The 113,785-nt window shown below is 55.2% G+C and carries 113 protein-coding genes, 4 tRNA genes and 1 riboswitch (2 of these 118 only partly in view); of the genes, 75 read left to right on the forward strand and 42 right to left on the reverse strand.

From position 1 onward, the window contains the following. Both IT971_RS05195 and IT971_RS05200 read left to right on the forward strand, forming a co-directional pair. A protein-coding gene (locus tag IT971_RS05195; RefSeq protein WP_196871114.1) for a Hachiman antiphage defense system protein HamA crosses the window boundary here: on the forward strand, nt 1-575 show its 3' portion. It extends 274 nt beyond the left edge of the window; the window shows 575 of its 849 coding nt (coding positions 275-849); its start codon lies beyond the left edge, outside the window; it ends in the stop codon at nt 573-575. Further along, a complete protein-coding gene (locus IT971_RS05200; protein WP_196871115.1) occupies nt 565-3,687 on the forward strand; it encodes a DEAD/DEAH box helicase in 3,123 nt (1,040 codons plus the stop codon). Before IT971_RS05195 ends, IT971_RS05200 begins: the two co-directional genes overlap by 11 nt. Before the next feature lie 64 nt (nt 3,688-3,751). On the opposite strand, the gene IT971_RS05205 is transcribed toward IT971_RS05200, so the two are convergent. Continuing rightward, a complete protein-coding gene (locus IT971_RS05205) occupies nt 3,752-4,729 on the reverse strand; it encodes a helix-turn-helix domain-containing protein (RefSeq protein WP_196871116.1) in 978 nt (325 codons plus the stop codon). A gap of 89 nt (nt 4,730-4,818) precedes the next feature. On the opposite strand from IT971_RS05205, the gene IT971_RS05210 reads away from it, so the two are divergent. The 12 genes from IT971_RS05210 to IT971_RS05265 all read left to right on the forward strand — a co-directional run bounded on the left by IT971_RS05210 (nt 4,819) and on the right by IT971_RS05265 (nt 13,513). Further along, nucleotides 4,819-5,046: an AlpA family transcriptional regulator gene (locus IT971_RS05210; RefSeq protein ID WP_196871117.1), complete on the forward strand. Its 228-nt coding sequence runs from the start codon at nt 4,819-4,821 to the stop codon at nt 5,044-5,046. Nucleotide 5,047: 1 nt separating this feature from the next. Then, a complete protein-coding gene (locus IT971_RS05215) occupies nt 5,048-5,899 on the forward strand; it encodes a helicase RepA family protein (protein ID WP_196871118.1) in 852 nt (283 codons plus the stop codon). Further along, on the forward strand, nt 5,886-6,650 hold the full coding sequence (locus IT971_RS05220) for an ABC transporter ATPase (protein ID WP_196871119.1): 765 nt from the start codon (nt 5,886-5,888) through the stop codon (nt 6,648-6,650). The genes IT971_RS05215 and IT971_RS05220 overlap by 14 nt, the downstream gene beginning before the upstream one ends. 805 nt (nt 6,651-7,455) lie before the next feature. Continuing rightward, nucleotides 7,456-7,827, forward strand: a complete 372-nt coding sequence (gene traJ, locus IT971_RS05225; RefSeq protein ID WP_196871120.1) for a conjugal transfer transcriptional regulator TraJ — start codon at nt 7,456-7,458, stop codon at nt 7,825-7,827. 32 nt (nt 7,828-7,859) lie between these two features. Continuing rightward, nucleotides 7,860-9,653, forward strand: a complete 1,794-nt coding sequence (traI, locus tag IT971_RS05230) for a TraI/MobA(P) family conjugative relaxase (RefSeq protein ID WP_196871121.1) — start codon at nt 7,860-7,862, stop codon at nt 9,651-9,653. Nucleotides 9,654-9,718: 65 nt separating this feature from the next. Then, nucleotides 9,719-9,967: an Arc family DNA-binding protein gene (locus IT971_RS05235; RefSeq protein WP_196871122.1), complete on the forward strand. Its 249-nt coding sequence runs from the start codon at nt 9,719-9,721 to the stop codon at nt 9,965-9,967. Further along, the gene (locus IT971_RS05240; protein WP_196871123.1) at nt 9,964-10,389 is read left to right on the forward strand and encodes a type II toxin-antitoxin system VapC family toxin; all 426 of its coding nucleotides are present in this window, start codon (nt 9,964-9,966) and stop codon (nt 10,387-10,389) included. The genes IT971_RS05235 and IT971_RS05240 overlap by 4 nt, the downstream gene beginning before the upstream one ends. 190 nt (nt 10,390-10,579) lie before the next feature. After that, nucleotides 10,580-11,356, forward strand: a complete 777-nt coding sequence (trbJ, locus tag IT971_RS05245) for a P-type conjugative transfer protein TrbJ (protein ID WP_196871124.1) — start codon at nt 10,580-10,582, stop codon at nt 11,354-11,356. 2 nt (nt 11,357-11,358) lie between these two features. Next, on the forward strand, nt 11,359-11,532 hold the full coding sequence (locus IT971_RS05250) for a hypothetical protein (RefSeq protein ID WP_172400410.1): 174 nt from the start codon (nt 11,359-11,361) through the stop codon (nt 11,530-11,532). Between the two features lie 2 nt (nt 11,533-11,534). Next, a complete protein-coding gene (gene trbL / locus IT971_RS05255; protein WP_196871125.1) occupies nt 11,535-12,974 on the forward strand; it encodes a P-type conjugative transfer protein TrbL in 1,440 nt (479 codons plus the stop codon). A gap of 4 nt (nt 12,975-12,978) precedes the next feature. Beyond that, nucleotides 12,979-13,218, forward strand: a complete 240-nt coding sequence (locus IT971_RS05260) for a hypothetical protein (RefSeq protein WP_113932712.1) — start codon at nt 12,979-12,981, stop codon at nt 13,216-13,218. Between the two features lie 64 nt (nt 13,219-13,282). Further along, the gene (locus IT971_RS05265) at nt 13,283-13,513 is read left to right on the forward strand and encodes a type I toxin-antitoxin system ptaRNA1 family toxin (protein WP_196871126.1); all 231 of its coding nucleotides are present in this window, start codon (nt 13,283-13,285) and stop codon (nt 13,511-13,513) included. A gap of 97 nt (nt 13,514-13,610) precedes the next feature. Here the strand turns inward: IT971_RS05265 and IT971_RS05270 are convergent, their stop codons facing one another. The 7 genes from IT971_RS05270 to IT971_RS05300 all read right to left on the reverse strand — a co-directional run bounded on the left by IT971_RS05270 (nt 13,611) and on the right by IT971_RS05300 (nt 22,010). After that, nucleotides 13,611-13,865 (reverse strand): hypothetical protein, encoded by a 255-nt coding sequence (locus tag IT971_RS05270; RefSeq protein ID WP_196871247.1) that lies wholly within the window; start codon nt 13,863-13,865, stop codon nt 13,611-13,613. Next, complete coding sequence (locus IT971_RS05275) at nt 13,862-14,026, reverse strand: hypothetical protein (RefSeq protein WP_252724176.1); 165 nt, start codon at nt 14,024-14,026, stop codon at nt 13,862-13,864. Before IT971_RS05275 ends, IT971_RS05270 begins: the two co-directional genes overlap by 4 nt. A gap of 237 nt (nt 14,027-14,263) precedes the next feature. Further along, a complete protein-coding gene (locus tag IT971_RS05280) occupies nt 14,264-16,138 on the reverse strand; it encodes an AAA family ATPase (protein ID WP_196871127.1) in 1,875 nt (624 codons plus the stop codon). A 10-nt stretch (nt 16,139-16,148) separates the two neighbouring features. Further along, a complete protein-coding gene (locus IT971_RS05285; RefSeq protein WP_196871128.1) occupies nt 16,149-17,822 on the reverse strand; it encodes a restriction endonuclease subunit S in 1,674 nt (557 codons plus the stop codon). Continuing rightward, entirely contained in the window at nt 17,819-19,306 is a 1,488-nt protein-coding gene (locus IT971_RS05290) for a class I SAM-dependent DNA methyltransferase (protein WP_196871129.1), read from the reverse strand. Before IT971_RS05290 ends, IT971_RS05285 begins: the two co-directional genes overlap by 4 nt. Nucleotides 19,307-19,330: 24 nt before the next feature. Next, the gene (hsdR, locus tag IT971_RS05295; protein WP_196871130.1) at nt 19,331-21,727 is read right to left on the reverse strand and encodes an EcoAI/FtnUII family type I restriction enzme subunit R; all 2,397 of its coding nucleotides are present in this window, start codon (nt 21,725-21,727) and stop codon (nt 19,331-19,333) included. Nucleotides 21,728-21,776: 49 nt separating this feature from the next. Further along, nucleotides 21,777-22,010 carry an antitoxin of toxin-antitoxin stability system gene (locus IT971_RS05300; protein WP_196871131.1) on the reverse strand — a complete coding sequence of 78 codons (234 nt, stop codon included), beginning with the start codon at nt 22,008-22,010 and terminating at the stop codon, nt 21,777-21,779. Nucleotides 22,011-22,186: 176 nt separating this feature from the next. On the opposite strand from IT971_RS05300, the gene IT971_RS05305 reads away from it, so the two are divergent. Continuing rightward, entirely contained in the window at nt 22,187-22,411 is a 225-nt protein-coding gene (locus tag IT971_RS05305) for a hypothetical protein (protein ID WP_196871132.1), read from the forward strand. A 422-nt stretch (nt 22,412-22,833) separates the two neighbouring features. On the opposite strand, the gene IT971_RS05310 is transcribed toward IT971_RS05305, so the two are convergent. From IT971_RS05310 to IT971_RS05340, 7 genes are all read right to left on the reverse strand, one after another. After that, nucleotides 22,834-23,169, reverse strand: coding sequence for a zinc ribbon domain-containing protein YjdM (locus IT971_RS05310; protein ID WP_007090798.1), 336 nt, complete (start codon nt 23,167-23,169; stop codon nt 22,834-22,836). Between the two features lie 106 nt (nt 23,170-23,275). Further along, nucleotides 23,276-23,686 carry an MAPEG family protein gene (locus IT971_RS05315; RefSeq protein ID WP_063093491.1) on the reverse strand — a complete coding sequence of 137 codons (411 nt, stop codon included), beginning with the start codon at nt 23,684-23,686 and terminating at the stop codon, nt 23,276-23,278. 114 nt (nt 23,687-23,800) lie between these two features. After that, nucleotides 23,801-24,565 carry an SDR family NAD(P)-dependent oxidoreductase gene (locus tag IT971_RS05320; protein ID WP_063093490.1) on the reverse strand — a complete coding sequence of 255 codons (765 nt, stop codon included), beginning with the start codon at nt 24,563-24,565 and terminating at the stop codon, nt 23,801-23,803. A gap of 94 nt (nt 24,566-24,659) precedes the next feature. After that, complete coding sequence (locus tag IT971_RS05325; protein WP_063093489.1) at nt 24,660-24,872, reverse strand: helix-turn-helix transcriptional regulator; 213 nt, start codon at nt 24,870-24,872, stop codon at nt 24,660-24,662. Further along, nucleotides 24,872-25,411 carry a DUF2975 domain-containing protein gene (locus IT971_RS05330; protein ID WP_063093488.1) on the reverse strand — a complete coding sequence of 180 codons (540 nt, stop codon included), beginning with the start codon at nt 25,409-25,411 and terminating at the stop codon, nt 24,872-24,874. Before IT971_RS05330 ends, IT971_RS05325 begins: the two co-directional genes overlap by 1 nt. Before the next feature lie 283 nt (nt 25,412-25,694). Next, nucleotides 25,695-25,967, reverse strand: coding sequence for a hypothetical protein (locus IT971_RS05335; protein WP_007090803.1), 273 nt, complete (start codon nt 25,965-25,967; stop codon nt 25,695-25,697). Nucleotides 25,968-26,139: 172 nt separating this feature from the next. Next, a complete protein-coding gene (locus IT971_RS05340) occupies nt 26,140-26,346 on the reverse strand; it encodes a hypothetical protein (RefSeq protein ID WP_063093487.1) in 207 nt (68 codons plus the stop codon). A 133-nt stretch (nt 26,347-26,479) separates the two neighbouring features. Between IT971_RS05340 and IT971_RS05345 the strand changes: the two genes are divergently transcribed. From IT971_RS05345 to IT971_RS05360, 4 genes are all read left to right on the forward strand, one after another. Continuing rightward, complete coding sequence (locus tag IT971_RS05345) at nt 26,480-26,944, forward strand: helix-turn-helix transcriptional regulator (RefSeq protein WP_063093576.1); 465 nt, start codon at nt 26,480-26,482, stop codon at nt 26,942-26,944. Nucleotides 26,945-27,063: 119 nt separating this feature from the next. Then, a riboswitch (cobalamin riboswitch) is annotated at nt 27,064-27,278 on the forward strand. Nucleotides 27,279-27,309: 31 nt separating this feature from the next. Then, the gene (locus tag IT971_RS05350; RefSeq protein WP_007090806.1) at nt 27,310-27,483 is read left to right on the forward strand and encodes a CbtB domain-containing protein; all 174 of its coding nucleotides are present in this window, start codon (nt 27,310-27,312) and stop codon (nt 27,481-27,483) included. Between the two features lie 3 nt (nt 27,484-27,486). Beyond that, the gene (locus IT971_RS05355; RefSeq protein WP_037992379.1) at nt 27,487-28,170 is read left to right on the forward strand and encodes a CbtA family protein; all 684 of its coding nucleotides are present in this window, start codon (nt 27,487-27,489) and stop codon (nt 28,168-28,170) included. Between the two features lie 73 nt (nt 28,171-28,243). Beyond that, a complete protein-coding gene (locus IT971_RS05360; protein WP_037992381.1) occupies nt 28,244-28,768 on the forward strand; it encodes a hypothetical protein in 525 nt (174 codons plus the stop codon). Here IT971_RS05360 and IT971_RS05365 read toward each other — a convergent pair whose 3' ends face one another. Continuing rightward, the gene (locus IT971_RS05365; protein ID WP_074624805.1) at nt 28,769-29,140 is read right to left on the reverse strand and encodes a DUF1636 domain-containing protein; all 372 of its coding nucleotides are present in this window, start codon (nt 29,138-29,140) and stop codon (nt 28,769-28,771) included. It lies immediately after the preceding gene. A gap of 199 nt (nt 29,141-29,339) precedes the next feature. Between IT971_RS05365 and IT971_RS05370 the strand changes: the two genes are divergently transcribed. The 7 genes from IT971_RS05370 to IT971_RS05400 all read left to right on the forward strand — a co-directional run bounded on the left by IT971_RS05370 (nt 29,340) and on the right by IT971_RS05400 (nt 36,341). Beyond that, nucleotides 29,340-31,763: a heavy metal translocating P-type ATPase gene (locus tag IT971_RS05370; protein WP_063093486.1), complete on the forward strand. Its 2,424-nt coding sequence runs from the start codon at nt 29,340-29,342 to the stop codon at nt 31,761-31,763. 396 nt (nt 31,764-32,159) lie between these two features. After that, the gene (locus tag IT971_RS05375; RefSeq protein WP_007090811.1) at nt 32,160-32,996 is read left to right on the forward strand and encodes a transporter substrate-binding domain-containing protein; all 837 of its coding nucleotides are present in this window, start codon (nt 32,160-32,162) and stop codon (nt 32,994-32,996) included. 26 nt (nt 32,997-33,022) lie between these two features. Next, nucleotides 33,023-33,685, forward strand: a complete 663-nt coding sequence (locus IT971_RS05380; protein WP_007090812.1) for an amino acid ABC transporter permease — start codon at nt 33,023-33,025, stop codon at nt 33,683-33,685. A gap of 11 nt (nt 33,686-33,696) precedes the next feature. Beyond that, complete coding sequence (locus IT971_RS05385) at nt 33,697-34,356, forward strand: amino acid ABC transporter permease (protein ID WP_063093485.1); 660 nt, start codon at nt 33,697-33,699, stop codon at nt 34,354-34,356. 10 nt (nt 34,357-34,366) lie between these two features. Then, on the forward strand, nt 34,367-35,131 hold the full coding sequence (locus tag IT971_RS05390; protein WP_063093484.1) for an amino acid ABC transporter ATP-binding protein: 765 nt from the start codon (nt 34,367-34,369) through the stop codon (nt 35,129-35,131). A gap of 21 nt (nt 35,132-35,152) precedes the next feature. Continuing rightward, complete coding sequence (locus IT971_RS05395; RefSeq protein ID WP_007090815.1) at nt 35,153-35,539, forward strand: RidA family protein; 387 nt, start codon at nt 35,153-35,155, stop codon at nt 35,537-35,539. A gap of 43 nt (nt 35,540-35,582) precedes the next feature. After that, nucleotides 35,583-36,341 (forward strand): IclR family transcriptional regulator, encoded by a 759-nt coding sequence (locus IT971_RS05400; protein WP_007090816.1) that lies wholly within the window; start codon nt 35,583-35,585, stop codon nt 36,339-36,341. Between the two features lie 406 nt (nt 36,342-36,747). Here the strand turns inward: IT971_RS05400 and IT971_RS05405 are convergent, their stop codons facing one another. The 4 genes from IT971_RS05405 to IT971_RS05420 all read right to left on the reverse strand — a co-directional run bounded on the left by IT971_RS05405 (nt 36,748) and on the right by IT971_RS05420 (nt 41,896). Continuing rightward, the gene (locus tag IT971_RS05405; RefSeq protein WP_063093483.1) at nt 36,748-37,887 is read right to left on the reverse strand and encodes a DUF1513 domain-containing protein; all 1,140 of its coding nucleotides are present in this window, start codon (nt 37,885-37,887) and stop codon (nt 36,748-36,750) included. 19 nt (nt 37,888-37,906) lie between these two features. Next, nucleotides 37,907-39,037 (reverse strand): imelysin family protein, encoded by a 1,131-nt coding sequence (locus tag IT971_RS05410; protein WP_063093482.1) that lies wholly within the window; start codon nt 39,035-39,037, stop codon nt 37,907-37,909. A 36-nt stretch (nt 39,038-39,073) separates the two neighbouring features. Beyond that, a complete protein-coding gene (locus tag IT971_RS05415) occupies nt 39,074-40,531 on the reverse strand; it encodes a di-heme oxidoredictase family protein (RefSeq protein WP_063093481.1) in 1,458 nt (485 codons plus the stop codon). Nucleotides 40,532-40,627: 96 nt separating this feature from the next. After that, entirely contained in the window at nt 40,628-41,896 is a 1,269-nt protein-coding gene (locus tag IT971_RS05420; RefSeq protein ID WP_063093480.1) for an imelysin family protein, read from the reverse strand. Nucleotides 41,897-42,127: 231 nt separating this feature from the next. On the opposite strand from IT971_RS05420, the gene IT971_RS05425 reads away from it, so the two are divergent. After that, on the forward strand, nt 42,128-42,829 hold the full coding sequence (locus IT971_RS05425; protein WP_063093479.1) for a cytochrome b/b6 domain-containing protein: 702 nt from the start codon (nt 42,128-42,130) through the stop codon (nt 42,827-42,829). A gap of 112 nt (nt 42,830-42,941) precedes the next feature. Here the strand turns inward: IT971_RS05425 and IT971_RS05430 are convergent, their stop codons facing one another. Continuing rightward, nucleotides 42,942-43,406 (reverse strand): cytochrome c, encoded by a 465-nt coding sequence (locus IT971_RS05430; protein ID WP_037992404.1) that lies wholly within the window; start codon nt 43,404-43,406, stop codon nt 42,942-42,944. Between the two features lie 218 nt (nt 43,407-43,624). Between IT971_RS05430 and IT971_RS05435 the strand changes: the two genes are divergently transcribed. The 4 genes from IT971_RS05435 (at nt 43,625) to IT971_RS05450 (ending at nt 47,401) form a co-directional block, all read left to right on the forward strand. Beyond that, nucleotides 43,625-45,139, forward strand: a complete 1,515-nt coding sequence (locus tag IT971_RS05435) for an NAD-dependent succinate-semialdehyde dehydrogenase (RefSeq protein WP_223305030.1) — start codon at nt 43,625-43,627, stop codon at nt 45,137-45,139. Nucleotides 45,140-45,663: 524 nt separating this feature from the next. Beyond that, nucleotides 45,664-45,822: an RSP_7527 family protein gene (locus IT971_RS05440; protein ID WP_156484639.1), complete on the forward strand. Its 159-nt coding sequence runs from the start codon at nt 45,664-45,666 to the stop codon at nt 45,820-45,822. A 165-nt stretch (nt 45,823-45,987) separates the two neighbouring features. After that, nucleotides 45,988-46,773, forward strand: a complete 786-nt coding sequence (locus IT971_RS05445; RefSeq protein ID WP_063093478.1) for an alpha/beta fold hydrolase — start codon at nt 45,988-45,990, stop codon at nt 46,771-46,773. A gap of 13 nt (nt 46,774-46,786) precedes the next feature. Next, nucleotides 46,787-47,401, forward strand: coding sequence for an NUDIX domain-containing protein (locus tag IT971_RS05450; RefSeq protein ID WP_063093477.1), 615 nt, complete (start codon nt 46,787-46,789; stop codon nt 47,399-47,401). Between the two features lie 13 nt (nt 47,402-47,414). Here IT971_RS05450 and IT971_RS05455 read toward each other — a convergent pair whose 3' ends face one another. Then, nucleotides 47,415-48,155, reverse strand: coding sequence for an SDR family NAD(P)-dependent oxidoreductase (locus IT971_RS05455; RefSeq protein WP_063093476.1), 741 nt, complete (start codon nt 48,153-48,155; stop codon nt 47,415-47,417). A gap of 143 nt (nt 48,156-48,298) precedes the next feature. Between IT971_RS05455 and IT971_RS05460 the strand changes: the two genes are divergently transcribed. Further along, nucleotides 48,299-48,679, forward strand: a complete 381-nt coding sequence (locus IT971_RS05460; protein WP_037992407.1) for a hypothetical protein — start codon at nt 48,299-48,301, stop codon at nt 48,677-48,679. Nucleotides 48,680-48,808: 129 nt separating this feature from the next. On the opposite strand, the gene IT971_RS05465 is transcribed toward IT971_RS05460, so the two are convergent. From IT971_RS05465 to IT971_RS05470, 3 genes are all read right to left on the reverse strand, one after another. Continuing rightward, on the reverse strand, nt 48,809-50,098 hold the full coding sequence (locus IT971_RS05465) for a polyhydroxyalkanoate depolymerase (RefSeq protein ID WP_037992408.1): 1,290 nt from the start codon (nt 50,096-50,098) through the stop codon (nt 48,809-48,811). Nucleotides 50,099-50,763: 665 nt separating this feature from the next. Continuing rightward, nucleotides 50,764-50,895, reverse strand: a complete 132-nt coding sequence (locus IT971_RS22520; RefSeq protein ID WP_255356831.1) for a hypothetical protein — start codon at nt 50,893-50,895, stop codon at nt 50,764-50,766. A gap of 303 nt (nt 50,896-51,198) precedes the next feature. Continuing rightward, a complete protein-coding gene (locus tag IT971_RS05470; RefSeq protein ID WP_063093475.1) occupies nt 51,199-52,182 on the reverse strand; it encodes an AraC family transcriptional regulator in 984 nt (327 codons plus the stop codon). Between the two features lie 274 nt (nt 52,183-52,456). Between IT971_RS05470 and IT971_RS05475 the strand changes: the two genes are divergently transcribed. The 11 genes from IT971_RS05475 to IT971_RS05525 all read left to right on the forward strand — a co-directional run bounded on the left by IT971_RS05475 (nt 52,457) and on the right by IT971_RS05525 (nt 65,259). After that, nucleotides 52,457-53,731, forward strand: coding sequence for an ABC transporter substrate-binding protein (locus tag IT971_RS05475; RefSeq protein WP_196871133.1), 1,275 nt, complete (start codon nt 52,457-52,459; stop codon nt 53,729-53,731). Nucleotides 53,732-53,867: 136 nt separating this feature from the next. Next, the gene (locus IT971_RS05480; protein ID WP_007090837.1) at nt 53,868-54,791 is read left to right on the forward strand and encodes a carbohydrate ABC transporter permease; all 924 of its coding nucleotides are present in this window, start codon (nt 53,868-53,870) and stop codon (nt 54,789-54,791) included. 1 nt (nt 54,792) lies between these two features. After that, nucleotides 54,793-55,632, forward strand: a complete 840-nt coding sequence (locus IT971_RS05485; RefSeq protein WP_063093474.1) for a carbohydrate ABC transporter permease — start codon at nt 54,793-54,795, stop codon at nt 55,630-55,632. 37 nt (nt 55,633-55,669) lie between these two features. Beyond that, complete coding sequence (locus IT971_RS05490; RefSeq protein WP_063093473.1) at nt 55,670-57,298, forward strand: alpha-glucosidase; 1,629 nt, start codon at nt 55,670-55,672, stop codon at nt 57,296-57,298. Between the two features lie 26 nt (nt 57,299-57,324). After that, entirely contained in the window at nt 57,325-58,455 is a 1,131-nt protein-coding gene (locus IT971_RS05495) for an ABC transporter ATP-binding protein (RefSeq protein ID WP_063093472.1), read from the forward strand. A 149-nt stretch (nt 58,456-58,604) separates the two neighbouring features. After that, complete coding sequence (gene zwf / locus IT971_RS05500) at nt 58,605-60,110, forward strand: glucose-6-phosphate dehydrogenase (RefSeq protein ID WP_007090841.1); 1,506 nt, start codon at nt 58,605-58,607, stop codon at nt 60,108-60,110. A 4-nt stretch (nt 60,111-60,114) separates the two neighbouring features. Beyond that, nucleotides 60,115-60,909: a 6-phosphogluconolactonase gene (gene pgl, locus IT971_RS05505; RefSeq protein ID WP_063093471.1), complete on the forward strand. Its 795-nt coding sequence runs from the start codon at nt 60,115-60,117 to the stop codon at nt 60,907-60,909. Between the two features lie 5 nt (nt 60,910-60,914). After that, nucleotides 60,915-62,753, forward strand: a complete 1,839-nt coding sequence (gene edd / locus IT971_RS05510; protein ID WP_063093470.1) for a phosphogluconate dehydratase — start codon at nt 60,915-60,917, stop codon at nt 62,751-62,753. Next, a complete protein-coding gene (gene glk / locus IT971_RS05515; protein WP_063093469.1) occupies nt 62,753-63,691 on the forward strand; it encodes a glucokinase in 939 nt (312 codons plus the stop codon). The genes edd and glk overlap by 1 nt, the downstream gene beginning before the upstream one ends. 22 nt (nt 63,692-63,713) lie before the next feature. After that, on the forward strand, nt 63,714-64,355 hold the full coding sequence (locus IT971_RS05520) for a bifunctional 4-hydroxy-2-oxoglutarate aldolase/2-dehydro-3-deoxy-phosphogluconate aldolase (protein WP_007090845.1): 642 nt from the start codon (nt 63,714-63,716) through the stop codon (nt 64,353-64,355). A gap of 556 nt (nt 64,356-64,911) precedes the next feature. Further along, on the forward strand, nt 64,912-65,259 hold the full coding sequence (locus IT971_RS05525; RefSeq protein ID WP_065701927.1) for a hypothetical protein: 348 nt from the start codon (nt 64,912-64,914) through the stop codon (nt 65,257-65,259). A 192-nt stretch (nt 65,260-65,451) separates the two neighbouring features. Here IT971_RS05525 and IT971_RS05530 read toward each other — a convergent pair whose 3' ends face one another. Further along, nucleotides 65,452-65,685, reverse strand: coding sequence for a hypothetical protein (locus tag IT971_RS05530; protein WP_037992414.1), 234 nt, complete (start codon nt 65,683-65,685; stop codon nt 65,452-65,454). 151 nt (nt 65,686-65,836) lie between these two features. Between IT971_RS05530 and IT971_RS05535 the strand changes: the two genes are divergently transcribed. Further along, complete coding sequence (locus IT971_RS05535; protein WP_037992416.1) at nt 65,837-66,706, forward strand: LysR family transcriptional regulator; 870 nt, start codon at nt 65,837-65,839, stop codon at nt 66,704-66,706. A gap of 397 nt (nt 66,707-67,103) precedes the next feature. Here the strand turns inward: IT971_RS05535 and IT971_RS05540 are convergent, their stop codons facing one another. Continuing rightward, nucleotides 67,104-67,334 carry a DUF1127 domain-containing protein gene (locus IT971_RS05540; protein WP_037992417.1) on the reverse strand — a complete coding sequence of 77 codons (231 nt, stop codon included), beginning with the start codon at nt 67,332-67,334 and terminating at the stop codon, nt 67,104-67,106. Between the two features lie 124 nt (nt 67,335-67,458). On the opposite strand from IT971_RS05540, the gene IT971_RS05545 reads away from it, so the two are divergent. The 4 genes from IT971_RS05545 (at nt 67,459) to IT971_RS05560 (ending at nt 70,319) form a co-directional block, all read left to right on the forward strand. Continuing rightward, entirely contained in the window at nt 67,459-68,328 is an 870-nt protein-coding gene (locus IT971_RS05545) for a LysR family transcriptional regulator (protein WP_037992418.1), read from the forward strand. A gap of 141 nt (nt 68,329-68,469) precedes the next feature. Continuing rightward, complete coding sequence (locus IT971_RS05550) at nt 68,470-69,024, forward strand: sigma-70 family RNA polymerase sigma factor (protein WP_063096194.1); 555 nt, start codon at nt 68,470-68,472, stop codon at nt 69,022-69,024. Next, a complete protein-coding gene (locus IT971_RS05555; RefSeq protein WP_063096192.1) occupies nt 69,021-69,752 on the forward strand; it encodes an anti-sigma factor domain-containing protein in 732 nt (243 codons plus the stop codon). Before IT971_RS05550 ends, IT971_RS05555 begins: the two co-directional genes overlap by 4 nt. A 132-nt stretch (nt 69,753-69,884) precedes the next feature. Then, entirely contained in the window at nt 69,885-70,319 is a 435-nt protein-coding gene (locus IT971_RS05560) for a hypothetical protein (protein ID WP_110252810.1), read from the forward strand. A 55-nt stretch (nt 70,320-70,374) separates the two neighbouring features. Here IT971_RS05560 and IT971_RS05565 read toward each other — a convergent pair whose 3' ends face one another. From IT971_RS05565 to IT971_RS05620, 12 genes are all read right to left on the reverse strand, one after another. Further along, nucleotides 70,375-71,415, reverse strand: a complete 1,041-nt coding sequence (locus IT971_RS05565) for a nickel/cobalt transporter (protein ID WP_230729514.1) — start codon at nt 71,413-71,415, stop codon at nt 70,375-70,377. Further along, the gene (locus IT971_RS05570; RefSeq protein WP_223305032.1) at nt 71,363-72,040 is read right to left on the reverse strand and encodes a DUF1007 family protein; all 678 of its coding nucleotides are present in this window, start codon (nt 72,038-72,040) and stop codon (nt 71,363-71,365) included. Before IT971_RS05570 ends, IT971_RS05565 begins: the two co-directional genes overlap by 53 nt. Then, nucleotides 72,018-73,103 carry a zinc ABC transporter substrate-binding protein gene (locus IT971_RS05575; RefSeq protein WP_063096188.1) on the reverse strand — a complete coding sequence of 362 codons (1,086 nt, stop codon included), beginning with the start codon at nt 73,101-73,103 and terminating at the stop codon, nt 72,018-72,020. The genes IT971_RS05570 and IT971_RS05575 overlap by 23 nt, the downstream gene beginning before the upstream one ends. A 339-nt stretch (nt 73,104-73,442) precedes the next feature. Beyond that, complete coding sequence (locus IT971_RS05580) at nt 73,443-74,282, reverse strand: hypothetical protein (RefSeq protein ID WP_223305033.1); 840 nt, start codon at nt 74,280-74,282, stop codon at nt 73,443-73,445. A 192-nt stretch (nt 74,283-74,474) separates the two neighbouring features. Next, nucleotides 74,475-75,101, reverse strand: coding sequence for a hypothetical protein (locus tag IT971_RS05585; RefSeq protein WP_007092248.1), 627 nt, complete (start codon nt 75,099-75,101; stop codon nt 74,475-74,477). Further along, complete coding sequence (locus tag IT971_RS05590; RefSeq protein ID WP_082822669.1) at nt 75,098-75,790, reverse strand: hypothetical protein; 693 nt, start codon at nt 75,788-75,790, stop codon at nt 75,098-75,100. The genes IT971_RS05585 and IT971_RS05590 overlap by 4 nt, the downstream gene beginning before the upstream one ends. Next, nucleotides 75,790-77,334, reverse strand: coding sequence for an ABC transporter substrate-binding protein (locus IT971_RS05595; protein ID WP_063096186.1), 1,545 nt, complete (start codon nt 77,332-77,334; stop codon nt 75,790-75,792). Before IT971_RS05595 ends, IT971_RS05590 begins: the two co-directional genes overlap by 1 nt. Nucleotides 77,335-77,344: 10 nt before the next feature. Beyond that, nucleotides 77,345-78,214 carry an ABC transporter permease gene (locus IT971_RS05600; protein WP_063096184.1) on the reverse strand — a complete coding sequence of 290 codons (870 nt, stop codon included), beginning with the start codon at nt 78,212-78,214 and terminating at the stop codon, nt 77,345-77,347. Next, a complete protein-coding gene (locus IT971_RS05605) occupies nt 78,215-79,153 on the reverse strand; it encodes an ABC transporter permease (protein WP_040060629.1) in 939 nt (312 codons plus the stop codon). Between the two features lie 333 nt (nt 79,154-79,486). Next, on the reverse strand, nt 79,487-81,064 hold the full coding sequence (locus IT971_RS05610; protein ID WP_063096182.1) for a SpoVR family protein: 1,578 nt from the start codon (nt 81,062-81,064) through the stop codon (nt 79,487-79,489). Continuing rightward, a complete protein-coding gene (locus IT971_RS05615; protein WP_063096180.1) occupies nt 81,061-82,410 on the reverse strand; it encodes a YeaH/YhbH family protein in 1,350 nt (449 codons plus the stop codon). Before IT971_RS05615 ends, IT971_RS05610 begins: the two co-directional genes overlap by 4 nt. A 146-nt stretch (nt 82,411-82,556) precedes the next feature. Then, nucleotides 82,557-84,503 carry a PrkA family serine protein kinase gene (locus tag IT971_RS05620; RefSeq protein ID WP_007092241.1) on the reverse strand — a complete coding sequence of 649 codons (1,947 nt, stop codon included), beginning with the start codon at nt 84,501-84,503 and terminating at the stop codon, nt 82,557-82,559. 663 nt (nt 84,504-85,166) lie between these two features. Here IT971_RS05620 and IT971_RS05625 point away from each other — a divergent pair. The 7 genes from IT971_RS05625 to IT971_RS05655 all read left to right on the forward strand — a co-directional run bounded on the left by IT971_RS05625 (nt 85,167) and on the right by IT971_RS05655 (nt 90,914). After that, nucleotides 85,167-85,502, forward strand: a complete 336-nt coding sequence (locus IT971_RS05625) for a rhodanese-like domain-containing protein (protein ID WP_007092240.1) — start codon at nt 85,167-85,169, stop codon at nt 85,500-85,502. Between the two features lie 209 nt (nt 85,503-85,711). Next, nucleotides 85,712-86,266 (forward strand): helix-turn-helix domain-containing protein, encoded by a 555-nt coding sequence (locus IT971_RS05630; RefSeq protein WP_063096178.1) that lies wholly within the window; start codon nt 85,712-85,714, stop codon nt 86,264-86,266. 10 nt (nt 86,267-86,276) lie between these two features. Continuing rightward, complete coding sequence (locus tag IT971_RS05635; RefSeq protein WP_063096176.1) at nt 86,277-86,813, forward strand: GNAT family N-acetyltransferase; 537 nt, start codon at nt 86,277-86,279, stop codon at nt 86,811-86,813. A 297-nt stretch (nt 86,814-87,110) separates the two neighbouring features. Beyond that, entirely contained in the window at nt 87,111-88,109 is a 999-nt protein-coding gene (dctP, locus tag IT971_RS05640; protein ID WP_063096174.1) for a TRAP transporter substrate-binding protein DctP, read from the forward strand. A gap of 164 nt (nt 88,110-88,273) precedes the next feature. After that, a complete protein-coding gene (locus IT971_RS05645) occupies nt 88,274-88,762 on the forward strand; it encodes a TRAP transporter small permease (protein ID WP_037992438.1) in 489 nt (162 codons plus the stop codon). Beyond that, on the forward strand, nt 88,759-90,027 hold the full coding sequence (locus IT971_RS05650) for a TRAP transporter large permease (protein ID WP_063096172.1): 1,269 nt from the start codon (nt 88,759-88,761) through the stop codon (nt 90,025-90,027). Before IT971_RS05645 ends, IT971_RS05650 begins: the two co-directional genes overlap by 4 nt. A gap of 5 nt (nt 90,028-90,032) precedes the next feature. Beyond that, a complete protein-coding gene (locus tag IT971_RS05655) occupies nt 90,033-90,914 on the forward strand; it encodes an oxaloacetate decarboxylase (RefSeq protein WP_037992440.1) in 882 nt (293 codons plus the stop codon). Nucleotides 90,915-90,982: 68 nt separating this feature from the next. Here the strand turns inward: IT971_RS05655 and IT971_RS05660 are convergent, their stop codons facing one another. Then, nucleotides 90,983-91,375: a RidA family protein gene (locus tag IT971_RS05660; protein WP_063096170.1), complete on the reverse strand. Its 393-nt coding sequence runs from the start codon at nt 91,373-91,375 to the stop codon at nt 90,983-90,985. 140 nt (nt 91,376-91,515) lie between these two features. On the opposite strand from IT971_RS05660, the gene IT971_RS05665 reads away from it, so the two are divergent. The 3 genes from IT971_RS05665 to IT971_RS05675 all read left to right on the forward strand — a co-directional run bounded on the left by IT971_RS05665 (nt 91,516) and on the right by IT971_RS05675 (nt 93,839). Beyond that, nucleotides 91,516-92,112, forward strand: a complete 597-nt coding sequence (locus IT971_RS05665) for a TetR/AcrR family transcriptional regulator (RefSeq protein WP_063096168.1) — start codon at nt 91,516-91,518, stop codon at nt 92,110-92,112. A gap of 271 nt (nt 92,113-92,383) precedes the next feature. Next, the gene (locus IT971_RS05670) at nt 92,384-93,016 is read left to right on the forward strand and encodes a LysE family translocator (protein ID WP_063096166.1); all 633 of its coding nucleotides are present in this window, start codon (nt 92,384-92,386) and stop codon (nt 93,014-93,016) included. Between the two features lie 106 nt (nt 93,017-93,122). After that, the gene (locus tag IT971_RS05675; protein ID WP_139190008.1) at nt 93,123-93,839 is read left to right on the forward strand and encodes a hypothetical protein; all 717 of its coding nucleotides are present in this window, start codon (nt 93,123-93,125) and stop codon (nt 93,837-93,839) included. A 99-nt stretch (nt 93,840-93,938) separates the two neighbouring features. On the opposite strand, the gene IT971_RS05680 is transcribed toward IT971_RS05675, so the two are convergent. Then, a tRNA-Thr gene (locus IT971_RS05680) sits at nt 93,939-94,015 on the reverse strand. 141 nt (nt 94,016-94,156) lie between these two features. Beyond that, nucleotides 94,157-95,029 carry a 23S rRNA (guanosine(2251)-2'-O)-methyltransferase RlmB gene (rlmB, locus tag IT971_RS05685; protein ID WP_037992445.1) on the reverse strand — a complete coding sequence of 291 codons (873 nt, stop codon included), beginning with the start codon at nt 95,027-95,029 and terminating at the stop codon, nt 94,157-94,159. Between the two features lie 194 nt (nt 95,030-95,223). Here rlmB and IT971_RS05690 point away from each other — a divergent pair. The 17 genes from IT971_RS05690 to rpsJ form a co-directional block, all read left to right on the forward strand. After that, nucleotides 95,224-95,308: transfer RNA gene (locus IT971_RS05690), tRNA-Tyr, on the forward strand. A gap of 37 nt (nt 95,309-95,345) precedes the next feature. Beyond that, nucleotides 95,346-95,419 (forward strand) — tRNA-Gly (locus IT971_RS05695). A gap of 76 nt (nt 95,420-95,495) precedes the next feature. Then, on the forward strand, nt 95,496-96,686 hold the full coding sequence (gene tuf, locus IT971_RS05700; RefSeq protein WP_040059651.1) for an elongation factor Tu: 1,191 nt from the start codon (nt 95,496-95,498) through the stop codon (nt 96,684-96,686). Between the two features lie 132 nt (nt 96,687-96,818). Next, nucleotides 96,819-96,894 (forward strand) — tRNA-Trp (locus IT971_RS05705). A 49-nt stretch (nt 96,895-96,943) separates the two neighbouring features. Then, nucleotides 96,944-97,141 carry a preprotein translocase subunit SecE gene (gene secE, locus IT971_RS05710; protein WP_007092435.1) on the forward strand — a complete coding sequence of 66 codons (198 nt, stop codon included), beginning with the start codon at nt 96,944-96,946 and terminating at the stop codon, nt 97,139-97,141. 3 nt (nt 97,142-97,144) lie between these two features. Beyond that, nucleotides 97,145-97,675, forward strand: coding sequence for a transcription termination/antitermination protein NusG (gene nusG, locus IT971_RS05715; RefSeq protein WP_007092434.1), 531 nt, complete (start codon nt 97,145-97,147; stop codon nt 97,673-97,675). A gap of 103 nt (nt 97,676-97,778) precedes the next feature. Next, nucleotides 97,779-98,207, forward strand: coding sequence for a 50S ribosomal protein L11 (gene rplK / locus IT971_RS05720; protein ID WP_063094171.1), 429 nt, complete (start codon nt 97,779-97,781; stop codon nt 98,205-98,207). A gap of 4 nt (nt 98,208-98,211) precedes the next feature. Next, a complete protein-coding gene (gene rplA, locus IT971_RS05725; protein WP_007092432.1) occupies nt 98,212-98,910 on the forward strand; it encodes a 50S ribosomal protein L1 in 699 nt (232 codons plus the stop codon). A gap of 282 nt (nt 98,911-99,192) precedes the next feature. After that, nucleotides 99,193-99,711 (forward strand): 50S ribosomal protein L10, encoded by a 519-nt coding sequence (gene rplJ, locus IT971_RS05730; protein ID WP_037991699.1) that lies wholly within the window; start codon nt 99,193-99,195, stop codon nt 99,709-99,711. 46 nt (nt 99,712-99,757) lie between these two features. Beyond that, nucleotides 99,758-100,135 (forward strand): 50S ribosomal protein L7/L12, encoded by a 378-nt coding sequence (gene rplL / locus IT971_RS05735; protein WP_037991698.1) that lies wholly within the window; start codon nt 99,758-99,760, stop codon nt 100,133-100,135. Nucleotides 100,136-100,499: 364 nt separating this feature from the next. Beyond that, a complete protein-coding gene (gene rpoB, locus IT971_RS05740; RefSeq protein WP_007092429.1) occupies nt 100,500-104,666 on the forward strand; it encodes a DNA-directed RNA polymerase subunit beta in 4,167 nt (1,388 codons plus the stop codon). 105 nt (nt 104,667-104,771) lie between these two features. Then, nucleotides 104,772-108,965, forward strand: a complete 4,194-nt coding sequence (rpoC, locus tag IT971_RS05745; RefSeq protein WP_196871135.1) for a DNA-directed RNA polymerase subunit beta' — start codon at nt 104,772-104,774, stop codon at nt 108,963-108,965. Nucleotides 108,966-109,339: 374 nt separating this feature from the next. Continuing rightward, entirely contained in the window at nt 109,340-109,711 is a 372-nt protein-coding gene (gene rpsL, locus IT971_RS05750; RefSeq protein WP_007092427.1) for a 30S ribosomal protein S12, read from the forward strand. A 12-nt stretch (nt 109,712-109,723) separates the two neighbouring features. Then, nucleotides 109,724-110,191 (forward strand): 30S ribosomal protein S7, encoded by a 468-nt coding sequence (rpsG, locus tag IT971_RS05755; protein WP_007092426.1) that lies wholly within the window; start codon nt 109,724-109,726, stop codon nt 110,189-110,191. Between the two features lie 27 nt (nt 110,192-110,218). Further along, nucleotides 110,219-112,300, forward strand: coding sequence for an elongation factor G (gene fusA, locus IT971_RS05760; protein WP_037991697.1), 2,082 nt, complete (start codon nt 110,219-110,221; stop codon nt 112,298-112,300). A gap of 28 nt (nt 112,301-112,328) precedes the next feature. Further along, nucleotides 112,329-113,519, forward strand: coding sequence for an elongation factor Tu (gene tuf / locus IT971_RS05765; RefSeq protein ID WP_040059651.1), 1,191 nt, complete (start codon nt 112,329-112,331; stop codon nt 113,517-113,519). A 118-nt stretch (nt 113,520-113,637) separates the two neighbouring features. Then, a protein-coding gene (gene rpsJ, locus IT971_RS05770) for a 30S ribosomal protein S10 (protein WP_007091508.1) crosses the window boundary here: on the forward strand, nt 113,638-113,785 show its beginning. The gene runs 161 nt beyond the window's last position; 148 of the gene's 309 nt are visible here — the first part of the coding sequence; its start codon is at nt 113,638-113,640; its stop codon lies beyond the right edge, outside the window.

The raw sequence follows: 113,785 nt of genomic DNA on the forward strand, positions 1-113,785 counted from the left end.
GGGAAATTCTGATTTCCGATTACCTGCAATGGCTTCTCGGTTACTGGGTACCCAGGGTGCGATGGTCATCAAAGGTTGTTCGAGATGAATCGCCCAAGGGTAGCGATGTCATTGGATTCCGATTTCACAAAAAAGACGGCGAAGCCTCCACCAAGGACGTGTTGTTTGTCTTTGAATCCAAGACAAAATTCTCCGCCTCTAAGATCAACCGCCTGCAGGATGCCATTAACGACTCTGCCAAAGATCATATTCGCATAGATGAATCACTGAACTTCATCAAGCAAAAGCTCTTTGAAAAAAAGGAAATCGAACAGGCTCAAAGAATCGAGAGATTTCAAAGCCCCGTAGATATGCCCTACAAGGAAACGTACGGCGCTGCAGCCATCATTTCAGATGAATGTTTCGACGTCGAAGAATTGGCTTCGGCAGACTGCCGCAGAATTCCCAAGTCAGCAAAATCCAAGGAGGTCTTTCCTCATCCTAATGGCGATAGCCTTGTCCTCTTGGTTATCAAGGGACCCGGCATGATGGACCTTGTCCACGAGCTCTACAGGAGGGCTGCGGATGAGGCCTGAACAGAAATCCCAACTCCTGCTGGGCGTCACACGGTCAAAGGCCAAGATGCTCGAGTACGGTGTTCCTGAAGAGCATCACATCAAGATCACCCAAGATCCGGCCAAGCTCTTCACCCTCTCAATTGGCCTGCTTGGTGATCTCGCCGCCGCCATCAACCGGGAGGAGCCAGATCCCGATTCCCTCGCAGGGCTGAAAGCCAATCTGCTATTTTCCGCCCGTTTTTTCGACTCCTACCTACAGTCAAAGCTGAACGAGACACTTGATCCATACCTTGTGCTTCTGGGCTCCGCCTCCTATTACCTGTGCGATCTTCCCGGTAGCGCGTCGGTATTGGCGAAGCGCATCGATGGCGACTGCCCGGATCTGGATGGCGATGGTTTAGAAGATCTGTTGCTCTGGTTGCTACAGGCCGATCTGGGGGCCTATTTTGATGGGTCCGAGGGACCATTCGGCGAATTCATCGACGGGATTTCAAAATGGATTCTCCAGTTTTTCGAGGATGGGAATGGCGAATATAATCTTCTCGATTTGGCCACGAAGCTGAGGGACGCCGTCTATGAGTTCGGCACCCCAAGGCAGCTTCTATTTGGTGATGTTATTGCGGCCGTTCTGAGGAAAAAGCTGGAGAATTCCGCCTGGAAGGCTTTGCCGTCATATTCCGGGTTGCCTCGCGACAAATGGCTCCATGCGCTGCAAAAGGATTCGTTCATCAAGGAACTCTGGCCTGCGCAACACCTTTTGGGCAAGGCTGATGTTCTCAAAGGCGAGTCTGCCATCGTTCAAATGCCCACCAGCGCTGGCAAAACGAAGGCAACGGAGCTGATCCTCCGAAGTGCGTTTCTGGCCGACCGCGTGTCACTGGCCATCATCATCGCCCCGTTCCGGGCGCTGTGCCATGAGATCAAGAACAGCCTCGTAGAGGCGTTCCACAACGAAACCACCAAGGTGGATGAATTATCCGATGCCCTACAGACCGACTTCGAGATTGCCGAACTCTTGGGGCACCAACAGATCCTGGTTGTAACTCCCGAGAAGCTGCTCTATGTCCTTCGGCATGCTCCGGAGCTGGCTGCCCACGTTGGCCTGCTGGTTTTTGATGAGGGCCACCAGTTCGACAGCGGCACCCGAGGCATCACATACGAGCTGCTCCTGACGTCGCTGCGCTCCATGATTCCTGAAGGAACCCAGAAGGTGCTGATCTCAGCGGTCATCAGCAATGCCGAGGTCGTCGGAGAATGGCTGAACGGCGAGCCTAATGTCGTCGAAGGCACAACCCTGATTCCGACGTTCAGATCTGTCGGATTTGCGAGTTGGCTCGATCAGTTGGGAAGAATCGAGTACGTCGATAGTCGTGATGCCGAGCAAAGCGAGTTTTTCGTTCCGAGAGTGATTGAAAGATTCAATCTTGGGCGAAGAGGTAAAGAGCAGAAAGATCGCCACTTTCCCGAGAAGGCTGATGGCCAGGCCATTGCACTCTATCTTGGTCTTAAATTGGTCACAAATGGCAGTATCGCTGTTTTCTGCGGAAGGAAGTCGACAGCGGCCAGCGTCTGTGAAAAGGCCGTTGATATTATCAAGCGAGGCGCACCCCTAGGCTTGCCGTCTGATTTTTCAGACGCTAAGGAAGTCGAGCGACTAAGGCATCTGCATGTCGAGAATCTCGGCGCTGATGCCCCGGCGTCCCAGAGTGCGGCGCACGGTATTTTCTCCCATCACGGCAATACGCCGCATGGTATCCGGCTGGCTGTGGAGCATGCCATGCGCGACGATCTTGTTCGATTCGTTGTGTGCACATCTACCTTGGCGCAAGGCGTAAACCTTCCGATTCGATACCTCATCGTGACCAGCGTCTACCAGGGCATGGAGCGCATCAAGGTTCGTGATTTCCACAATCTCATTGGCCGAGCGGGTCGTGCCGGAATGCATACCGAGGGAAGCATTCTGTTTGCAGATCCGGGGATCTATGACAAGCGAAAGAATTTCAACGAAAAATGGCGCTGGAATCAGGTAAAGGAACTTCTGGAACCACGAAATTCTGAGCCTTGCGTCAGCAATCTCCTATCCATCTTCGAACCAATCAAGAGTGATGACGAGAAGTACACCATCACAATGGAGGCCCTGGATTTTGCCAAGGCCTATATCAGTGACCCAGATGAAGTTGGCAAACTGGCTGCGGGGATAGCCGCACGACATGGAGACAAAAAATTCTCCCGAGACGGTGTCGAGCGGCAAATCACCTGGAGAATCAGCCTAATCTGTGCCGTCGAGAGCTTCCTGCTATCTCATTGGGATGAATCTGAAAATGGTCTTTCGGAAGCGGATGTGACCCGCCTGGCCGAAGGGACGCTGGCTTTCTTCCTGGCTGATGATCAGAAAAAGGAGCATATCCGCGAGTTGTTTCAGCTTCTCGCTGGGAACATCTCTGCAAACATCACAGATCCGGCTCGCCGTAAAATCTATGGCCGGACGCTTTACGGAATTCAGGATGCCCAAGCCATTGAGGGATGGGTCCATACCAACGCCGACAGCCTGCTTTCGATTGTTGATGAAACAGAGCCGCTCGATCTTGCCTGGCCATTGCTTACCCGGCATATCAACAGTGGCGTATTCACCAAGTTCGATAAGCCGGAGGTGCTAAAAGAAATCGCGCATGGGTGGATCAGTGGAAAGCCATTCAGCGATCTCCTGAAAATCATCCATAAGCGAGAAGCCAAGATGATATGGGGTACTCGTCGAAGGGAGTTCAAGATCGATCATGTCGTCGATGTCTGCGAAGGGGCACTCGCATATGACGGAGCGCTTGTTGTAGGCGCTTTGAGTGAATTCATTGAAACCCTCGGCCAGGATGACACTGTAGAACTCATCAGTCATCTTCAGGTTTTCCAAAAGCGCCTGAAATATGGCTTGCCCACGGAAACCACCATTGCCCTTTATGAACTTGGCTTTTCGGATCGCGTTATCGCTCAAGACCTTGCCACATCCTTGAACCTAGCTGCGACAGAGAAGAAGGATCTTGTGAAGGCACTGAAAAAAGACAGGGAAGGAGCTAAGGTGGTGTTGGAAAAATATCCGAGTTACTTTCAGAGTCGGTTGAGTGAGCTCATGCACTAAAAAATATATTTTGCGTTGAATTTGGCTGGAAAAAATTTAGCCGCTAAAATTTTCCTTGGTGTTTTTACTCTTTGAGCTGGAGTGATTTGGGAAGAGACGTTAACGATTTCAGCGCTTTCGATACCGCTTGGCGTTCGATGCCCAGCCTTCTCGCTATTTCTGATTGATTGAGCCCATCCCGCTGGAGTATCAGTATTTGCTTTTTGCGGTCTGATAGCTTCAAGTCCACCATCAAGCGCGCCTGGTTGCGCAGCTCTCCTTTGTCGGCTGACTGTACGGTCTGGCTCAACATGAGGTGGTAGAAGTAGCGATCCACCAGTGGGTCGCCTGATGCCGCTTGCGGCGTGGCACGCTTCGCACACTGACGGTTGAGTCGGTCAAGTTCGAGGTTGAATTGCGCGAGAGATCTCTTTGCTTGTCTATAAGCGGGGTTCCGGCTGTCATTCGCCAAGATGGGTCTATGCTTGGCGCAGTATTGGTGGCTGAGTTCCAGTTTCTTGTGGTCTTGCAGTTCTATGTCATTGACTTGCTTGTCAGCGACCGTTGCCATGAAGTCGGCGAACTCGGTCAGCTCTCCGCATAGTTCGCAAAAGCCGTGTTTGCGTTGCGCGTTTAGATTGACGCCAGTTGTGGTGGTCGATTTCTTGGGGCGCTTGCACGCACAGTCCCAAACCAGGCCAGTTAGTGACTCGATGGTTGCAACAAAGCGTTGATCCCTTGAGTCCTGCCTGTCTTCTGTCTTGATGAAATGGCGCAGTAACTGCCGTTGCAGGCGAACCATCGTATCAAACCCGACCAATCGAATGGTCTCACTGAAGTCCATTCCTGCCCCGACACCGGAAACGAAGCCCGCATAGCGTGCGGGGAGAGTTTTCATGTATGTGGCTACGGCGGGATCAATGACTTCCTGTATCAATCTCCTGATGGGGTAGCGCCGCGAAGCAGTGGAGTAAGAGCACCAGCGATCCTGAAAGTGTTCGATGGCTTTCGAGATTCCGGCGTCACATCCTTCCCAGATGGTTATGGTCTTTTCTTTTTTCATGGCGTCAACCTCTTTTGGTAATTATAGCGCCGTCGAAATCTGAATTGCTAGGCACCATAAGGCATTCGTTAGCAATTGGAGGCCGGGCCATGCAGGCTGCAACCAGAAAAATACTCATCAACAGAAAAAAGCTCCTGGAGATCATTCCGCTCTCGACGCGAACCATCTACAACTTGGAGCAACGAGGGGAGTTTCCGCGCCGTATCGCTCTTACATGCAGGAATGTCGCATGGGATTTATCGGAAGTCGAAGAGTGGATCGAAACTCGTAAGTCGTCGGGTATTCAGGCTGATCGGCCCGGCGACGTGAGGGGTTGATATGGCCCTTGACCTGATGGTGGCGTTCAGCGAACCGCCGCCACCAATAGATTACGTATTGCCAAATATGGTTGCCGGCACGGTGGGCGCACTTGTGTCGCCAGGTGGGGCAGGCAAGTCCATGCTGATCCTGCAATTGGCTGCGCAGGTTGCTGGCGGCCCTGATCTGCTGGAAGTGGGCGAGCTGCCCACCGGCCCGGTGGTCTACCTGCCAGCCGAAGATCCACCTGTTGCAATCCATCACCGATTGCACGCACTTGGCGCACACCTCACAGCCGACCAGCGGCGAGCCGTGGCGGATGGCCTGCTGATCGAGCCGCTGATTGGCAAATGCCCCAACGTCATGACCCGAGATTGGTTCGACGGACTCAAGCGGGCCGCCGAGGGCCGTCGTCTGATGGTTCTCGACACTCTGCGCCGCTTCCATATCGAGGAGGAGAACGCCAGCGGGCCTATGGCTCAGGTCGTCGGCCGTATGGAGGCCATAGCCGCCGATACCGGCTGTGCCATTGTATTTCTGCACCACGCCAGCAAAGGCGCGGCGATGGCGGGTGCTGGCGATCAACAGCAGGCCAGCCGTGGATCATCGGTGCTGGTCGATAACATCCGCTGGCAGTCGTATCTGTCCGGCATGACGCAGGCCGAGGCCGAGGAATGGGGTGTTGATGAGGGGCAACGGGGGTTCTTCGTCCGCTATGGCGTTAGCAAAGCCAACTATGGCGCGCCTTTTCAGGAGTGTTGGTTCAGGCGGCACGAGGGCGGCGTCCTCAAGCCGGCTGTACTTGAGCGGCAGAAACGACAGCCGCCCGCGAAGTTGAAATCCGTACCGAGGGGCGGCAATGACAACTGGTAATCAGGTCGCCCCGACCAGCACGGCATTGCAGGCCCGAGTGTTGATCTATCAGCCCAGTCAGCGCCCACGGGAGCGTGCGGGGCAATGGATGGACACCGGCTTTGGGCGATGCCGTGTTACCGGCAGGCTGGGCCAACGTCATGCCGATATTGTGGAATCCATGTTGTATGTGGCCGAACGCCGCCGCGAAATATCGGATGGCGGCATCGAGCTGCTGATTGATCCTGCGAAGCTGCGCCGGATGCTATCCGATCACCAGTACAGCTACGACCGCATCAAGAAGCTGCTGTCCGACTTGCGGGCTGCCACGGTAGAAATCGTGACGCCGGAAATGGAGAGCACCGGTGAGAGCATCATTGGCGGCCTGATTGATCACGTTAGGCCATCACCCATGACACGTCGTGATCCGCTTACCGGCGGCGAGCGCCATTTGTGGCGCGTCCGGCTGGGGGTTGCCCTGGTGATGCTGCTAGAGAGGGATTTGTCTTTGTACTACCCGCCTGCCCCCATTGCCCGGTTGCAACATGGGATCAGTCAGGCGCTTGCACGGCATGTGCTCACCCACAGACACGACCCGGCAGGAGGCTGGCATCTGGACACCTTGATTCGTGCCGTAGGAGGCGAGGCGGTCAACAGTATGACGCTACGTAATTATCGGCGACGGCTGAGAGAGGATGCCGCTGGGCTGGTCGAAGTCGGCATCGAGATAGACGCCAGAGACAGGGTAAAGCGTGTCACACCGGCCCGATAGCGTGCTACAGCGGCCCGAGGGCGTGTCACATCGGCCCGGAAGCGTGCCACAGCGGCCCGATTTTTTGCTGTTTTGGCAGGATATTCAGGATATTTCAGGATATCCAGGCGGTGCTACCGCCCGCTTGAAGCGGTCGCTTGCACCTTGTCGATCAAGCCCTGGCGGACTTGCTCAATCGGCCAGAGGCCGATGGTTGAACGCCAGGAGGGGAAGGGAGGCAGCTACGAGTCATCGAGCTTTACCGACTACGGCTAGGCCGCCCCTCAAGTGTCAACATCAACGGAGTGCGGCGGCCACAAGATCACCGGCCCGCGCTACCAGAAGCGCATCGTGCCCCATTGAAGGGTCGGCTGGAAATCACTTACTACTGAATGCCGGCGGCATCGAGGATGCTTTGTTGACACTTGAGGGGCGGTGGCATGGCTTTTCCCTTGGCGTTCAACTTGGCATTTTTCGAGTGCGAGGAAAGTGCAAGGAAAGTGTTGGTTTCGCACGCTGGGAAGCGGTAGGAAATCGGTTGGAGATTCCGTTTTTATCGCGATTCTATGCCGATTTTTCACGATTACAGCGCGATTCTGCCGAATGTGCTGCGATTGCGGAGCAATCGCAGATAAATAGCGACGAAATAGCGATGAATTCCAACCTGCATACGTGCAGAAAACGCGACTGTGACGCGGGCAGGATGTGTGAAGTAGGCCCACCCGCAAGCGGGTTGTCCTTCTTCACTCGTCCTTATTCGCACCTGGCGGTGCTCAACGGGAATCCTGCTCTGCGAGGCTGTTGTCAGCCGTAGGCCGGAGGATGAATGGACGACGAAAAGAAAGTCACACGCAAAAACAGTCCGCCCATCAAGGTGTACTGCCTGCCCGAAGAGCGGGCAGAGATCGAGGCGAACGCCAAAAGAGCGGGGATCAGCGTTGCACACTACCTGCGCGAAGTAGGTCAGGGCTACCAGGTCAAGGGCGTCATGGATTACCAGCACGTGCGCGAGTTGGTGCGGGTCAATGGTGACCTGGGCAGGCTGGGCGGCTTACTCAAGCTATGGCTGACCGACGACCCGCGCACGGCCCGTTTCGGTGATGCCACGATTCTTGCCCTGCTGGGCCGCATCGAGGCTACCCAGGCGGAAATGAGCCGGCTGATGAAGTCCGTGGTGCAGCCGAGGGCCGAGCCTTGAATTTTAGCCGCTAAAAAACCGGAGGCTGGCTGATGATCGCCAAGCATGTACCCATGCGTTCGCTAGGCAAGTCCGACTTTGCCGGCCTGGTGAACTACGTCACTGACGCGCAAAACAAGGAACATCGGCTGGGTCTGGTGCAGATCACCAACTGCGATGCTGGGTCGGTGCGGGACGCCATCACCGAGATTCTGGCGACCCAGCACACGAACACGCGGGCCAAGAGCGACAAGACCTATCACCTGATCGTCAGCTTCCGTGCTGGCGAGCAGCCCGATGCTGACACCTTGCGAGCGGTTGAGGAACGCATCTGCGCCGGACTTGGCTACGGCGAACACCAGCGTATCAGCGCCGTGCATAACGACACCGATAACCTGCACATCCACATTGCTATCAACAAGATTCACCCGACCAGGCACACGATGCACGAGCCGTACTATCCGCACCTGGCGCTGGCCGACTTGTGCGAGACGCTGGAGCGGGACTATGGCCTGGAAGCGGATAATCACCGACCGCAGCAGCGCGGGGCGGCATCGAGGGCCGCCGACATGGAGCGCCATGCAGGCGTTGAAAGCCTGGTGGGTTGGATCAAGCGCGAATGCCTGGACGACATCAAGGCGGCGCAGTCCTGGACGGAGCTGCACCAGGTCATGCGTGATAACGGTCTGGAGATTACGCCAAGGGGTAACGGGCTGGTGATCCGGGCCGATGACGGAACGATGGTCAAGCCCAGCTCCCTGGCCCGCGATCTGTCCAAGCCTGCCTTGGAAAAGCGGCTGGGAGCCTTTGAGGCGTCACCGGATCAGCAGGAGAAGCCGCCCAGGCGGCAGTATCAAAAGAAGCCGGTACGGTCACGCGCTGACACCACCGAGCTTTATGCCAGGTACAAGGATGAGCAGAAGAATTTGACCGCCGCCAGGGCCGAGGCATTGGCGGCGGCGAAGCGGCGCAAGGATCGGGCCGTGCTGGCTGCCAAACAGAAGGCCGCCACCAAGCGGGCAGCAATCAAGCTGGCCGGTGGCGGTCGGGTGGCCAAAAAACTGCTGTACTCACAAACCAGTGCGACGCTACGCGCCGAGCTGGACGGGATATACAAGGGATACAGCAAAGAGCGTGAACGGCTGCACCAGGGCCACCAGCGCCGCCAGTGGGCCGATTGGCTCAAACAAGAGGCTACCCAGGGTAACAGCGAGGCGCTGGCTGCCTTGCGGGCCAGAGAGGCAGCCCAGGGATTGAAGGGCAACACGGTCAAAGGGCAAGGTCAGGCGAAGCCCGGCCATGCGTCGGTGATCGACAACATCACCAAGGCGGGCACCATCATTTACCGGGCCGGTGCCAGTGCCGTGAGGGATGACGGTGACCGACTGCAAGTCTCGACCGGCACCGACCGCGCCGGCGTTCAGGAAGCCTTGAGGCTGGCCGCAGAGCGGTACGGCAGCCGCATCACCGTTAACGGTACAACCGAGTTCAAGGCCCAGGCGATCCGGGCCGCCGTGGATGGCAAACTGCCCATCACGTTTGCCGATCCGGCCCTGGAGAAGCGCCGCCAAGCGCTACTGCAAGACAATTTCAGCGCGACCAGAAAGCTGGGTGTTCCTGGTGTTGGGAAAGCACCGCCGCCGGCGGCCAGGGCAGGCCGTTTGCGTTCATTGGCTCAGGCCGAAGCGTTGCAGATCGAGGGGGCAGCGGCGGCGGTTACGCCGCAAAGGCCGGCAGTTGCACCGACGCCCGCGTCGAGTGAACTGGCCCGTCGCAAAGCCAAGCTACAAGCCGAGTTGAGCGCCAAGAAAGAAAGGACAAACCAGCGTAAGGGGCGGGGTCGGTAGCCCTTGATATGCTTGAATGCAATTTGTATAATTGATTTCACAGCAATCAATAGGAGGTTGCAGACATGAGAGCAGTAACGATCAGGAATGTACCGGAAGAGGTGCATCGTGCCATCCGGGTTAGGGCAGCGCAGAATGGCCGTACCTTGCAAGCCGAGATGTGCGAAATATTGGCTACCGCTGTAAAACCGGAAGGTCGGGTAAAGCTGGGTGACTTATTGGCAGGTATCGGGCGCAAGGTGAAATTGACCGACGAAGAAATGACGGTTTTTGACCGTGACCATTCACCCGCCCGCGCAGCGAGTTTTGAATGATTCTGCTGGATACAAACGTTATATCGGAGCAGTTTCGAGCCGTACCCGATGAAACGGTGATTGACTGGTTGAATCGTCAGCCGCTGGAAACGCTTTATCTGGCATCCATGACCGTGGCCGAACTGCGGGCCGGTGTTGCCCTGATGCCCGCAGGTAAGCGCCGGACAGTGCTCGGTGACAGCATCGAACACCAGGTGTTGCCGGTATTTGTGGGCCGGGTGTTGCCGTTTGATATGGCTTGCACACGCGCCTATGCCGATGTGCTGGCAGCCGCCCGCAAGGCCGGTAGCGGCATCGAGGCCGCTGATGCCGTCATAGCGGCGATTGCCCTGGAGAGCGGTTTCAGCGTGGCAACAAGGGACGTAAGCCCGTTTCTGGCGGCCGGCGTGAACGTCATCAACCCTTGGGAAGATCAAGAGTAAAGCAGTTATTCGTGCAGGTTTGCACGGCACACACCGATCTCAACAAAAAATTGCAAGGGCGTGACGGTGTCGCCCGGGCGGGTACCTTGGCAGATTTTGGCGAACTGCCACGTGATGGCCCAACCCCACAGAAACACGTGGGACAGATTAGCCGCAACAGCTAACTCATCACATCGAGAGGTACTCGGCCATGAAGCCTGCCCGTTTTTTAGCGGCTAAAACCGCGCTCGCCGCCGTCCTGGCTGGCGGCATCATCACATCGGCGCACGCCGGCATACCCGTCATCGACGCTGGCAACCTGACGCAGAACGTCATGACGGCCATGGAATCGGTGGCGCAGACGCTCAAGCAGATTGAGCAATACCAGACCCAATTGCAGCAGTACGAAAACATGCTGCAAAACACGATGGCCCCGGCGGCCTATATCTGGGATCAGGCGCAGGCCACGATCGGCAAGCTGGTTGAGGCTCAAAATACGCTGGCCTACTACCAGAACCAGCTCGGCAGCCTGGACAACTATCTGTCCAAGTTCCAGGACGTGGCTTATTACAGAGGCTCGCCGTGCTTCAACGGCACCGGCGGTTGTACAGATACCGAATGGGCCGCAATGGACGAAAACCGCCGCCTGGCCAGCGAAGGTCAGAAGGTTGCCAACGATGCTCTATTCAGGACGCTAAAAAATCAGCAGGAAGCTTTGCGCAATGACGCCCGCAATCTGGAGCGGTTGCAGGGTGCCGCCCAGGGCGCACAAGGCCAGTTACAGGCCATAGGGTACGCCAACCAGCTTGCCAGCCAGCAGGCCAACCAGCTCTTGCAGATTCGTAGCCTTCTGATGGCTCAGCAAACGGCCGTAGGAGCCAGAATGCAAGCTGATGCTGACCGGAAAGCAATAGAGCAGGCGGCACATGAGCAGCTTTATAAAGGGTTGCAGGAGCCGGTAAACCGTTCCAAAAGCAAGGAGTACTAACCGTGAAAACAATCACGATTACCCTTGCAATGTTGTTTTCAGCCTTGATTACGGGCTGCGGTGAGTCAACAGATCGCGATTTGAGCACCAGGACACCGGAAGAGCAGCAGGCCGCAGATGATCTCTATAAAGGCTTGGAAACGCCTGTTGATCGCTCAAGAAGTAAGGAGTACTGACCATGAAATCTGTACTTGTGCGTTTAGGGTTCGGGTCGGCGTTGGTGTTTCTTTCTCAATCCGCTGCTGCTGCCATCGAAAAGGGCGGCGTTCTGAACGATGTGTCAGACCGATTCTTAACGGCCAGTTCAACCTGGGCCGGAACAATTACGCAATATGCGTCCTGGCTGTTCTGGACGCTGGTTGTTATCTCGATGGTCTGGACGTTCGGCATGATGGCCTTGCGTAAGGCCGACATTGGCGAGTTCTTTGCGGAGTTTGTCCGCTTCACGATATTCACTGGCTTTTTCTGGTGGCTGCTCATCAACGGTCCCAACTTCGCTATGGATATTGTCAATTCGTTGAGAACGATTGCCGCAGAAGCATCTGGACTACCGAGAGCATTGAATCCGTCCACGCCCATTGATATTGCCTTCGATATTCTGGCGAAAGCGGCGAAGTCTTACAGCGTTACTAGCCCTATCGACAATCTATCAATCTTCCTGACTACTCTGGCGATCCTGGCGTGTATGGCGGTGGTGGCGGCTAACGTGTTGCTGGCACTCATTACCGCCTGGGTGTTGGCCTATGCTGGGGTTTTTGTCCTTGGCTTTGGTGGAGCGCGTTGGACTTCAGATATCGCATTGAACTATTTCAGAAGCGTAATCGGCATTGCCCTCAAGCTGATGACTATTACTCTGCTGGTCGGTATCGCTGTGTCCATCATTGATGGTTATCACGCTGATCTAGCCAATAAAGCCTCAATGGACGAGCTGCTGGTTATTTTTGTTGTATCGCTTGTCCTGGTGATCCTGGTGAACACCATACCGAACGTTATTGCGGGCTTGATTCCTGGCGGCGGTGCGGCTGCGAGTGCCGGTAGTTCTTTCGGTGCTGGTGCCATTATGGGTGCGGGTATGGCGGCGGCCGGCATGGCTACTGGTGGTGCGGCTCTTGCGGCAAAAGCAACAATGGGCGCCGCTACCGGGGCTATGGGCGGTGCATCGGCGATCCAGGCGGCATTCCAGAAAGCGTCAGCCAGCATCAGCGGCGGCGGGGATATGCCCAGCATGGGGTCGGTCATGGGCGGAAATTCCGGCAGTGGCGGCCGTAGTGGTGAAGCTGGGGCGGCTGGCAGTACGCCGTTTGCGCAGGCCGCTGGTTTTGGTGGCAGCGGTAGCGGTTCACATGGCGGCGGTTTTGCCAGGGCGGCGAAGCTGGCCACGGGCACGGCATCGGAGTTGGCCAAGGGCGTCGGCTCCCAAATGAAACAAGGGTTTCAGGAGCGGGTGAACGAAACGGCAGGCGGGAAGATGGCTGCTGCAATCCGGGAAAGCATGGAGCCAAACGAAACGGGCCAGTCCGGCCAGTTCGATGGCAATAGCCTGGGCGGTTCTCAGGGTAACGGCGAAGCGCCCTCATTCGTGAACCGTGACACCGATAACAGCGAAGGCAGGAGCTAAACCCATGACAACACCCTATATGGCCGCATTGACGGCCCTGGATGAACGCCAAGAGGAAGTTCAGGTATTTGTTTCCCCGCTGGGCGATCAATCGACTGAGATTGATGCAGCAGCAGAAACAGCGGTTTTTGTGGCGCGGCCAGACTATGCACGAGGGATCGAACCTAAGTCGGTCAGTATCGAGGTAAAGGGCGGCAGTAATCAGCGGTCAGCATTCGCCGAGGCGGCGGGGCTGTACCTGTAGGCGCACCGGGCGGGCCGGTAACCCGCCCGGCACTTTCAATCAACACCTGTCTGAGAGGTGAATCATGACAACACAACATCTTATCGAACCGGGCCAGGTCGTGCACCAAGCGGCCGCTATCCTTGCTTCCTTGGAGTACATCGACCAAGGCACGGCGCAGCGGCTGGGGCCGCTGGCCGAGGCCGTGGCGAATGCTTTCATGGTGGTGTACTACCAGGCCGAAACAGGCCATGCGACTCGGAATGACTTCTGCGAAGCTCTGGAGGCGATTCGCCGATCTTTGCCCCAGGCGTAGCCCGGCGGAACAGGTAAGAATAATAAGAAGATTATTATTCTTATCGTCTTACCCAGCCCGGCAGTAGCTACGGCGGCGGCCAGGTGGCCGCGTTCTGCTATTCAATCCCGTATCTGATCTTCGCCTGGGTCGCGATTTCGCGGGCGTGCTCAATATAGGCCGCGTCACCAGTGGCCTCAGCGTGGGCCAGATACGCATGTATGGCTTCCGCGCTTTGCAAGTCCTCGACCAACAATTCTCGGCCAACGGCTGGGGCATCGACCCATTCTCGTTCTTCCGGCGGCAACGGGTATGCCCCGGAGGCTTCGGTTCCTGCCAGCAGTTCGTCCAGCGTGTAGCGCGGCTTGGTCATCGACGGGCCTCATCGAGCCATGCCAACGTTTCAGCATCGTGGGCCGCCACACGGGTCAGCAACTGACGCACGAAGGCCGTCATGCTGATGCCGTGTGCGGCCAGGACGGCAGCCGCTTCTGCCTTCACAGTCACCGGGACGGTGGCGCTTACGGTTTTCATGGTCGTACCCTCGCGTGTTCTAGGCGGTTGAAGTAGGTTTATTTCATATTGTCGCATTCGCCAATGTGTTCGGAAAACGGTGGTTTTCTGGATACACATCTGTGGCGTTTCTTTGGTCGCTGGATGCGCCTCTCGCTGTTAAGCTGGCCGTCATTTTTTTAATGTTCTGATTGGGTCAATTAATGCCACTCTGGCCATAGATCGATGACAGCACCTATATGCTAATTTCCGTTTGACTTATGAAGCGCATTTGGATTTTATAAACTCAAAAACCGGCTTGAGTGGCTCAAAGCAGGACTTATCAAGCATCGGCACAATTTCTTTGGCAAAAGCAGTCTTGTCACGATCTGATTTGAATACAACCTTAGAGCCACCAACACATGCTTCTTGATGGTAATAGTCTGCTGTCGGTGCTTGTCCATAAAAAAGGTGCTCGATTTCGCAGCATGAATCTCCCCCAAAGGTTTCGCCGGTTTCCGGATTTCGGATTACCTGCCTCTGAATATCGGCATGCGCTGGGACAGGAAGCATGACTGCATAAGACTCGCCATGCGCCCACTTTTTGATTAAGCCCTTGAACGGATCGCTGGCTGTCACTTCTCCGTTGAGCCCATTCCACTGGTCGTATGCTTTGTCGAAATCAAACAAGGCAAATACGGGCAACCCGTCCATCTCGCCATGAATGCGGTCGTCGGTCAGGAGCTGGTTTATGTAAGTGCAACTGAATGCATAGAACGGGATGAAGGGCATATCATCCTCGTAGAGCTTGTACCAAGCTTCTTTAAGAATGATCGGGTCTGTGCTTCCCTCAGTAAAAAGAACGGGCTTCTTTTCTATCTGGACTGCATTAATAATGCTGAGCAATTGTTCCTGTTCCGAATACTTGATCAGGTCTGAACTCAGTTTCTTGATTGCAATTGCTTTCGGCAAGTCATAGCAGTTCGCCAGATTATCCTTTATGTCAAAGAATTTGATCTTTCTCTTGTCGTGAGGAATGAGTGTCACAGCACTGTGGCTGCTCATCAAAACATGGCTTGATTTTGCTGCTGCATCGGTAATGTCGAAAACTTGCTGCAAAAAATCAAACTGCCACTCCGGGTGAAGGAATGCATCCGGTTCATCCAGTAAGATCAGGCAATGCCGATCTTTAAATAGCTCGACAATAGAGTAGATATAAACGGATTGAAACTGGCCGTCACTGAAGTGAGTGATATTAGCATCAAGGCCGCTGGATAATTTGAGGGGAATGGTAAGCTCCCCAAGCATCCCAAGTGTCTTCAGATTGTCGAACTGTCGAAAAATATCCGCAACAGAATCATCGGCAAACTTCTGCTGGAATAGTTCGATATTGATCGGAATCTGGTAGCGGTCATCGGCAGAACTATAGACATTGTCGTGATTGAACTCGCCCTTAATGCATGTAACGAGCTTATTCAAAAACTCTCGTGTGATGCCGTCGGCACCCCAATAATGCGTGCGCGGATCAAAACTCTCGATGCCATCCACCTCCAGTGCTTTCAATGCGCTTGTCGCAAAAAGCGGGCTCTGAAGTGTCAGTTGTATATCCAAGCCGATAGTTGCGATCCCTAGCTTTTGGCAAACGAATTGTCGAGCCTTATTGGTGTTTGGCTGTGACAGTAAAACAGCCAGTAATAATTGCTTATAGTCTGGACCTATACCGATAAAGCGGCGACTCTCATCAGTATTGGCGCCTTTGATGCGTCCACGAAATTTTGCTTCGTACTCTGCAACCAAGGAAGAAACGGTGGTGTTGTGCCCGGAATAATAAATCAAAATATTATCGGGGAATGGTGTATGTCCAAGCGTCTTACGGTCTTCGTCATTGTTGATGCGAAGCTTGCCAGCCTTCCATTCTATTTCTGTATCTTGCCCTTCGATCTCGTAATTCAGGCGATAATCAAAAGCAATTTTATTATCCGTACGGCCGAGTTGATCCAAATGGCGAAATATTTCAATTAGCGCCTCGAACAGGTTCGATTTACCGCTGCCATTTTTGCCGACAAATACATCGATAAAGCTGGTGCCATCAAAATTCAGAGAGAAGTTTTTGAGATTTTTGTATTGACTGATGAAAAATGATTTCAGACGCATAGCAGCTCACTCATACTTTTGCCATTACGGCAGTCAATAATTCGTTTTGTTTACAAGTGGATGCGGCAATCTGTTGATCTAGCTTGTTGCATAATCCCATAAGCAGGTCGATTTTGGCGACGATGCGGTGTTGCTCAGAGAGCGGTGGCACCGGAATAGCTATCGATGACCATTTTTGCTTGTTAATTATTGGTGTTGCTGATCCGCCAGCTGAATCTAGAACGATGCGTTGGAATAGATTTGTAGCCATTAGCCAGTATAAGAATTTCACCGGAATAGGATGAAATGGAGTGATGGTGTTTATCTGCTGATTGCATGCCAAATTTTGAATATTAATTGCGTGCTTTCCAATGCTTCCCCCTATGCAAACCATTAGCACGGATCCCTTTTCGATTAGCCGACTGTAGGAGAGTCCGGATTCTGAAAGTCCTTTACCAGAGTAATCAATCACTCCATTTTTAATGTCCCCTGGGCCAATAAAAGGTATGTGATCACCAAAGTTGCCTTGATCTTTACTTGGAGGAGTTGTCCCTGTTTGCGTAGTTCCTAATTCTTCTAATCGCACCCACTCCCACCCCTTGGGCAAAGCATAGGATTCTTCTTTATCTGTGACTGGAGGCAGTGATTTTGGGGCTTTGATCTTGCCTTCCTTTACCAGCCGCTTTTTTTCGGTCTCAATTTCTTTCAGTAATTCAGAAGCGGGTTGATCGTTTGGGTCTTGCGGGACAAGCTTGCCCATCACTGCCAGTTGCAGGATGGCTTTGCGCAGTTCGGCGACGTTTTCCTTGACGCTGTAGAGCTCGCCAAAGTGCTGCTCGATAAAGCCCCAGGCCGAGCTGTCCGGCGCGGCGAGAAGTTGCTGCATGGCGGCGGTGTGGACAGCCAGCCGTTTTTCCTCCCGCTCCTTGCGCAGGGCTTCCAGCGCATCGCAGCACGCCATCAACTGGTCGATGAGGGCGACGATACGGTTCTGTTCGGGGAACGGGGGGAGAGGAAAGAGACCAGAGAAAAAATCGCCATCGTTGATGGCGGGATATGCAACCCCTTTCTGGGTCGCCTCAACGTAACGAATAAATGCAGGTGATCTAAGGTAGTGGTATATAAAGCGGGCGCTTAACGACCTAAATGGGTGAAGAATTGCAAAAGCTGTGCTTGCAATAGGTTCGGGGTCGTACTCCTTATCGATAATTGCAATATTTAACAAATACGGTCGGACAGTTGAATAGATAACGGTCCCAGTCTTAACGATTTTTCTCGCCCGCGATGGCGCATCGGATGCGCCAAGGATCTGCAGGTTCGAGCCAATTTTCCCTGATGTATTATCAATGGCGCCAACATCAATATAGGTGAATGTGCTATCTGGAATTTTCTGCCCCCAATCGTGGCATATTTCTCTCACTCGCACCCACTCCCACCCCTGTGGCAATTGGTAAGGCACTTCCTCCGGTTTGATCGGCGGCAAAGGCTTGGGCGCTTTGATCTTGCCTGCTTTCACCAGCCGCTGTTTCTCGGCGTTGATGTCTTTCAGCAATTCCGAGGCCGGCTGATCGGCGGGGTCTTGTTCCACCAGCTTGCCTTGCATGGCCAGAGTCAAGATCAGTTCGCGCAGCTTGGCAATGCCATCGGGCGCGGCAAAGGCAGTGTCGAAATGCTGTTCGAGCAGATCGCGGGTCGCGTTAGTCATGCCTTGCCCCCGAGACACGCCATCAGCTCGGCTTTCAAAGCAGCCTGCGCTGTTTCGAGCTGGGCGACGATTCCCTGGTATTCGCACATCAAGTCTTCTGGCTTGCCATGCTCGACTTCTACCAAGTGCGGGTTCTTGCCAACGGCATCCAGGTTGTAGTTTTTGTCGGCTATCTCTTTTGCAGAAACTTTCCATGCGTATTGCGTTGTCTTGCGACCTTTGCGGCTGGGGCCACCCCACCAGGCTTTTTCGAGATCGAATTCCTCGATGGTCAGCGGCTTGGAGCGTGAATAGCTCTTGTAGCCTTCCGGGTAGGGGTGTTCAAAGAACCAGACGTCCTTGGTCGGCTCGCCCTTTTCGAAGAACAGCACATTGGTGGCAATGCTGGTGTAGGGCGCAAAAACGCCTTTGGGCAGGCGAACGATGGTGTGCAGGTTGAACTCTTCCAGTAACTCGCGTTTCAGCGTGGTTTTGGCACCCTCGCCAAACAGGAATCCATCGGGTAGCACGACGGCGGCACGGCCGCCATTGCCTTTGTGATCGGCGTGCTTGAGCAAGTGCATGATGAGCGCCATGAATAAGTCGGCGGTTTCACGGGTTTGGTATTTACGCGGAAAGTTGTTCTCGATGCCATCCTCTTCCATGCCGCCGAACGGCGGGTTGGTAAGAATGATGTCCACACGGTCTTTCGGGCCGTAGTCCTTGAGCGGGCGGCTTAAGGTGTTGTCGTGGCGGATATTGCTGGGTACGTCGATGCCGTGGAGCATCAAGTTGGTCATGGCCAGCATGTGCGGCAGCGGCTTTTTCTCCACACCGTGGATGCTGTCTTGCAGCGTGATTCTGTCTGCCGCTGTTTTGACTTGTGACTTCAGGTGCTCGATGGTGCAGGTCAAAAAGCCGCCCGTGCCGCAAGCAGGGTCGAGCACGCTCTCGCCCAACTGTGGATTGAGAATATCCACCATAAACTGGGTGACGGCTCGAGGAGTGTAATACTCGCCAGCGTTGCCGGCGGACTGCAGGTCGGCCAGGATTTTTTCGTAGATGTCGTTGAACAGGTGGCGGTCTGTCGATGAGTTGAAATCAACATCCATCTCGATGGTGTTGATGACCTGCCGTAGCAAAGTGCCAGATTTCATGTAGTTGTAGGCATCCTCGAACACCGAACCCACCACTTTACCGCTTGGCGACACGCCAGCAGCGGTGGCCAGCTTTTTGAGTGAGGGAAAAAGCTCGTTGTTGACGAAGTCGATCAGTTCGTCGCCGGTGATGCCTTCTGCATTCTTGGCCCAGTTGCTCCAGCGGAAGCGGCTTTGCAGTGGCGACTTGTAGCCAGGAATGGTGAGTTGCCATTCTTGTTCTTTGTCATCGAAGATTTTCAGAAACAGTAGCCAGACGATCTGGCTGATGCGCTGGGCGTCGCCATCAACTCCTACGTCTTTACGCATGATGTCTTGAATGGTTTTGATCAGGGTGCCGATAGACATGAGTGAGGTTCCAATTCGTGTTTGTTATGCGCGCTGCTGCGATGGGCTATAGAGCGCTTGTCCGAGTTCGTGCACAGCGTGTTGGTACTGATCCAGCCCGCCAAAGGCGCGAATGATTTCCATAGGGGTGCCGAAACTGGTGAACGGGGCGATGGTGAGGATTTGCGTTTCCTCAATCGGTCCAACGCCTTCGTCGGCGTATTTGTCCAGCAAAGCTTGCAGCACACGCTGCGCTTGCTCGCCATAGCGAGTGAAGTAATCGCGCTTCTTAACCTGATCGGCACGTTCCTTGCGGCTGAGCGGTGGTTGATCCCAGGCTACGTGGCAGACCAGATCAAACGGATCGAATTCCTTGCCTGACTGCTGGCCAATTTCTTCGGCCAGCGCGGCAAAGAAAACGCCCTCATTGGCCAATTCGTCGATGATGGCTTGCTTCTTCTCGGCGCTGTTCCAGCGGCGCAAGAAGTCGTCTAGAGAGCTGAACTCCTTGGCGAGCGCCTTGCGGGTGTAGTCCTTGAGTGATTCGGTAATCAGTTTTCCGTTGGCGTCGAAATACTGCACACGCTCGGCCGCCACTTTGACTTCAACATTGGCAACGACATAGCGACGAACTTCAGTTCCTTCTTTATGCGAGCCTGGTTCAAATACGCCTGTCCACGGCGACTCCTCGGCAGGCGGATAAATAAAGCCATCTTCACCCTGAGTGCCCGTTACTTCATCTGGCGGCACCGGGGATTCGCCTGCTGCGGGTTCGTAGACTTGCACGGGGTCGCCATCAAAATCAGGATCGGCGAATAGCTCGGTCGCTTTTTTGAAGTCGATGATGGTGAAGTAGTATTTGTCGTAGTCTTCATTGATGCGCGTGCCACGGCCAATGATCTGCTTGAATTCGGTCATGGACTGGATGCGCTGATCGAGCACGATGAGTTTGCAAGTCTGGGCGTCCACACCCGTGGTCATCAATTTGGATGTGGTGGCGATAACCGGGTACTTGGATTCGGGAAAGATAAAGTTATCGAGTTCGGCCTTACCTTCTTCGTTATCGCCGGTTATGCGCATGACGTACTTGCTGTTCTGTGTGGCCAGGTCGGCATTTTCGTTCACCAATGCCTGACGCATGCGCTCGGCATGGTCAATGTTGTCGCAGAACACAATGGTTTTGTCGAAGCGATTGGTTTGTTTTAGGAAGTCGCTGATCTTCTTTGCTACTAACTCTGTACGCTTTTCCAGCACAAGGTTCTTATCAAAGTCGCGCTGGTTATAAATGCGGTCCTCAATTTCGTTGCCGTGTTTATCAACCATGCCTTTGTCAGGTCGCCAGCCGGTAAGGTCTTTATCCAGATCAATGCGAACCACCTTGTACGGAGCTAGAAAACCATCGTCGATACCCTGGCGCAGGGAGTAGGTATAAATTGGCTCGCCAAAGTAATCGATGTTAGAGACTTCTTTGGTTTCCTTGGGTGTGGCAGTCAGACCGATTTGGGTGGCCGATGAAAAGTATTCGAGAATTTCGCGCCAAGCTGAGTCTGCTGCCGCACTGCCGCGATGGCACTCGTCAATGACGATCAGATCAAAGAACTCACGGCTGAACTGCTTGTAGATGTTGCGTTCTTCTTCTGTGCCGGTGACTGCCTGATACAAGGACAGGTAAATCTCATACGACTTGTTGGCTTGCCGCTTCTGGATCTTGGTCATGGCCGAGCCGAATGGCTTGAAGTCGTTGGTCATGGTCTGATCGACCAAGATATTGCGGTCGGCCAAAAACAAAATGCGTTTTTTGGCTTTGGATTTCCAAAGACGCCAGATGATTTGAAATGCGGTGTAGGTTTTGCCCGTGCCTGTGGCCATAACCAGCAGAAGACGATTCTGGCCGCGAGCGATGGCTTCAACGGTCTTGTTGATCGCCAAAAGCTGGTAATAGCGAGGTGTTTTGTTGCTGCCGTCGCTGTAATAATCCTGCGAGACCAGCTCGCTCTGCGCAGTGTTCAAGCCCAAATGCTCGGACCACCATTGCCACAACGTCTCAGGGCTGGGCAGCTCGTGAAGAGCCAACTCCCGTTCGATGACGCCATCTTTGGCAATCTTGTTGTGGAATAGAAAACCGTCGCCGTTACTGCTGAAAACAAAGGGTACCTGCAACATTTCGGCGTAGCCCAACCCTTGTTGCATGCCGTCGCCCAGCGAGTGTTTATTGTCCTTCGCCTCGATGACCGCGATGGGTATGTTAGGCTTATGGAACAATACATAGTCAGCCCGTTTGTGTTGAGCGCGAGTGTGCAATTTTCCACGGACGATGATGCGACCCTTGGTGAGCGGAAACTCTTCACGCACCTGAGTGACGATGTCCCATCCCGCCTGCTCAAGCGCCGGGGTAATGAATTTTGTGCAGATATCGCGCTCGCTGAGCTGACTTTTATTCATAGCAGATAACTTCCCCATTGACGCTTTCTTATTTTCAGTTAATGCGCATCTATTTGCGCCCACGCGACCGGCCTAGATCGGACAGCATTGAGGGACGGCCATCTTCAGTCCGGTGGCGCGGGTAATTGTCATATTCGCGGGCTTGGCGGCGCTGAGCTATGTAGCCCCGCATAAGCTCGCGCATGATCTGAGATGCTGGCCGATCCTCACCGGCGGCTTCAGCCATAAACTCGGCACGCAACTCCGGCTCCAGTTTCATCGTGAAAACAGCTTCTTTCGACATGGCGCACCTCCTTTCGTGAAGATAAATACTAATGTAGTATATACGTTGTCAGTATCGTGCGCGAGACGCTTTATAGCGTGTCAAGGTGGCGTATGTCAGTGTGAGTGCGGTGGCAGCTTCGTGTACACGAATAGGACTGCACGGATGCCAAGAGGTGGAAGTGATGAGGAGAAGACATGGCGTTGGAACACCATAACGAAGAGCCGTTTTTCATCACCGAGGAAATGGAGGCCGAGCTGATCGCGGCCGGGCATGTGTTTGAGCCACCGCCGATTGTCTGCACTGGCCGACTTCACGACGTGCTGGAGCGCCTGACCGATGTCGAGCTGGCATTGCAGCCGGGTGAGATCGCCGACCAGGAGCGCAAGCGCCGGCAGAACAAACCATTTTCAGCTGGTTAAGCTAGGCATGGTATTTTTCGTGGCATTGCTACAATTTATGTTTTTAAGTGATTGTAAATAAACAGGATTTTTTGCCTATTTATAATAGAGTGGGAATAAGCTTTCCTATCGTCGGAAATGACAGCGGCGCGTCCATTGGGCGCGCCGTTTTGTTTGGGGCTGTTCTAATAACCTGGCCCATCCGAGCCGCAATCCCCTGTCGAATTGCATGCATTCGATAAAACCTGCTGAACGCTCCGCTGCCAGTTAAATGTAAGGCAGGAGGATAGCGACAGGGTCGCAAATAGTGCGGCGATAAGGGCAAGGTGGCGCATGGTGGCCCCCGTTTCTTTCGGGTGGTTTAAGCCGGTATCAGACGACGACATTGTACCAGAACCCGGTCGCAATGTCGTCGACATAGGGCGCAGGGGTGAAGCCCGCAATCAGATCTTTTTGACAAATTCGGATTTAAGCTTCATCGGGCCAAATCCGTCGATCTTGCAATCGATATTGTGGTCGCCTTCGACAAGGCGGATATTCTTGACCTTGGTGCCGACCTTAAGCGGTTGAGACGCACCCTTGACCTTCAGATCCTTGATGATCGAAACCGTATCGCCGTCAACAAGCACATTGCCATTGGCATCCTTGTATTCGGTTTGATCGCCACTTGACGCGGTTTGCAGCGACCATTCATGGGCGCATTCCGGGCAAATCAGCAATTCACCATCTTCGTACGTATAGGGCGACTGGCATTTGGGGCAGGGGGGTAACGTGCTCACGGCAGATCCTTGGGTAAAAGCGTTAAGTCATGACCCTACCCGTTCCGGTTTGGTCGCCTATGTCGTAACCCCCGAAACCCGGCTTGTCGAGAGTTTGCGCCGACAATTACGACCCGAATAATTGCGAGACAAAGGCAAGCATCGCAAACAGGCTGACAAAATAGGCAATGGATCGCACGCCATTGATCCCCGGAACGCGCGTGATCCCGGCAAGATAGAACCCGGCATGGGCAAGGCGGGCGAGGGTAAAGACAACCGCGCAAGCCACAGTGACAGTGTTAGAAATGCCGATTGCATGTGCGACCAGAACGATAATCGCAAACGGCACCAGATTTTCCAGATGGTTCTGATGGGCGCGCAGACCACGGGCAGCCAAGCCCTGCCGTTCGGGCAGATTGTCGCGATTGCCCAAAAGGCGTTTGCCGCCGACCTGCTTGCCATAGGACCAATTGTAAACCCACGGGAAAGCAAGGCAGAAAAGGGCGTTGAAAACGAGAAGGGCAAGTTCGATGGTCACGGAAACACCTTTTGGTGATGGTTTATCCAAGCCATACGCAGGAAAAAGGGCAGGCGATCAAACTTTTGCGCCGCGAGGCGTGCGTGTTTTATCAAGCTGATCGCCCGAAAGTGCTTATTCTTCTGCGGCCTTGCGAAGGGCCGGGAGCCCGACACCGGCCGTTTCAAACCCGCCATCGGCCGCGATCACCTGACCGGTAACGTAGCTCGCCTTGTCGGAGCATAAAAACGCAATCACTTCGGCAATTTCGCGTTCGTTGCCGTATCGGCCAAGCGGCATGGCATCAAGATAGGCCGATATGATTTCCGGCGAATGGACCGCCATGGCAAGCTTGGTCTTGACTGGGCCGGGGCAGACGCAGTTGGACCGCACCCCGAAATCGCCAAGCTCGATCGCCTGCTGTTTTGTCAGGTGAATGACGGCGGCCTTAGATGTGCCATAAGCGACCCGAAGGGTAGAGGCCCGAAGCCCGGAAATAGAGCCGATATTGACAATCGCGCCCTTGGTCTGTTTCAGGGCAGGTATTGCCGCCTGTGAGACAAGAAAAACACCATCAAGGTTGGTTTCCATGATCCGGCGCCACGCGCTGAAGTCGGTTTCACCAATTGGCAGGAAATCGGCAACCCCGGCATTATTGACGACCGCATCAATCTGTCCGAACTCGGTCAGGACCTCGTCGATCATCAGATCGACCTGTTCGGGGATTGATACGTCATATTCAAACGCCTTGGCATTTGCGATATCGCGACATGATTTGCGAAGTTCCGCGCTGTCACGATCAATCATCGCAACCTGCCAGCCCTGTTCGATAAAAAGATGTGTGGTGGCAAGTCCGATGCCGCGCGCGGCACCTGTTACGAGGGCAACCTTGTTTTCCATTCACGTCTTCCCTGATAACAGCCGTTAAACAGGCTGCTTGGTTTCTTATGAAGGACGGCCCCGTGTTAACCGGGCCCGTCATGATCACAAGAGCTTACAGGTCGTCGGCAACGAATTCCAGAAGATCACCGGGTTGGCAATCAAGTTCCCGACAAATCGCGGCAAGCGTTTCAAACCTGACCCCGCGCACCTTGCCTGATTTCAGAAGCGACAGGTTCTGTTCGCTAACGCCGATCCGCGCAGCGAGGTCCTTGGATTTCATCTTTCGCAGGGCAAGCATCACGTCTAGCCGCACAATGATCGCCATCAGACGAAGCTCCTGTTTTCGTCTTCGATACGGGTGGCTTCACCAAGTACCCATGCAATCACCAGAAGCAGCCCACCCAGAAACAGCGTGCTGACTTCGGCATTGCTCAGCCCGATCGACAGTACCCGTTCGCCTTCTGGCCGGGTTATGGTTGCCAGCACGGATGTCAGAGCGCCTGAAATCGGCTTGATCAGGGTCTGTGCCATAAGGGCCACGGAAAATGCTTTCAGATGGGCAATCGGGGCAGGCTGGAAAATATGGTTTTCGGTAAAAGACAGGAACATCTTGCGCAACCGCCAAAGCCCGTAGGCCATTACCAGTGTCGGCAGCATCATCGATGCCATCACGGCATATTTCTGCCATCCGGAAAGGGCGCGCAATTCTTCAATGCTGATGGTCATCTGGCTGGCGCTGGTATCAATCCAGCCATCCACATGCCATATCAGCGGCACGAGACAGATTTCGAAAACAACGCCGATAAGGCATACCCAGCCAAGTATGCGGCTGACGGTGCGGACATTTTTCAAGGTATCGGACATGACGGGGCTCCATCCGGAAACAATCAAGGGACATTTTAATGACGAATAAAATTCATTAATTAAAATAAAACATGAATTTTTTATCGAAATGAGTCAACCCGGATTTTTGTCCGTAGTAGTGCTTTGATCGTCAGGTGGTCGATGCCTAGCCAAAATGCAGACAAAAAAATGCAGCCGGGGCGGTTGAAACACCCGGCTGCAGAAGGAATGGCGGGGAGGGGAGGAAAACCCGCCAGGGAAGAGAGGGAGACGAAAAAGTCTGGCTGCTTCCAGCGCGGCGTCGTTAATGCCGTTTGGAAGAGATCATCGCGTCCCACGCACCTTGCAAACGTTGTTTGGCTTCACGAAAACGCTGCAGGGATTCTTGCGGGATATCACCGCTATGATCTTTGATCTCGCTCCAGGCGGCATCCATGTCATCCCACGCCTGAACAACCTCGCTTGGCAATTGTTCAAGCCCGGCTTCGGATTCCTTGCAATGGGCTGTAAGGCCGAATTCCCAATCCTTGAATTCCTGATGGAGCTTGGCGTGCTCCGGAAGGGGACGGGCTGTCATGGGAGCCTCCTTTTGCTTTTCCAGACAATTTCAATCTGGCGCGTAATCATGTCATCGATTTGCAATGAAAAGGCGATTTTGGGGCATTCTCTATAAAGGGCATAAAACCGGCAATTTACCTGCCAATCATATCGTTCCATGCTTTTTCAAGATTTGCGGTCGCCTTGTGGAACTACTCTGCGGTGGCGTTGCTTGCGGCATCGCCTTCGGCCTTAAGCTTTTCCCACGCCTCATTCATCTCGTTATAGGGGCCGGTTACCTCTTTGGGCAGATTTCCGACCTGCATGTCGTTTTTCGCGCAGTAACCGGCAACATTCCGTTCCCAACTGTCGTGGGACTGGCGCAGATTAAAAATGTCGAGTGCTGTTTGCTCTTGCATCGGTGTGTCTCCTTGTTCTGGTGGGCACTTTCGATGATGTGTCATACCTGTAACGTTCCCTGCGTGGCGGAGTTCCATGCACGCAAACATCAAGTCCCCTTGCCAAGCGATGCAGGGCGTGGAAAATAGTGGCATGTCACAAAGCAAAGCAAAATCACGTAAAGTCGAAGTCACACCGGCCCGCCCGGTCGTGGTCAGCGCCAATAATGATGGTGACGATTGTCAGGAATGCGATACCGCGGCACGTCTTGGCCTTTCCACCGAACAGGGGGAAGCCGTAACGCGTGATGCGTCGCGCGCCACCGGTCATAACCTGTCGCTGCCCGATATCGAGGCGGCGGCAAAAATCTTTGCGCTTTTGGGGGATGCCGGGCGGTTGCAGCTTGTTCTGCGCTGCATGGAAAAACCGCAAACCGTTGGCGAACTGGCCGAGGCATCGGGCATGTCGCAGTCGCTTACCAGCCATCATCTGCGTCAGTTGCGCGATCAGCGCATTCTGGCCTCCGAGCGCAACGGGCGTCATATCTTCTATCAGATTGATGACGAACATATTTCCCGTGTTGTTCGAGATGTCTTTGCCCACGTCACACACGACTAAGCCACCCCCGCACTGATCTTTGCGGGCATTCCAGTCGCAGATCGACAATCGGGCGAATATGTTCGTCGAATGATCACCCGGCCTGCGTGGTTTTCACATTGCACTTGCGCAAAATTACCGTCATAAACGAATGGCTTGGTTTTTCCCGCTCTGCTCGGGGTTGGGAAACGAAGAGGGAATTTGGAAAGCCGTCTGTTTGACGGTCAAAGCCAAAGCCGCCCCCGCGACTGTATGCGACGAGTGCCCGCCATCATACCACTTGCGAAAGCAGGGAAGGTCGGCGACGCATGAAGACCCGCAAGCCAGGAGACCTGCCAGGCATGGACCCGAACCGACTGTCGGGTGTGACAGCAAAGGAGATTTCTATGACCACGCAGACCGCGGCATTTGCCGTTTCGAAAAAATCCGTTCTTCTGCCGATCCTTGCCTGTGCCGTTTTCGGCATGGCGATTGTCTTTGTGACCGGCCACGTTCAGGCGGACCTGCTTCATGATGCGGCACACGATGTGCGCCACGCGACCGGCTTTCCCTGCCACTAAGTCATGTTCACACGCATAGTAACCAGCGCGTTGTTCGCTGGTGCTGCAGCGGGGCTTATTGCGGCCCTGCTACAGCTGTATTTTGTGCAGCCCGTTTTGCTGCATGCGGAGCTGTATGAAACCGGTGCCCTTGTGCATTTCGGCGGTGACGCGGTTAGCGCGCATCAGGATGTCGGCGGGATTGATCCGCTGCGTGACGGGCTAAGCATCCTGTTCACCATGCTGGTCTATACCGGCTATGCACTGATCCTGATCGCGGCCATGGCCTTTGCCGAAAATCGTGGTCATGTGGTGACGGCGCGCAATGGCATCATCTGGGGCATTGCAGGGTTTGTCATCGTGCATTTCGCACCGGGCTTCACCTTGGCGCCAGAGGTGCCCGGTGTTGCTGCGGCCGATGTCTATGAACGGCAAATCTGGTGGTTTGCGACGGTGGCAACCGCGGCACTTGCGGTTTGGCTGATCGCCTTTGGCCGGAACTGGCTGGCGTGGGGGGCGGCGGTTGTTCTGCTTCTGGCGCCCCATGTTATCGGTGCGCCGGAACCCGATCAGTTCAGCGGTCCCGTGCCGACCGAACTCGGCGCGCTGTTTGCTGCGCGTGCCTTTGGTATCGGGGCGGTGGCCTGGGTGTTGACCGGGCTGTTTGCCGGGCATTTCTGGCGGCGTGAAGCCGACCGGGAAGCGTAAAACGCAATCACATTGATCAGGCGCGGTATATTCCGCGCCTGTTTTCTTTCATTGATTTGTCTGGATAAACGAAATGCCACGTTCACTTGCTCTTTTCGGGATCGGGCTTGTTTTTGGCGGCGGGATTGGCTTTCTGGTGGCGGCGGGCAATGGCATCACCCTTGATGGTCATGACCATTCCGATCCGCGCGCGCATGGGGAAAGTGCCCATGGTGATACGCATGACACGATGAATGTCAACGGTGCCCATGCCAGCCATGATGCCGTCATTTCACTGCCCGATGCCGTTGATGCGCCAAGGCTTGATGTTGCCATTGCGCCCGATCCGGTCAGTGGCTGGAACCTGCATCTCTTGGTGCAGAATTTCCGTTTTGCCCCCGAACATGCCAGCAGTCCCCATATCCCGGGCGAGGGACATGCTCATGTCTATGTTAACGGCACCAAGATCGCCCGCCTGTATGGCCCGTGGCTTCATATCGCAGACCTTCCAGCGGGCGATAATGAGGTTATCGTGACCCTTACGGCCAATGACCATAGCCAGCTTGCCGTTGGCGATAAGCCACTGCGTCAGGTCATGACTGTTTCGGTTGCGCCATAATCACAGGGCCGGGATACGGGCCTTAAGGCAAAATCGAAGACGTCCGCAGCCGCGTGCGTCTTCGATCCATCCATCCGGGGCGTTCAGATATTCCCGGCAGGTGGCAATGATATCGTCAATATCACGATGTGCCGATAATCCGGCAAAAAGATAACTTGCCCGCCCGGTTCCCTGAAGTGCAACCGATGTCGGGTCGCTGCATGATCCCATGCAGTCAACCTGCGTGATTTCAAACGTTTCGGGCAATTCCGCCTGATCAAGTGCCGTGCCTAACTGCCGCACAAAACCATCCGCATCGACAAAATCCGTCTTTGGGTCCGGATCAGCATCAGGTGCTGGTTGGCAGGTTTTGCAAATGACAATACGGGGCATGCGGCGGTTGGCCTTGGTTCTTAAATCGGGTGGTCACTATGGCCGCAGTGCTGGCGTAATTCATCAACTTTTTCGGGGCGTCGGGCATTGTGTGTGATAACATTCAAATCATGGTTTGAATGTTCTTGACTCACTAATATATGAATTGTTATTTGAATGTGATGCATGAATATAAATTTGAATGTTGGCGAGGTCCAGAATGTCCGTCATCGTAAAATGGGATCAGTTCCCGGCCATTGGAAATTGTGAAAGCTGCAAGTCATCGCTGATTGCGTCGCTCAACGTTGCTGTGCCCGGGCAAAGCTTTGTTGCCGCCGCCGATGGCTTGCACGCGCAATCCGAACTGAGTGTCGAGGACCAGGGCACTGTTGATGATGTGCTGGCCCGTCATCGTGACGGCATTTCGCATCACCAGTGGGCCGTATCGGGCATGGATTGCGGGTCCTGTGTGGCGAAAATCGAAACCGTGCTTACCAAACGTGATGGCGTGCAATGTGTAGATGTGTCGATGATGCGTGAAACGGTCACGTTGGGCCTTCGCAATGATAGTGCCGAAACGCGTTCCGATATCAGCACCATGCTGACCAAATTGGGTTATCCGGCAAAGGAAAAGGTAATTCCGGGGGCGGGGAAATCATCCGAAGCCGCTTGCTGCGCTGGCGGTTCCTGTGGTTCTGCCAATCCGGCTGCGACGGATAATGCCGCGTCGCAAGATACCGATGCCAATGACAAATCCCTGCTGCGCAAACTGGCCCCCTGGCCGGAAGCCGGGGACGAAATTGCATGGGCAGCGATCTGGCTGGTTCTAGGCGGATTGGTCGGCTGGCTGGTTCCGGCCACCGATGCTTATGCCATGTCCATTGCCTCGATCATCGCGGCATTGCCGGTGATGAGAACAGCGTTCCGTCTGGCGGCAAGCGGCGCATTCTTTTCCATCGAACTATTGATGAGTGTCGCGGTTCTTGGCGCGGTTGCAATCGGCGAAAGCCTTGAGGCCGGGATGGTCGTGCTGCTGTTTGCGATTGGCGAAAGCCTTGAAGGCATTGCCGCGGGGCGGGCGCGCAGCGGGGTTAAATCGCTGATGAAACTGGCCCCGGAGACTGCGCGGCGGGTTTCACCATCTGGTGGCGGCTTTGATACGGTTGCACCCTCGGCGCTTGCGCTTGACGACTTCGTTGAAGTCCGCCCCGGCGAACGCATCCCGGCGGATGGTATCCTGACTGTCGGCTCGGCTGAAATCGATAACAGCCACCTGACCGGGGAATCCGTTCCGGTTGCCTCCGAACCGGGGGGCGAGGTTTTTGCCGGTGCCATCGTCACAGATCGCCCGGTCCGCCTGCGCGTGACCCGCGCCGCCGGGCAAACCATGCTGGATCGCGTGATCGAGCTGGTCGAACAAAGCGAAAAGCACAAGGCACCGGTCGAGCGCTTCGTTGCCAAATTCGCTCGTATCTATACGCCAATCATCATGGCGCTTGCGGCCCTTACGGTCGTTGTTCCACCGGTTCTGTTCGGGCAAGGCTGGGAAGAATGGATCTATCGTGGGCTGGCCCTGCTTCTGATCGGCTGCCCCTGTGCCTTGGTGATCTCCACACCGGCGGCGGTGACATCGGCCCTTGCCCGTGCATCTAGGATCGGCCTGCTGGTTAAAGGCGGTGCAGCACTTGAGGCCATCGGGGCCGTACGCACCATGGCGTTTGATAAAACCGGCACGCTGACCGAAGGCAAGCCGAAGCTGACGGCAATGATGTCGGTGGGTGATATGGACGAGGACCGGCTGCTTGCCATTGCCGCTGCCCTTGAAACCGTAACCTCCCACCCGCTGGCAAAGGCGGTGGTCAATGCGGCGACGGACAAGAAACTTGATTTGCCGGAAATCACCGATGCGCGAACCATCGCCGGTGCCGGGGTCGAAGCCCGGATTGATGGCATGCTTTATCGTGTCGGGGCGGCCAAACGCCTTGATATCAAACCGGCTGCCGAAGTTGCCGATTGGCTCGCCGTACAGGAAGACGCCGGCAGCACGGCCGTTGTTATCCTGCGCGATGGCGATGTCATTGGCGCGCTTGCGTTGCGCGATACCGCACGCGCCGATGCAAAGGATGCACTTGGCAAACTGAACGCCTTGGGCATCAGCCCGCTGATGCTGACCGGCGATGCCGAACGTGTCGCCAAACGTATGGCTGGTGAACTTGGCATTGATTACCGGGCGCAGCTTCTGCCCGAAGACAAGCTGAACGTGCTGGCCGAATTGCGCAATGATCCGGCGCGAAAGGGGCCGATTGCCATGGTGGGTGACGGCATCAATGATGCCCCGGCGCTGAAATCGGCCGATGTTGGCATCGCAATTGGCGGGGGTACGGATATTGCGCTTGAGGCCGCCGATGCGGTGGCGGTCAAGGACCGGCTTTCGGATGTTGTCAATCTGGTGAAGCTGTCCCGCAGTACACGTCGCGTGATCCGCGAAAATATCGCGCTGGCGCTGGGGCTCAAGGCTGTCTTTCTGGTCACAAGCATCACTGGCCTGACCGGGCTGTGGCTTGCGGTGATGGCCGATACCGGCGCAACTGTTCTGGTGACGCTTAACAGTCTGCGGTTGCTGATTGCGCTACGCAACCGCTGATCCTCATCTCGGGGAAACTGCATCATAAACCTATAGAATATCGGCCACTATTGCATCTCGTGATAGTGGCCGATTTCTTTTTGCTACCTTCCGCGCGGCGACTCCCGATCTGCCCTGTGTGCGTGACCTTCATTTTGCGCAGAAATATGCGGAAAACGTCCTGTTTTTCAGGACGTGCAGGTCATGGCATCCACGAAAATTCGCTGACCGGAGGGACCGGGCAACAAAATCACTACACTTCAAAAACCAAGGGAAGCTGCGGGTTTCGCAAAAGCGAATTGACATGGCTAGATTTTGGTTTCAAGTTAAATCCGTAACAACGATATTAATTCCGGTATAACGGAAAAACTGGGACTCATCAAAAACGGTTGGCTCTTTTCATCAGCGGAGACAAACATGACCTTCTTAAAGACAATCGCAGTAGCGGCTCTTATGACCGCAACTGCCGGATCGGCCATTGCACAGGAAGCCAGCAAGCTCCAGCAGGTCCTTGACCGCGGTTACCTGATTTTGGGAACCGGCTCCACCAACCCGCCATGGCACTTCATTGACTCGGATAACAAGCTCAAGGGCTTTGACGTTGATATGGGCCGCCTTGTTGCCAAGGCCCTGTTTGGCGATCCCGACAAGATTGAATATGTCCAGCAGTCCGGCGATGCCCGCATTCCGAACCTTGTGACCGACAAGGTCGATCTGGCCTGCCAGTTCATGACGGTGACCGCCGAACGCGCCCAGCAGATCGAATTCACGATCCCCTATTACCGTGAAGGCGTTGGTCTGTTGCAGATGGAAGGTGGCGACTACGCCGATTACGAAGCGCTCAAGGCTGCCGGGTCCGACGTCACCGTTGCCGTTCTTCAGAACGTCTATGCCGAGGAAATGGTTCACGCCGCCCTGCCAGAGGCAGAAGTTGACCAGTATGACAGCGTGGATCTGATGTATCAGGCGCTTAATTCCGGGCGTGCCGATGCCGCCGCAACCGATCAGTCGGCACTGCGCTGGTTCATGGTCAAAAACCCGGGCCGTTATCATGACGCCGGATATGGCTGGAACCCGCAAAGCTATTCCTGTGGTGTGAAGCCCGGCGATCAGCGTTGGCTGAACTTTGTAAACACGGTTCTGCACGAAGGCATGACCGGTGTTGAATTCCCGTTCTACGCCGACAGTTTCAAAACCTGGTTCGGCACGGAACTGTCGGTGCCGCAGATCGGCTTCCCCGTCGAATACAAATAACCCAGCAGCATCCGGGAAGAACCGCTTTGAACTACGATTTCAATTTCAGCGTCATCTGGCGCAATTGGGAACTGCTGGCGCAAGGGCTTGGCCTTGGCTTGTTCCTTGCCCTTGTTTCGATTGCAATCGGTTGCGGGATCGGGCTTCTGGCGGCTTTCGGGATGCTGTCCCGTCATCGGGTTTTACGCTGGATCGCAGTGGCTTATGTCTCTGCGATCCGCAATACCCCGATCCTTGTTCTGATCCTGTTTTGCTATTTCGCATTGCCCCAGCTTGGCATTGCGCTTGATAAAATACCGTCCTTCATTTTCACGCTGTCGATTTATGCCGGTGCCTATCTGGCCGAAGTTTTCCGTTCGGGCCTTGTGGCATTGCCAAAGGGCCTGCGCGAAGCCGGGCTTGCCATCGGTTTGACGGAACTGAAAATCAAAATCCACATCATCATTCCGGTGATGTTGCGCAATGTGTTGCCGTCGCTATCGAACAACTTCATTTCGCTGTTCAAGGACACGTCGCTTGCGGCCGCCATCGCGGTGCCCGAACTGACGTTTTATGCGCGCAAGATCAATGTCGAAAGTTTCCGCGTGATTGAAACATGGATGGTTGCGTCACTGATTTACGTGGTGGCCTGCTATGTCATCGCGTGGTTCCTGCGCCAGCTTGAACAACGACTTGCGGTTCCGCGCTGAAAGGCTTTCACATGAATTTTTCTCTTTTCCTGACAGAATTGTGGAACGCCCGGATGAACCTGTTGGCCGGGCTTGGCGATACGGTTCTCATTTCCGTCGCGTCCGTGCTGCTTGGAACGTTCCTTGGCGTTTTCGTCGGTCTGGCGATGACATATGGCAAAAAGCCGACCCGGTTCGGGGTGCGCGTCTATATCGACTTCCTGCGCGGAACTCCGGTCTTCGTTCTGATTCTTGCCTGTTTTTATATTCTTTCTGTTGTTGGCCTGGATCTCAGTGCGTTTCAGGCTGGTGTGCTTGCACTGACGATGTTCTGTTCGTCCCATGTCGGTGAAATTGTCCGTGGTGCGTTAAAGGCAATCCCGGCCGGGCAGACCGAAGCCGCCAAGTCAATCGGGCTGACTTTCGGGCAAACCTTTGCCTATGTCCTGCTGCCCCAGGCCCTGCGTCAGATACTGCCGACCTGGGTCAATACCGCGACCGAAATCGTCAAGGCATCGACGCTGCTTTCGATCATTGGTGTGGTTGAATTGCTGCTGGCAACCCAGCAGGTCATTTCGCGGACCTATCTCAGCCTCGAATTCTATCTGTTCGTGGGTTTCGTCTATTTCATTCTGAACTTCCTGATCGAACAGGCCGGCCGTGCTGTCGAACGCCGCATCTCGATCCCATAATGAGGCAGCCATGTCCCCCATTCTGACAATTACCGACCTTCACAAAAGCTTTGGCGATCTCGAAGTCCTCAAGGGCATCGATATGACCATGCAAAAGGGTGATGTCGTCTCGCTGATCGGATCATCGGGTTCGGGCAAGACAACCCTGTTGCGCTGCGTGAACCTGCTTGAAGATTTCGAACGCGGTTCCATCGAACTGGACGGCGAAGCCATCGGCTACAGACACGAAGGTGTTGAGCGTCGCCGTCTTTCCGAACGTCATATTGCGCGTCAACGCGCCATGACCGGCATGGCGTTTCAGCAGTTCAACCTGTTCCCGCATATGACCGCCATTCGCAATGTCATGCTGGGTCTGACCAAGACCAAGAAAATGGCAAAGGACGAAGCCTATGCCATTGCCGAAAAATGGCTTGAACGGGTCGGCATGATTGAACGGCGCGATCATTTCCCCGGTCAGTTGTCCGGCGGACAGCAGCAGCGTGTTGCGATTGCGCGCGCGATTGCCATGAACCCGCGCATCATGCTGTTTGACGAAGTGACATCCGCCCTTGATCCGGAACTGGTCAAGGAAGTTCTGGCCGTTGTCCGCGATCTTGCCGACGACGGAATGACCATGCTGCTTGTCACCCATGAAATGCGCTTTGCCCGCGATGTTTCAAGCAAGGTCGTGTTCATGCATCACGGCCGTATCCACGAAGAAGGTCCCCCCGAACAGATTTTCGGCGCACCGGAAACAGACCGGTTGCGCGGCTTTCTTGCAAATTCTGAAATGTGATTGAGTACCAGGAGATATTGAATGACCATCAAAAGACACGGTGTCGGTGAAGCAAAAGGAAACGGTCAGAAGGCACTGCCTTTTGCAAAGGCTACGGAAGCTGACGGATGGCTTTACGTGTCCGGACAAACGCCGATGCGTGATGGCGAAGTCGTTGGAAACGGGATTGTCGAACAGTCCCGCATTGCTATCGAAAACATGCTGAAAATCGTCGAGGATGCCGGGTATGGCGCAAGCGATATCATGCGCATCGGCGTCTGGCTTGATGATGCGCGCGATTTCTGGAGCTTCAACGGCGTCTTTCAGGAATATTTCGGAGACCATCCGCCTGCGCGCGCTTGCGTTCAGTCTTCAATGGTGGTGGATTGCAAGGTCGAGGTCGACTGCATTGCCTTTCGCAAGGCATAAGAACCTCTATCCAAAGAACTGATCGCCAGCGAAGAGGGGACTTATGAAAGAAGGGCAAATACGGAAACGGGCGCGCGGCATTGATCGGGCGTTTGATATTCTTGATCATTTGCGCTCTGTCAAAGTCTCGCAACGGCCTGCCGAGATCGCTCAGGCGCTCGGCGCGCCGACCTCTACGATCTATGATCTGATCAGCGTTCTGCTGGAACACGGTATGCTCGAGGTCACCGATGCCAACGGATCGGTGTTCCTTGGGCGTCGTGTCTATTTTCTTGGGCTGGCCTATCGCGAATATTTCGATCTGACCCGCGAAGCCGGTGTCGTGCTGGATGAAATCACCGCCACGACCAAGGAAACATCGCAGTTCTGCATGCTGGACGGCAATAAATACACCGTCGCCCTTCAACGCGAAGGCAGCCGTCCGTTCCGCATCAGTGCAAATGTTGGCGAACGCACCCCGATCCCGTGGACGGCATCGGGTCGGCTGTTGCTGGGCCATTTTTCCGATGATGAAATCCGCGATCTGATTCCGGCAAACGATTTTGTTCTGCCCGATGGCAGCCATACCGATTTTGATGCCTATATCGCCGAAATCCGGCAGGCGGCAAAAGACGGGTTCTTTTCCTTTGATAGCATCGTTGACACCTTCACCCATTGCTTCGCCGCCCCGATCCGCGATCAGAACGGCGTCTGTGTTGCAACGGTATGTATTGTCGCGCCAAAGGATGATGCCCGCAAAAACTATGCGCAGTATCGCGACGCACTGAAATCCGCTGGCGATAAACTATCCCACAGCGTCTGATTACTTGTCCGTCCGCACACAATATCTTTGCGTGGAAGAATGCCGGTTTCTTTGTGCTGAAAAGAGAAAGCGGCGGTTATCGTTTCCCGCATCGATAACCACCGCTGTTCCACCTTGAGAGGCCCGCGGGGAGAGAGACCCGCAGGTGAGAGACAGCCTTTTGGGGACAAGTGCGAATGGGTTGCATTCGCGGGCTGTGTCGAGAGACGTTATAGGTCAGGAAAAAATACTGCGCAAGTGAAAATCGTTCGCATTTGCATAAAATTTTTGGTTGAGAGTTTGACGGTGTTTCTATCCCGACTGAAACGGTTGGTTAATATCGCAGTTTCCCGCGGATTTCAGGCCGAAAATGCCAAAAAGGCCGCACGATCTGTACGGCCTTTCAGGTCGGGTTAAACGACGATATTTAGATGGAAATACGCCGCAGATGATTGTCCCAATGAAGCGATTTAAGCGAATCGTCGGGTAATTCGACGCGTTTTCGGCGAATCGCATCCATACGCCATCCGGTACCAAGGCCGCTGGTGCCAACGAACTGACCCGCAACATCTGTCGCGGCAAGCCCGCAGCCATCCGGGGCGGCGATATGGGTCAGGAAGCCCGATGTTTTGACATCCCAGAATGTGATCAATCCGCCGCGCGGGCAGGAAATGCCAAATACCTGTCCCGATGCGTCAAAGCGCACCGATCCGCAATATTGCCGCATGCGCAGCTGGACATTGTCCGGGGCCTCGATCGGGCGGATTTCGCTACCCGGATGCCACAACCCGACCAGCGGCACCTGATCGGTCAGTTCCCCCTGATACTGGAAGCCCGCCGCAATTGTCCCATTGGATGCGACATCAAGATGGCGGATGGATAATTGATGCCAGTCGGCTTTAAGTGCCGCCTGATGGATCAGCTTGCCGGTATGCCGATCAATGATCGACAGGTTCGGTTCCATACTGTCGATATTAAGGGCTGTGCGTCCGTCAAAGTCCGGATGGGTGTGCAAGCCACCATTGGCGATCACAAGGCTTTCACCGTCCGGCATCAGGTGCAATTCGTGCGGGCCGGTGCCAAAACTGTCAAATTCGGCAATGCGGCGATACCCGTCTTCTGCATCCCAAACGGAAACAACCCCGCGGGCATGGTCGAAATCATTCTCGGTGATATAAAGGAACCGGCCATCATTGGAATAAACCGCGTGGCCATAAAACCGGCGGTCTTCCGGGCAATGCAGTTTGGCGCGGACCTCGCCGCTATGGCGATCAAGGATCAGGCCATAAAGACCCGGCCTGCGTTCAACCGCCGCCACATCGACATGGTTTGGGCGCAGGCCAAGGTCGTGACCCCGGCCGGGCAGGGCCTGTTCGAACAGGATTTTGCCGTTGGCGTTGAACGCGCTGACGTAAAAGTCATCATGATCCCCGGCACTGGCAGAAATATAATGTGCCCGGTCTTCCACCGCGGGGGCGCTCGCCGCACACCCAATGCCAACCGGCAACAGGGTAAAGGCCCCGCCAACACCCATGAGTTTCAAAAACTCGCGTCGTTGATGTTTCACTTTTTGAACTCCTGTTCGCCTAGTCGCCATCAAGCGCGTTAAAACCGCCGCCCAATTGCGTCGTACCGCCAACGTCGCCCTCGACCAGCGTATTCACAAAACTGACCTGATCGGCGAAATCTGAGAGTTTCTGATAGCCATCGGGCTGATCAAGCAGCTCGACAATCGAGGCAGGCAACTGATCAAGTCCGTCTGACATGGTCTGCCAATTCAGCCGGAAGGATCGATCCAGAAGGCTGCTATCAATCAGGGCCGAAAGGCCTTTGCCTTCTTCGCCGGTATCGCCCCACTTACCGTCATAAATCGCAAACAGCCCGGTCAGGTTATGGGCAATGTTGCGCAGGGATCGTTCGGAAGTCGGGCTTTCGGCGCGGCTGGCTTTGCCATCCTTCGGTCCGTCGCCAAGCGGTCGGCCAAGTTTCTGACTGACAATGATCAGAAGTCCTTCGTGAAGCGCACGATAAAGGTCGGTTGCGGCAAATTTGGCATCCGGGTAATCCATACTATCAGGGCCGGCTTCGATCATGCCCTGGGCAAATGCCGGCCATTCATCGACCAGTTCACCGGTTATGCGTGCCAGATTGGCGCCAATGGCCCCGCCATACCCACACAGGAATACGCCATCCTCGTCATCACCCAGAAGCTTGGGCGATAGCTTGTCGTCAAAAAGAACCTGTTCAAGTGCCGGGAAACCTTGCAGGGCGGCACTGGTATCAGCGATTTTTTCCCGGTCGGTATAAATCGCTGGCTTGTCAAACATCAGTTTGCGGAACTGCCTTGTCGCCGTACCATGTTTGTCAGGCCAGTATTCGATATGCTGATCACGGCCATTGGCAATCAATGGCCCCATGCGCCAAGGCTGCACTTCCTGCCAGATATCCATGGCCGCATGGAAATCTTCGCGTACTTCGTCAAGGCCATCCTGATCGGGCTCGGCACAGAAATCATCCATTTCATCGGACAGGTTTGTTGTGGCGTCATGCAGCGCATCAAGCTTGGGCGGCATGACCTCACCCAGAAGATGTTCAAGCACCGGGCGGTAATTTTCATCGGGGATATCGGCGCGCGCGCCGGGCGGTGCCAGCCCCACCGTCAGCAAGGCAGATGCCCCCAAAAGGGCGGCTTTGCGAGTGCGAAACAGGAAAGGCATGATATCCCCCGAACAGTAAGGCTTATAAAATAACGCTTATAAAGAATTCAAAAACGCGATCAACTTGCTGCGATCCGATGATGGCAAGAATGTGACGGCGTCACGCGCGGGTTTTGCCTCTCCCCCGTGCCACAATATGGCTTCCAGAATGTTGCGCGCCCGCCCGTCATGCAGGTATCCGGCACGTGGATCAATTTCCTTTGCGCGGCCCAATCCCCAAAGGGGCGGGGTGCGCCATTCCGTTCCGCTGGCATCGGCTTCAGGCCGGTTGTCGGCAAGCCCGGCCCCCATATCGTGCAATAACAGGTCGCTATACGGCCAGATCACCTGCCCGGATTGCTCCGCCAGATCAGTCTGTTCGGGCAATTGATAGCTTGGCGTGTGGCAGGCTCCGCAACCGATTGAATTGAAAATCTCACGCCCTGCGATCACCTCCGGATCGGATACGTTTTGTCGCATCGGCGGGGCTATGTTACGGGTGTAATAAAGCACAAGGTCGGTGATCTGCCCGTGCGCTTCCAGATTGTCAAATTCCGGATCATTACCATCCGGCGCACCACGGCACAGTGTCTGGGCTTCGGTGCAGTCACCGTATCCGTTGGGATATAGTGGGGTTGAAAGGCCGATATCGAACTGGAATGCATTCTGGTTCTGCTGATCAAGGCTTGGCATTCCGGCTTTCCAGCCAAACCGCCCGATGGCAAGCTCATCCTTTGCAATATCCCAAACCCGGTTGACCCGGCCCGATATGCCATCGCCGTCATGATCTTCCGGATCCGCGCTCGCAAGCAGTACTTCATCGGGAATGGCTTCCAGAAGCCCAAGCCCGATCATCGGCGGTGCAATGCGCGGCGATATCATCACATCGTCGTGCAATGGCCCATAAGCCAGATCGCGCATGCCATAGGTCGGATGGCGCAATTCGACTCTGGTGCCATCGGCTAGTTCGACGGTTTGCATGTCATAACTGACGGTGACCTTGCCTTCGGCTTGAACGGTCGGGATCGAAAAATCCTGAAACTGGCCGCCATAAACCGGATCGGGCAGAGTGGATGCATGGCCTGACGCCAGTAATTCCCGATCCGCATCATTTTGCGGCGGGATCGACAGGCGCAACAACATCGACGTCGCCCCGGCAGACGGATCATCTTCATCAACCGGATGGCCGCGGCCATTTCTGATATGGCACCCGTTGCAGGCCCGTGAATTAAACAGCGGCCCCAAACCGTCTGCTGCCTTGGTGCGCGTTGGGGCGGTTACCCAAAGCCTTTGAAAAAGGGCCTCGCCAAGCTTGAAATCAAGCCGCTTTTCAAAGGTCATATTGGCCGAATGATGGGTGAATGCCATTCGTCCGGTTTTCTTTTGCCAGGTGGTCGCCCCGCCCGGCAGGGCATCGGCGGGTATGGTTTCATCGGCAAATGCCGGTGTCATTGCCCCAAAAACAAGGGCGGTCGCGATCATGAAACGGGAAAGGCGCATGGCGGGAAACTGCATGGAATTCTTCTAATCGTAAAAGCGAAACGGCGGGAGAAAAATTCCCCCGCCGTCGGACTCATTTGGGGCATGACCCCGAATGCGGATCGTATCTGATCAATTGATCGAGGACGGATTGTCAAGGCTGTCCGAACCTTCGAACTCGATCCCGTCAACGCCAATCGCGGCAACGATCTGTTCGATCGATTTGGTCTGATCAACAAGCGCATCGACAAAGGTCTGAACAACGGCATTGCCGTCTTCATTGTCCATTGCGATCAGCTGGTCGAAATGCTCGCCTGCCTGTGCGCGGCTGACCATGGCCTTACCGGCCAGAACCGATGCCGCCAGTTTGGCACGCAGTTCGGTATCAAGGCCTTCATCCTTGGCGGCAACCATATCCGAAAGCGATGCGCCTTCGACGACCGAACCGTCAACACGGGTATAACGGCCAAGATAAACGTTCTGGATGCCCAGCGCATCATAGTAGTGCGAGTTGTGGGTGTTGTCCGAGAAGCAGTCATGCTCTTCTTCCGGATCATGCAGCAGCAGGCCAAGCTTGGTGCGCTCACCCGCGAGTTCGCCATAAGACAGCGAGCCCATGCCGGTCACGATTGCGGTCAGGCCCGGAACGCCGTCACCTTCAAGAACGGTCGCACGTGCTTCGCCACCATCCGCCCACTGTGCGGTCATCCATTCAAGGTCCGAAACCATAAGGTCGGTTGCGGCCTGAAGATACGCACCGCGACGGTCGCAATTGCCATTGGTGCAGGCATCGCCCTTGGCATAGTCGGTCCATGCGCGTGCACCGGCACCGGCTTCGGTTCCGTTCAGATCCTGACCCCACAGAAGGAATTCAATGGCGTGGTAGCCGGTTGCAACGTTGCTTTCAACGTCGTCAATCTCATGCAGGCTTTCGATCAGTGTGGCATCGATTGTTGATGCATCGATGGTTTCACCGGAAATGCTCAGGCTCGGATTGGCAACGACATTGGCGGTATAAGCCGGGTTTTCTTCGTTTTCTTCGCCGTAAAGGTCGGTTTCGACATAGTCGATCAGACCTTCGTCAAGCGGCCATGCGTTAACCTTGCCTTCCCAGTCATCAACGATCGCATTGCCGAAACGGTAAACTTCGGTCTGCTGATACGGCACGCGTGAGGCCAACCATGCGGATTTCGCAGCATCAAAAGTCGCCTGCGACGGATTGGACACCAGCGCATCAACAGCGGTCTGGAGCTGTTTTGCGGTGATGAGCGAATCTTCGTAACCGGCATGTGCAATATCGGCATAGGTGGTCAGGACGTCTTTTGCGTCCGGCGCGGCATAGGCCTGTGCACCAAGGGTGGTTGCCAGTGCAGCCATCCCGAGAATTTTAACGAATTTCATAGGAGTTCCCATCTGTCCCTGAAGGTGAGCCAAGGGCATAGCCCGTGATACTTCGGGGTAATTGTTACTGCTTGTGATAATGATTTGCAAACTCGAAATATCTCAACAAGCAGATTTTCCACATTTTTTGCTGTGATAAACGGAATTTGACCTGCACTTTTGCCAAGATCGGGGCATCATCAAACAAATGCATGATGCGACCGCCAACAAGCAGAAAGAGGGGACCTGCGTATGAGCGATGATACAGAACCGCAAAAAACCGTTCGGCTTTGGGATTTTCCCGTCCGTCTGTTCCATTGGGCATTGGTGATCGCGATTGCGACATCCTGGTGGTCCAATCAGGAAGTCATGATTGATATCCATGCCCTTGCCGGATACAGCGTATTAGCACTGGTGCTGTTTCGTATTATCTGGGGATTTGTCGGCAGTTCCAACGTACGGTTTTCCAGTTTCCTTGCCGGTCCAGGCAAGGTGATCGGCTATATGCGCAAATTGCCAAACGGCTCGGTCCGCGACCTGACTTATCCAGGGCACAATCCGGCGGGCGGCTGGATGGTTATTGTGCTGATCCTGCTCGTGGCGATACAGGCGATAAGCGGCCTTTTTGCCAGCGAGGATACCTTTCTGTTCTTTGATGGTCCGCTGGTTGCCTATGTCAGTTCCGATGTCGCCAGCACGATGAATTTCATTCACCACACCAACATCAATCTGATTTATGGCGCAGTGGCGCTGCATGTTCTGGCCGCGATTTTCTATCTGATGATCAAACGCGAAAACCTGATCGGGGCCATGATCACCGGCGTACGCAAAGTCCCCGAAAGCATCGCGGCCGGTTTCATGCAAATCCGGTTTGCTTCCCCAGTTCTGGGTATCGCGATACTTCTGGTTTGCGGGCTTGCAGTGTGGGGGATGGTCACGCTGGCGCGCGGATAAAGAACTCCCCGAAAGGCTTGTCCTGCCGTGCAGCCGGGGGAGGGCAGCACGGCGAGATGACAGGGCCTTTCGGGGATGTCCGAGCTTGCTCGTGCCCGGCATCTTCGATCTGTTACTTCGAACGGTATTCGTCGTGGCAGCCCTTGCAGGATTTGCCAAGTTCGCCAAGAGCGGCACCCATAGCCCCTTTATCCCCGGCTGCGGCCGCAAGGTTCAGGGCCGCGGTTTTCATTTCCGGGAAACGGCCCGCGAATTCATCCCAATTGGTCCAGACGTCCGGCTTTGCGGTGGTTTTTACCGATGCTTCCGCAGTGTTTTGTTCGAACGCGGCCGGGGCGGCAGAGGCGGAAAACGCAATGCCATTGGCAAGGTTGCGGATTACGCCATCAGGCAGTTCGCACTGCCCCTTCATGTAGCAGCCAAGTGTTCCCATCGCACCACCGATGCCATCCATCAGCATCTGACGTGTTTGAACGGCTTCGTTATCCATTGCCTCGTCGGCCTGTGCGGTTCCAAATGCCCCCAGACCAAGGGCGAGGGATGCGGTCATCAAACCTGCGGTCACAAAATGCTTCATGGCTCTCTCGTTGGTTGTTTCTTCGAAACTCTCTGACGGATACGGGGCATTGGCGTGCGGCCCCGGCTGTTTTAATTCTTATATTAAGGTCATAAGCATTGTTGCCTATGACTTGCCGCTGCGCTTAGTCTCCCAATTGCGCCCCGAAATTCGGAATCACAACCGCGTGATCACCGAATAAATTATTGTAAATGACGTGCACAAGGAAACGCCCCCAAATGTCCGCTGTGTCCAACGCCGCCCCCGATGCCAGCCAAACCGCCATTAGTGAGGGCAGATCGCGCGCCCGCAGGCTGATCGCCGACTGGAACCTTGATAAGGCATTCATCAATGGCGAATGGGCGCGTGCTGATTCGCGCGAAGCCATTGATGTGTATGATCCGGCAACCGGCAAGGTTATCGGCGATGTGCCCTTCATGCGCACCTCCGAGGCAAGGCGCGCGATTGATGCCGCGGATGCAGCGTTCCCGGCATGGTCGCGCATGCTGGCAAAGGAACGATCCGGTTACCTTAAACGTTGGCGCGACCTTCTGGAACAGTATCAGGATGATCTGGCCGCCCTGATCACGCTTGAACAGGGTAAACCCTATGATCAGGCCTTGCGCGAAGTTGTCGGCGCCATTGCCTATGCCGAATGGTATGCTGAGGAAGCCAAGCGCGCCTATGGGCAAACCATGCCCGCGACCCAGCGTGACCGGCGCGTGGTGGTGCAAAAGCATCCCGTGGGTGTCGTGGCGGCGATCACGCCATGGAACTTTCCGCTGACCATGGTCGTGCGCAAATGTGCCCCGGCACTGGCGGCGGGGTGCACAATTGTTGTCAAACCAGCCGAAGATACCCCGATTTCGGCACTGGCCGCCGCAAAACTTGCCGAAATGGCGGGTTTCCCGGCGGGGGTGTTTAACGTCGTGACCGGCCAACCCATGCCGATTGGCGAGGCTCTGACGGGGGATCCGCGCGTACGGATGCTGTCCTTCACCGGCTCTACCGAGGTCGGCAAACGGCTGATGGTGCAATGTGCGCCGACGGTCAAGAAGCTGTCGCTTGAACTGGGCGGCAATGCGCCTTTCATCGTGATGGATGATGCCGACATCGATGCCGCCGTGGCCGGGGCCATGATTTCCAAATTCCGCAACAGCGGCCAGACCTGCGTTTGTGCCAACCGCATTTTCGTGCAGGACGGGGTCTATGAAAGCTTTGTCGAAAAATTCATCGCCGCAAGTCATGCGCAGACTATCGGCAACGGCTTCATTCCCGGTACGGATATTGGTCCGCTGATCAATCGTCAGGCGGTGGCAAAAGTTGAACGATTGATCGATGATGCGAAAAAACGTGGCGCGACCCTGCATTACGGTGCTGACCGCCCCGAAGAAGGCCATTTCATCCGGCCGCTTGTCATGACGGATGTGTCCTTTGATGCCGATTGCTTTAACGAGGAACTGTTTGCCCCGGTGGCGCCGATCTATCGTTTCAGGACCGAGGCCGAGGTGATCGAACTTTCCAACCGGGTACGGGCCGGTCTGTCATCCTATCTTTTCAGTCGCGATATCGGCCATATCCAACGGATTGCCGATGGGCTTGAAACCGGGGTGGTTGGCATCAATGATGGCACCACGTCCCACGAAGGCGCGCCATTTGGCGGTGTAAAGGAAAGCGGACAGGGCCGCGAAGGCGGTCATTGGGGGCTGGAAGAATATCTTGAACCCAAATATCTGAATTATGCACTGGGTTGAACCCGAGAATATTCGCCGACTTTAGCGCGATAATTCGAAGATCGGAGAACGGCAATTGTATGTGATGCAATTGCCGTTCTCCGATTTCTTAATCAGCCATGCAAAATTGAACGGTGCGCGATTCCAGGAATCGAGTCTGCAATTTAAAACCGATTTGTCGGCAAATTGCCATTTGAGACCCCGCTTTAAGCATTAAAATCACCCTGTTTGATCTGCCTCAATCCCTTTATATGCAAAGGATAGAGGTCTAATTGATCCGGCCTGTTCGGATTGTGTTTGAACTGTGTAAAACAGGTCGGGGAAAATTTCGTTCAAGTTGAATGGTTTATTTGTCATGAGACAATCATGCGTCTTTCGCATGAAATGATTGTGACGAACTTATGTCTGTCTATGCGTCAAATGCATGGGTGAGGTGAAAAAACTCGTCTCGTAGGATCGAATAAACAGGCGTACACCGGCTTCAGAACAAATCAACGCGAAACCGGAGCGCACATAGCTCCGCCTGTTATGGAAAGGATAAAGCCATGCGTCGTTATGGTGATTACGATCTGACCACGCTGCAGCGCGAAGCCGAAAAACTCCGTGCTCAGGCGATCCGCAAAGCCGTTGTTACTTTGGCCCGCAAAATTGCTTCCCTGTTTGGCGGTAACCGCCTTCCGGGTGGCCGTCCGGCTGGTGCCTAAGCTTAACGCTTGGCGATGAATACCGGGTCGAATGACCCAAAAACACCCCCGCATTCCTCCCATGCGGGGGTGTTTTGATTCCATCCCCATCGCAGGGCTTCACGCAATCGTCCGGTCCCGCTATTAAAGGGAATAACCAGATAACCCGATTGCGGAGCCTGCCGGATGAAACTTGCCCATTATGCCTTTGGCGAAGAAAACCGTGACAATGGTACGCTTGTGATCCTGCATGGGCTGTTCGGGCAGGCGCGTAACTGGACCGCCATCGCCCGGCGTCTGGCGGAAAAATATCATGTGATTACCGCCGATCTGCGCAATCATGGCCGATCTGGCTGGGACGCCAATATGACCTACCCGGCAATGGCATCGGACATCGCCGAACTGATCCGGGATGTTGCGAATGGTCCGGTACATCTGATCGGGCATTCGATGGGCGGGAAGGCATCAATGGTGCTGACCCTGTCACAGGATGCCGATCTGGTGGCCGATCTGGTTGTGGTTGATATTGCGCCTGTAACCTATGATCATGACTATACCGGCTATATCAGTGTCATGAAGTCGGTGGATTTCGATGCGGTGTCGCGGCGCGCCGAAGTCGAAGACGCACTTGCCAGCGGCGTTTCGGAAAAGGGCGTGCGTCAGTTCCTGGCGCAGAATGTCGCGACCGACAAGGAAACCGGCAAAATGTCATGGCAGGTCAATATCGATGCCATGGCCAACCACCTTTCCGACATCACCGGCTGGCCCGAAACGGCAAATGGCAGTTTTGATCGCGATGTGCTGTTCATATCCGGGGCCAATTCGCATTATGTCGATCCCAAGGATCGCGATCACATCAAGTCGCTATTTCCCAAGGCGGCCTTTACCAGCATCAAGGGCGCAGGCCATTGGGTTCATGCCGAAAAACCCGATGCGGTATTGCTGACCCTGTCGGCATTTCTGAACCGCTAACGGATATTTTGACATGACAGAGCTTCCCAAAGGTTGGAACTTGCCGGAAAACGACGATATCCGCGTTCAGAACATCGAATGCCTGTCGGACAACTGGTATCACCTGTACCGCGTCAGCTTTGATCTGCGCCGCAGCAACGGCGAATGGCAGCATCAGCAACGCGAAGCCTATGACCGGGGCAACGGGGCGGGCATCCTGCTTTGTAACCGCGGGGCTGGCGCCGTGGTCCTGACACGGCAATTTCGTCTACCATCCTTCGTGAACGGCCATGAAAACGGCATGCTGATCGAAGTTCCGGCGGGTTTGCTTGACGACCGCGATCCGGCATCTGCCGTGATTGCCGAGGTCGAAGAAGAAACCGGTTACAGGATCGGCAAACCGCAAAAGGTGTTTGATCTGTTCATGAGCCCCGGATCGGTCACTGAACGCCTGCACCTGTTCGTGGCCGAAGTCACAAGCGATCATCGCGCGGGCGAGGGCGGCGGCTTGCATGAAGAGGGCGAGGACATCCACGTGCTTGAAGTGCCCTTCAAGGACGCACTGGCCATGATCGCGGATGGTCGCATCAGGGATGCCAAAACCGTCATTCTGTTACAGCACGCCTTGTTGAAGGGGCTGTTTGATTGATGTTTTTGCAGCTTTACCAAGGTAATTCGCTACCATCATAGGCAAAGAAACCGCCGCTTTGTGATGGTTGCAGCCCGTCAATCACCATCAACATATTGGCCGTTGCCAAATCGGGGCTTTGTACATTGAGCCCCGATTTGGCAAACGGGCCCGAAAGGCCGGTATCAACCGTGCCAGGATGCAAGGCGATGCAGATGGCATTGCGTTTGCTGCGTGCAAGTTCGATGGCGGTGCATTTGACCAACTGGTTCAATGCGGCCTTTGCGGCACGATAACCGTACCAGCCGCCCATTCGGTTATCGCCGATGCTACCGACCTTTGCCGACAGGGTGGCAAATACCGATTTGCCGTCGCGCGGCAATAACGGCGTGAAATGCTTCATCAGCAAAGCCGGGCCAATGGCGTTGATCAGAAACGATTTCGCCATGTAATCGGCATCAATCTGGCGCAATGATTTTTCCGGCTGAAATACCTCGTCATGCAGATAACCGGTGGCATCGATGATCAGGCGAACGGATTGCTTCTTGGCAGATGCCTTATCACGAACAAAGGCGGCGGCATTTTCGATGCTGCCGGGATCGGCAAAATCAATGGCTGGCTGGGTGCTGCGCGATAGTTCGATCACACCATCGAACCGGCCACAATCGCGAAGATGTTTCACAAAGGCCCGGCCGATGCCGCCGGTTGCCCCGATTACAATTGCGATGCTGGCAGCATCAAAACTTTGCAGTTTGGGGGCGGGTGGTATCGACATGATCTGATCCCCGATCTGGTTTTCTATCCTGTCTGTTTTACGTAGGCAAAACCGTGTTGGTTTATGGATTGTCACAGTAACGGATTACACCCGTCTCAGATGCGTCAGTTATCCTTTATCTTTCGCAAATCAGGGACAATCCAATGCCATATGTTTTTAGCCAGGCCGCCGATACCGAAGCCATCGCCGAACGGGAATGGGGCAAAGCGGCTCAGATCATGTTTACCGGCTTTTCATCGTGCATCGGGATCATGGCAATCAAGAACAATGAGGTCATCGGTGTGCATCTGCCACTGCGTGATGGGAATAACGCGGTGACCAATGACGATATCGATACGGCAATCGGATTGCTGGATGGTGGGGCGTATCCTGTCGTGATCGGATCGATCAGTGCATGGGAAGCATCGGCGTCTGCGGTCTATCAGCATCTGGTCGATACACTGCATCCGGTTGAACAATATGCCTATGGCGACGGGACCTATGGTGGCGAAATCGTCAATGGCCGGATTCAGCCGCGCTTTTGACGTCAAGCTGACTGATGATCGGGGCGTGAACACATCCCCATATCCCCCGTCTCAGGCATCAAAGCCAAAAGCCGCCCCGGATAAGGGCGGCTTTTGAGTGTTCTATTCATCCGAGGATCGGGGCGCTGCCTATTCGGCGGCTTCGATCCGGGTCATGTCGGGCGCGCTTTGGCGGCCTTTGCCCTGCTGGTCGTGGCGGCGGATGAAATCCTTGATCCGCGGGCTGATCTGTTCGCGCCAGCGACGACCGTTAAACACGCCGTAATGACCAACGCCCTTCTGGATGTGATGCATGCGCATATTATCGGGCAGATTGCTGCAAAGCTTGTGCGCGGCACGAGTTTGTCCCATGCCGGTGATATCGTCGCGTTCACCTTCGACCGTCAGAAGGGCGGTCTTGGTGATGGCGGACGGTTCAACCGGAACTCCCTGCCAGCGCATCGTCCCTTCGGGCAGCTGATGTTCGTGGAACACGGCTTTCAACGTCTGAAGATAGAACTCGGCACTCATATCCATCACTGCCAGATATTCATGATAGAAATTGCGCTTGGCATCGGCACTTTCGCCGTCGCCTTCGACAAGATGGGTGAACATCTCGTGGTGGGCGGAAACGTGCTTGTCCCAATTCATGCTCATGAACCCGGCCAACTGCATGAAGCCAGGATAAACGCGGCGCATCACACCGGCATGGGGCAGCGGTACATGCGAAATGACATGGCGTTCAAACCAGTCCAGACTGTGCTGTTTGGCGAAATTGTTGACCTCGGTCGGGTTTTCACGCGTATCGACCGGGCCGCCCATCAGGGTCATCGATGCCGGCTGGCACGGCTCGTTACCTGCTGCCATTAGCGATACGGCGGCAACCACCGGAACGGATGGCTGGCACACTGCCATCAGATGCGTATTAGGGCCCAGCTTGCGCAGGAACTGCATGACATAGTCGATATAGCTATCAAGGTCGAAATGACCCAGATGCACCGGCACCGTGCGCGCATCGATCCAGTCGGTGATGTAAACATCGTGATCGGGCAGTAATGCCTCGACCGTGCCGCGCAGAAGCGTCGAGAAGTGACCTGACAGCGGGGCCACGATCAGAAGCCGCGGATCGTCGGGCTGATTTTTAAGGTGATCGGTTTCGCGTTTGAAATGCAAAAGATTGCAGAACGGTTCGCTGTGAACGATTTCCTCTGTCACGGCAACGGTTTCACCATTGATGATCGTGGTATCAAGGCCAAATTCAGGCTTGCCATAACGATGCGTGATATGGGTGAACACATCAAACGCGGCCGCCGCCGCGCGGCCCTGATGGGTATAGGCAAGCGGGTTGACCGGATTGCGCAGCCACTTCTTGCTGGCATCTGCCGCCATCCGCAATGGACTGATGGTGGCGTGCTGCAGTTCATAGAGATGGTACAGCATTAATCTCTCACTCCCCGGCGATGCAAAGGTTCGGTGGTGGGGTGCATCGACCGTGTTGGTCCCCGGCTGCATTTTTCCGAAAGGATTTCCGGTGGGCAGGCCTTCTGATTTTCGTAAGTTCCGAACCCGCGTCCGGCCATTTTTTGCGGGTGACCATCCGGGGTTCAGCTGATTGCGGGCTAAGACACCGCAAAATCACGATAAACAGAAATCCTGCAATTCATCAGAATCCTACGATACTTCAGGTTTCAATCAATAGCCTAAAAGTATGATGAATTTCCAAACTTTCGTTTTTCACCTTGATTCAAACCAACATTCGGGGTGCTGTCGAGTGAAATTTTGCAATGCAGCGTAAGTTGTTGCGTTGCAATAATAGTTTTTCCCTGAAAGATGGGGTAAATCCGTCCTGATCTATGCAATGGTATAGTATCTGCGGGACTCGAGGTCCGAAAGAACCAATCAAAGAAAAACGCTGCTGTCGGGGAAACAGCAGCGTCAAGTAGCGCGGAATAACGAAAGTAATATGCAGGTTACAATTTACGTGACCCGGACCGATGGAAGAGGGACGACCGACAGACGGGACAGGGTATGGGTGCGGGGTTGCCTGCCGGTCGTCACCCTGGATGGGAAGTCCATCCGGGTCTCGTAAAAGGTATGAGCTTTGATCAGATCAGACCGCGAAGGGTTTGCGCCATTCCCAGTCCAATCACGAACAGGAAAAATCCGGTGCTTCCGACCACGGCGACCGTGCTGCAAAGCTCGTTTAGGCGGTTCGGATTTTCAAGCAACTTCATCATGGCGATGTCCTCCTCAATCTGTCTGAAGAAACCATACTGATCCCGTTTTGTTCTCACAAGAACAAAATTAGAACAAGGGCCGATTAAATTGTTAAGTTGATGTTTTTAAATGAAATTTATTTGTTCTCGATGTTCTCTTTTTGCTGCTGAAAATGAGAACATCGATGGTGAACACTGTGTGTCAGGTTGAATGAAACCCGCAGAAAACAACGGCTTTACGCGAGTCTTCAAGGGGGTGGACCATAGGAGAACGGAAAACGGAACATCGTCGCATTCCAGATGTTCCGTATTGCTTCGCAGGATCTATTCTGCGGCGGATGCCGGAATGGCTGTGCGGCGGTCCGGGACACCGTCGACCTCGCTTGGCAGCGGGCGGGCCGGAACAGCGCCGATGCGAGCATCGGGCATCGGTGGGTGATCGGGGAACTGGCCATGAATGCGAATGTTTTCGCGATAGTCGCTGGCTGATTTTCCGCGATACTGGCGAAAACGCCGGTTGAAGTTAGACAGATTGCTAAAGCCGTTATTTTCGGCGATCTGATAGATCGGAAGATCGGTGCGCGATAGCTGCACGCAGGCCCGCGAAATCCGGTATTCGTTCAGATATTCGACAACACTGCGCCCGGTATAGCGTTTGAACAGCCGGTAAAAACTGCTTTCACTGACCCCTGCCACATCGGCAAGCGATGAAACCCGGAGCGGTTCGGCGTAATGGGCATGAATGAAGGCCAGTGCGCGATCCACCCGGATAGATTCGCTATTCTTCCCGGCTTCGCCGCCAAAATTGGCCGATGCCAGCGGTTTGTCGATCCCGGCAAGAAGGGCTTCAAGCAGTTCGATCATCAGGATAAAGCGCCGCCGCGGTTTGGCATCATCGAGGTACGGGCAGATTTCCCGAACCTGTTCCACGGTTTCATCGCGAAAGGAAAGACCGCGGCGCGCACGGGCAAACAATTCGTGGAAATCGGCAAATTCAACAAAATCCCGCGTAAGGTTTTCCACCCATTCCTGCGACAGCCAAAGCACATAAACCTCGATCGGGCGGGAGGGATCAATGCGTTTGCATTCCCAAAGATGGGGCAGGTTGGGGCCGACCATGGCGAAATCCAGCCCGTCAAACGTCTGCCGATGATCGCCAATCAACCGCGATCCTTTGGCGTTGAGCGTCAGGGTCATTTCATATTCGGGGTGCTGGTGCCAGTTGCAGCGAAAATCATCCCAGACATAGTGAAAATAGCCCCAGCTATATCCCTGTGGATTCGTGATCCGTTCCTGAATGATCCGCATATCGTCCTACTATTCGTGTCCTGATCGCCGCGAATTTGCAGAATAGTATCATCCTTTGAAGGATATGACACTTTGAAAAGGTGCGATCAGGCGTATCCTTTTTCAATCGGGCGGCTCTGCACCGGGAAGCAATCACCAAAACAGATTGCAGCCGGTGATTGCATCTGGGGTTCCGGTACGGGCGCCCGACCCGGACAAAAAGACCAATCAAAACGAACAAAAGCAGCTGCCAAAAGCTGTATGGGAAAACCGATAACATCCTAGGGAGGTCTCAATGACCTTGATGAAAAAACTGCTCGCAACGGCGGGCGTTCTTGGCGCAGCTTTCGTGATGGCCGGACCGGCCAATGCCGCAAAAATTTCTATTTCCTGTGGTGCCGTCGGCCAGGAACTTGCGCTTTGCCAGGAAGGTGTCGATGCATGGGCAAAGCAAACCGGCAACGAAGTTGCGGTAATTTCCACCCCGAATTCGACTACCGAACGACTGGCGCTGTATCAGCAGATTCTTGCTGCCGGATCATCCGATATCGACGTGTTCCAGATTGATGTGATCTGGCCGGGGATTCTTGGCAACCACTTCATCGATCTTAACGAATACATGGCGGACGACGCCAAGCAGCATTTTGAGGCCATTGTTACCAACAATACCTTTGAAGACCGGCTGGTCGCAATGCCGTGGTACACGGATGCGGGCGTGCTGTATTACCGCAAGGATCTGCTGGAAAAGTACGGCGAAAGCGTTCCTGAAACCTGGGAACAGCTGACTGCGACGGCTCAGAAAATTCAGGAAGGCGAACGCAAGGCCGGTAACGACAAAATGTGGGGCCATGTGTTTCAGGGCCGCGCCTATGAAGGGCTGACCTGTAACGCGCTGGAATGGGTGGTTTCGTTCAATGGTGGTTCGGTGGTCGAACCGAATGGCGATATTTCGATCAATAACGATCAGGCAAAAAAGGCGATTGAAACCGCATCAAACTGGGTCGGCACCATTTCCCCCGAAGGCGTTCTTGGCTATGCCGAGGAAGAAGCGCGCGGTGTGTTCCAGTCAGGCAATTCGGTCTTCATGCGCAACTGGCCCTATGCTTGGGCGTTGGCCAATTCGGCAGACAGCCCGGTCAAGGGCAAGGTCGGTGTTGCTGCCCTGCCCACGGGAAGCACGGATGGCCGTTCGGCGGCGGCCCTTGGCGGATGGCAGTTGTCAGTTTCGAAATATTCGGAAAATCCGGAACTGGCGGCCGATCTTGTGAAGTTCCTGACCTCCTACGAAGAACAGAAACGCCGTGCGATCAAAGGGTCCTATAACCCGACGATTGCCGATCTTTACAAGGACGAAGAAGTCCTTTCGGCCAACCCGTTCTTTGGCGATCTGTACGAGACATTCACCAGTGCGGCACCACGTCCCTCCACGGTGACCGGTTCGAAATACAATCAGGTATCAAGCGAGTTCTGGCAGGCGGTGCATGCATCCTTGTCGGGATCGCAGAACGCCGATCAGGCGATTACCGGACTTGAACGCAACCTGAAACGTGTGAAACGTTCCGGCTGGTAAACGGGGTTTGCAACACCGGGAGGCTCTTGTTTTCCGGTGTTGCTACAATCCTGTTTTCGTACCGGCTTTGCTTTGGCCGGTTTGATGGATGGCGGTCATGATCGATCATCCCCCTTCAAGATCAAGAGCGGTTCCCATGGCGCAAGCTTCGTCCCTGACGCGTGCAAGACGGCGTTCGGCATGGCTGTTTTTAACACCGATGCTGGTCATTCTTGCCGCAGTGGCCGGTTGGCCGTTGCTGCGGACTTTCATCTTCGGTTTTACCGATGCCAATCTTTCCGACCTTGGCAATTATGGCTTTATCGGCTTTGAAAATTTCTATGCGGTTTATGACGGCGAGACGTTCGGCCTTCTGGCCGATCCGGAATGGTGGCAGGCAGTCTGGAACACGATTTACTTCACCGTGATTTCGGTTTCGCTTGAAACGGTGCTGGGTATCATTGTGGCCCTTGTCCTTAATCAGGAATTCAAGGGGCGCGGTCTGGTTCGGGCGGCGGTTCTGATCCCGTGGGCGATCCCGACGATTGTATCGGCCAAGATGTGGAACTGGATGCTGCATGACCAGTTCGGCATCATCAATGATCTTCTGATGTCACTGGGGCTGATTGCATCGCCGGTTGCCTGGACAGCCAATCCCGATACGGCAATGGTCGCGGTAATCATGGTCGATGTCTGGAAAACCACGCCGTTCATGGCGCTTCTGACACTGGCGGCCCTCCAGATGCTGCCAAGTGACTGTTACGAGGCCGCCCGTGTCGATGGTATTCATCCGATCCGGGTGTTTTTCAAGGTGACATTGCCGCTGATCAAACCGGCATTGATGGTCGCCGTGATCTTCCGTGCCCTTGATGCATTGCGTGTGTTTGACGTGATTTATGTCTTAACGCCGAACAATCCGAACACCATGACCATGTCGGTCTATGCCCGGCAGCTTCTGGTCGATTTTCAGGAAGTCGGATATGGCTCGGCGGCGTCAACACTGCTGTTTCTGGTCATCGCCTTTTCGATCATGGCCTACATGATGATCGGTCGGGTCCGGCTTGACGAAGGGGGACATTAAGATGAACCGCAATGTCAAATCCCTGATGATGAAGGCAGGGTTCTATCTTCTGGTAGCGGTGATCGTGATCTTTGCCGTTTTCCCGTTCTACTATGCGATCCTGACCGCGTTCGAAACCGGATCGGCCCTGTTTGACGTCAATTATCTGCCGGAAAGTTTCAGTTTCTCGAACTATCTGTCGGTGTTTGAAGGGCAGCCGTTCGGTCGCAATATCTTCAATTCGATCTTTGTCAGTGTGATGGTTGTGGCCCTGTCGCTTCTGATGGGGGTAACTGCGTCCTATGCGCTTGCGCGGGTTAAATTTGCCGGGCGCGGATTGTTGATGGTGACGATCCTGTCGGTGTCGATGTTCCCGCAGGTCGCGGTGCTGTCGGGCATGTTCGAACTGATCCGGGCCGTCGGACTTTATAATTCGATGTTCGGTCTGGCGATTTCATACATGATGCTGACCCTGCCATTCACGGTCTGGATCCTGACCGCCTTCATGCGCGAACTGCCGCGCGAGCTTGAAGAAGCCGCCGTGATGGATGGGGCCAGCCCGTGGACCGTGATTACGCGCGTGTTCCTGCCGGTCATGTGGCCTGCCATGGTGACCACCGGGCTTTTGGCCTTCATCATGGCATGGAACGAATTCCTGTTTGCCCTGACCTTTACCCTGACCAATGAACAGCGCACCGTGCCGGTTGCCATCGCCCTGATTTCCGGGGCCAGCCAGTTTGAAATGCCATGGGGCAATATCATGGCGGCATCGGTGATCGTGACGGTTCCGTTGATTGTTCTGGTTCTGATTTTCCAGCGTCGCATTGTGTCCGGCCTGACCGCCGGGGCTGTCAAAGGCTGATGCGGCTTCTCGTCCCACATGACTTAAGGTGACTTAAATGGCTTTGGCCGGAAATCCTGACTGGTGGCGCGGTGGCGTCCTGTATCAAATCTATCCGCGCAGTTTCTTTGATTCGAATGGCGATGGCATTGGTGATCTGCCCGGGATTACCCAGAAACTGGATTATATTGCCGATCTGGGCGTTGATGGCATCTGGCTGTCGCCATTCTTTACCTCGCCGATGAAGGATTTCGGCTATGACGTGGCGGATTATCGGGATGTCGATCCGATGTTTGGCACCTTGGCCGATTTTGATCATCTGGTTGAAAAGGCCCATTCGCTTGGCCTGCGTGTCACCATTGATCAGGTCCTGTCGCACAGTTCCGATCAGCATGCCTGGTTCAAGGAAAGCCGGTCATCACGCGATAATCCCAAGGCCGACTGGTATGTCTGGGCCGATCCCAAGCCGGACGGCACGCCACCCAATAACTGGCTGTCGATCTTTGGCGGTTCGGCATGGAAGTTCGATACCACCCGGCAGCAATATTACATGCACAACTTTCTGGTCAGTCAGCCGGACTTGAATTTCCATAACCCGGATGTTCAGGCCCAGTTGCTTGACGATGTGGCATTCTGGCTGCGTCGTGGGGTGGATGGTTTCCGGCTTGATACCGCCAATTTCTATGTCCATGACGCGGAATTACGTGATAACCCGCCATGGGTTCCGGGTACCCACCGGCCCGAAGGCGCGCCAAAGGAAAATCCCTATACCCGCCAGATGCATGTCTATGACAAAACGCGACCGGAAAATATCGCGTTCCTTAAAAAACTGCGCGCGGTTCTTGATAAATATCCCGGTGCCACGACGGTCGGTGAAATCGGATCGGACAATTCGCTGGCGACGATGGCGGAATATACCGCCGGGGGCGATAAGCTTCACATGGCCTATACGATCAATCTGCTCGAAAGCCCGCTTGAAACGCCGCTGATCCGCGGGATGTTGCGCAATGTGTTTGACGTCCTTGGTGATGGTTGGCCGTGCTGGGCGGTGTCAAACCATGATTTCGTCCGGGTTGCGACCCGTTGGGGCAGGGACAAGGGTGGCGATAATGATGCCCGCCTTCGCATGATCCCGGCCCTTTACACCACATTGCGTGGCACGCCCTGCATCTATCAGGGCGAGGAACTTGGCCTTGAAGAAGCCATCGTCCCCTATGAATTGTTGCAGGACCCCTACGGGATTGAAATGTGGCCGGAATTCAAGGGGCGCGATGGATGCCGGACCCCGATGCCGTGGATGAATGCCAACATCCCCCATGGTGGTTTCACAACAAGTGACGCGCCGTGGCTGCCGGTCCCGCAGGATCATAGCGGGCTTGCCGTGGCCGAACAGATGGATGATCCCAATTCATTGCGCAGTTTCTATCGCGATCTTCTGGCGTGGCGCAAAATCCATCCGGAAATCATCGATGGCGATATCGAGATGCTCGATATCGATGACAATGTCATTGCCTATGCCCGTATGGCGGGCGTGGTCCGGACCATCTGCGTGTTCAATACGACACCCGATGCCCGGACCGTGACCTTGCCCGGGCATTCGGATGCGAATTTCGCCCTTAACAGCGGATCGGTTACCGGCAATCAGCTTTCGCTGCCGGGCTGGGGCTTTTATTTCGGAACGATATAAATCGACAAGTCGAGGGAGGAACCCGCATGTCGGAAGTGGTTCTTAAGCAGGTTAAAAAACGTTTCGGTCCGATCGAAACCATTCATGGTGTCGATCTGAATATCCGCGATGGCGAGTTTTGTGTGTTTGTCGGCCCTTCAGGATGTGGCAAATCGACCTTGCTGCGCCTGATTGCCGGGCTGGAAGATATCAGCGACGGCGAACTTGCCATTGGTGGCGAGGTCGTTAATGACAAGGCGCCAAAGGATCGTGGTGTGGCCATGGTCTTTCAGTCCTACGCGCTTTATCCGCATATGACGGTCTATGAAAACATGGCGTTCGGCCTTGATCTTGCGAAAAGAAGCAAGGACGAACAGCGCGAACGCGTGATGGCTGCGGCCAGGGTGCTGCAACTTGAAGAATTGCTGGACCGCAAGCCAAAGGAACTTTCAGGTGGGCAGCGTCAGCGCGTCGCGATTGGCCGGGCGATTGTACGCAAGCCGAAAGTCTTCCTGTTTGATGAACCGCTGTCGAACCTTGATGCCGGTTTGCGCGTGCAAATGCGCATCGAATTGACAAAACTTCATGAAAAATTGAAGTCCACGATGATTTATGTGACGCATGATCAGGTCGAAGCCATGACAATGGCCGACAAGATCGTGGTTTTGCGGGCGGGTTCGGTCGAACAGGTCGGGACCCCGCTTGAACTCTATCATCACCCGCAAAATCAATTTGTTGCGGGCTTCATCGGGTCGCCTAAAATGAACTTTGTTCCGGCGGTTGTGATGGGGGTTTCGCAACAAACTGTTACGGTTAAACTGGATTCCGGTAAAGAGGTGACGCTGCCTGTTGATGGCAGTGGTCTTGACGCCGGAGATCGTGTAACAGTGGGCATCAGACCGGAACATTGCAGCCTTGCCGATCAGGACACGGCAATGCTGTCAGGAACGGTCGAAGTGGTTGAACATCTGGGCGAGGCGGGGCTCGTCTATGTGCAGGCCGATGGGGACGAACTGTTTGTTGCCCGTGTCACGGGTGATACGGCAATTGTAACAGGATCATCCATCGGCATTCATGCCCGGGTGGAAGATTGCTATCTGTTCGATCAGAACGGACAAGCCAGACGGCGCCTTGATGTGGATAACGAACCGCTCAGAGCCCAGCTGGCAACAGGATAGGCGGTGGCGGGGAAAACCCGACGGCTGCCAACACGGTAAATACCGTGGCCCGGTCGTTTGCCAGAGCCCTTCGGGCTCGGGATCCCACCTTTACGACGGGGAGGAAACGAGTGAGAGCAAAGCAGTTCGCTTGGAAGGCTTAGGGCAAGATGACACAAACGACGACGCAGCGCCAACGGCTGAAGCATCGTATCGCTGATATCGTGATTTTCGGTGGGACCGGAGATTTGGCGTTACGCAAACTTTTCCCCGCACTTTACGAAATGGAACGTACCGGGCGTTTTGACGATACCACCCGTATTTTCGGCGCCTCGCGCAGCGAACATTCCGATGAAGAATTCCGCGCCAAGCTGGAAGAAGCCGGAAAAAAATACATTCCCAAAGGCGAATTTGACGCCAAGGTCTGGAAAAAATTTGCCGCACGCATCGCCTATGTTCAGGTATCCGCGGGGGATGAGGCCGGGTTTAAAATCCTGCATGAAAAGCTTTCCGATCAGCCGGATCGCGACCGCGTCTATTATTTCTCGACCAGCCCGTCGCTGTTTGCCGATATGGCCTTTAACCTCAAGAAAGCCGGTCTGGTAACGCCCAATTCGCGTGTTGTGCTTGAAAAGCCGCTGGGCCACGATCTTGAAAGCTGCCGTGAAATCAACGGCCAGATCGGTGAAGTCTTCGAAGAACACCAGATTTTCCGTATCGACCATTATCTTGGCAAGGAAACGGTGCAGAACCTTTTGATCCTGCGCTTTGCCAATGCCATGTTCGAACCGCTGTGGAACAGCGCGCATATCGATCATGTGCAGATCACGGTTGGCGAAGAAGTCGGCGTCGAAGGGCGCTGGTCCTATTATGACGATGCCGGTGCGATGCGCGACATGGTTCAGAACCATATGTTGCAGCTACTCTGCCTTGTCGCGATGGAAGCCCCGCATGTTCTGGATCAGGACGCGGTGCGCGATGAAAAGGTCAAGGTGCTCAAGGCGCTGAAACCGATCAACGATTCCAATATCGACAGTGCCACCGTGCGCGGCCAGTACCGCAATGGTGCCGTTGGCGGCAAGGAAGTCCCGGGCTATCTTGAAGAAGAAGGTGCCAATATCGACAGCACCACCGAGACATTCGTTGCCATCCGGGCCGAACTGAATAACTGGCGCTGGGCCGGGGTGCCGTTCTATCTGCGGACGGGTAAACGCTTGCCGAAACGTCATTCGGAAATTGTCATCCAGTTCCGCGATGTACCGCACCAGATTTTCCCGCTGGCAAAATCCATGACCAATTATCAGGCCAACCGCCTTGTTCTGCGTTTGCAGCCTGATGACGGCATTCATCTGGTTCTGAATACCAAGAATCCGGGGCCGGGGCTTGTGCGCCTGCGTCCGACGGCGCTTAACCTGTCCTTTGCCGAGGCGTTCGGTGGTCGAAGCCCGGATGCTTACGAGCGTCTTTTGCTCGATGCGATTGATGGCAATAACACGCTGTTTGTTCGCCGTGACGAGCAGGACATTGCCTGGCAGTGGGTCGATGCCATTCAGGAAGCATGGCAAAGCAATCACATCACGCCCAAGGGGTATACCTCCGGCACGTGGGGGCCTTCGGCGGCCATTGCGCTGATCGAGCGTGACGGCCGGACCTGGAACGAAGAAGCCGGGTTCTGATGACATGCGGGTCGCCTTGCCTTTTGGTGGGGCGGCCTTGCGTGACGATGAACCGGTTCCCAATTTTCTGGACGAAGACATGACAAACGAACGCATTTTCCAAAGCGGCGATGACATGCTTGCGGCCATGGTCAAGGAAACCGTGGAACGCCTTGAATTCGCCATTGCCACCCGCGGCCATGCCAGCATGGCGGTGGCCGGTGGACGTTTTCCCAAACCGCTTTTTGAAAAACTCTCGACCGTCAAACTCGACTGGTCGAAAGTCACCGTGACCCTTGGTGATGATCGCTGGGTGGGACTGGATGATGATCAGTCAAACGAAAAGCTGGTTCGCGATCATTTCCTGATCAACGAAGCACAGCATGCGCGTTTTGTGTCGCTGAAAACCGGCGATGCCAATCCCGAAGACGCAATTTCAACGGTTTCAAGCCGCCTTCGCACCGATCTGAACTGGCCGCTTGATATCGTGTATCTGGGCATGGGGGATGATGGCCACACGGCATCCCTGTTCCCGTCATCCGCGCCTGATGCCCTGCAAAAGGGACTTTATCCCGCCCATGGCGAACTGGTTGCTGCCGCGCGCCCGACCGTATCCCCGGTCCCGCGCATCAGCATGACTTTGCCCGCCATCCTTAATGCCCGGTATATTGGCATCCATATTACCGGACAATCCAAATGGTCGACCTTTGAAACCGCGAAAAACGGCACCGAGATCGAAGAAATGCCGGTTCGCGCAATCTTGCAGCAGACTGACATCCCCGTCGATCTGTGGTGGAGCGCCGAGAACCCGAAAGGCTGAACCCCATGAAACGTGAATTAGAACAGATTACCAAACGCATCATCGAACGTTCCAAGCCGACCCGCGAGGCCTATCTGGAACGCATTGAAGCCGCCGCGTCAGACCGCCCGCATCGCTCCTCCCTGTCATGCGGCAACCTTGCCCATGCGTCTGCGGGCTGCAGTGCGGCGGACAAGGAACGCATCAATGGTGACGAAGGTGCCAATCTGGGCATCGTGACATCCTATAACGATATGCTGTCGGCCCATCAGCCATTGGGCGTCTATCCCGACCGCATCAAAAAGGCCGTGTTCGAAGCCGGGGCAACCGCACAGGTTGCCGGTGGCGTGCCCGCCATGTGCGATGGCGTGACGCAAGGCCGTCCGGGGATGGAGCTGTCGCTGTTTTCGCGCGATGTGATCGCGATGTCGACGGCGGTATCGCTGTCGCATGATGTGTTCGATGCGGCCCTTTATCTTGGTGTCTGCGATAAAATCGTACCGGGTCTGGTGATGGGTGCACTTGCCTATGGTCACATCCCGGCGGTGTTTGTGCCAGCCGGTCCGATGCCGTCCGGTTTGCCGAACAATGAAAAGGCCCGCATCCGTCAGCTTTACGCACAGGGCAAGGTCGGTCGCAAGGAGCTGCTCGAAGCGGAAACCGCGTCCTATCACAGCCCGGGGACCTGTACCTTCTATGGTACGGCGAACTCCAACCAGATGCTGATGGAAATCATGGGCCTGCATTTGCCCGGTGCGGCGTTTGTTAATCCAAACACCGATCTGCGTGATGCCCTGACCGAAGAAGCCGCCCGTCGTGCGCTTCAGATCACCAAGCTTGGCAATGATTACCGTCCGGTTGGCAAAATTCTCGATGAAAAGGCATTTGTGAACGGCATTATCGGTTTGCTTGCGACCGGTGGGTCGACCAACCACACCCTGCATCTGCCGGCGATGGCGCGTGCGGCGGGTATCGAACTTCGTTGGGAAGATTTCGATGAATTGTCGAAACTTGTGCCGTTGCTGTGCCGCGTTTATCCGAACGGGCAGGCCGATGTGAATCACTTCCATGCCGCGGGCGGCATGGGCTTTGTGATCAGCGATCTTCTGAAAAACGGTCTTCTGCATCCCGATCTTCAGACCATCCATACCGGCGGCATGGCGGCCTATGGCACCGAGCCGTATCTGGACGATGGCAAATTGTCGTGGCGTGACGCCCCGGCCACCAGCCATGACGAGGAAATCCTGCGCCCGACCGAAAAGGCGTTTAGCACCGATGGCGGTCTTCGCATGCTGTCGGGGAACCTTGGCCGTTCTGTGATCAAGGTATCGGCGGTAAAACCCGAAAACCGCGTGATCGAAGCCCCGGCGGCGGTCTTTACCTCGCAGGAAGAAATGATGCAGGCGTTCAAGGACGGCAAACTGCATCGCGACGTTGTCTGCGTTGTCCGTTTCCAGGGGGCGAAGGCCAATGGGATGCCCGAATTGCACAAACTGACCCCGCCGCTTGGCGTGTTGCAGGACCTTGGTTACAAGGTCGCCCTTGTCACCGATGGCCGCATGTCGGGTGCGTCGGGCAAGGTCCCGGCGGCAATCCATGTCACCCCCGAAGCCATGATGAATGGTCCGATCGCCAAGGTCAAAGACGGCGATATCGTGCGTCTGGATGCCGAAACCGGCGAGCTGATCCTGAACGTGACCGAGGCCGAACTGGCCAAGCGCGACTTTGCGACCTTTGATAACAAGGCCGAACATCAGACCGGTTTCGGTCGTGAATTGTTTGGTGTGTTCCGCGAACATGTCGGACTAGCCGAAATGGGGGCCAGTGCGGTGCTTCCGGGGGCTGCCGAGGTCGAGGTAGCATAATGCGGCTGGTTGGTGATATCGGCGGTACCAACGCCCGCTTTGCCTGGATTGACGAAAATGGCGATCCGCAATCACCGATGACATTGCCGGTCCGCGATTATGCGACCATCGGCGATGCCATGCACGATTTCATGGTGAAAACCGATTGTGCGGATCTGAATGAATTTGCGGTTGCCGTGGCGTGCCCGGCATCCGCAGACATCATCAAATTCACCAATAACCCGTGGGTATTTTCCAAGGACGCGCTGAAGGCTGAATTTGGTCTTGATCGTCTGGTGGTGGTCAATGACTTTACCGGTCTTGCGATGTCTGTGCCTTATCTTGGCGACGAAGACCTGATTACGCTGTTTGATGGTCCGGGCCGCCCGGGATTGCCATTGGCGGTGATCGGGGCGGGGACCGGGCTTGGCGTTTCGGGGCTTCTGCGCCATGACGATCACTGGATCCCGATTCAGGGCGAAGGCGGCCATGTGTCGCTACCCGCCGTTGATGATCTTGATTATGAAATCGTCAAATTCCTGAGTGCTGAACTGGGCCGTGTGTCGGCCGAACGTATCCTGTCGGGGATGGGGCTTGAAAACCTTTATCGTGCGCTTGCTGCCATTGACGGGATCGACGTCACACCGCTTAGTGCGGCGGAAATCGTTGAAAATGCCATGCAGAAAAACGATCCGCTTTGCCTTAAGGTGCTCGATCGGTTCTGTCTGTTCATGGGCGGGGTGGCCGGTGATCTGGTCCTGACGCTTGGCGCGTTTGATGGTGTGTTTATCGGCGGCGGCATTGGTCCGCGGATTGCCGACTTTATGAAACAAAGCGGCCTTAAGGATCGTATGATCGCCAAGGGCCGTTTCCATGATTTGATGAATGATGTGCCGGTGCGCCTGATGACGGCGAAATACCCGGCCCTGATCGGTTGTGCCAAAATTTTGACGGCCTGACCGATAAACTGGAGGATACCCAATGAGCCTTTCGTCACGCGAAATTCTGTCCAAGGCCCCGGTCGTACCGGTTCTGGTGATCGAAGACGCCAATGATGCCGTTCCGCTTGCAAAGGCGCTGGTGGCCGGTGGTTTGCCGGTGCTTGAAATCACCCTGCGCAGTGCCGCAGCCGAAGAAAGCATCAAACGCATCATCGCCGAAGTGCCAGATGCGATTACCGGTGCAGGCACCGTGATCAATGCCAAGCAAATGGAACGCATGGCAAAAATCGGCTGTGCCTTTGCCGTGTCGCCCGGCCATACCAAAAGCCTTCTGAAGGCGGCCAAGGATACCGGCGTGCCGTTGCTTCCGGGGGCCGGAACCCCGTCAGAGATCATGTATCTGCTTGAACATGGCTACGACATGCTGAAATTCTTCCCCGCCGAACAGCAGGGCGGTGTTTCGATGCTCAAAGCCCTTTCCGGCCCGCTGCCGCAGGTCAAATTCTGTCCGACGGGCGGTGTGTCATTGGCAAACCTTGGTGATTATCTGGCCCTGCCAAACATCATCACCGTGGGTGGTTCATGGGTCGCTCCCAAGGACGCGGTCAAGGCCGGTGACTGGGCCACCATCACCCGCCTGGCACAGGAAGCCACTGACAAGGTTGCCGAATTGCGCGGCTGATTGGCCGGGATAAACGACCACAAAAGGAGCCCGGTTCGGGCTCCTTTTGCGATGAAGGCTTTGGCGGGGGAATAGGATGATCATGCCCAAGGCATTGATAAATATGGTCTTCTCGCTGTACTGAGCTTTGACTGGGAACTTTTTCCGTTTCTTTGAAAAAAGTTCTTGATTTGTTCTTTTGGTTGTGTCATAAAGATAAAGTCAACAGGACAAATGGGTCCGGAGACAAAACCCGCAAAGCGTGATTCGCTTTTGCGGGTTTTTTGCGTTTCGGGCGGCAAAAACAGGAATGAGCCGATGACAGGGCAGCGATCTGACGCGACGACATGGCGGGGGCGGTATCGCCAAAGTGACGTCAATGGCGCATGGAAAAGTCATTATGGGGGTGGTGTGTCCGGGCCGTGAGGCCGCGGGAAATTTGCGAAAAACGGGTGTTTATCATGACGGGAGAGATGTGTCCTTAGGGCAAGGGCGTTTGTTCGGGGCAGGGATAGCCGGAGCCAAGTTGGTTCGGTCCGGTTCAGTCCGGGGTCAGTCCGGTCGGTGAAGCGTGACAATGCCGAGAATCAGCGGGCCCGAATTGCGCCCGGATTGGATCGGCACGGGATCGGCGGCCGGGTTGCCGGGAGTGGCTGGCGGGGAGCGGCTGGCAGGATCGGTTGCCAGCGGGCTGGTGGTGCGTTCGGAGGTGCCGAAAGGTTGGTCATCGATGGCGGGATTTGTGTGCCTGCCATGCGACAACGCCGTTGCCCTTTGGGGTGAGGTGCGTTTGCGGCGTCAACCGAGAGCGTCGGGTGTTTGTTCGGGGCAGCGGGGGCCGTCTGGGGCGTGGTCCGTCCGGTCGGTGGCGTTTGGCAATGCCGGGGGCAGCGGGGTTGGTTGGCTGGATTGGCCTAGCGATTGATCAAAGCCGTCATTCCGGGCGAAGCGGAGCGCAGACCCGGAATCCATGCCCCGCTGAAAGAGACTGGATTCCCGCGTTCGCGGGAATGACGATCTACTTGGGAGGGCCTTGACGGTCGGGAGGGCTGTGTCAGCGGTTCGGGAGCCCGGTGTGGGCTCCCTTTTGTTTGCTGGTGGCGGCGAGGGGCGGTTGTCAGACAATGCGCGTGACGCGCCACTGGTTGCCGTCAAATGTGCGTTGCAGGCCGACATCGCGAAGCTGATCGTCACTGAGATGCGCCATCACCTCGCGTTCGTTTTTGCGTTTGCGGGCGTCGAGGGAATAGCTTGCGATCTTGTTGATCAGACGGCCAAACGGGACGCGATTGGCGATGGGGTCGGTGCGGATGTCGAAGTTCTGTGCTTTGGTCGGGGGCTGATAGGCCATGATGTCCTCCTGATTTTCCAAAAGGTCGTGTTCTGTTGATGACCTGATCCTCTCATATGCAAAATAAAACGGGAATTTGGTTGTTTTGCAGATTTAATGTGCAAAAATAACCGGAACTGCCGAGGCCCGATCATAAGGACTGGTCAAGTACATGAACTGGAACGATTTGCGTTATTTCCTGATCCTTGCCGAAGAAGGCAGTCTTTCCGGGGCTGCGCGACGGTTGCGCAAGGAACACACGACTGTGGCACGCCGGATCGAGGCGCTTGAAGAGGCGGTGGGGACCAAGCTGTTTGATCGTCTGCCGCGCGGCTGGCAACTTACGGCTGCGGGGCAGAACCTTGTGCCGGTGGCCGAACGGGTCGAGGCAGAGGCGCTTGGCTTTGAACGGCAGGCCAGGGGCGATGAAGCCGCCCACGGTGTGGTGCGGATATCCGTGCCCCCGGTCGCGGGGCGGGTTTTGTTTGCGCCGCGTCTGGCGCAATTGCTGACCGCGCATAAGGGGCTGGAATTTGAAATTATCGGTGCGTCCAACGTGGTCAATCTGGCCCGGCGGGAAGCCGATCTGGCGGTGCGCATGATTACCCCGCGCGAACCGGGTCTGATTACGCGCAAGCTGGTCGAACTGGGGGTCGGTCTTTATGCCGCACGTGGATATCGTGACCGCGTCCCCGAACAGGATTGGGAATTCTGCGGGTACGAGGACACGTCCTATGGGGCGGCCAAAAAGGAATGGGTGCGTAATATCATGGGGCGGGAATTGCCCTGCCGGTTTCGAGCCGATGATACGGAATCGGTGCGGCAATTCATCGCGGCCGGGCATGGGGTCGGGGTGTTGCCGCGCTACCTTGCCGATGGCGACGACCGGCTTGAACTGATCCGGGCCGATACGGCGGGCGAAAGCCGCGAAACCGCGTGGCTGGTGGTGCATCCCGATATGCGCCGGTCCCCCGGTGTGCGGCTTGTCATGGATGCCCTGATCAAGGCCGCCGACAGCATTTCGGCAGAATTTCAGGTCTGAAAAACAAAAAGAGACCCCGTGCTGTGTATCTGCGCGGGATCTCTTTTGCTGCGTAGAGCACGTCGCATTTAATCTGCACCATTTTGCCGAAGACAGTCTTCTGTCGCACAAGGAAAGATCCGCAGAGCGTAGCGGGGCTACGGTCAAGGATCCTGACGCAGTGGGGCGGAAGACTGTCACGGCCCGAAGGGTTTGTTTTTGGCGACGTTTCGCGGCGTTACACCGTTTGACCGATGCGCCGCATCGCTCTGCACGCTGTGCCTTGCCAAACGGTTCGCCAAAAACAAACAAAATGATACAGATTAAATGCGACGTGCTCTAAGGGAGGCATATCAAAGCGTGTCGATTGCAAGAATGAAAGGGTCAGGAACCCTGATCAGGCACCGCCTTGAATCTTTTAATAATTGTCGCGGGATACATACCCGCTTTCGCTGCGTTTCAGCCCGATATCGCACAGTTGATGATCTGATAGCCGATGAAGTGCCGCGCGGCTTTGATGGCGTTTATAAGCGGCCAGCAGGGCATCAATCGCAGTTGTCACAATGTGCGACACGGTGGGGCGAGAGGGGCGCGAGGGGCGGTTCAGCCGGACATTGGTATCGCATTCGATATGATGGGAGACAGCCATGTCGAAATCTCCTTGTTTGGGGCTTCGTTTGATATGGCGTGATCATGACATGCGCATAAATCTCATGTAATTCCGATAAAATGCGCTATGATTGTGCAAATTTGCGCAATCTGGATGAGGCATCATGAACTGGAACGATCTGCGATATTTCGTCGTATTGGCAGGCGAAGGCACGCTTTCCGGTGCTGCCCGAAAGCTCGGCAAGGATCACACCACGGTCGCAAGGCGGATCGAGGCCCTTGAAAAGGATGTCGGGGCGCGGCTGTTTGACCGGCTGGGAACGGGATGGTCATTGACCGATGCCGGAGAAAATCTTGTGCCGGTTGCGACAAAGATCGAGGAAGATGTTCTTGCCTTTGAACGTCAGGCGCGTGGCGATGAAACCGCGCATGGTGTGGTACGCATTGCCGTGCCGCCAGTCGCGGGGCGGATATTGTTTGCGCCGCGCCTTGCCGAACTTCTGAAAGACCAGCGCGATCTGGAATATGAAATCCTTGGTTCCAGCGTGATTGCCAATCTGGCGCGGCGCGAGGCCGACGTGGCGGTGCGCATGGCAACCCCGGATCAAAGCGGGCTGATTGCGCGCAAGCTGACCGATATAAGATATGCGGTTTACGCGGTGCGCGGTTACACTGCCACTGTGCCGGAAAAGGATTGGGAATTTTGTGCCGACGGGCGCAATAGCTTTGGCGATTATCAGCAGGGCTGGGTATGGGAACAGCTTAACCGCCAATTGCCGATGCGGGTTAAATCCGACGATACCCAGACCGTGCTGGCCTTTGTTGCGGCGGGATACGGGCTCGGCCTTCTGCCGCGTTATCTGGCGGACGAGGATGACAGGCTGGAACTTGTCACCGATGACGTGACCAATGAACTCAGCAAGCCGGTCTGGCTGGTCGTGCATCCCGATATTCGCCGCTCTCCGGCGGTGCGGATGGTGATGGATGCCCTGATCAAGGCAACCGAAGCCATCCCCGACCGGTATAAATGCTGAATGATACAGCTGTTTGTGACCGGAAAACTGATCAAGCTTGCCAATCCGCACGTATCAATTGATGGCTCGGGATCAAGCATCCCGAAAAAATGATACACCGGTTCGCCGCAGGGTGGCGGCGGACGTCAATTGGCGGATGGCATGGGGACATCAACCCGGGATCTGGAACAGCTTCTGGCGCGTGCAGCCGATGGCGACATGGACGCCTTCGGACAGCTTTATCATGCGACATCGGCGAAACTTTTCGGCATTGTCCTGCGTATCTTGAAGAACCGGGCCCAAAGCGAGGATATCCTGCAGGAAATCTATGTGCGGGTCTGGGAACGTGCCGGGGATTTTGAACCCGGGCGTGCATCAATCATCACCTGGATGGCAACGATTGCGCGGAATCGGGCGATTGATGCGCTGCGTCGTGACAAGCGTCATGAGGTGGTGGTGGATGATTTCGATATCGACCAACTGGCCGATCATGATGATCTGTCGGTTGCCGATGATGTCGAACGCAATGATGACCTGCGCCAGCTTGAAATCTGCCTTGGCGGGCTCGATGATGAGCGTCGCACAATGGTCAGGTTGGCCTATCTGGACGGATTTTCGCGCGCCGAACTGGCAGAACGGTTTGCCCAGCCGGTCGGCACGATCAAGACATGGCTGCATCGCAGCCTGAAACAGTTGAAGGAATGCCTCGGATCATGACCGACCGGGAAGATATCGACATGCTGGCGGCGGAATATGTGTTGGGAACGCTTGATCCCGACATGCGCCGCATTGTCGATGAACGGCGGACAAATGAGGATGACCTGAATGCGGCGATTGCCGATTGGGAAAAACGCCTGTCGCCGTTAAACGCGCATTACCGCGATGAAATGCCGTCGCGTGATCTGTTTCCGGCCATTCGTGCCCGTATTGAAGGGGCCCGGATCGAGAGGTCGCGTGTGCAGGCGGATAATATTGTTGAGATCGATCTGCTGAAACGCAAGCTTGCCCGGTGGCGGATCGGGACATTTGCCACCGGCGCACTGGCGGCAAGCCTGATGGTGGCGGTGCTGGTATCGGATTTTGCCGCCCCGGTTTCGGATCGGCAATTTGTCGCCGTGTTTCACCGTGACGATACCCAGCCCGCCTTTGTCATGAGCATTGATCTGGAGACCCGGGCGGTGATCATCCGCCCGGTTTCGGCAACATTGCCCGAAGGCAAGACCTATCAGCTATGGATCGCATCCGATCAGTTGGGTCCGGCCCCAAAATCGCTGGGCTTGCTTGAAAGCGCATCCGCGCCGACGACCCGGTCACTGGGGGAATTTGATCCGGCCCTGCTGCGCGATGCGACCTTTGGCATCAGTCTGGAACCCGAGGGCGGTTCGCCAACCGGGCGTCCGACGGGGCCTGCCATTCATGGCCGTCTGATCCCGGTCGAACACTGATTTCAAAAAAAAGTTTCCCGGTCTGAAACCCGGCCTGTCTGGTCTGCGTAGCTTCGATGCGCGCAACACAGCGCGACACGAGCGGACGGCAGCAAACAGCCCGTCCCGGTTTAACAGACAAGGAGACTTCACATGCTGGTGACCAAGAAAATGGTCGGTATTTTCGGTGGGGCTTTGATGGCCGGTGCCCTGAGCGTCGCCATTCCGGCGGCGGCCCACGCCATGGGGCCGATGGTCGAGGCGATGGATCAGGATGTTTCGGGCGGAACGGTCAGTGCGTCGAAAATCATGGCCGGTGAAAATGGCTGGCTGGTGGTGCATCGCACCGATTCCGCAATGAAGCCGGGCCCGGTTGTCGGTTATGCGCCGCTTAAAAAGGGCGAGAATATGGACGTTACCGCCATTTTGCAGGAACCGGTCAAATCCGGTGAGATGCTGATGCTGATGATCCATTCCGAACAGGGCGGCATGAAAACCGGCTATTTCGAATATACGCTGGGTGCCAAGGAAGACGGCCCAATCAAGCCGGATGGCAAACTGGTGATGAAGGTCGTGACCGCGGAATAATTGGGTCACCCTTTAAATCAAACGGCCCGCGAGGTTGCTTGCGGGCCGTTACCTTTTACAGCCAGCCAAGCTGCCGCGCGGCCGAAAGCAAAAGCAACAGGCCAAAGAGCGTAATCAACGCCGCCCCCGCCAGGCCAACCCCACGACGAAGCCAGCCCGAAGTGCTTTCCGACACAGTGAAAAGATGCTGGGTGCCGGTGCGAATGCCGATGGCCGCCAACCCGATCAGGCTGATGGTCAGCGCCACCCCGAGAGCCATGGCAAAGGCCGATGCAACCCCGATCAGGAACAACCCGTTGGCCAGCGTAAACAGCAGCACCAGTATCGATCCGGTGCAGGGGCGCAGGCCAACCACAATCCCGCTTGCGATCATCTGCCAGCGGGATTTGGTGAGGGCGTGGTTGTGGTCATGATCGTGATGATGGTGTGCATGATCATGATGATGATGATGATGATGATGGGTGTGATCATGATGGTGATGATCATGCCCGCCATGATCACAACAATCATCACGTCCCTGCAAGATGCGGATACACATCAATCCGCCCAGCCCGGCAATCAGGGCATAGGATATGGCTTCCAGTACCAGTCCGTTTTGCGTAACCGCCGCCGGGCCGAGATTAAGGATCACGGTCAGCGACCCGACAAGGACGATGGCGGTCACCGCCTGAACGGCTGCAATCAGGCTGCCCATGGCGACACCCTGTTTCCAGCCGGCATCGCGTGACAGGAAATAGGTCGTGGTGACCATCTTGCCGTGGCCCGGCCCCGCGGCATGAAACACGCCATAGGCGAATGAAAGGGCAATGATGGTCAATGCGGGCCACCACGCATCGCCGGTTTTGGCGACGCGCAATGTTGCGGTCATCTGCCGGTTAAGCTGCGTCTGGATCACCACCACCTGACCGACAATGTCCGATAGCCAGCCGGGCAGGCTGATCAGGCTTTCGCCATCATTCTGTGGCGTCTGATCGGGGGGATTCGGGGCCTGTTCGCTGCCTGTGCCACGGCCCAGAAGGTTGCTGGCCTGCGCAAACGCCTGATTACTCGGCAGAAACGAAATCGCCAGCAGAAAGGCCATGATTAGTGCTGGCATCCGCAACCTGTTTTTCGCAGGCAAGGTCGGCGCGTATTGGCGAAACCAGATCAAAATAGATGCGGTTCTTTTCATCTTCGCTCATTTCATAGTGGCATTTGAGATGGCGGTTGCCGCGAAACAGGATCGGATCGACCTGGGTGAAGGCAACATCAATATAGAATTCCGCATCATAGACCGACAGGGCAATCGCATCTTTTATCGGGTCAAGCGGTTCTTTAAGCGTCAGGGTGAAATCGTAACTTACCCGGCGGTCATCGGTGATATCGGCCTTGAAGTCCGTTGCGCCGCTAAATGTCACGATTTCCTCGTTTCGGCGCAGGTGAGTGAGCCAGGAAACTTCGGAAAGCAATGCAAAGGCATTGTCGTGAACATCGGTGTTTTCTGCGTCAAAGAATCGCAAATCGTGATTTTTGTCGAACTGGTCGATCAGGGTCAGGCTGAACAGATCATCAAACACCCAATGCAGCCGGATTGCGGTGATTTTGTCGTCTTCAAAAACCATCTGCGCATCGGCATCGATCCAGACATGCGGATGGGCCGATGCGGGCATGCCCGATCCGGCCCAAAGGACGGATGCGAGCATACCGGCGGCAAGGTTTTTAGGACTGCGACAGGCAGTCAACCAGTGCGCCCACATTCTGGCGCAGGATGTTCTGATAGGCATCCGGTCCTGCCGGAATATCCGCACCCAGCGGGTCAAGCGTTCCGATATGCGCGCCCGTATCGGCAACCACGGCCTCGACGATGGCCGGGCGGAATTGCGGTTCGGCAAAGACGCAGACAGCATTGCTGTTGCGGATTTTGTCTTCGATCTCATGCAGGCGCTTTGCTCCGGGCTTCTGTTCCGGTGAAACCGTAATCGAACCAACCGCGTTCAGGCCAAATCCCGCTTCGAGATACTGATAGGCATCATGGAAAACGACGAACGGCTTTTCGCGAACCGGTGCGAGTTGGGTTTCCAGATCATTCCCAAGTGCATCAAGGCTGGCAAGGAACTTTTTCAGATTGTCCTGATAGGTGCCTGCATGGGCCGGGTCGATTTCACCAAGTTCGGTGGCAATTGCTGTTGCGATGGCCGCCCCGTTGGCCGGATCAAGCCAGATGTGAGGGTCGGCACCTTCTTCGTCATGATGGTGACCTTCTTCACCCTCATGGGCTTGATCGTGATCATGATCGTGATCGTGTTCTTCGGCATGGGCGTGTTCATCATGACCGTGTTCGTCATGACCGTGTTCGTCATGACCATGTTCGTCATGATGTTCGTCTTCATGGTCTGCGTGATCATGACCTTCGTGATCATGGTCGTGCGATTCCCATGCACCACCTTCGCGCATTGCCCGGACGGCCAGACCATCAATATCAGCCAGTTCAAGCTGATGGGCACTGCCCGACAGGGTCGCCAGCGGCTTTTTCAGGAAGCCCTCAAGACCGTGGGAGACATAAATCACCAGATCGGCTTCCTGAAGCGAGCGGGCTTCGCTGGGGCGTAGCGAATAGGCATGCGGCGAGGACGCCCCATCAATCAGTAGTGCCGGTTTGCCAACGCCTGCCATGATCGCACTGGCAATACCGTGGATCGGTTTGATCGAAACAACGACCGACGGATTTTCTGCCGCCTGTACCGTAAACGGCAGGGCAAGCAACGGCAGGGCAAGCAGGGTGCTGCGAAGGCTTGAGAGGGGCATGATATCAATCCGGTTGGTAACAGGGATGGGGTAATCGGTGAGGATATGTTTGTTATGTTATATCATAACGTTTCGTCAAGCGATAATTACATTCCTGATCCGGCGGGGGCGATTTGATCCTAATAGATGTTTTCTATTGATCAAAATAAGTGAGTTTCGTATTCGTAACGAAAAATCCGCATCCGTAGTTGAAGGCGCATTTTTGCCGATTTCATTGCAGAACAAATGTTGGGGAATGGTAATGATGCGGATGCCATATGCGATCTGAACCGGCAAGAAACAATCCGCATCGAAGGCGGTTCCATCTTTTCGGGCCGGTTAAAATATCCTGCCGGGATGTTACATCCGGCAGGGAGGACATTTCAGATCCGGGGTGCCGGTCTCGCGATCGGTATGCAAATCAGAAACGTTTAGCCAGAAACGGTCATCGATGTTTTTTGTCGTCTCACTCATGATGGTATTTTCGATGTTGAAAACGTGCCGCCGTTCTGTTTTCAGGGCATCAAGGGCGCGTGCAATCGCCGGGGCATTGTGAAAATGTTCCATGAAGGCACCGGTTCGATACGCTTCAAGAAGGCCGTCGGTAATGGTTTGCCACAGGGCGCTGTTTTTCCTGTTCACATAGATGAAAAAGTCGAACGGATAAACCAGCATGACGGTGTCATTCAGAACCACATCCGGATATTGCGCCTGGATTGCGGGCAATTCCCGATAGGCTTCGTGAACGGCACGGGTTAAAGCATCAAACCGCCTGTTTTCCAGCATTTCCCAAAGGTTGCTGCGCGGGCCGCGTTCAACACAGAAACCGTTATCTTCCATGATGTCGCCATCGGGCCAGTCGGACCCCACCCCGATGCAGAACTGGCGCAATTCGTCCAGGGTTTCGACATTCCTAAGCGCCACGGCCCGGTCCTTTTTGACCATGAAAACACGGTGCCCCAGAATGCCGCGGGTGATGGGAATATTGACCTGGCGAAATCTGCTTTCACGCTCCGCACTGTAACCGGCAAACATCACATCGATATCACCGGCCAACAGCATTTCGCTGATGCGTGACTGTGTCGCGCCTTTTAATTCCTCGATATCCATAACGTAATCAGTGCCCGACAGGTCCAGCGCCATTTCGATGACGCCGAATTCATAGGCAAAAAATTTCTTCAGACCTTCTGGGAAGGCCATTTTGATGGTTCTGGTATCGGCCTGTGCGGTTTCCTGGAGCAAAAAGCAAACACAAACGACCCAAAATGCAAAACGCAGGATTTTCAAAACATTCGCCCATATAAAGATCACGTGAGGCTCAGCCTACGATGTATATTGGGCGCGCTTTGCGATGTTAAAGAGACGTCCTCTGAATATTATGTATCGTTAATGTTACGGGCGTCTTGTCGAGGACGGCTTCATGCCCTTTAGCCATGGCAGGAAGCCATCGAGAAATCGTGTGGTCGCGGGCATGAAATGGCTGCCGTGATGATACATCGGGTCCAGCGTGGTGACGATCATCCGGCCCGGCGTGGTGACCGTGTCGTCATAAAGAACCGATCCCAGATCACCGACATCGATCAGCGATACCGCACCATCAGGCACGATAAGATGTCCGTGATGATGCCATGTCGCATCGGCCAGCGTGATGTGATCAAACAATGGATGATCGGGCGCGGTTACGTGAAGGCCAAGGCTGCCGCCTTCTTTCCACCACCAGAAATTGGTCGGGGTGAAATGCCATTCGATCCCCGAAATCCATTCCGCCGGTCCGGTCGATCCCATGATGACAAGTGTTCTGCCGCTTTCAAGGAACTGCCTGAATTTTTCACGATGCGGCCGCAACACGGACGGATCGGTACGGCATGACACAATCAGCGTGTCATAATCCTCAAGCACCGTATCGCCGAGTTCGCGGGTATAGATCACACCATCGAAAAAGTCGCGATAGCGCGGTTCATAAAGCGTTCTGTGGTGGTAATAGGTCCCGCTATCAAGGGCTGCGATCCTATGGGTCATGATACAGCTTCCTGTCCTCTATCGCCGCTACCGGCCCACTGGCAAAGCTGCGGCACGATCCGTGCGGTGCTGTCCTCTGATCCGGCATACATCCATAAATCATTGCCTGCATGCATCAGGATGCGGCCGCCTTCGGGACGATGATAAATCCAGTCGCACGGCAGCCGGTCCGGGCCAACCCCGTGCAGGGCAATCGCGCCCTTGGGCGGCGGGTTGTAACCGCGGGCATAAAACCCCGCCACACCGCGCCGGAATGTCAGATGATGCGTATCCACACCTTCGAAAACCGGGTGATCGGCAAGGCGATGAATGATCAGGTTTTCAAGCGACTGGTTTTCAAGCGGAACAAAGGTCTGGAATTCCGGCAACATTGGCCATGCGACATGCCCGTTGAATACAAGTGTCCCGCCGTCGGCAAGGAACCCCTCGATCTTGGTCGTCAGCGTCCCGAAAAACCGCTGATCAAGATGGGCGGGCAACATCAGGGCGGCATAGGGCGAAAGATCGATATCGCTCAGGTCGTAATGATCGATCTGTGCGATGTCGGGCGCATGATCACCCACATCGGGCAAATCATCCCCGGCCCCCTTGATCGGATTGATAAACAGGCAAAGTCCCATGGCTGTTTCCTGCAAGAAAAGCGGGTAAAATCCCGTCCCCGGCGAAAGTGCCGGGGACGGGAAGACCATCAGTCTTTCGACACACTCTTGAAGTCATAGAAGAAGCCGGACGGATGGATGCGATAACCTTCAACATCCTTGGCCGACGCGCCGACCGAAACCTTGTGCACCAGCGGAATGATCGGTGCATCGTCATGCAGGATATTCATCGCCTTGCGATAGGCTTCGTCCTTTTCCGCACCGGGCGAAAGGGTCCGGCCGGTATCGACGGCCTCGTCAAATCCGGCATTGTTCCAGAACTGGTAATTCAGCCCGGCCTTCGAATGGAACTGCGATTTAAGGTGCAGGTCCGGGTGGCCGGTCATTTCCGGGGTCCAGAACACGACCGAGATGTCGTATTCACCGCGCTTGACCAGATCAAGCATTCCTTCCCAGGTATACATCTGCACATCGGTGGCGATGCCGTTCTGGTTCAGAAGGGCGGCGAGTGCCTCGGTAATCGCGGGCATTTCTGTCCGGCTGGAATAGCTGAGGATACGCAGCGTAAGAGGCTTGCCATCCTTTTCCCATTTGCCTTCATTCTGTTGATATCCGGCATCGTTCAGAAGCGACGTCGCCAAATCGGTGTCGAGCTTGAAGGGCGCATCGGCCTTGGGCGCCCAATCAAATTGCGGGCCAAAAAACTCCCACGCCGGTTCGCCAATCCCGTCAAGGGCACCCTTGACGATCAGGTCGCGATCCACCAGCGCATTGACCGCCTGACGAATGCGCACATCCGAAAGCGGGCTTTTGTCCCCGGCATTGAACGCGCCGTAATAAAGCCCGGCAATCGGTTTGGAATAGACCTTGAAATTTTCATCGCGTGACAGGCGTGCCACATCGGATGGCAGCATATTGTCGATGAAATCAACCTCGCCCGCCTCAAGGGCCAGCGTGCGCGAATTATGATCGGGGATGAACCGGTATTCGACTTTCGAAAGGGCCGGTTTTTCACCCCAATACCCATCAAACCGGGTCACAATGGTGCGGTCCTGTTTGCGGTATTCCTCGAATTTCCACGGGCCGGTACCGACCGGTTTGACGAATTCACCTGCATCATTGAACGATGCCTTGGCATAAATGCCGGTGATCGCGTCGGTCAACTGGTTGGGAAGTGCGGCAAACGGTTCGTTCGTCTCGATCTCCAGAACCAGCGGTGCGGTGGCCGACATCTGTTTGATGTTCAAAAGGTCGGCAGCATAGGGCAGAAGCGCAATCACCCGTTCGAGCGAGAATTTGACCGCCCCGGCATCAAGTTTTGTCCCGTCATGGAAGACGACATTTTCACGCAGGTTGAAATGCCAGACCGTCGGTGAAATGCGTTCCCACGATGTCGCAAGACCGGGAACGGTATTCAGGTCATAGTCAAGTTTGACCAGCGTATCAAGGATCTCGCTTTCATTGAAAAAGCGCGACCGGCGCGGCTGCATCGCCAGCGGCAGTGCTTCCCACATCGTGCCGACAACCAGCGTATCCTGTTCGGTTGCGGCTGCTTTCTGCGGGGCGGCTGCGATGGTGCCGATTGCCAATGTTGCAAAGGCAAAAGTGCAAAGGGCCTTCCTGAATATCGTCATAGTGATCCTTCTAGTGAAGATAGTTGATCTGACTGAGCCGGAAACGATCGCCAAGCGCGTCTCCAAGCAGGTTTACGGCAACGACAAAACCGGCAATGGTCAGGCCAGGTGCCAGAACCAGCCGCGGATAATCGCGAAGGTAGTTGCGGGATTCTGCAATCATCAGGCCCCATTCCGGCGTGCCCGGTTCCACACCCAGTCCAAGGAAACTGAGCCCCGCGAAGGACAGGATCACCCAGGACATGGAATAGGCACCAAGGGTCAAAAGCGGTCCGACGATATTGGGCAGGATATGGCGTCTGGCGATCCGGTGGCGTGGCGCGCCAAGCGCCTCGGCGGCCATGACATAGGGCTTGGCCCGTTCAACAATCACCGCATTGCGAACGATCCGGGCATAGTCGGTCCAGTGAATGGCGATCAGGGCGATGATAACGGCGTTAAGTCCAAGCCCCAGCACCCCGGCAATGATCATGCAAATCGCCAATGCCGGGAAAACCGAAATACCCTCGCAGAACCGCATCAGGATACGGTCTGGCGTTCCGCCGATCATTGCGGCAACCGTGCCAAGCAGACTGCCAAACAGGGATGATGCAATCACCACAACAATCGCCGAGGCGGTGGTAAGCCGTGCGCCATAAAGCAATCGCGAAAACACGCAGCGCCCCATCGCATCCGTGCCCAGCGGATAATCCAGACTTGGCGGCTGCAACCGAAACAGGAATTGCGCCTGATAGGGATCATGCGGCGCAAAAAACGGCAGGATCAGGATCGCCACCATTACCGAGACGACGACGGTCGCATACATATTGCCATTTCGGCCAAGAAGGGCGGTCAGCTTTTCGTGGGCGATGGATTTGGGAACAAAGGATCGCGCCAGCATCTAGACGATCTCGCGCGTGCGGGGATCGTAAACCGATATGGTGATATCGACGATCAGATTGACCAGAATGTAGGATGCGGCAATCAGAAGGAAACAGGCCTGTATCGCCGGATAATCACGATTAAGCAGTGATTCCACCAGATACCGCCCGATCCCCGGCCATGCAAACAGCGTTTCGACGATGATCATGCCATCAAAAATCCGGGCAAATTGCAGCCCGGAAAATGTCAGAAGACCCGGCACGATATTGGGAATGGCATGATGCAGAATGACGCGTCTGCGTCGCCCGCCCTTGGCGCGTGCGGTACGGATATAGGGTTTTGACAATTCTTCCAGAAGACTGCTGCGCACGAACCGTGACAGAACGCCAGTGATCGATGTTGCAATCACGAGGGTCGGCAAAATGGCATGTTGCCATGTACCGTGCCCGCCGGTCGGCAACCAGCCAAGTGCAAGCGAAAACAGCAGGGCAAGCAGCAGCGAGTACCAGAAATTCGGGATCGACATGCCGATCACGCTGATGATTCCGGCAACCCGGTCAATCTTGCTGTCGGGATAAACCGCACACAAGATGCCGATTGGCACCGCAAGAAACAGGGCAACCGCCAGCGCACAGATCGCAAGGATCAGCGATTGTTCAATCCGCAAAAGAATGTCGGTGATAATCGGTTCACGGGTCACAAGCGAAAGACCGAGATCGCCCTGCATCAATCCGCCAAGCCAGCGCAAATACTGCATCGGCAACGGATCGTTCAGACCATGACTATCGGCAAATCGTGCAACCTGCGAGGCATCGGGCAGGGTGCCATCCATCTGCGCCATTAACAGAACTTCGGCAAAATCGCCGGGCATCAATCGCAGCAGCATAAAACCCGCAACCGAAACGGCAAGCAGCAGAACAAGGGCATGTGCAATGCGGGCTGCCAGGCGGGACGCCATCGGATCGATTTTCCATCTTGTGTCATGAACCGGGAATTCGAAACCGCATCGGACACGGTTCGAATTAATATCGCAAGTAATATGCAGTTGCATTAAAATGATGCAACTGATTTCCATTATTAATTAAGTAGCTTGCGAATATGTTGATTGTATCTGCTGATAAGGCACAATCTTTGGGTGTGGCCGTGCTGAAGTCACGGTTTTAGAGGGATAAGTTTGCGGTCTGATACAGCTTCAGGTTTTCTTTGGCGCGCAAAAAGGCAAATCCGGTTCCGCCGTATTTCAACGAAACGGATCGGATTCTGGGGCGGCTAAACTGCCGCAATGCCAATATCAGGTGTCGGCAAGGTCTTCGGGCGTGAAGTTCATTTCATGCAGGATTTCACCGGTTTCATTGTCAACCGCCTGCAAGGTCACGCCATATCCCCATAATTGCCCGATATAGCCCAGTGTCATTTCCGCTTCGGACTTTTCAAGCCGGATGCCGTCATGTTCGGTGTGCTGGATGTATAGTTGCCGGTTACCGCGCAGATCAACATCAACCACCTGCATGTCGGGTTCGCGTACCGAAATGTCATGCATGCGTGCCAAGGCGCGGCGCACCTTGCGGTATCCGTTATCATCGTGGATGGCGGCCACTTCCAGATGCGGGCTGGAGCTTAGATCGTCGATCAGAAACATCCGCATGTCGCGCATCAGTTTGGGCGACAGGAATTGCAGGATGAAACTTTCATCGCGGTAATGCGCCCATGCTTCTTTTAGCGTTTCGACCGGCGCGTTATTGCCCGCAATATCGGGGAACCATTTGCGGTCTTCCTCGGTCGGGTCGACACAGATGCGGTGAATGTCCTGCATCATGGCAAAGCCAAGCGCATAGGGGTTGAACCCGGAATAGCGCGGATCATCATATTCCGCCTGAAACACCACGCGTGAATGGTAATCGATGAATTCCATCATAGCGCCTTCGGAAATCAGGCCCTTGTCATACAGGCTGTTCATGATCGCGTAATGGACATAACACGCACAGCCTTCATTCATCATTTTGGTCTGTTTCTGCGGATAGAAATACTGCCCGATATTGCGCACGATCCGCAAAATCTCGCGCTCCCAGGCTTGCAGGGTCGGGGCGTTTTTCTCCAGGAAATACAGCAGGTTTTCTTCGGGTAATCCGAACTGGGCCCGGCGTTCCTCGACCCGCATCTTGCGACGCATTTCATCAAGGTCTTCGTCGTCCTTTTCCGCCTGCGGCAAGGTCCGCCACAGATCGTTATAGGTTTCGTCCTCGTATTTGGCGCGTTCGCGTTCACGTTCCAGTTCTGCCGCCAGATTGGGCTTTTCCGGGTGGGAATACCGGTTTACCCCCTGTTCCATCAGGGCATGTGCTGCATCAAGAACCCGTTCGACCGCATCAAAGCCAAACCGGTCCTCGCATTTGGCGATATAGCGTTTGGCAAATTGCAGATAATCGAGAATGCCTTCGGCGTCGGTCCATTGCTTGAACAGGTAATTGTTCTTGAAGAAATGGTTATGGCCAAAGGCCGCATGGGCGATCACCAATGCCTGCATGACGATGGTGTTTTCTTCCATCACATAGGAAATGCAGGGGTTGGAATTGATCACGATCTCGTATGCCAGACCCTGATATCCCTTGCGATACATCACATCGTCACGCACGAACCGTTTGCCGAACGACCAATGATGATACATCAACGGCATGCCGATGGATGAATAGGCATCCAGCATCTGCTCGGACGTGATCACCTCGACCTGATTGGGATAGACATCCAGTTTCAAGTCGTTGATCGCGATATCCTCGATCGCGTCGTAGGTGGCTTTCAGGGTGTTGAAATCCCAGTCGGCTCCGGAAAACAGCAATTCGGGGGCGGTGGCTGGTTCGGTCTTTTTGCTCATCCTTTGACCCCGCTTAGTTTTTCGGCGCGATTTTTGGCAAACAGTTCCCGGAATACCGGGAAGATATCGGCGGCCTTGGTCACCCGTTTAAGGGCAAATCGCGCATTGGCGCGGGCAACCGGGGCATAGGCCTTCCAAAGCGCGGTTTCACCTTCGGCGGAGGAGAAAATCTCGGCCTCGCGCTCGTCGGTGATTTCGATATAGGCGTAATACTGGCATTTCGGCAAAAGGTCCTCGGCCAGCAAGGCCGTGCATTTCGCCCCGTCGTTGGAATAATTGTCGCCGTCCGATGCCTGTGCGGCATAGATGTTCCATTGATCGGTCGGGTAACGATCCTTCATCACCCGTTTCATTTCTTCCAGCGCGGTCGAAACGATGGTGCCGCCGGTTTCGCGTGAATAGAAGAACGTTTCCTCGTCGACTTCGGCGGCGCGCGATGTATGGCGGATAAACACCACATCGACATGTTCGTAGCGGCGATGCAAAAACAGATGCAGCAGCATGAAGAACCGTTTCGCCAGTTCCTTCATCTGTTCGGACATCGATCCCGACACATCCATCAAGCAGAACATGACGGCCTGCGTGTTCGGATCGGGGATTTGCTGAAACTGGTTGTATCGCGTGTCGATGGGATCAATGAACGGGATCGCCTTCATGCGGCGCTTGGCTTCTTCAAGATCGGCCAGAAGCCCGTGAAGGGTATCCTCATCGGGCTTGGTCAGTTTGCTGGACGGGCGTTTTTCGGCCTTGGCCTGAAGGGCGGCGATTTTTTCTTCAAGGTCGCGGATTTCGGCGGTTTTCGGGCGGCGCAGGCCAATCCGGCGCGCCAGAGAATTGCGCATGGTGCGCACAAGGCTAAGGTTGGCGGGGGTTCCGTCCGATGAAAAACCCGCGCGCGCCGTGCGAAAGGCGGTGGTCTGTTTCAGGCTTTTTTTCAAAAGGTCGGGCAGTTCCAGATCTTCGAAAAAGATATCAAGGAACTCGTCACGCGACAGGGTGAACTGAAATTCGTCTTCACCGTCGCCATCGGGGCTGGCCTGTGATCCGCCTGCACCGCCATCGCCACCTTGCGGACGGGCAATCCGGTCGCCGGGGACAAACTTTTTATTGCCGGGCAGCACATAATTGCGATCCCCGCCGCGGCGTGCGTGATGAAAACCCGGTTCATGCAGGGTCTTGCCCGGAATGGTGATGGAATCGCCGCTATTGATATCGGTGATGCCACGCGTGCGAATGGTGTCTTCTACCGCCTTTTTGATCTGTGCCTTTGCGCGCCGCATAAAGCGCTGCCGGTTGCCAAGACTTTTGCCTTTCGGGTTCTTGCGGCGGTCGACGATATAAAGCATGGGCAGTTACATCCTTGCTTGCGCACGTATCGTTTCGAGAACCCCGGCCGACGGATCGTTGGAAAACCGTCGACCGGGAGCTCGGTGCACCGGGCGGACAAGGGGACAAACCGCCCGGTGCGGGTCGGCAAAGCCGCAGCTTGGGCTTAACCGGCCTTATTGACACGCATGTACCATTCGACCAGACGGCGTGTCTGACGTTCGGTATAGCTTCGATCAATCATGCGTTTGACGAACTCGTTGTGTTTCTTCTCGGTGTCGCTGTCTTTTTTCGATCCGAATGAAATCACCGGCAGCAGGTCTTCGACCTGGCTGAACATGCGTTTTTCGATGACTTCGCGCAGTTTTTCATAGGACGTCCATGCCGGGTTCTTGCCCTTGTTATTGGCGCGTGCGCGTAGGGCAAACTTGACGACCTCGTTGCGGAAATCCTTCGGATTGGCGATGCCCGCGGGTTTTTCGATTTTGGACAGTTCCTGATCGATGATCTTGCGATCCAGCAACTGACCGGTATCGGGGTCCTTGAAGTCCTGATCCTCGATCCAGGCATCGGCATAGGCAACATAACGGTCAAACAGGTTCTGGCCGTAATCGGAATAGCTTTCGAGATAGGCCTTCTGGATTTCCGCCCCGATGAACTCCGCATAACGCGGGGCCAGTTCGGATTTGATGAAATCCATGTAATCCTTTTCGCGTTCTTCGGGGTATTGTTCACGCCGGATCGCCTGTTCGAGCACATACATCAGATGGACCGGATCGGCCGCGACCTCGTGGGTGTCATGGTTGAAGGTTTCCGAAAGAACCTTGAAGGCGAAACGGGTTGAAATGCCGTCCATGCCTTCGTCGACACTGGCGGTATCGCGATATTCCTGCATCGATTTTGCTTTGGGGTCGACATCCTTCAATGTTTCGCCGTCATAGACGCGCATCTTGGAATACAGGTTTGAATTTTCGTGTTCTTCAAGGCGCGAGAGAACCGAAAACTGTGCCAGCATCTTAAGCGTACCAGGCGCGCAGGACCCCTGTTCCAGTTCGGATCCCTGCAACAGTTTGTCGTAAATCAGGGTTTCTTCTGTCACCCGCAGGCAATAGGGAACCTTGATCACGCTGATACGGTCGATAAAGGCCTCGTTATTCTTGTTGGCCTTGAAGGTTTGCCATTCCGCCTCGTTCGAGTGCGCCAGAATAAGGCCCTGGAACGGGATCGCACCAAGGTTTTCGGTGCCGATATAGTTGCTTTCCTGCGTTGCCGTCAGCAACGGATGGAGCATCTTGATCGGGGCCTTGAACATTTCGACAAATTCAAGAAGTCCCTGATTGGCGCGGTTAAGGCCGCCGGAATAGCTGTATGCGTCCGGATCGTTCTGGCTGTAATATTCAAGTTTGCGGATGTCGACCTTGCCGACCAGTGACGAAATGTCCTGATTGTTTTCATCGCCCGGTTCGGTTTTGGCAATCGCAATCTGGCGCAGGCGCGACGGGATCAGTTTTACGACCGAGAATTTGGAAAGATCGCCGTTAAATTCATCAAGCCGTTTCACCGCCCATGGCGACATCAGCCCGGTCAGGCGGCGTTTGGGGATGCCGTATTTGTCTTCGATGGCATCGCCCATTTTGGCCGGATTAAACAGGCCAAGCGGGCTTTCGAAAACCGGGCTGATCTGATCGCCGGCTTTGAGCACATAGATCGGCTCGACCTCCATCAGTTCCTTTAACCGTTCGGCAAGCGAACTTTTACCGCCGCCAACCGGGCCCAGCAGATAAAGAACCTGTTTGCGTTCTTCCAGTCCCTGGGCGGCATATTTGAAGAAGCCAACGATGCGTTCGATGGTTTCTTCCATGCCAAAGAAATCTTCAAAGGCCGGATATCGTTTGATGGTGCGGTTCAGGAAAATTCGGCCGAGACGGGAATCGGTCGAGGTGTCGATCATTTCGGGTTCGCCGATTGCCTTGATCATCCTCTCGGCTGCGGATGCGTAGGCTGATGGATCATCGCGACATAGATTAAGATAGTCCCGGATGGTTAGTTCGGTTTCGCGTTTTCCGTCATAGCCTTCCGCATACAGCTCGAAGATGTCCTTGTCTTCAGCCATGGCGCGGTCTCCTTTCCAACGTTATCGCACTTCTGTCAGATGTCGTTTCCTGTGTTCTTTTGATCTTGGGGCTTAACCGGCATGATGGCCGGATTGCCCGATCCTGTTGCAAGACGGCAGCGGGTTTGCTGCGCTGCGGTGGCATTGAAAGTAGCCGCCGTTCATTCTGCCTACGTCCGAAATAAACGAATCGTTCAATCGGGCGGTGAGTAAATAAAATAATGAACTTTATTTAAGGTTCGTTTAAAGGTCTGCCAGATGATGGCAAAGAAAATGGGTTTGATGACTTTTTAGAATGGCTTGCAATATTTGCAACCGGCAATGGTAATAGTCAAAGTCCCGCTTTGCGGCGACCCAAAGTCACTTTTTCCTAGGGGCGGGCGTAGCCGGTGAATGCACCCGGATAAGGTCCGCTCCTGTGACCCTGTCTCTTTGACGTGGGGCTTCCGGTATCATTCCGCAATGGTCAAGCTACGAATATTGTTGGTAAAAACGCTTGCGAAACGATCACGTCGAAGTGACCGGGCCGGATGCCGGGAAACCGGCACTCTGACGGCGAATTCATCCGCCGTACCCATTTTGCAATTGCACAGTCAAACAGCAAAATTATATCAGTTCTGTCTTTCTACTGTGCGCCAAACCCGCCCCGAAGGGAAGTATCGAATGACCGATGGTAGCGTGAATTTCGTCGAAAGTGGTGAACTTGATCACCTGATCGCACAGGGTAACGTGACCCTGATTGACGTCCGCGAACCCGACGAATTCAGGTCCGGTCATATCAGCGGGGCGATCAATATGCCGACCTCGACTTTCGATATTCCGGCACTTGTCGACCTTGCCGACGATACAGAGACGGATTTCGTGTTCATTTGTGCCGTCGGACAGCGATCTTTCGGGGCCGCCAACGCCGTTCTGCCGCATCTTGATTGCAAGGTGATGAACCTGAAGGGCGGTTTGCAAAGCTGGACACGCGACGGGTTTGATCTCGCCCAAGGCTAACAAACGCGCCTTGTGCCCCCGTCCCTATGTGCTTCTGTATGTGTTTCTGTGCTCGAAGCGCAATGCAGAGGCGGCTTGGCATTGCAAACCGATCCTCTCAGAGCTGCTTCTTTCTTCGTCCCTTCATTCGCTGCCTCATTCAATAACGACGATGATTCTCGTTGACGATTTCCCGTATATGGGATTAATTCCCTGATGTGAAATTTTGAATGAGTAATATGATGGATCGGAAGATTGCGGAGCGGCTTGCTGCGTTGCGGGCGGAGCGGGGTTGGTCGCTTGAGGAGCTGGCGGCGCGGTGCGATGTCAGTCGGGCCAGCCTGTCGCGGCTTGAGAATGGCGAGGTCAGCCCGACGGCGCATGTTCTGGGCAAGCTTTGTGCCGCCTATGGCCTGCCGATGTCACGCCTGATGCAGATGGTCGAGGACGGGTTTGTTCCGCTCGTGCATCGCGGTTTGCAGCGGATCTGGGTCGACCCCGAAACCGGCTTTTTCCGGCGGTCGGTTTCGCCGCCATCGCGGGATTTGATGGCAGAGGTTCTCGAATGCGAACTCGATCCCGGCACACGGATCGAGTATGGCGGATCGCCACGCGACGGGCTTGAACATCATCTGGTGATGCTGGCCGGGCAACTGCGTGTCACGGTGGAGGGCAAGACCCATGAGCTTGATGTCGGGGATTGCCTGCGATACCGCCTTTCGGGGCCCAGCAGCTTTGAAGCACCTGCCGAAACCAGCGCGCGCTACCACCTTTTTATCGTATGAGGCCCCAAAAATGAGCGATCAGATTACCATTGCAAGCTTTGACGCCGATCAGCTTGAAAGCCACCTTGAGGCGTTTGGCGAGATGCTGCATGCCTGCGTACATGACGGGGCCAGCATCGGGTTTATCGACCCGTTTGACATCGAGGATGCGGAGGCATTCTGGCGCGATATGGTCCTGCCTGCGATGAGGGGCGGCAGACGCGATCTGTTTGTGGCGCTGCTGGGCGGCAAGGTGGTCGGAACCGTGCAGCTTGATTGCGCCACCATGCCCAATCAGGTCCATCGTGGCGAGGTCTGCAAGCTGATGGTCCATCCGCACTATCGTCGTCTGGGCATTGCGCGGAAACTGATGGAGGCACTGGAAAAACGGGCGTTTGCGAAAGCACGTCATCTGCTGACACTTGATACGAGAACAGGCGACAGTGCCGAGCCGCTTTATGCCTCGCTCGGTTTTGAAACGGCGGGCGTGATCCCGGCCTATGCCCGCGATCCGTTTTCCGAAAAGCTGAGCGCAACCACCGTGATGTATAAGCAGCTTGCTGTGTAATACGCTGGTGGACGATTCCCGTATTCTGTATTCAAAACCGTTTTGCTGGCATGCCAGATTGCGTAGAAAAAGTGAATAATCAGCCCGATTATTCATGTTTTGCGGCGCAGCATGACATGGCCTGAATGGTCGATTTTTCCCTGAAATAAAGGACATTCATGCTGCTGTGCGGTGCACTAAGGGTTAATGCGTGTGACAGTGGTATGACCAAAACATCTTGAATGCCAAACCGGGTTGAGCGCATCTTTGCGCCTGAAAGCTTTTGTATAAAATAAAAAAACCCGGAGGACGTTCGTCATGAAGAAATTTGCCCTTGCGGCGGCCCTGATGGCTGCCGTTGGTTTTACCGGCATGACCCATAATGCCGTTGCGGCCGATCTGACCCTGCGGATTTCGCTGCAACTGCCGATGAAAAGCCACCTTGGTCAGAACCTTTTGATGTTCAAGAACGAGGTCGAGGAAAAATCGAACGGCGATATCGCGGTCGAGATTTATGACAGTGCGCAGCTTTACAAGGACAAGGAAGTTCCCGCCGCCGTCGGTTCCGGGGCGATTGAAATGGGTGTGGCGTCGCTGACCCGTTATGTCGGGGATGTTCCGGCGGTTGATGTATTCTATCAGCCGTTCCTGCTTGATTCCGAAGATAAAGTCCGTGCCGCCGTTGCCAAAGGTTCCCCGGTGCGTGGCCCGCTGGATGAGGCGATTGCCGATACCGGTGCGACCGTTCTGTGGTGGCAGGCTTATGGCGGATCGATCATGCTGTCGAATGGTGGCCCGATCAAAGGCCCGGAAGGTCTTAAAGGCCAGAAAGTCCGCGTCTTTTCCAAAACCCAGGGCGATTTCATTTCAGCAGCCGGTGGTGCGCCGACCCTCGTTTCCGGGTCCGAGCAGTATATCGCCTATCAGCGTGGCACGGTTGATGTCGGCATGACCGGCATGTCGGGCGTCAAATCCCGCCAGCTTTGGGAAGTCATGGATACGGTGACCGTCACCAACGATGCCGATGTTGAATTCATCGTGGTGATCAATACCGATTTCTGGAACGGCCTTTCGGATGCGCAGCGTGACATCATTTCGACCGCAGCAATGAACGCGGAAAAAGACGTCCGTGATCGCATGTCATCGATCGAAGCCGAGGCCTATGCCGAAGCCAAAGCCAACGGCATGACCGTCTATACCCCGACGGACGAGGAAATGGCGGCATGGCGTGAAGTTGCCAAACCGGTTTACGAGGAATTCCTCAACCACGCCGGTGATCTGGGCAAGCAGGTCTTTGATGCGGCCAGCAAGCTTTAAGCCTTGCCCGGTGATTGCAGACTGAACTGCCAATAAGGAAGACATCACCGCATTTTGGGCAACCAAGCCGTTGCGGTGATGTCTTTTCATCTATTCATCTGTCTCTCTTTTCAGGAGGCGGTCGCGACCGGGGCGCATATTCCCGGCACGGCCAAGATTTCATCATGTTTGATCGTTTGATGCTTTTGCTGGCCTGGATTGCGGCCCTGCTGTTTGTCGCAGCGGGTGTGATGCTGACCTATGAGGTCGTGGCCCGTTATTTCTTTATCCGCCCCACCATCTGGGCGGCAGAGCTTTCGCAGCTTTGCCTGATCTGGGGATCGTTGCTTGGCATGCCATGGGCATTGGCGGCACGGCGGCATATTTCCGTCGATGCGGTGACCCGGCTTTGCAAACCATCGATGCGCCGTGTGCTTGAAATCATCGCCATGGCGGTGGTTCTGGTGTTTTCCGTTATGGTGACGGTCAAGGGCTGGGAAATCTTTTTTGAGAGTTTCGAGCGGGGCCGCACCAGCGGCACGATGCTTGACCTTCCGGCATGGGTTGCCGAAATCCCGGTCGTGATCGGTTTTGCGCTTCTGGCTGTTCAGGCCGTCATTGAAATTGTCGGCGTGATCCGCGGCAAGGATATTCCGGAAGGGGCGCACGAATGACGATTATCCTGACACTTGCGGCAATGTTCGCCTTGCTGCTTATTCGTGTGCCGGTGGCCTTTGCGCTGGGCGGGCTTGGCCTTGCCATGCTGATCCTTGGCGGGTTTTCGCCCTTGATGGCACCGCAGGCAATCCTGTCGACACTGGATGGTTTTATCCTACTGTCCGTGCCGCTGTTCCTTTTGATGTCCAACATCCTGCTGCGCGCCGGGGTCGGCAATGACCTGTTTGCCGCGGTCAGTGCGTGGGTCGGTCATTGGCCGGGCGGGCTTGCGGTGGCAACCATCCTGTCGTGTGGCGTGTTTGCCGCGATTTCGGGCTCATCGGTGGCAACGGCGGCCACGATTGGCACGGTCGCCATCCCGGAAATGGTCCAGCGCGGCTATAACAAGCGTTTCGTCTATGGCCTGATGGCGGCGGGCGGCACGCTTGGCATCCTGATCCCGCCATCGATTCCGATGATCATTTATGGCTTTGTCACCGAAGAATCGGTGATTGCGCTTTTCCTTGCCGGGGTCGGGCCGGGCATTGCGTTGCTGTTGCTGTTTATCATCTATTCGATGATCTATGCCCGGTTTGGCGGGCAGGAACGCGAACCCAAAAGTGGATGGGATGAGCGCAAGCGCGCCACGTTAAAGGCCCTGCCTGCGGTTCTTCTGGCGGTGCTGATCATATCGGGGATCTATTCCGGGGCCTTCACCCCGACCGAGGCCGCGGCGATTGGCTTTGCTGCCGCCCTTCTGATTACGGCGGGGATGCGGGTTCTGACCTGGAAGGCGTTGAAGCTTGCGATTTTCGATACCATGGCGACCACGGTTGCGATCATTCTGATCATTGCCGGGGCGAAGGTATTTGGCAAGGCGATCACGCTGTATCGCATCCCGCAGGATATCTCGATGATGATCAGCCAGGGGATCGATACCGAATTTGGCTTTATCATCGTGGTGACGGTCGTGTTGCTGATCATGGGGCTGGTGTTTGAAGCATTATCAATGGTGCTGATCATGACGCCGGTTCTGTTGCCAGCGGCCCTGGCGCTTGGCTTTGATCCGATCTGGTTCGGGGTCTATATGGTGATCATGGTTGAATGCGCGCTGATCACCCCACCCGTGGGGCTCAACCTTTATGTCATTCAGTCGGTGGCGAAAACGCGATTGGGCGAGGTGGCGCGCGGTGTTTTGCCGTTCCTGCTTCTGATGTTCCTGACCGCGGCCATTCTGTATGTCTGGCATGATCTTGCCCTTTATATACCCTTTAAAATGTGACGCTTATGACCAAACAAATCTCTCCTGCCGATAAACTCCGTGCGCTTCTGGCAACGGGTGATCTGATTACCATGCCGTGCTGCTTTGATGCGCTGTCGGCCAAGCTGATCGAACAGGAAGGCTTTGGCCTGACCTTCATGTCGGGCTTTTCGGCCGCCGCATCGCGGATCGGCGAGCCTGATCTTGGCCTGATGTCTTATGGCGAAGTGCTTGATCAGGCGCGCAACATCACCGACGCGGTTTCGATCCCGGTGATCGGTGATGGCGATACCGGTTATGGCAACGCGATGAATGTGAAACGCACAGTGGCGGGCTTTGCCAAGGCCGGCTGTGCCGCGGTGATGATCGAGGATCAGCTTGCGCCCAAGCGTTGCGGCCATACCAAGGGCAAGGAAGTTGTTGGCCGGGACGAGGCATTTGATCGTATCAAGGCCGCCGTCGATGCCCGCGAGGCCGGGGCGGATATCCTGATCTTGGCCCGCACCGATGCCCGGCATCAGCATGGTCTGAGCGAGGCGATTGACCGGGCCGCGAAATTTGCCGAACTGGGTGCGGATATCCTGTTTGTCGAAGCCCCGAAAACCGTCGCGGAAATGCGTGAACTTTGTGCGGCCCTGCCGGGGCCGAAGATGGCCAATATCGTCGAAGGCGGGGAAACCCCCGATCTGACGCCCGAAGAACTGAGTGATATCGGCTATCAGATTGCGGCCTATCCGTTATCGCTTATGGCAGCGGCCATGAAGGCGATGGTTGAAACCCTGCAATTGATGAAGGCCGGGAAGCCACGCACCGATATGCTGATGGATTGGGGGCAGTTGCGCAATCGCATCGGATTTGATGCCTATTACGAGGAATCGGAACGCTACGCGACCTCGAAACGCGGGTAGGGCAAGCGTTCATCTGATTGTCGGTCAAACGGCGCGCGGGGGGGGATTCTCGCGCGCCGTTTGGCATTTTAGCCCGGAATGCGGGCGATAACCTTGATTTCGAAGTCAAACCCGGCCAGCCAGTTCACCCCGATTGCGGTCCAGTTCGGATAGGGGGCTTTTGGGAAAACGTCACCCTTCACCTTCATGATCGTTTCAAACTGGTTTTCGGGATCGGTGTGGAAGGTCGTGACATCGACGATATCGTCAAGCGTGGCACCACCAGCCTTGAGCGTTGCTTCAAGATTGGCGAATGCCAGACGGACCTGTGCCTCGAAATCCGGTTCGGGCGAGCCATCGGTGCGGCTGCCGACCTGACCGGAAACGAACAGAAGATCGCCCGATTTGATCGCGGCGGAATAGCCGTGTTCGGCATAAAGGGCATGCCGGTTGGCGGGGAAAACGGCGTTACGCTGTGCCATGTGGATTTATCCTTGTATCCGGGTGTGCAGTTTCACATACGATACGTATATAAAACTCAGATACATTGCGTATGTCAAGTTTTATATACGTGGCGTATGTGGAATGATATGTGTCGGGTAATTTACCAAGGAGGATCGCAATGGCCGCACGGCGTCGCCAGGAAACGATGGAAGAAAACCGCGAAAAGCTGATTTCGGCGGGGCGAAAGGCGTTTGGAACGCAAGGCTTTGCCGCGGCGTCGATGGATGAACTGACCGCATCGGTTGGCCTGACGCGGGGCGCGCTTTATCACAATTTCGGCGATAAAAAGGGGCTGCTTGCCGCCGTTGTCGCGCAGGTCGATGGCGAGATGGCCGCGCGGGCGCGGGCGGCCAGTGCCAGCGCCGGGGACGGGTGGCAACAGCTTCTGGCAGAGGGGGCGGCCTATATCGCGATGGCGCTTGATCCCGAGGTGAGGAGAATCGTGCTGCTTGACGGGCCAGCCATTCTTGGCGATCCGTCACATTGGCCCAGCCAGAATGCCTGCCTTGAGGCCACCAAAGAAGCGGTCGAAAGGCTGATTGCAGAGGGGGTTATGAAGCCCGTCGATACCGATGCCGCCGCCCGGCTGCTGTGCGGGGCGGCCCTGAACGCGGCGTTATGGGTTGCGGACAGTGATGATCCGAAGTCTGCGTTGCCCAAGGCGGTTGATGCCTTCAGCCTGATGGCCGAGGGGTTTCTGGTCGAGAAACGATAGTGTCCCTTGGCAGTGAGACGGTAACGCCATCGTATTGAGCTTGTCGTACCGCTGACTGGATGCCCGCCTTCGCGGGCATGACGTTTTGGGGCCTTTACAAATCTGCCCGTCACTCCCGCGGAAGCGGGAGTCTATGGTGCCGCGGGTTCGATGCCGGGGCAGGGAGCGCGCGCACGGGATTCCCGTTCCGGTTTTGCCGGAAAACTGGCACTATCGCGCAAATCCCGCATGACGGGGCAAGCCACCAGCCACCATACATTCCGAGGACGCGATGGAATATGTCCCCTATCTTCTGACCGCCTATGCGATTTTTGCCATGGCGGTGATGTCGCCCGGTCCGAACTTTCTGGCGGTGACAAGTGCCTCGATGACGGTGTCGCGCCGTGCGGGATTGGGCATTGCGCTTGGCATCGGTACGGGCACGATCTGCTGGTCGACGATGACTGTGCTTGGGCTGACCGCGATTCTTGCCGCGTCCGAGGAAGTGGCGATTGCCCTTCGCTGGATTGGCGGTGGGTATCTGATCTATATGGGGTTCATGGCGCTACGCAGTGCCTATAAAAGCCGGGGGCAGGGGCTTGAGGTGCCCGTGTCGGACGCGAAGGCGGATCGCCCGTTATGGCGCTATGTCCGGCGCGGGCTGCTGGTGCAGATGAGCAACCCCAAGGCCGCGCTGTTCTGGTTTTCGATCATGTCGATTGTGCTGCGCCCCGATGCGCCGGGCTGGGTCGGGCTTGCGATTGTGCTGGGTACGACGACGTTCTCATTTGGCTGGCATCTGGCGCTGGCGTGGTTCTTTTCAACCGAAGCCGTCATGCGCGTTTATCGCCGCGCCTATCGCGCCATTCAGGGGGTGATGGGAACGGCGTTTGTTTTGCTGGGCGGGCGGTTGATTGCGAATTGATCATATATGCAGCAATGATCATCTATTCGAAGCCAATAGTTAAGGTTATTAAGTTTGTATCAATTTGGGGAACGAGGCTATGCATAGATTATATGAGCATACTTTCGTGACGCTTGATAATGCCTTTCACAAATTAGAGGCTCAGGTGCCCAAGCCTCAAATCACACCTTGGAAAGATGGCTTTGTATATCGTTATAAAGAGCAAACAATCCACCAAGCGATCATTTTAAAACTTGCGAGAATGATAAGTGGACTACGTGCTGCATATTTGCTTTCAGAAAACGGCTTTTTTCAAGAGCAGGCATCTCTCCAAAGAATATTAGATGAAATTGGTGAAGACATTTTCTTTTTGGTTTTGGCCATCACAAATGACACTCAGACGGAACTTCATCAGCGTTTTCTAAAGGAGTTCTTTCAAGAAGAGTTTGAAGAACATTTAAACGCAGTAGAATCTCCGCAGAAGCGCGACAGGGTGTCGCGAAAGAAGATTAGAGGATATATTTCGAGGATAGCACCAAAGGCCGGTGAACCTACAGATTTAACGCAACTCTCTAACACACTAGCAAGCGCGTATTCAGGCTATGTCCATGCGGCGGGGGTACATACGATGGATATGTACGGAGGTTATCCGCCTAAATTTCATTTGAATGGAATGCTCGATACTCCCCGTATGAGCGAATATGCTAGCGATCTTTGGAATTATTTTTACAGATCCCTGATGGATATTGAATTAGCCAGCAAAGCATTTGGGGATAGTGAGTGTCTCAAGGAAATTGAGCAAATCAAAAGACGTTATGACGTTATTGCGGCGAGGCAAAAGTGATAGATAAGTTAGCGTAGGAAGAAGCTGCTACTTTTGAGCTTTCTATGTAGCCAAAAGAAAACCCCGCAGCCAAAAGGCGATGCGGGGTTTTCTTTTTAATGGTGCCGGCAGAGAGACTCGAACTCCCAACCTTCGAATTACAAATCCGCTGCTCTACCAGTTAAAGCTATGCCGGCGTGGGCGGCGCGAAACATAGTCCGGGATGCGCGCGATTGCAAGCCTTTGATGCAGGGAAAATAGCATCAAATTTTGCGGCATATTTTCCCTGCTTCTGGCGGTGCCCTGGCTGCCGGGAATCCGGGCTTTGGGCCTTGTTCCTAGCGACGATACAGCTCGTACAGGGCAACTGCGGCGGCGTTGGACACATTGAGGCTTTCGATGCGGTCCGACATCGGCAGTTTGACGAGGAAATCGCAATTTTCGCGCGTCAGGCGGCGCAGCCCTTCGCCCTCGGAGCCCATGATGATGCCGACCCGGCCCTTGAGCTTGGCTTCGGCCAGTGTTTGTTCGGCATAGCCATCCATACCGGCCAGCCAGAAATTCGCACCTTTAAGTTTCTCGATGGTCTGGCTGAGATTGCCCGCGTGAATATAGGGCACGGTTTCAAGCGCGCCGCTGGCCGATTTGGCGAGAGTGCCGGTTTCGGGCGGGGCGTGACGGTCGGGCACGATGACGGCAGCCGCACCAAAGGCCGCCGCACTGCGGAGAATCGCGCCGACATTGTGCGGGTCGGTGACCTGATCAAGGATCAGAACCGTGCATTGTTCCTCGTCCCTTGTGTCGGCGATCAGTTCTTCGACCGAAATCTGGGGCAGGGGGGCGCAATGCATCGCCATGCCCTGATGGACGGTGCCCGGTGGCAGCATTTCATCCAGATCGGTGCGCCCGGCGGCGTCAAGCTGGACATCGGTGCGTTCGGTATCGGCGAGGGCAGCGACAATTTCATCACGCACGGCCTCGGACGCCCAGATTTTGTGAATCGTGCGTTGCGGATTGTAAATCGCGTTCAGAACCGGGTGACGACCAAATAGAATCAGGCGCGAAGCCCCACCGGCATTGCCGCCGTCACGACCGCGTTTTCGTCCGCGACGCGAATTGCCATCGCGTTTATCATCGTCTTGCGGGAAGCTGTCGCCCGGACCCGTCCCGGTCGAACGGTTGGCAGAACGTGAATTGTTGCGACGCGACATAATGGCGGAAACCTCCGGGCAGTAAGGATAAGAATGCTGTTTGTTTCGCTCTGAATGGAAAACAGGGGGAACATATAGGAAAAGAAATCCGATTTCGTGTTTTTTTTGCTGTTGACAAGGACAGGCCCTGCAACGTATTCCCTCCCTCGCCGAACGAAGCCGGGGGTTAACCCCGACAACGTTTTGACCCTGATGGAGGGGTGGCAGAGCGGTCAAATGCAGCGGACTGTAAATCCGCCGACTTAGTCTACGCAGGTTCGAATCCTGCCCCCTCCACCATTCTCTCGCCCTCGCGAGAGCTCGCAATAAAAAATATGCGGGTGTAGCTCAATGGTAGAGCAGAAGCCTTCCAAGCTTACGACGAGGGTTCGATTCCCTTCACCCGCTCCAGATTTTATATGATCCCGTCGGCTCGTGCGGTGGGTTCTTACGTGTTTTTTTTGGTTCGGATTAGGATCTGAGTGTAATGGCTAAAGAAAAGTTTGCGCGTACAAAACCGCACGTGAACGTTGGCACCATCGGCCACGTTGACCACGGTAAAACCACGCTGACCGCAGCGATCACCAAAGTTCTCGCAGAGAGCGGCGGCGCATCGTTCCAGGACTACAGCATGATCGACAAAGCGCCGGAAGAGAAAGCTCGTGGTATCACGATCTCGACCGCGCACGTCGAATATGAAACGGCGAACCGCCACTATGCGCACGTCGACTGCCCGGGCCACGCTGACTATGTCAAGAACATGATCACCGGTGCGGCACAGATGGACGGCGGCATCCTGGTTGTTTCGGCAGCAGACGGCCCGATGCCGCAGACCCGCGAGCACATCCTGCTTGCCCGTCAGGTTGGCGTTCCGGCCCTCGTCGTGTTCATGAACAAGGTTGACCAGGTCGATGACGAGGAACTCCTCGAACTCGTCGAAATGGAAATCCGTGAACTTCTGTCGTCTTACGACTTCCCGGGCGACGATATTCCGATCGTTAAAGGTTCGGCTCTTGCTGCCCTTGAAGGTCGTGATGACGCGATTGGCAAAGAAGCGATCCTGAAGCTGATGGAAGCTGTTGACAGCTACATCCCGGCACCGGAACGTCCGAAAGACCGTCCGTTCCTGATGCCGATCGAGGACGTGTTCTCGATCTCGGGTCGTGGTACCGTTGTTACTGGTCGTGTTGAAACCGGTATCGTCAAGGTTGGTGAAGAAGTCGAAATCGTCGGTATCAAAGACACCGTCAAAACGATTGTCACCGGCGTTGAGATGTTCCGCAAGCTGCTCGATCAGGGTGAAGCTGGCGACAACATTGGCGCGCTGCTGCGCGGCACCAAACGTGAAGACGTCGAACGTGGCCAGGTTCTGGCGCATGTCGGCTCGATCAAGCCGCACACCAAGTTCACCGCAGAAGCTTACATCCTGACCAAGGATGAAGGTGGCCGTCACACGCCGTTCTTCTCGAACTACCGTCCGCAGTTCTACTTCCGTACCACTGACGTCACCGGCTCGATCGAGCTGCCGGCAGGCACGGAAATGGTTATGCCGGGCGACAACGTCCAGATGACCGCGACCCTCATTGCACCGATCGCAATGGACGAAGGTCTGCGTTTCGCAATCCGTGAAGGCGGTCGTACCGTCGGTGCGGGTGTTGTTGCGAAAATCATCGAATAATTTTTGAAGATTTGCACCATTGGGTGCTTGATCTTTGATGTGCGGGCGGATATAAGCCGCCCGCACACCCTGCCGCCCGGGCAGGACTGTGTCGGAAAGACCTGAAGAAATTCAACTTTCTGATTACCTTGTAGGAGTGTAGCTCAGTTGGTAGAGCATCGGTCTCCAAAACCGAGGGCCGTGGGTTCGAGTCCCTCCGCTCCTGCCATTTACCCGGGTCCTGGAATTGAATTTTTGAAAGCGGTGTAACCCCGACAATGGCTAAAACGTCGCCGGCACAATTCGTACAGCAGGTTCGCACCGAGGCCAAAAAGGTCTCGTGGCCGTCCCGCAAGGAAACAACCGTTTCGACCATCATGGTTTTCGTCATGGTGGCCTTGGCGTCTGTTTTCTTTTTTGTTGTCGATCAGCTTCTCGCCTGGGGCGTTCAGTTGATCTTTGGTGTCGGGGGTTAAGTCATGGCGCATCGCTGGTACGTTTTGCACGTCCATTCGGGTTTCGAGAAAAAAGTCGCCCAGTCGATCCGCGAGCAGTCCATCAAGAAAGGTCTTGAGGGCGAAATCAAAGAGGTCCTGGTTCCGACGGAAGAAACTGTCGAGGTTCGTCGCGGTGCGAAGGTCAATGCCGAGCGGAAGTTTTTCCCCGGTTACGTGCTGCTGAATATGGACCTGACAGATGAGAGCTGGCATCTGGTCAAGAACACCGCCAAGGTTACCGATTTCCTTGGCAGCCGTGGCAAGCCGATGCCGATTTCCGAAAAGGAAGCCCAGCACATCCTGCATCAGGTGCAGGAAGGTGTCGAGCGTCCGAAGTCGACCATTTCGTTCGAGGTTGGCGAGGAAGTCCGTGTTTCCGACGGTCCGTTTGCATCGTTTAACGGTGTCGTCGAAGGGGTTGATGAAGAACGTGCGCGCCTTAAGGTGTCGGTTTCGATCTTCGGTCGTTCAACCCCGGTCGAACTGGAATATACCCAGGTCGAAAAGCTTTAACGAGCTTATCAAGTGAAGTTTCTGTCTGCGTGATGCAGGCAGTTTTTAAAGCGCGGGAGGTCAGCCATGACCGTACCGCGCGCTTCTGTAATGAGGTACTCTAATGGCGAAGAAAATCGACGGCTATATCAAGCTGCAGATTCCCGCCGGCAAAGCCAACCCGTCGCCGCCTGTCGGCCCGGCTCTTGGTCAGCGCGGCGTGAATATCATGGAATTCTGCAAGGCGTTCAACGCAGCGACCCAGCAGTTGGAACCTGGGATGCCGATTCCGGTCGTCATCACCGTTTATTCCGACCGTTCCTTCAGTTTTGTCACCAAAACCCCGCCGGCATCCTACTTCCTGAAAAAGGCAGCAGGCATTCCGAAAGGTTCCGGTACGACCGGTAAAGGTTACATCGGTAAAGTGACCAAAGCACAGGTCAAGGAAATCGCGGAAGCCAAAATGGCTGACCTCAACGCATTTGACGTTGAAGGCGCGATGTCGATGATCGAAGGTTCTGCCCGTGCTATGGGCCTCGAGGTTGTGGAGTAAGACGATGGCCAAGACTGGTAAGCGCCTTGCCCAGGCTTATGAGGGCATCGACCGTAACACCCAGTACGAACTGACCGCAGCGGTCAAGCTCGTCAAGGATGGTGCAAAAGCGAAATTCGACGAAACCGTTGAAATCGCAATGAACCTTGGTGTTGATCCGCGTCACGCAGACCAGATGGTCCGTGGTGTTGTTTCGCTTCCGCATGGTACCGGTAAAACCATGCGCGTCGCCGTCTTCGCAAAAGACGCCAAAGCAGAAGAAGCCCAGAAAGCTGGTGCGGACGCTGTGGGTGCCGAAGACCTGATGGAAGCAATGCAGAAAGGCGATCTGAACTATGATCGCGTTATTGCAACCCCGGACATGATGGCTGTTGTCGGTCGTCTCGGTAAGGTTCTGGGCCCGCGCGGCCTGATGCCGAACCCGAAACTCGGCACCGTGACCATGGATGTTGCCCAGGCTGTTTCCGATGCCAAAGCTGGTCAGGTTCAGTTCCGCGCTGAAAAGAATGGTATTGTCCATGCCGGTATCGGCAAGGCATCCTTCAGCGAAGAACAGCTTGTTGAAAATGCCAAGGCATTCGTTTCTGCGATCGTCAAAGCAAAACCGACAGGCGCAAAAGGTGTATACCTGCAGCGCGCCGCCATCAGCTCGACCATGGGCGCTGGCGTGAAACTGTCGATTGCGGACATCGCATCGAAGTAATTCAAGAATTCTGACCGGTCGCATGCGGCCGGTCAGGACCGGAGAGGGTTGCAAGATCCTCTCTACCTGTCTGTCCCAGACTGCAGGTGAACGGTATCTGCCGTTCTTAATCTCCTGCATAGGCAGAGGTTCCGGTTTTTAGTTTTCCCCGGTTAACGGGGCATCACAAAAGGCTTGGACATCTGGCAAACGGACGGGCGTCACAGACCGGTTCGAAAGGATTGGTCACGTCTGTGAACCCCCCATGGGGTTCAGGGCAATAAGCAATGTCGGAGACTTAAAGTGAACCGCGATGATAAAACACAGTTCGTGGCAGAAATGCGCGAAGTGTTCGAAGGTGCGGAAGGCGTTATCGTTACCCAGTACAAAGGGTTGACGGTTGCGGAAATCACCGCTCTTCGTGCGCAGATGCGTGATGCTGGTGCGGGCTTCAAGGTCACCAAAAACCGGCTTACGCGACTTGCTCTGGAAGGCACCAAATTTGCTGGTCTTGCAGACCACTTCACCGGCCCGACCGCGATCGCCTATTCGGCTGATCCTGCGTCGGTCGCGAAAGTGGCCTCAACGTTCGCAAAAGCCAATGACAAGCTCGTTCTTGTTGCTGGCGCCATCGGTGAACAGATTCTGGACGAACAGGGCGTTAAAGCTCTGGCAGAACTGCCGTCGCTGGACGAACTGCGCGCGAAACTGGTGGGTATGATCCAGACCCCGGCACAGCGTATCGCTACGCTGACCTCCAAGCCGGCGGCCCAGATTGCCCAGGTGCTGAAGGCATACGCCGAAAAAGGCGAAGCCGCGTAACCCAATTTACCAACTTATCCAAGTTCAAGCCTAGGAGTTTATACAAATGGCCGATCTTAAGGCACTCGTTGAAGAGCTTTCGAAGCTCACCGTTCTTGAAGCTGCAGAACTTTCCAAAATGCTCGAAGAAGAGTGGGGCGTTTCTGCCGCTGCTCCGGTTGCTGTTGCTGCTGCTGGTGGCGCTGCTGCCGGTGCTGCTGCTGCAGAAGAAAAAACCGAATTCGACGTTATCCTGGCTTCTGCTGGTGACAAGAAAATCAACGTCATCAAAGAAGTTCGCGCAATCACCGGTCTTGGCCTGAAAGAAGCCAAAGACCTGGTCGAAGGCGCACCGAAAGCTGTTAAAGAAGGCGCGTCGAAAGACGAAGCCGAGTCGATCAAGAAGCAGCTTGAAGAAGCTGGCGCAACCGTCGAACTCAAGTAATCGACGGCTTCTTGCCAAGGTTTGGGTCGGCGGCCTTCGGGTCGCCGACCTATCCGTCTCTGCGGTGCGGGCAATGGGTGTCCGGACTGTCGGGACGCGAAAAGGAAATTTACGGTTGACGCTGCCAAAGGTAATCGTACATAACGTAAGGCCGTTTAGGTCAGAGGTTATCTTTGACGGCGTCGACAGCCGAGGGATCAGTGATCTCATTCATGTTGGATGTCACATAACATCCACGGTCATAATCAAGTGAACGCCCGCCCCGTACGGGGCTCGGGCGTCGTTGTGCTGTATGCTTTCTGCATAATGGCACGGGGACGAACGAGTTACGACGGTGTGGGGAGGCGCGATTAAAGGAACGATGATGGATAAGTCCTTTACCGGTCGAAAGCGCATCCGCAAGAGCTTTGGACGGATCAGCGAAGTCGCTCCGCTCCCGAACCTGATTGAGGTTCAAAAGAATTCTTACGACAAGTTTTTGCAGACTGGTACCCCGCGGGAGCAGCGGGACGATGCCGGCCTCCAGGAAGTGTTCAAGAGCGTCTTTCCGATTAAAGATTTCTCAGAGCGCGCAACCCTCGAATTTGTGTCGTATGAGCTGGAGCAGCCCAAATACGATACCGAGGAGTGCCGTCAGCGTGGCATGACCTTTGCCGCGCCGCTGCGCGTGACACTGCGTCTGGTTGTCTGGGATATTGACGAAGATACCGGTGCCCGTTCGATCCGCGATATCAAGGAACAGGACGTGTATATGGGCGACATGCCGCTCATGACCGAACACGGTACCTTTATCGTGAACGGCACCGAGCGTGTTATCGTCTCGCAGATGCACCGCTCGCCGGGCGTCTTCTTCGACCACGACAAGGGCAAAAGCCACAGCTCGGGCAAGTACCTGTTTGCTGCGCGCGTGATCCCGTATCGCGGGTCGTGGCTCGATTTCGAATTCGACGCGAAAGACATCCTGTATGTCCGTATCGACCGTCGCCGCAAACTGCCGGCGACCACGCTGCTTATGGCTCTTGAAAACGAAGAGTCCCAGGCGCTGCGTGCCCAGCGTGCCGAAGAAGGCCGCTCGGTTGATCCGTCTGAAATCGAAGGCCTGACGCCTGAAGAAATCCTCAACTATTACTATGAGTCGGCAGAATACCGCCGCACCAAGGATGGTTGGGTAACCGATTTCAATGCAGATCGCTATATCGGTCAGAAGCTGGTCTTTGACCTGCTTGACGCCGACAGCGGTGAAGTTGTTGCCGCCGCAGGCAGCAAGATCACCAAGCGTTCGGCAGCCAAACTGGTCGAGCAGGGGGTCAAACACATCCTGGTGCCGGAAGAACAGCTTAACGGCTGGTTCATGGCAGAAGACCAGATTGACGGTGAAACCGGTGAAATTCTTGCCGAAGCCGGCCACGAACTGACCGAAGGTGTGTTCGAGCAGCTGAAAGAATGGGGTGTCGACACCGTTCGTCTGCTGATGATCGATCACAACAATGTCGGTGCGTATCTGCGCAACACCGTTGCCCTTGACAAGAACAGCAACCGCGAAGAAGCCCTTGTGGACATCTATCGCGTCATGCGCCCAGGCGAGCCGCCCACCATCGAGGGTGCGGAAGCCATGTTCAAGGGTCTGTTCTTTGACTCGGAACGTTACGACCTCTCGGCTGTTGGCCGTGTGAAAATGAATGCGCGCCTTAATCTGGAATGCCCGGATACGGTTCGTGTTCTGCGTCGTGAAGACATTCTGGAAGTCGTCCGCGTTCTGATCGACCTGAAAGATGGTCGTGGCGAAATCGACGATATTGACCATCTTGGCAACCGTCGTCTGCGTTCGGTCGGCGAGCTGATGGAAAACCAGTTCCGTGTTGGTCTGCTGCGTATGGAACGTGCGATCCGCGAGCGTATGAGCTCGGTCGAGATCGACAACGTCATGCCGCATGACCTGATCAATGCGAAGCCGGTTGCGGCTGCTGTTCGTGAATTCTTCGGCTCTTCGCAGCTTTCGCAGTTCATGGACCAGACCAACCCGCTTTCGGAAATCACCCACAAGCGTCGTCTTTCGGCACTTGGACCGGGAGGTTTGACCCGTGAGCGTGCAGGCTTTGAAGTTCGTGACGTTCATCCGACCCACTATGGTCGTATCTGCCCGGTTGAAACACCGGAAGGTCCGAACATTGGTCTGATCAACTCGCTGGCGACCTTTGCCCGCGTCAACCAGTACGGCTTCATCGAAAGCCCGTACCGCAAGGTTGTCGATGGTGTGGTCACCCCGGAAGTCATCTATCTCTCGGCCATCGAGGAAGGTCGCTATGTCATTGCACAGGCGAACGAACCGCTGACCAAGGAATTCGGCTTCGAAAACGAACTGATCAACACCCGTAAAGCCGGTGACCACTATATGGCCCGCTCCGAAGAGATCGACCTTATGGACGTCTCGCCGAAGCAGCTGGTATCGGTCGCATCCGCGCTCATTCCGTTCCTTGAGAACGATGACGCGAACCGCGCACTGATGGGCTCGAACATGCAGCGTCAGGCGGTTCCGTTGATCCGCTCCGAAGCGCCGTATGTCGGTACCGGTATGGAAGTTCCGGTGGCACGTGATTCGGGTGCAACCCTGATCGCACGCCGTGATGGTGTTGTTGAATCTGTTGACGCGACCCGTATGGTTATCCGCGCAACCGGTGACATCGCCGCATCGGAATCGGGTGTCGATATTTACACCCTGCTGAAATATCAGCGTTCCAACCAGGGCAGCTGCATCAACCAGCGTCCGCTGGTGAAGGTGGGCGATGTTGTCGAAAAAGGCGACATCATCTCGGATGGTCCGTGTACCGATATGGGTGAACTTGCCCTCGGCCGTAACGTGCTGGTCGCGTTCATGCCGTGGAACGGTTACAACTTCGAGGATTCCATCCTTCTGTCCGAGCGTATCGCACGTGATGACGTTTATACCTCGATCCATATCGAGGAATTCGAAGTCATGGCCCGCGATACCAAACTGGGTCAGGAAGAGATCACCCGTGACATTCCGAACGTCGGTGAAGAAGCGCTCAAAAACCTCGACGAGGCGGGCATTGTTTACATCGGCGCGGAAATCAAACCGGGCGATATCCTTGTCGGTAAAGTGACGCCGAAGGGCGAAAGCCCGATGACGCCGGAAGAAAAACTTCTGCGCGCCATCTTCGGTGAAAAAGCATCCGACGTCCGTGATACGTCGCTGCGTGTCCCGCCGGGACAGTTCGGTACCGTTGTTGAAGTCCGCGTGTTCTCGCGTCGTGGCGTTGACAAGGACGAACGTGCCCTGGCAATCGAACGTTCCGAAATCGAACGTCTTGCAAAAGACCGTGATGACGAACGTGCGATCCTGGAACGCAACTTCTATGGTCGTCTGAAAAACCTGCTGCTTGGCCAGACCCTGGTCGATGGACCGAAAGGTCTGAATGGCGAGATCACCGAAGACGCCCTTGCGGGTGTTGCACGTGGTCTGTGGCGTCAGATTGCCGTTGCTGATGACAGTGTCATGTCCGACATCGAAGCCCTGAAGAAACAGTTCGAGGAATCGATTGCTGTTCTGCAGGCTCGTTTCGACGACAAGGTCGACAAGCTTCAGGCTGGTGACGAACTGCCGCCGGGCGTGATGAAGATGGTCAAAGTCTTTGTTGCGGTTAAGCGTAAAATGCAGCCGGGCGATAAAATGGCCGGCCGTCACGGGAACAAGGGTGTCGTATCGCGCATCATGCCGATGGAAGACATGCCGCATCTCGAAGACGGTACGCCTGTCGATATCGTTCTGAACCCGCTTGGTGTTCCGTCGCGTATGAACGTCGGCCAGATCCTTGAAACCCACCTTGGCTGGGCGTCACGTGGTCTGGGTGAACAGATCGGCGAGCTTGTCGATGCTGTTACCGATGGTCGTGCCGAGATGGACAGCCTGCGTGGCAAGCTCAATGAAGTGTACGAGGACGAGCAATACGTCACCGGCATCAAAGAGCTGAGCGATGGCGATGTTATCGAGCTTGGCAACAACCTGCGTCGTGGTGTGCCGATGGCAACCCCGGTCTTTGACGGTGCACGTGAACCCGATGTGGTTCGCATGCTCGAAAAAGCAGGCCTTGATGGTTCTGGCCAGGTCGACCTTTATGATGGTCGTACCGGTGAGAAATTCCATCGCAAGGTGACCGTGGGCTACATCTACATGCTCAAGCTGCATCACCTGGTTGACGACAAGATCCATGCCCGTTCGATTGGTCCGTACTCGCTTGTTACCCAGCAGCCGCTGGGTGGTAAGGCACAGTTCGGTGGCCAGCGTTTCGGGGAGATGGAAGTGTGGGCACTCGAAGCTTACGGTGCTGCCTACACCCTCCAGGAAATGCTTACTGTCAAGTCGGACGACGTTTCAGGCCGTACCAAGGTCTATGAGGCGATCGTTCGTGGCGAAGACACCTTCGAGGCGGGCATTCCGGAATCCTTTAACGTTCTCGTTAAAGAACTTCGGTCGCTTGGTCTCAATGTCGAGCTTGAGCAAGACGACGTTTAAGAGCTTGGCGGGCGGGTACCATTCGGGTAACCCGTCCGCCATCAAGCATCTTTCGGCCTGAAATTGGCGAAACCCGGCGAGACCGGGCATAGCGGGAGAGCCTTTATGAACGAGTTGATGAAGATCTTCGGGCAGCCGCAGGGCACCCAGAGCTTCGATCAGATCCGGATTCAGATCGCCAGCCCGGAGCGTATCCGCTCCTGGTCGTTCGGCGAGATCAAGAAACCGGAGACCATCAACTACCGGACCTTCAAACCGGAACGCGACGGCCTGTTCTGTGCGCGCATTTTTGGTCCGGTGAAGGATTACGAATGCTTGTGCGGCAAGTACAAGCATATGAAATATCGCGGCATTATCTGTGAGAAATGCGGCGTCGAAGTGACTCTGGCCAAAGTTCGTCGTGAACGTATGGGCCATATCGAACTGGCGGCACCTGTTGCCCATATCTGGTTCATGAAGTCGCTGCCGAGCCGTCTGGGTCTGCTGCTGGACATGACGCTCAAGGATCTTGAGCGCATTCTGTATTTCGAAAACTATGTGGTCATCGAGCCGGGTCTGACCCCGCTCAAGATGGGTGAGCTTCTTTCAGAAGATCAGTACATGACCGCACAGGAAGAGTATGGCGAAGATAGTTTCCGTGCCGGTATCGGTGCTGAAGCGATCCGCGACATGCTTGCAGCGATCGATCTTGATGACGAACGCGAAACCGCGAAAATCGACCTCAAGGAAACCAATTCCGAAGCCAAGCGCAAGAAGCTGGTCAAACGCCTGAAGCTGATCGAAGCTTTCCAGGAGTCCGGTGCGCGTCCGGAATGGATGATCCTTGAAGTGATTCCGGTCATTCCGCCAGAACTGCGTCCGCTGGTTCCGCTGGATGGTGGCCGTTTCGCAACGTCCGACCTTAACGACCTTTACCGTCGTGTGATCAACCGTAACAACCGTCTGAAGCGCCTGATCGAGCTTCGTGCGCCCGATATCATCGTGCGTAACGAAAAACGTATGCTTCAGGAATCGGTTGATGCGCTGTTTGACAACGGCCGTCGCGGTCGTCCGATCACCGGTGCCAACAAGCGTCCGCTCAAATCGATGTCGGACATGCTTAAAGGCAAGCAGGGCCGTTTCCGTCAGAACCTTCTGGGTAAACGCGTCGACTATTCCGGTCGTTCGGTTATTACCGTGGGTCCGAACCTGAAACTGCATCAGTGCGGCCTGCCGAAGAAAATGGCGCTCGAACTGTTCAAGCCGTTCGTCTATGCGAAGCTTGAGCTGTACGGGATGGCAACCACCATCAAGGCTGCAAAGCGTATGGTGGAAAAAGAGCGTGCCGAAGTCTGGGATATCCTTGAGCAGGTTATCCGTGAACATCCGGTCATGCTCAACCGTGCACCGACCCTTCACCGTCTTGGTATCCAGGCGTTCGAGCCTACCCTGATCGAAGGTAAGGCGATCCAGCTGCATCCGCTCGTCTGTACGGCTTTCAACGCCGACTTCGACGGTGACCAGATGGCCGTTCACGTGCCGCTGTCGCTTGAAGCACAGCTTGAAGCACGTACCCTGATGATGTCGACCAACAACATCCTTTCGCCGGCTTCGGGTAAACCGATCATCGTGCCGTCGCAGGATATTGTCCTTGGTCTGTACTACATCTCGATGGAACGCGACGGTCAGCCGGGCGAGGGCATGTCCTTTGTCAATATCGCTGAAATCGAACAGGCACTTGATGCCGGTGTTGTGACCCTGCATTCGAAAATCAATGCACGTTACAAAACCGTCGATGAAAACAACGAGCCGATCACCATCCGTGTTCAGACCACGGCTGGCCGTATGTTGCTGTCCGAACTGCTGCCGCGTCATCCGCGCATCCCGTTCGCGACCATCAACAAGCTGCTGACCAAGAAAGACGTGTCGAATGTTATCGACGTCGTCTATCGTCACTGTGGCCAGAAAGAGACCGTTATCTTTGCTGACCGCATGATGGGTCTTGGCTTTAACTGGGCGTGCAAAGCCGGTATTTCGTTTGGCAAGGATGACATGATCATTCCGGAAGCCAAGGAAACCCTGGTTGGTGCGACCCATGACAAGGTCAAGGAATACGAGCAGCAGTATCAGGACGGCCTGATCACCCGCGGTGAGAAATACAACAAGGTCGTCGACGCCTGGTCGCAGTGCACCGATGACGTTTCCGAAGCGATGATGAAAGTCATCTCGGCAACGGCAGAAGGTGACAATGTGAACTCGGTTTACATGATGGCGCACTCCGGTGCCCGTGGTTCTGCTGCCCAGATGCGTCAGCTGGCTGCCATGCGCGGCCTGATGGCAAAGCCGGACGGCTCGATCATCGAGACCCCGATTATCTCGAACTTCAAAGAAGGCCTGACCGTGCAGGAGTACTTCAACTCCACCCACGGTGCCCGTAAAGGTCTGGCCGATACCGCATTGAAAACGGCGAACTCGGGTTATCTGACCCGTCGTCTCGTCGACGTCGCACAGGACAGCATCATCACCCAGCATGATTGCGGTACCGAACGTGGCCTCGACATTGCTGCGGTTGTCGACTCCGGCGAAGTTATCGAGACGCTGTCTGATCGTATCCTCGGTCGTTTCACCGCTGACGAGATTGTCAATCCGTCAACCGGCGAAGTCATCGTTCCGAAGAACGAAATGGTTGTCGAAGATCACCTTGATCTGATCGAAAAAGCGGGCGTCGAAATGGCGCGTATCCGCTCGGTCCTGACCTGTGATGCCGAAACCGGCGTTTGCGGCCATTGCTATGGTCGTGACCTGGCACGTGGTACCACGGTGAACATTGGTGAAGCTGTCGGTGTTATCGCCGCACAGTCGATCGGTGAGCCGGGCACGCAGCTTACGATGCGTACGTTCCACATTGGTGGTGCGGCACAGCGTGGTGCGGAAGTTTCGGGTGTCGAAGCCAACTTCGATGCGACCGTCAAACTGAAGAACCGTGCTGTCGTTACGAATTCGAGCGGTGTCATGATTGTCATGGCACGTAACCTCGAAATCCTGCTGATCGACAAGACCGGCCGTGAACGTGCGAAATACCGCGTCCCGTACGGTGCGAAACTGCTTGCTGATGACGGTGACCAGATCACGCGCGGCCAGAAACTGGCCGAGTGGGATCCGTACACCCTGCCGATCATCACCGAGAAAGAAGGTTATGTGAACTATGTCGACCTTCTCGAGAACGTAACCATTCGCGAAGTCTATGACGAAGCGACGGGTATCGCCTCGAAAACGGTTATCGACTGGAAGAGCATGCCGAAGGCATCCGACCTTAAGCCGCGCGTTACGCTTCGTAACGAAAACGGCGAGGTCATCAACCTGGATAACGGCCTTGAAGCCCGTTACTTCCTGTCGGTTGATGCCATTCTCTCGGTTGAGAACGGTCAGAAAGTCAACGCCGGTGACGTGCTTGCACGTATTCCGCGCGAAGGGTCGAAAACCCGTGACATCACCGGTGGTCTGCCGCGTGTGGCTGAATTGTTCGAGGCACGCAAGCCGAAGGACCACGCCATCATCGCCGACATCGCTGGTCGTGTCGAGTTCGGTAAGGACTACAAGAACAAGCGCCGTGTCATCGTGCACCCGCTTGAAGATTCTGGTCTGACCGAACCGGTTGAATACATGATCCCGAAAGGCAAGCATCTTGCCGTTCAGGAAGGGGACTTCGTAGAGAAGGGCGACCAGCTGCTTGATGGCTCGCCGGTTCCGCACGATATCCTTCGCGTCATGGGCGTTCCGGCACTGGCCGATTACCTGGTCAACGAGATCCAGGAAGTCTACCGTTTGCAGGGCGTTAAGATTAACGACAAGCACATCGAAGTCATCGTTCGTCAGATGCTTCAGAAAGTGGAAGTGACCAAAACCGGTGACACCACGCTTCTGGTTGGCGAAATCATCGACCGTGTCGATTTCGATGCCGAAAACGAACGTGCCGTTAAAGAAGGCGGCGAACTGGCCGAAGCTGCACCGGTCCTTCAGGGGATCACCAAAGCATCGCTCCAGACGCATTCCTTCATCTCGGCCGCGTCGTTCCAGGAAACCACACGCGTTCTTACCGAAGCAGCCGTATCGGGCAAAACCGATACCCTGATCGGTCTGAAAGAAAACGTGATTGTGGGTCGTCTGATCCCGGCAGGTACCGGTGCGGTGATGAACCGCTTCCGCGCCCTTGCCGCCGAACGCGACAAGAACGTACAGATCGAGGCAGAAGAGGAAATCGGCGACAATTTCGGCCCGCAGGCCGGTGCCGAGTCCCCGTCATTGCCAGCCGGCGAGTAATATCGCCGCGCAAGCTTGTTAAAGAATCAGAGGCGAACCGGGAATTTTCTATCGATGCACCGGTTCGCCTCGGCGTTTGAAGCGCCAACTCGAAGGCCCACAGGGTTTTGCTTGACGCGAAATGGGGCCGTCACTAGTATGCGCCCACCGAATCTCGGGGGGTGTAGCTGTGTCGGTGCCATTTCGTTTGGCAGCGGGCGGTTTTGCCCCCCGTCGCTTGAGTGCGACTCTAACGGCCGTCGAGGGCAGGGTGATCCTGCGTAATGGGCGGTCCGTATTTGCGTTTGCAGGTTTTGCAAAGGCATGCGGTCGTTCGTCGTGCGTCGATAGAGCAGCGCCCTTGTGGCGTCCGTTAAAGTACAAAGGGAAAGTTAATGCCCACTATCAACCAGTTGATCCGCAAATCGCGGACTCCGCGCACCCAGCGCGACATGGTTCCGGCACTGGAAGCCTGCCCGCAGAAACGCGGCGTATGCACCCGTGTCTACACCACGACCCCGAAGAAGCCGAACTCGGCACTTCGTAAGGTTGCTCGTGTCCGTTTGACCAACGGCTACGAAGTGACCAGCTATATTCCGGGTGAAGGTCACAACCTGCAGGAACACTCTGTCGTCATGATCCGTGGCGGCCGCGTAAAGGATTTGCCGGGTGTGCGTTACCACATCATTCGCGGTACCCTCGATACGCAGGGTGTCAAAGACCGTAAACAGCGTCGTTCGAAATACGGCGCGAAACGCCCGAAATAAGGAGCAGCTCAGATGTCACGTCGTCACGCTGCTGAAAAGCGCGAAGTTTTGCCTGACGCCAAATATGGCGATAAGGTTCTGACCAAATTCATGAACGGCCTTATGCTCGACGGTAAGAAATCCGCCGCAGAAAAGATCGTTTATGGTGCACTGGAAGTTATGGAAGGCAAGGGTGCCGATCCGGTTGCCCAGTTCCATGAAGCCATGGACAACGTCAAGCCGAACGTCGAAGTGCGTTCGCGCCGTGTTGGTGGTGCTACTTACCAGGTTCCGGTTGAAGTTCGTTCCGAGCGCCGTCAGGCACTGGCCATTCGCTGGCTGGTTGACGCTGCTCGCAAGCGTTCCGAAACGACCATGGTCGGTCGTCTCGCCGGTGAACTGATGGACGCAGCCAACAACCGTGGCTCGGCCGTCAAGAAGCGCGAAGACACCCATCGTATGGCCGAAGCCAACAAGGCTTTCGCTCATTACCGCTGGTAATTCAGACCTCAAGATCAAGAGTCGATTATGGTACAACGTACTCCGATCTCTCGGTATCGCAACATCGGCATCATGGCTCACATCGATGCTGGTAAAACGACGACCACCGAGCGAATTCTATTCTACACCGGCAAGTCCTACAAAATCGGCGAAGTCCACGACGGCGCCGCAACCATGGACTGGATGGAACAGGAACAGGAACGCGGCATCACGATTACGTCTGCTGCGACGACCTGCTTCTGGAAAGATAACCGCATCAACATCATCGATACCCCGGGCCACGTTGACTTCACGATTGAAGTTGAACGTTCGCTTCGTGTTCTCGATGGTGCATGCGCTGTTTTCGATGCCGTTTCCGGTGTTGAACCGCAGACCGAAACCGTATGGCGCCAGGCTGACAAGTACAACGTTCCGCGTATGTGCTTTGTCAACAAGATGGACCGTACCGGTGCGGACTTCTTCCGCTGCGTCAAGATGATCAAAGACCGTCTCGGTGCCAACGCGGCTGTCATGCAGCTGCCGATTGGTTCCGAAATGGAATTCGAAGGCGTTGTCGACCTTGTTGCCAACAAGGAAATCGTCTGGAAAGACGAAAGCCTTGGCGCCGAGTTCGAATATCGCGACATTCGCGATTCGCTCAAAGACCAGGCTGAAGAGTACCGTGAAGCTCTGATCGAACAGGCTGTTGAGTGTGACGAAGCTGCCATGGAAGCTTACCTCGAAGGCGAAATGCCGTCCGAGGAAGTTCTCAAGAAGTGCATCCGTAAAGGTACGCTGAAAGGCGAACTGGTTCCGGTCCTTTGCGGTACTGCGTTCAAGAACAAAGGCGTTCAGCCGCTTCTTGATGCCGTCATCGATTACATGCCGGCTCCGGACGATATCGAAGACGTGCGCGGCATCAAGCCGGGCACCGAAGACGAGCCGGACTCACGTCCGCTGAACGACGAAGCACCGTTCTCCGGTCTTGCATTCAAGATCATGAGCGACCCGTTCGTTGGCTCCCTGACCTTCGTTCGTATTTATTCCGGTATGCTTGAAGCCGGTTCTTACGTTCTGAACTCTGTCAAAGAGAAAAAAGAACGTATCGGCCGTATGCTGCTTATGCATTCAAACAACCGCGAAGAAATCAAATACGCTTGCTCGGGCGACATCGTTGCTCTGGTCGGTCTGAAGGATACCACCACCGGTGATACCCTTTGTGACACGGCCAAGCCGATCATCCTTGAGCGTATGGAATTCCCGGATCCGGTTATCGAGATCGCTGTAGAGCCGAAATCGAAAGCCGACCAGGAGAAAATGGGTCTCGCCCTTGCACGTCTTGCACAGGAAGATCCGTCGTTCCGCGTCAAAACCGACCACGAATCCGGCCAGACCATCATTTCCGGTATGGGCGAGCTTCACCTCGACATCATCGTCGACCGCATGAAGCGTGAATTCAAAGTCGAAGCAAACGTCGGCGCGCCGCAGGTTGCTTATCGTGAGACGATTTCCCAGGAAGTCGACATCGATTACACCCACAAGAAACAGTCGGGTGGTTCGGGTCAGTTCGCACGTATCAAGTTGACCTTCACCCCGGGTGAACCGGGCAGCGGGTTCTCCTTCAAGGACACCGTCGTTGGCGGTAACGTTCCGAAGGAATACATTCCGGGCGTTCAGAAAGGTCTTGAAACCTCGCTTAACAGCGGTGTGATCGCCGGGTTCCCGGTCACCGACTTCTCGGTCACCCTGACCGACGGTGCATACCACGACGTTGACTCGAGCGTGATGGCCTTCGAAATCGCAGCTCGTGCCGCATTCCGTGAAGGTCTTGCGAAAGCTCGTCCGAAGCTTCTCGAGCCGATCATGAGTGTCGAAGTTGTGACGCCGGAAGAATACATGGGCGACATCATTGGTGACCTTAACAGTCGCCGTGGTCAGGTCCGTGACATGGATTCCCGTGGTATTGCACGCGTTGTTAGCGCGTTTGTCCCGCTGGCGAACATGTTCGGTTACGTCAATACGCTGCGTTCCATGTCCCAGGGCCGTGCCCAGTTCGTGATGCAGTTCGATCATTACGCCGACGTCCCGCAGGCAGTTGCGGACGAAGTCAAGGCCAAGTCGGCCGGCTAAGGCGAAGCCAGAATAAACGGAGTTAGAAATGGCTAAAGAAAAATTTGCCCGTACAAAACCGCACGTGAACGTTGGCACCATCGGCCACGTTGACCACGGTAAAACCACGCTGACCGCAGCGATCACCAAAGTTCTCGCAGAGAGCGGCGGCGCATCGTTCCAGGACTACAGCATGATCGACAAAGCGCCGGAAGAGAAAGCTCGTGGTATCACGATCTCGACCGCGCACGTCGAATACGAAACGGCGAACCGCCACTATGCGCACGTCGACTGCCCGGGCCACGCTGACTATGTCAAGAACATGATCACCGGTGCGGCACAGATGGACGGCGGCATTCTGGTTGTTTCGGCAGCAGACGGCCCGATGCCGCAGACCCGTGAGCACATCCTGCTTGCACGTCAGGTTGGCGTTCCGGCCCTCGTCGTGTTCATGAACAAGGTTGACCAAGTCGATGACGAGGAACTCCTCGAACTCGTCGAAATGGAAATCCGTGAACTTCTGTCGTCCTACGACTTCCCGGGCGATGACATTCCGATCGTTAAAGGTTCGGCTCTTGCTGCCCTTGAAGGTCGTGATGACGCGATTGGCAAAGAAGCGATCCTGAAGCTGATGGAAGCTGTTGACAGCTACATCCCGGCACCGGAACGTCCGAAAGACCGTCCGTTCCTGATGCCGATCGAGGACGTGTTCTCGATCTCGGGTCGTGGTACGGTTGTTACCGGTCGTGTTGAAACCGGTATCGTCAAGGTTGGTGAAGAAGTCGAAATCGTCGGTATCAAAGACACCGTCAAAACGATTGTCACCGGCGTTGAGATGTTCCGCAAGCTGCTCGATCAGGGTGAAGCTGGCGACAACATTGGCGCGCTGCTGCGCGGCACCAAACGTGAAGACGTCGAACGTGGCCAGGTTCTGGCACATGTCGGTTCGATCAAGCCGCACACCAAGTTCACTGCAGAAGCTTACATCCTGACCAAGGATGAAGGTGGCCGTCACACGCCGTTCTTCTCGAACTACCGTCCGCAGTTCTACTTCCGTACCACTGACGTCACCGGCTCGATCGAGCTGCCGGCAGGCACGGAAATGGTTATGCCGGGCGACAACGTCCAGATGACCGCGACCCTCATTGCACCGATTGCAATGGACGAAGGTCTGCGTTTCGCAATCCGTGAAGGCGGTCGTACCGTCGGCGCGGGCGTTGTTGCCAAGATCATCGAGTAATTTTCTCTTGATCTTTGTGAAGCGGGCGGCTATGTAAGCCGCCCGCAACACTTTTGCGGCAATCGTCAACTCCAGTTGAGGGGCCGGTGTCCTTTTGAGGGCTCCGGTACATAATTACATGGATAGTCAGAACATTCGCATTCGCCTGAAGGCGTTTGACCATCGCGTGCTGGATCAGTCCACGCGCGAGATCGTCAATACGGCGAAGCGCACTGGCGCAGAGGTCCGCGGCCCGATTCCGCTGCCGACCCGCATTGAGAAATACA

It is taken from the genome of Thalassospira sp. B30-1, assembly GCF_015767575.1.
GTDB classification, from domain to species: Bacteria; Pseudomonadota; Alphaproteobacteria; order Rhodospirillales; family Thalassospiraceae; genus Thalassospira; species Thalassospira xiamenensis.

Excerpts from the sequence above, each read along its gene's own strand:
- IT971_RS05350 (WP_007090806.1), top strand. The coding sequence starts at position 27,310 with ATGACCACGCAGACCGCGGCATTTGCCGTTTCGAAAAAATCCGTTCTT.
- IT971_RS05575 (WP_063096188.1), bottom strand. The coding sequence starts at position 73,103 with ATGCCCCTCTCAAGCCTTCGCAGCACCCTGCTTGCCCTGCCGTTGCTT.
- IT971_RS05630 (WP_063096178.1), top strand. The coding sequence starts at position 85,712 with ATGAGTAATATGATGGATCGGAAGATTGCGGAGCGGCTTGCTGCGTTG.
- IT971_RS05360 (WP_037992381.1), top strand. The coding sequence starts at position 28,244 with ATGCCACGTTCACTTGCTCTTTTCGGGATCGGGCTTGTTTTTGGCGGC.
- IT971_RS05395 (WP_007090815.1), top strand. The coding sequence starts at position 35,153 with ATGACCATCAAAAGACACGGTGTCGGTGAAGCAAAAGGAAACGGTCAG.
- IT971_RS05420 (WP_063093480.1), bottom strand. The coding sequence starts at position 41,896 with ATGAAATTCGTTAAAATTCTCGGGATGGCTGCACTGGCAACCACCCTT.
- glk (WP_063093469.1), top strand. The coding sequence starts at position 62,753 with ATGCGGCTGGTTGGTGATATCGGCGGTACCAACGCCCGCTTTGCCTGG.
- IT971_RS05290 (WP_196871129.1), bottom strand. The coding sequence starts at position 19,306 with ATGTCTATCGGCACCCTGATCAAAACCATTCAAGACATCATGCGTAAA.
- IT971_RS05220 (WP_196871119.1), top strand. The coding sequence starts at position 5,886 with ATGACAACTGGTAATCAGGTCGCCCCGACCAGCACGGCATTGCAGGCC.
- IT971_RS05525 (WP_065701927.1), top strand. The coding sequence starts at position 64,912 with ATGCCGAGAATCAGCGGGCCCGAATTGCGCCCGGATTGGATCGGCACG.
- tuf (WP_040059651.1), top strand. The coding sequence starts at position 95,496 with ATGGCTAAAGAAAAGTTTGCGCGTACAAAACCGCACGTGAACGTTGGC.
- IT971_RS05305 (WP_196871132.1), top strand. The coding sequence starts at position 22,187 with ATGGCGTTGGAACACCATAACGAAGAGCCGTTTTTCATCACCGAGGAA.
- IT971_RS05440 (WP_156484639.1), top strand. The coding sequence starts at position 45,664 with ATGCGTCGTTATGGTGATTACGATCTGACCACGCTGCAGCGCGAAGCC.
- IT971_RS05655 (WP_037992440.1), top strand. The coding sequence starts at position 90,033 with ATGACCAAACAAATCTCTCCTGCCGATAAACTCCGTGCGCTTCTGGCA.
- IT971_RS05555 (WP_063096192.1), top strand. The coding sequence starts at position 69,021 with ATGACCGACCGGGAAGATATCGACATGCTGGCGGCGGAATATGTGTTG.
- IT971_RS05465 (WP_037992408.1), bottom strand. The coding sequence starts at position 50,098 with ATGCTGTACCATCTCTATGAACTGCAGCACGCCACCATCAGTCCATTG.
- IT971_RS05215 (WP_196871118.1), top strand. The coding sequence starts at position 5,048 with ATGGCCCTTGACCTGATGGTGGCGTTCAGCGAACCGCCGCCACCAATA.
- IT971_RS05235 (WP_196871122.1), top strand. The coding sequence starts at position 9,719 with ATGAGAGCAGTAACGATCAGGAATGTACCGGAAGAGGTGCATCGTGCC.
- rplK (WP_063094171.1), top strand. The coding sequence starts at position 97,779 with ATGGCGAAGAAAATCGACGGCTATATCAAGCTGCAGATTCCCGCCGGC.
- trbL (WP_196871125.1), top strand. The coding sequence starts at position 11,535 with ATGAAATCTGTACTTGTGCGTTTAGGGTTCGGGTCGGCGTTGGTGTTT.
- IT971_RS05430 (WP_037992404.1), bottom strand. The coding sequence starts at position 43,406 with ATGAAGCATTTTGTGACCGCAGGTTTGATGACCGCATCCCTCGCCCTT.
- IT971_RS05435 (WP_223305030.1), top strand. The coding sequence starts at position 43,625 with ATGTCCGCTGTGTCCAACGCCGCCCCCGATGCCAGCCAAACCGCCATT.
- IT971_RS05265 (WP_196871126.1), top strand. The coding sequence starts at position 13,283 with ATGACAACACAACATCTTATCGAACCGGGCCAGGTCGTGCACCAAGCG.
- IT971_RS05400 (WP_007090816.1), top strand. The coding sequence starts at position 35,583 with ATGAAAGAAGGGCAAATACGGAAACGGGCGCGCGGCATTGATCGGGCG.
- IT971_RS05645 (WP_037992438.1), top strand. The coding sequence starts at position 88,274 with ATGTTTGATCGTTTGATGCTTTTGCTGGCCTGGATTGCGGCCCTGCTG.
- IT971_RS05605 (WP_040060629.1), bottom strand. The coding sequence starts at position 79,153 with ATGGCGTCCCGCCTGGCAGCCCGCATTGCACATGCCCTTGTTCTGCTG.
- IT971_RS05470 (WP_063093475.1), bottom strand. The coding sequence starts at position 52,182 with ATGCGGATCATTCAGGAACGGATCACGAATCCACAGGGATATAGCTGG.
- IT971_RS05670 (WP_063096166.1), top strand. The coding sequence starts at position 92,384 with ATGGAATATGTCCCCTATCTTCTGACCGCCTATGCGATTTTTGCCATG.
- IT971_RS05370 (WP_063093486.1), top strand. The coding sequence starts at position 29,340 with ATGTCCGTCATCGTAAAATGGGATCAGTTCCCGGCCATTGGAAATTGT.
- IT971_RS05535 (WP_037992416.1), top strand. The coding sequence starts at position 65,837 with ATGAACTGGAACGATTTGCGTTATTTCCTGATCCTTGCCGAAGAAGGC.
- IT971_RS05550 (WP_063096194.1), top strand. The coding sequence starts at position 68,470 with ATGGGGACATCAACCCGGGATCTGGAACAGCTTCTGGCGCGTGCAGCC.
- IT971_RS05455 (WP_063093476.1), bottom strand. The coding sequence starts at position 48,155 with ATGTCGATACCACCCGCCCCCAAACTGCAAAGTTTTGATGCTGCCAGC.
- IT971_RS05300 (WP_196871131.1), bottom strand. The coding sequence starts at position 22,010 with ATGTCGAAAGAAGCTGTTTTCACGATGAAACTGGAGCCGGAGTTGCGT.
- IT971_RS05270 (WP_196871247.1), bottom strand. The coding sequence starts at position 13,865 with ATGACCAAGCCGCGCTACACGCTGGACGAACTGCTGGCAGGAACCGAA.
- IT971_RS05325 (WP_063093489.1), bottom strand. The coding sequence starts at position 24,872 with ATGGCGATCATTGTGCGGCTAGACGTGATGCTTGCCCTGCGAAAGATG.
- IT971_RS05595 (WP_063096186.1), bottom strand. The coding sequence starts at position 77,334 with ATGACGATATTCAGGAAGGCCCTTTGCACTTTTGCCTTTGCAACATTG.
- IT971_RS05625 (WP_007092240.1), top strand. The coding sequence starts at position 85,167 with ATGACCGATGGTAGCGTGAATTTCGTCGAAAGTGGTGAACTTGATCAC.
- rplL (WP_037991698.1), top strand. The coding sequence starts at position 99,758 with ATGGCCGATCTTAAGGCACTCGTTGAAGAGCTTTCGAAGCTCACCGTT.
- IT971_RS05280 (WP_196871127.1), bottom strand. The coding sequence starts at position 16,138 with ATGCGTCTGAAATCATTTTTCATCAGTCAATACAAAAATCTCAAAAAC.
- IT971_RS05425 (WP_063093479.1), top strand. The coding sequence starts at position 42,128 with ATGAGCGATGATACAGAACCGCAAAAAACCGTTCGGCTTTGGGATTTT.
- IT971_RS05415 (WP_063093481.1), bottom strand. The coding sequence starts at position 40,531 with ATGCAGTTTCCCGCCATGCGCCTTTCCCGTTTCATGATCGCGACCGCC.
- IT971_RS05240 (WP_196871123.1), top strand. The coding sequence starts at position 9,964 with ATGATTCTGCTGGATACAAACGTTATATCGGAGCAGTTTCGAGCCGTA.
- IT971_RS05345 (WP_063093576.1), top strand. The coding sequence starts at position 26,480 with ATGTCACAAAGCAAAGCAAAATCACGTAAAGTCGAAGTCACACCGGCC.
- IT971_RS22520 (WP_255356831.1), bottom strand. The coding sequence starts at position 50,895 with ATGATGAAGTTGCTTGAAAATCCGAACCGCCTAAACGAGCTTTGCAGC.
- IT971_RS05590 (WP_082822669.1), bottom strand. The coding sequence starts at position 75,790 with ATGGTCTTCCCGTCCCCGGCACTTTCGCCGGGGACGGGATTTTACCCG.
- pgl (WP_063093471.1), top strand. The coding sequence starts at position 60,115 with ATGCGGGTCGCCTTGCCTTTTGGTGGGGCGGCCTTGCGTGACGATGAA.
- IT971_RS05285 (WP_196871128.1), bottom strand. The coding sequence starts at position 17,822 with ATGACTAACGCGACCCGCGATCTGCTCGAACAGCATTTCGACACTGCC.
- IT971_RS05460 (WP_037992407.1), top strand. The coding sequence starts at position 48,299 with ATGCCATATGTTTTTAGCCAGGCCGCCGATACCGAAGCCATCGCCGAA.
- IT971_RS05335 (WP_007090803.1), bottom strand. The coding sequence starts at position 25,967 with ATGACAGCCCGTCCCCTTCCGGAGCACGCCAAGCTCCATCAGGAATTC.
- nusG (WP_007092434.1), top strand. The coding sequence starts at position 97,145 with ATGGCGCATCGCTGGTACGTTTTGCACGTCCATTCGGGTTTCGAGAAA.
- IT971_RS05585 (WP_007092248.1), bottom strand. The coding sequence starts at position 75,101 with ATGACCCATAGGATCGCAGCCCTTGATAGCGGGACCTATTACCACCAC.
- IT971_RS05650 (WP_063096172.1), top strand. The coding sequence starts at position 88,759 with ATGACGATTATCCTGACACTTGCGGCAATGTTCGCCTTGCTGCTTATT.
- edd (WP_063093470.1), top strand. The coding sequence starts at position 60,915 with ATGAAACGTGAATTAGAACAGATTACCAAACGCATCATCGAACGTTCC.
- IT971_RS05665 (WP_063096168.1), top strand. The coding sequence starts at position 91,516 with ATGGCCGCACGGCGTCGCCAGGAAACGATGGAAGAAAACCGCGAAAAG.
- IT971_RS05205 (WP_196871116.1), bottom strand. The coding sequence starts at position 4,729 with ATGAAAAAAGAAAAGACCATAACCATCTGGGAAGGATGTGACGCCGGA.
- IT971_RS05540 (WP_037992417.1), bottom strand. The coding sequence starts at position 67,334 with ATGGCTGTCTCCCATCATATCGAATGCGATACCAATGTCCGGCTGAAC.
- IT971_RS05495 (WP_063093472.1), top strand. The coding sequence starts at position 57,325 with ATGTCGGAAGTGGTTCTTAAGCAGGTTAAAAAACGTTTCGGTCCGATC.
- tuf (WP_040059651.1), top strand. The coding sequence starts at position 112,329 with ATGGCTAAAGAAAAATTTGCCCGTACAAAACCGCACGTGAACGTTGGC.
- IT971_RS05520 (WP_007090845.1), top strand. The coding sequence starts at position 63,714 with ATGAGCCTTTCGTCACGCGAAATTCTGTCCAAGGCCCCGGTCGTACCG.
- IT971_RS05385 (WP_063093485.1), top strand. The coding sequence starts at position 33,697 with ATGAATTTTTCTCTTTTCCTGACAGAATTGTGGAACGCCCGGATGAAC.
- IT971_RS05560 (WP_110252810.1), top strand. The coding sequence starts at position 69,885 with ATGCTGGTGACCAAGAAAATGGTCGGTATTTTCGGTGGGGCTTTGATG.
- fusA (WP_037991697.1), top strand. The coding sequence starts at position 110,219 with ATGGTACAACGTACTCCGATCTCTCGGTATCGCAACATCGGCATCATG.
- IT971_RS05450 (WP_063093477.1), top strand. The coding sequence starts at position 46,787 with ATGACAGAGCTTCCCAAAGGTTGGAACTTGCCGGAAAACGACGATATC.
- IT971_RS05490 (WP_063093473.1), top strand. The coding sequence starts at position 55,670 with ATGGCTTTGGCCGGAAATCCTGACTGGTGGCGCGGTGGCGTCCTGTAT.
- IT971_RS05200 (WP_196871115.1), top strand. The coding sequence starts at position 565 with ATGAGGCCTGAACAGAAATCCCAACTCCTGCTGGGCGTCACACGGTCA.
- IT971_RS05485 (WP_063093474.1), top strand. The coding sequence starts at position 54,793 with ATGAACCGCAATGTCAAATCCCTGATGATGAAGGCAGGGTTCTATCTT.
- dctP (WP_063096174.1), top strand. The coding sequence starts at position 87,111 with ATGAAGAAATTTGCCCTTGCGGCGGCCCTGATGGCTGCCGTTGGTTTT.
- rpoB (WP_007092429.1), top strand. The coding sequence starts at position 100,500 with ATGGATAAGTCCTTTACCGGTCGAAAGCGCATCCGCAAGAGCTTTGGA.
- rpsG (WP_007092426.1), top strand. The coding sequence starts at position 109,724 with ATGTCACGTCGTCACGCTGCTGAAAAGCGCGAAGTTTTGCCTGACGCC.
- rplA (WP_007092432.1), top strand. The coding sequence starts at position 98,212 with ATGGCCAAGACTGGTAAGCGCCTTGCCCAGGCTTATGAGGGCATCGAC.
- rlmB (WP_037992445.1), bottom strand. The coding sequence starts at position 95,029 with ATGTCGCGTCGCAACAATTCACGTTCTGCCAACCGTTCGACCGGGACG.
- IT971_RS05660 (WP_063096170.1), bottom strand. The coding sequence starts at position 91,375 with ATGGCACAGCGTAACGCCGTTTTCCCCGCCAACCGGCATGCCCTTTAT.
- IT971_RS05410 (WP_063093482.1), bottom strand. The coding sequence starts at position 39,037 with ATGCCTTTCCTGTTTCGCACTCGCAAAGCCGCCCTTTTGGGGGCATCT.
- IT971_RS05330 (WP_063093488.1), bottom strand. The coding sequence starts at position 25,411 with ATGTCCGATACCTTGAAAAATGTCCGCACCGTCAGCCGCATACTTGGC.
- IT971_RS05320 (WP_063093490.1), bottom strand. The coding sequence starts at position 24,565 with ATGGAAAACAAGGTTGCCCTCGTAACAGGTGCCGCGCGCGGCATCGGA.
- rpsL (WP_007092427.1), top strand. The coding sequence starts at position 109,340 with ATGCCCACTATCAACCAGTTGATCCGCAAATCGCGGACTCCGCGCACC.
- IT971_RS05610 (WP_063096182.1), bottom strand. The coding sequence starts at position 81,064 with ATGAGCAAAAAGACCGAACCAGCCACCGCCCCCGAATTGCTGTTTTCC.
- traJ (WP_196871120.1), top strand. The coding sequence starts at position 7,456 with ATGGACGACGAAAAGAAAGTCACACGCAAAAACAGTCCGCCCATCAAG.
- secE (WP_007092435.1), top strand. The coding sequence starts at position 96,944 with ATGGCTAAAACGTCGCCGGCACAATTCGTACAGCAGGTTCGCACCGAG.
- zwf (WP_007090841.1), top strand. The coding sequence starts at position 58,605 with ATGACACAAACGACGACGCAGCGCCAACGGCTGAAGCATCGTATCGCT.
- IT971_RS05275 (WP_252724176.1), bottom strand. The coding sequence starts at position 14,026 with ATGAAAACCGTAAGCGCCACCGTCCCGGTGACTGTGAAGGCAGAAGCG.
- IT971_RS05600 (WP_063096184.1), bottom strand. The coding sequence starts at position 78,214 with ATGCTGGCGCGATCCTTTGTTCCCAAATCCATCGCCCACGAAAAGCTG.
- IT971_RS05390 (WP_063093484.1), top strand. The coding sequence starts at position 34,367 with ATGTCCCCCATTCTGACAATTACCGACCTTCACAAAAGCTTTGGCGAT.
- IT971_RS05445 (WP_063093478.1), top strand. The coding sequence starts at position 45,988 with ATGAAACTTGCCCATTATGCCTTTGGCGAAGAAAACCGTGACAATGGT.
- IT971_RS05620 (WP_007092241.1), bottom strand. The coding sequence starts at position 84,503 with ATGGCTGAAGACAAGGACATCTTCGAGCTGTATGCGGAAGGCTATGAC.
- IT971_RS05480 (WP_007090837.1), top strand. The coding sequence starts at position 53,868 with ATGGCGCAAGCTTCGTCCCTGACGCGTGCAAGACGGCGTTCGGCATGG.
- IT971_RS05355 (WP_037992379.1), top strand. The coding sequence starts at position 27,487 with ATGTTCACACGCATAGTAACCAGCGCGTTGTTCGCTGGTGCTGCAGCG.
- IT971_RS05530 (WP_037992414.1), bottom strand. The coding sequence starts at position 65,685 with ATGGCCTATCAGCCCCCGACCAAAGCACAGAACTTCGACATCCGCACC.
- IT971_RS05210 (WP_196871117.1), top strand. The coding sequence starts at position 4,819 with ATGCAGGCTGCAACCAGAAAAATACTCATCAACAGAAAAAAGCTCCTG.
- traI (WP_196871121.1), top strand. The coding sequence starts at position 7,860 with ATGATCGCCAAGCATGTACCCATGCGTTCGCTAGGCAAGTCCGACTTT.
- IT971_RS05340 (WP_063093487.1), bottom strand. The coding sequence starts at position 26,346 with ATGCAAGAGCAAACAGCACTCGACATTTTTAATCTGCGCCAGTCCCAC.
- trbJ (WP_196871124.1), top strand. The coding sequence starts at position 10,580 with ATGAAGCCTGCCCGTTTTTTAGCGGCTAAAACCGCGCTCGCCGCCGTC.
- IT971_RS05475 (WP_196871133.1), top strand. The coding sequence starts at position 52,457 with ATGACCTTGATGAAAAAACTGCTCGCAACGGCGGGCGTTCTTGGCGCA.
- IT971_RS05375 (WP_007090811.1), top strand. The coding sequence starts at position 32,160 with ATGACCTTCTTAAAGACAATCGCAGTAGCGGCTCTTATGACCGCAACT.
- IT971_RS05365 (WP_074624805.1), bottom strand. The coding sequence starts at position 29,140 with ATGCCCCGTATTGTCATTTGCAAAACCTGCCAACCAGCACCTGATGCT.
- rpoC (WP_196871135.1), top strand. The coding sequence starts at position 104,772 with ATGAACGAGTTGATGAAGATCTTCGGGCAGCCGCAGGGCACCCAGAGC.
- IT971_RS05615 (WP_063096180.1), bottom strand. The coding sequence starts at position 82,410 with ATGCTTTATATCGTCGACCGCCGCAAGAACCCGAAAGGCAAAAGTCTT.
- IT971_RS05260 (WP_113932712.1), top strand. The coding sequence starts at position 12,979 with ATGACAACACCCTATATGGCCGCATTGACGGCCCTGGATGAACGCCAA.
- IT971_RS05635 (WP_063096176.1), top strand. The coding sequence starts at position 86,277 with ATGAGCGATCAGATTACCATTGCAAGCTTTGACGCCGATCAGCTTGAA.
- IT971_RS05580 (WP_223305033.1), bottom strand. The coding sequence starts at position 74,282 with ATGGCCTTCCCAGAAGGTCTGAAGAAATTTTTTGCCTATGAATTCGGC.
- hsdR (WP_196871130.1), bottom strand. The coding sequence starts at position 21,727 with ATGAATAAAAGTCAGCTCAGCGAGCGCGATATCTGCACAAAATTCATT.
- IT971_RS05565 (WP_230729514.1), bottom strand. The coding sequence starts at position 71,415 with ATGCCAGCACTAATCATGGCCTTTCTGCTGGCGATTTCGTTTCTGCCG.
- IT971_RS05545 (WP_037992418.1), top strand. The coding sequence starts at position 67,459 with ATGAACTGGAACGATCTGCGATATTTCGTCGTATTGGCAGGCGAAGGC.